Origin of the sequence: Rhizobium viscosum, from assembly GCF_014873945.1 — a bacterium.
In the GTDB taxonomy this organism is placed as follows: domain Bacteria; phylum Pseudomonadota; class Alphaproteobacteria; order Rhizobiales; family Rhizobiaceae; genus Rhizobium; species Rhizobium viscosum.
In genome coordinates, this window is record NZ_JADBEC010000002.1 from 2292832 (window position 1) to 2396089 (window position 103258).

Sequence of the window (103258 nt, forward strand, 5' to 3'; positions counted from 1 at the left end):
TCTCGGCGCCGATGACTATCTCGCCAAACCCTTTGCCGTCGAGGAGCTGATGGCGCGTTTGCGCGCCATTCTGCGCCGTCCCGGCAATATTGAGATCGAGAGCCTGTGCCTCGGCCGGCTGCATTTCGACCTGCGTAACCGCGAGGCGCGTGTCGGCGAAGTGGCGCTCGAATTGCCGCGGCGCGAATTGCTGGTGCTGGAGGCGCTGATGCGCCGCGCCGGCCGCACGGTGGAGCGCTCAAGCCTTGAGGAAGCGGTCTACGGCATGGATGACGAAATCCAGTCCAACGCGCTCGATGCGCATGTTTCGCGCGTGCGCCGTAAGCTCGATGCTGCAGGCGCCGGGGTCGAGATCCATACGATCCGCGGCGTGGGCTATCTGATCCGGCAGGCCCGGCCATGAAGAAGATGAAGTTCTATTCGCTGAAATGGAGGCTGATCCGCCGGCTGGTGGCGCTGCAGGCTGCGACCCTCGTACTGATCGCGATCGCCTTTGCCTTCGTCTTCTGGATTTCAGGCATGAGTGGCATCTTCGCACCCGATGAACATGCAATCGATGCGGTCACGGAAGCGATTGCCTGGAACGCTGACGGTTCGATGCGTATCACCAACACCGATGATCTTGGTTATCAGCGCGAAAAGGCGGCCGACTTCTGGTTTCTGGTGCGCGATCAGCAGGGCCGCATGGTCAGTGAAGGCAATGTGCCGGCGCAATATCTCGCCATCGCCGCGTCGGGTAGCGATATCGCCGAAGCCCGTTTCAATGGGGACGAGGACAATCCCGCCACGATTGCCGCACGCTTGCAGAAAATCAAGACGGATCACGGCGATCTGCTCGTCATCGTCGGCCGACAGGGCAGCCTTTCGGCCGGTAAGCTGCTGGTCGTTTTCGTGGCGATTGCCTCCGGCATCGTGCTGCCTGTCATCCTGCTCACCGGGCTCATTACGCTTGCCGTCACGCCCTTCGTGGCGCGCGGCATACACCGCGGATTGAACGAGGTGGCACAAGCAGCACAAGGTATCGACGGGACGACACGCGGCTACCGCCTGCCGCTTGAAAACGTGCCGGAAGAGGTTGCGCCACTGGTGATTGCCATGAACGAAACGCTGCAGCGTCTCGACGATGATCACAACAAGCAGCGGCGTTTCATGCTGGCCGCCGCTCACGAGCTGCGCACGCCGATCGCCATCCTGCAGAACCGGCTGGAAACCATGCCGCCGACGGAGGCGACCAACCGGCTGCTGGAAGATGTCGCCCGCCTTTCGACGCTGGCCCAGCAGCTGCTCGATCTGCAGCGGCTCAATCAGGAGCCCGTGCCGGATTGCTCCATCGACCTTGCGACCGTCGCGCGCCGGCAGGCCGCGGAACTTGCACCGCTGATCATCGCCGCCGGCTATCAGGCGAATTTCGAGTTGCGTTCGATGCCGGAGCGCATTCTCGGCGATGAGACGGCGCTGGAGCGCGCGATCGCCAATCTGGTGCAGAACGCTATCCAGCATGGCGGCAGGAGCGGCACCATCACCATCGCCGTGGAGCATCCGGCCCAAATTTCCGTAAGCGATGAAGGCCCGGGTATCGCGCCTGAGGACCGGGAGCGGATCTTCGAGCCTTTCCAGCGTGCGAACGGTCGCAGCCAGGGTATCGGCCTCGGCCTCCATCTCGTGCGCGAGATCGTCAAAATACATCACGGGCAGGTATGGGTATCCGATGCGACCGGCGGCGGAGCGGCTTTCAACATGAGCTTCGAGCCGACGGTCCAGACCGCGTGAATCTTTCGGATGGCGCGGGTGCACGTCATGCTCGCATCATTTGAAAGGGGAATACCGTAAGCGGACAATCGATGCTGGAGACCCGCATGCAACAGCCGCCGCTGGCCGCCTTCTTTAGTGCGCTTCTCGCCGAGCCCAGGAAAATCGGCGCGATCGTGCCCTCGGGAGGGCGGCTGGCGCGGCTGATGACCAGTGAGATAGAGCCTTCGGCGGGCAAGGTGCTGGAGCTTGGCCCCGGCACAGGGGTTTTTACGGAGGCGCTTCTGAAACGCGGCCTGCCGGCGCGAGACCTGACACTGGTGGAGCTCGAAACCCGCTTCATCGCTCGGCTGCAGCAGCGCTTTCCTGACGTGACGATCCTCCAGCGAGACGCGTGCGAGCTTTCTGCCTGCAAGGCCGAGCTCGGGCCGCAGGCGGCAATCGTCAGCGGTCTGCCTTTTCGCAACATGCCCATCGAGGTCATCACCGCCATCGTCGGCGGCGGGTTCAGCCTGCTGGAACGCGGCGGCGCCTTCTACCAGTTCACCTACGGCCAATCCTGTTCCGTACCACCAGATGTGCTTGCGGAATTGGGCCTGCGGGCGGAGAGGCTCGGCCGGGTGCGCCTGAATATTCCGCCCGCCAGCGTCTTTCGCATTTCGCGCCGGCCGGAGTGACGGCTGATGGCTTTGCCGAACTTTGTGGCCTGTATCCTTGCCACAGGCCTCTGCGGTGTGATGGTCGTCGCGATGCTATCCGTTTTGCTATCGCCACCTTTATCGGCTGCCTCATCTGGAACGGCGCGTTGATCACCGTCGGCTGGATGGCTCGGCACTTCTAACAGCCCGATGCCCGAATTTTGTAAGCGCTGCCCTGCATCTGCAAATTTTGTAAGCGCGCTTACCAAACAAAATCAGCACCTTAACGATTGCGCTTACAAACTTACGAAATTACGGCCTGTTTCAAACTCTCATGGAGATAGCCAACAGCCCTGGAATACCGATCTGTCTCTCCACCTGAGTTTCGCCATTACTTCGTAAGTCCGTAAGCGAAGCAATAAATCGTTGAAACCATTATGGAAATTCGCTTACAAAGTTTATGTAGGCAATCGTAAGCGTCGTAAGCAATTCTGCAGATCGGCCGGCAAGACAAACCACCCCAAGGCCAGCGTCTCCAGGACGTACGCCCACACCCTCTAGCTAAAGCGTGTCGCAATCGTTCAGATGCGCTTGGCACGCCTTCGGTTTTGTTCGACGCATGTCGTATCGTAAAACTGCTGCGCACTTTTGCGCGACATGCTTTAGCGCAGCACAGTGCGCAGTGTGGTTTGCGTTTCCTTGAGCAGCGGCAGGTAGCGCGCGACCATCTCGGCCGCCGGCACATGGGCGGCCGGTGCGCCGATATTGATGGCGACTACAGTCTGACCGCGATCGTTCTCGACCGGTACGGCGATGGAGCAGAGGCCGATCTCAAGCTCCTGGTCGATGAGAGCATAGCCCTGTGCGCGAACCTTGCGGAACTCTGCCATCAGTTCCCCAGGATCGGTCTTCGTGTTCGGCGTGTTCGCCTTTAACTCGCTTCGGGAAAGAACCGCCCGTGCTTCGGCTTCGGGGAGGGCCGCAAGCAAGACACGGCCCATCGAAGCACAATAAGCAGGGAGACGGCTGCCGGGCGTGAGGTTGATCGACATGACGCGGCGTTGCGAGGCGCGGGCGACGTAGACTATATCGGTGCCGTCGAGCACTGATGCGGACGCGCTTTGGCCGGCTTTCTCGGAGAGCGCATCGAGATGTGGCTGGATAAGCACCGGCAGCGGGGTAGCCTCCAGATAGGCATGCCCGAGCCGCAGGATTTTCGGCGTCAGCGTGAAGAATTTGCCGTCGTAATTGGCATAACCGAGCTCGGCAAGCGTCAGCAGCGACCGACGCACCGTGGCGCGGTCGAGGCCGGTGAGCTTCGCCGCATCGGTGATCGAAAGCCGGCGATGCATTTCGCCGAAGGCTTCGATTACCTTGAGACCGCGGGCAAAGCCGCTGACGAAATCGCTTTCGCGCATGGGTGTTGTCGGCTCCTTCCGCCAAGCTTTCAGCGTGCCGGGAGCCATTTCTTCGCTATCCGGCAGGCGACTGTATAGGCGGGGTCGAAGACGTTGCCTATATCGTAGCGGACCACCTGGCCGAGCAGATGGCTGGCTGCCACCTTCGACAGGCCGTAATCCGCCACGAGCAGATTCAGCATTTCGGTTGTCGCATGCTGCAGGGCCTGATCCAGTGGTCTGGCGTTGCCTATGGTAATGATATCATCAGCAATTTTGGCTCTCGGCCAGGATATTGGCCTTGCCTTTTCGACCGTTAGCCGGACCGTGACCTCGAACGTGGTTTCGACGCCGGTCCCGACGATTTCGCCGTCACCCTGAACGGCATGGCAGTCGCCAAGAAAAAACAATGCGCCTGATACCGAGACCGGGAACCAGATCGTCGCGCCTGGACCGAGCAAGCGATAATCCATGTTCCCGCCATAGGCACCGCTCGTCGCCGTCGAGATTGCCTGGCCATAGTTCGGTGCCACGCCGAAGCAGCCGATCATCGGGGAGAGCGGCAGAAGCATATTTTCGATTCCGGCAACCGGTTCCTTCAGTTGGACCGTCATCGCGTGTCGATCGATATGCCACAGTGTCTTTTCCGATCTCGGAAGATCACGAACCGCTTCGGGATCGATGACATTTGCCGCCAGAACGCTGCGCGTGAAGCCCATGTCCCTTGTCGGTTTCATGTCCAGAATTTCGACCTTGAGGCTATCTCCGGGCTCGGCGCCTTCGACGAAAATTGGCCCATTCATGGGATTTGGACCATGCGCCCGCTGGACCTCGTTCTCGTCGTAGCCCCAGGCATCGAGCGTACGGGTGACGACCGTGTCACCGCTTGTGATCGTCAAAGCCGGAGGCAAGGTTCCAAGAACGTTGTAAAAGGCAGTAGCGACGAAATCATGGGTCGTCATGGTAAAGTTCCGCTCGGATGTCTGGGGTGTCCTGTCGAAGGTGGCTAAATGAACTTACGCGTCAGCCGGGCGACCGTCGACGGCAAATTATGCTGGCGCGGGTGGATTGTTAAATATGGCGGCAGAAGATGGTGGCCTGACAGGGAGTATGTGAATTGAATTTTACGCCGGGTCCATCGCGCAGCGCACTGCAGCGGGTCGTCTACCTTTGCCTTGGTCTTGTGATGGTCGGTCTTGGAATTATCGGCGCCATCCTTCCGCTCATGCCGACAACGATTTTCCTTATCCTGGCAGCGTGGTTCTTCAGCCGGTCATCTCCGCGTCTGGAGGCCCATCTGATGAATAGTCGATTTGGCGGCCCGTTGCGCGACTGGCGCGAGAACGGCGCGATTTCCCGTAAATCCAAGATGTTAGCGTTGATAGGGATGTCGGTTGGATACGCGGTATTCCTGATTGCGTCGAAGCCGTCGATTTTCCTCGCGATCGTCGTCGGCGCATCGATCCTGGCTTGCGCTGCTTACGTCGTTTCGCGGCCGGGTTCCGCCGAGCTCAACCAGCCGGAGGAAAGCGACGGCTGATCTATTTTGCCGGCAAGAGGCACTTTACAACGAACGTAAACTCAAATTATACGGCCCGCTCACTATTGCTCCCACATCCCAGCATTCCCATCTGAGCGCCATGCCAAAAACTCATAAGCACAAGTTCCTTCGGGAACAGTATCGACGCATGCTTTCGTCCGACCATCATATCGATCCGCGCTGGCGTGACAGTTTTGACGCCTTTCTGACGGATATCGACCACTTGGCGCCTAACACCGGAAGCCGTCGAATTATTGGTCGCAGGAACCCCAAGCTCGGGTTTGTGCCCGGAAATGTCGAGTGGCATTGGGAAAGCACGACGCTGCCCACATCGCGGGAAGCCAGAGGACGTTAAGTCCGAAGGCGCGACGGGCTCGATTTAAATTGAGCTCGGCGCTTGTAGAGCAGCTTAGTTGCGCTCGCACCTGTCGCTATCGTCAACTGAACCATCGTTTTCCCCTCTCATTGCGGTGTGTCTGGTCGGACCACTGGTTTCGATTGTCACGCTCGCCGGTCGATCGCCTCTTCCGTGTGTTCATGTCGGCCCAGGAGATGCGTCGCCGAGCGCCAGGCATGATGCGCGATCCGGTCGAGCCGCCGGACGGCGTCGACGCGGGCAAATGCTTCGGCGGCAGTCAATTTTCCGGGTGCGACGGCGGCGAGGGTCTCGGCGCGGTGATCGCGCTGCATGGCGTCGAGGTCCTTCGCCGCGCGTTCAATGTTTGCGAACGAGGCGTCGACCTCAGCCGAAACGGTCCAGCCAATCGGTTCCGCCCGCGCCGTAAGCGCAGATTCTGCGGTAATCGATTCACCAACCATCTGCGTCGCTCGCATCGCCTGAATGCAAAGCTCAGCGGCGCGAAAGTCATCGGGTACCCCGGCCATCCGTTCGGGAATGCCGCCTTCCCCAAGGATCTCCACGAGCCTCGAGGCATGTTCAAGCGCGTGCAACGTGCTCGTCATGCGCAGCCGCTCCTCTTCCGTCTCGGGCGGCTCTTTCAGCTCGGAGAGAAAATCCTGTGCCTGCGCGAGTGCTGAGGCTGCTGCCGCGCTATCCTGCATCGTACGAGCACCCTCGTCCGAGAGGGCAGCGGCGACTGAAGCCGCCGACGTGTTGAGAACCCCCGCCACGACGCGCCGGGTTGTTTCGACCGCGATCACCGGATTGACGAGCGCGCTTGGATCAAGCGCACGTTCGAGCGGTGTCTCTCTGGAGGGCAGAATGCGCTCCACGATGTGGGTGAACCATTGTGTCGCCGGAAGGAGCACCGCGACTCCGACGACATTATAAGCTGTGTGGTAAGCGGCCAGGAGCGTCGTCCCGTCGACTGACGCGGCAAACGCTCTCATCGTCGCTGCGGTAAACGGAAAAGCGACGATTGCAATGAGTGCGGCTATGACCTTGAACAGCACATAGGCAAGAGCGAGGCGCTTGGCCGTCGAACTGGCGCCGATGGCCGCCAACGCGGAACTCGTCGCTGTTCCGATATTCTGGCCGATGATCAGGGCCGCTCCCTGCTCAAGGCTGATCGCCCCGGCATAGAAAGCCGCAATCGTGACGGCGATGGCAGCCGTCGATGACTGCATGACCGCGGTCATCGCCAGGCCGACGGCGATCAGGGTCAGGAGGCCGACCGAGCCTGAGATCCAGCCAACTCCCGGCACGCCGAGTACTGCGGGCAAATCGGATGGATGCAGGCTTTCAGCGAGGCCTCCCATGCCCTGCTGAAGGGTTGTGAGCCCGTAGAGCACCAACGCGAAGCCTGCAAGTGCGCTGCCCGCTGCCGCGCTTCGCCCGCCGCCAAGCAGCTTGGCCAGCGCGCCGGCAAAGATCAGGGGTAGGGCGTAGGCGGACAGCGAGACACGCACGCCGAGCAACGCCACCAGCCAGCCCGTGCCCGTCGTGCCGACATTGGCTCCGAACACGAGGCCAAGCCCCTGCGGGAAGGTCAGCAGCCCGGCATTGACAAGGCCGATCGTCGTCATCGTCACAGCGCTCGACGACTGCACGAGCAGCGTGATTAGGGCACCCCAGAAGGCGCCTGTGAGAGGCGTGGCCGCCGCTTTGCCGAGGACCGAGCGCAGCGCCGAGCCGGCCAGGGCCTTCAATCCGTCGGTCATGACGGTCATGCCGAGCAGGAACAACCCGACGCCGCCGAGAATGGCAATTACCGTCGACATCTGCGCCCCGCAGCCATCGGTTTTCCTTTAGCGTTCGCTAAGCGGGATCATACGCGAATACTACCCTGTGTTGCGATTCCTTTTTTATGCCGCGCGAGGCGGCTGAGCAGCCGGATTTCGTCTACGACCTTGCCAGACGCGGCATGGATATCGCCAGCATCGATTGCGCCTATGACGCCGAAAAGGCCTGGGCCGCCATAGCGGCCAGCGAGTGTGTCGTGCTCAATAAAGGTTCCGCCGTGGCCGAAGCCGCGACGCTGCTCGACAGCCGCCGGCCGGATGGATGGTTACATATTCAAGAAGACGCCGACCTTGCGGCCGCTGAAATCGTGGTTTGTGCTGCTTGGTCGCGTTTGTCGCGCAACACCATTGCTTTTGTGCGTTATATGAACAAAGATCGAATATCGCACAAAACTCTTGCCGTTCGACTGGCTCTCGCCTTATTCCTTACACATCGGAAGGCACGAGGAAGCCTCATCCGGCAAGGAGAGATCCAGCATGGACAAGACAATCAGGAGCGCGGCGGAAGCCGTCTCCGAAATCGGCGATGGCGCCACCGTCATGATCGGTGGTTTCGGCGGCTCCGGCGCGCCGATCGAGCTCATTCACGCCCTGATCGACAAGGGACCGAAGAGCCTCACCGTTATCAACAACAATGCCGGCAATGGCCGGATCGGCATCGCTGCCATGATCGATGCGGGCATGGTGCGGAAGATGGTTTGTTCCTTCCCGCGCTCGTCCGATCCGCGTGCCTTCACCGACAGGTATCTTGCCGGGCAAATCGAACTGGAGCTGGTGCCTCAAGGCACGCTCGCCGAGCGCATCCGCGCCGGCGGGGCTGGCATTCCAGCTTTCTACACACCGACGGGCTACGGGACCGAACTTGCAGAAGGCAAGGTCATCGCCGAGTTCGATGGCCGCCACTATGTGCAGGAGCGCTGGCTGAGGGCCGATTTCGCGATCGTCAAGGCGCAGGTCGGCGATGTCCACGGCAACCTCACCTACAACAAGGCCGGCCGCAACTTCAACCCGCTGATGTGCATGGCGGCTGCCAAGACGATCGCGCAGGTCTCGAGCATCGTGCCTGCCGGCGGCATCGATCCCGAGCACGTCGTCACACCCGGCATCTTCGTCGACCGCCTCGTCAAGATCGCCAATCCGCAACAGGAAGAAGAGCTCATTCGAGCCGGGGTGGCCTATATATGACCGTCGACACCAGAGAAGACATCAAGCTTTCCAATGCCCAGATCGCCTGGCGGGCGGCGCAGGACATCGCCGACGGCGCCTATGTGAACCTCGGTATCGGCTTTCCGGAAATGGTCGCCCGCTACCAGCCGCCGGGCCGGCAGGCGATCTTTCACACGGAAAACGGCATCCTCAACTTCGGCGAGGCGCCACCATCAGGTGAAGAAGATTGGGACCTCATCAATGCCGGCAAGAAAGCGGTGACGTTGAAGCCGGGTGCGGCATTCTTCCATCATGCCGACAGCTTTGCCATGGTGCGCGGCGGCCATCTCGATGTCGCGATCCTCGGGGCCTATCAGGTCGCTCAAAATGGCGATCTCGCCAACTGGCGCGTCGGCGCCAAAGGCGTGCCGGCCGTCGGCGGCGCCATGGATCTGGTGCATGGTGCGAAACAGGTCTGCGTCATCACCGAACATGTCACCAAGAATGGTGAGCCGAAGCTGGTCGACAAATGCAGTTTCCCGCTGACGGGTGTCGGCTGCATCACCCGCATCTATACGAGCCACGCCGTCATCGACATCAAGGACGGGCGTTTCGTGCTGCGCGAGAAGCTTGCCGCGATGTCCCTCGATGAACTGCAGGCCATGACCGGCGCACCGCTCCATATCGAGGGGCCGGTTACCGATCTCGTCGTTCCCGAACTCTGAGGATAAGTCCATGACCGAAGCCTTTATCTGCGATTATATCCGCACGCCGATCGGCCGTTATGGCGGTTCGCTTTCGTCCGTGCGTGCCGATGATCTCGGTGCCATTCCGCTGAAGGCGCTGATGGCGAAGAACGCATCCGTCGACTGGGACGCGGTCGATGACGTCGTCTTCGGCTGCGCCAATCAGGCGGGCGAGGACAACAGAAACGTCGCGCGCATGTCGCTGCTTCTCGCCGGCCTGCCGGTGTCTGTGCCGGGCACGACGATCAACCGGCTCTGCGGGTCGGGCATGGATGCCGTCATTACCGCGGCGCGCGCCATCCGATCAGGCGAAGCCGAACTCGTGATCGCCGGCGGTGTGGAGAGCATGTCGCGAGCGCCCTTCGTGATGCCGAAAGCTGATACCGCGTTTTCGCGTGCTGCCGAAATCCACGACACGACGATCGGCTGGCGTTTCGTCAATCCTCTGATGAAGAAGCAATACGGCGTCGATTCCATGCCGGAAACCGGCGAGAACGTTGCCGAAGACTACAAGGTGAGCCGCGAGGATCAGGACGCCTTTGCCGTGCGCTCGCAGGCGAAGGCTGCGGCCTCGCAGGCGAGCGGCAGGCTCGCCAAGGAAATCACTTCGGTGAGCATCCCGCAGCGCAAGGGCGATCCTGTTATCGTCGAGAAGGACGAACATCCGCGCGCAACCAGCATGGAAGCGCTCGCCAAGCTGCCGACACCTTTCCGTCAGGGCGGTACGGTGACGGCCGGCAATGCCTCGGGCGTCAATGACGGAGCGGCTGCCCTCATCATCGCTTCGGAAGCGGCGGCCAAAAAGTATGGCCTGACGCCGATTGCCCGTATTCTCGGCGGTGCGGCCGGGGCCGTCCCGCCGCGCGTCATGGGGATTGGCCCGGTGCCCGCTTCGCGCAAGTTGATGGCACGTCTCGGCCTGAAGCAGGAACAGTTCGACGTGATCGAACTCAACGAGGCTTTCGCCAGCCAGGGACTCGCAGTGCTGCGCGAGCTCGGCATTGCCGATGACGATCAGCGCGTAAACCGTAATGGCGGTGCGATCGCTCTCGGCCATCCGCTCGGCATGTCGGGTGCTCGCATCACCGGCACCGCGGCACTGGAGCTTGATCAAACCGGCGGTCGTTATTCGCTGTCGACCATGTGCATCGGCGTTGGCCAGGGTATTGCTGTGGCGCTGGAACGGGTCTGAGCGGGCCTATTCGGGGATCGACTGCATCATGATTTGGCTGCGCAGGGCCGGTGCCTCCGCGCCGAAATAGGTCTTGAGAACGGTAACCCTCACCGCGAGCCGGAGGCCGAGACTATGGCCTATCGGTCATTTGTCAACGGCAGCACCCGTTGCCGCAGGCATGCCCATCTCGCTCTTTCGTGCATTGCCCTTCTGCGATCTCGCCTGCTAAGACTGGCACATATCGTTTCATCACCTATGTCCTTGGTTTTTCGGGAGGCTATCGTCGCCATGGCAGATCTTGCTCAACTGCTTGCATCCATCAAGATTCCAGACCTTGCCGGCAAGGCTGTGCTGATCACCGGCGCCTCGACAGGCATCGGCGCAGCCGTCGCCCGCGCCTTCGCCGCGCAGGGCGCCAAGGTCGGCGTACATTACAATTCAAGCCGTGAACCGGCCGAAAAGCTTGCCGATGAGATCAGGGCAGCCGGCGGCACCGTTCATCTCGTGCATGGCGACGTCTCGCGGGAAGGTGAGACGGAGCGTGTCGTCGAAGAGACGGCCAAGACCTTCGGCCATCTCGATGGCCTCATCAACAATGCCGGCGGCATGCTCGGCCGCAAGCCGACTTCGGAATATACCGATGAGCATTATGAAAAGGTCATGAACCTCAATGCCCGTTCGGTGCTCGCCGCGACGCGCGCTGCCCATCCCTGGCTGAAGAAGCAGGGCGGTTTCATCATCAACACGACCTCGATTGCGGCGCGCAACGGCGGCGGCAATGGCGCAATTCTCTATGCGGCATCCAAGGGTTTTGTTTCGACGATCACCCACGGACACGCCAAGGAATTTGTCGCCGACAGGATCCGCGTCAATGCGGTCGCGCCGGGCGTCATCGCAACGCCCTTCCACGAGCGCTATACGAATGACGAGCAGATGGAATTGCAGCGCAAGTCGATTCCAATGGGCTTCGTCGGCACGTCGGAAGATTGCGTCGGCGCTTATCTCTTTCTCGCCTCGCCGACCTTGTCAGGTTACATCACCGGTCAGATCATTGAGGTCAATGGCGGCCAGCTGATGCCCTGATGGGCTGTAAGGATGGCAATTTACGGAACTTTCGCACTGCAATGACGTTTCCCGCTTGGCCATTCATCAAGCGGAGGCGTCATGAGCTTTTCCTTTTCCGAACTCGACTTCCTGAAACCGGAGCTGGGGGCGGAATATATTGGTTCAGGCACGCATTTCGCGGTTTTCTCCGCACACGCAGAACAGGTGGAGCTCTGCCTGTTCTCTCCCGACGGCAAGAAAGAGATTGCCCGGCTGCCGCTGCCGAAGCGCGAGGGTGATATCTGGTCGGGCTACATCGCCGGCCTCGGTCCAGGGACGGTCTACGGCTACCGCGCGCACGGTCCCTACGATCCGAAAAACGGCCATCGCTTCAATGCCAACAAGCTACTGCTTGATCCCTATGCCAAACAGGTGCACGGCGACCTCAAATGGGACGACGCGCTCTATGGGTATACGATCGGCAAGGACGATCTTTCTTTCGATGAGCGCGATAGCGCGCCTTACATGGTCAAGGGCGTCGTTCAGGATCCGGATTTCGACTGGGCCGGTGAACAAGCGATCCGGCGGCCATGGCCGGAAACGATAATCTATGAGGCGCACGTCCGGGGACTGACGATGCTGCATCCAAAAGTGCCGGACAGATTGCGCGGCACCTTCCTCGGCATGTGCAGCGATCCGATCATCGATCATCTTGTAAAGCTCGGCATTTCCGCGATCGAGCTGCTGCCGATCCAGTTCTTCCCGAACGACCGCTATCTGGAAGAGAAGAAGCTCACGAATTACTGGGGCTACCAGACGCTCGGTTTCTTCGCACCGCAGGCACGCTATCTCTCGGGTGACAAGATCACCGAGATCAAGACCATGGTGAGGAAGTTCCATGCCGCCGGCATGGAAGTCATCATGGACGTCGTCTATAACCACACGGCCGAGGGCAGCGAGAAGGGGCCGACGATGTCTTTCCGCGGTCTCGACAACGCAAGCTACTACATCCTCTCGCCCGACGATCCGCGCCATACTTTCGATACGACAGGTACCGGCAATACGCTGAACGTCGCTCATCCGATGGTCATGCGCATGGTGCTGGACAGCCTGCGCTACTGGGTCGGCGCCATGCATATCGATGGTTTCCGCTTCGATCTTGCCAGCACGCTCGGCCGCCAGGATCTGGAATTTGACCGGCAGGGCCTGTTCTTCGGCGCAATCCGCCAGGATCCGATCCTTGCCGGGGTCAAGCTGATCGCCGAACCCTGGGATGTCGGGGCCGGCGGCTATCAGGTCGGCGGCTTCCCGCATCCTTTCCGCGAGTGGAACGATAAGTTCCGTGACGATGTACGCCGCTTCTGGAAGGGAGACGGCGGAATGGTGTCGGAGATCTCGCAGCGCATCACGGGCTCGGCGGTGCAGTTCAATCACTCGGATCGCGGGGCGACATCATCAATTAATCTGCTGTCGGCACATGACGGCTTCACGCTGATGGATACGGTTTCCTTCGACGACAAGCACAATGAGGCAAATGGCGAAGACAACAGGGACGGTCATTCAGACAATCATTCGGACAATATGGGTGCCGAGGGCGCGACCGATAACGAGGACATCAACAGGCTACGTGCGCGCCGCCGCCGCAACATGATGGCAACCTTGATGCTCTCGCAGGGCGTGCCGATGATCCTTGCCGGCGATGAGGTCGGCAACAGCCAGATCGGCAACAACAATGCATACTGTCAGGACAATGAGATTGGCTGGACGAAATGGGACGGCCTTGATGATCCGTTCCTTGACTTCTGCCGCAAGGTCGTCGCGTTCCGCAAGGCGCATCCGGTGCTGAGGCAGGAGCGCTTTCTGACGGGCGACAGTACCGAGGATGGCCGTATCGAAATCGCCTGGTACAAGCCGGACGCCAGTTTCATGGATGACGGTGCCTGGAATGATGCTGGGTTGCAAGTGCTCGGGGTCTATCTCTCGAAGAGTGCGCATTCCCCCGATACCGAGGAGATGGATGATCTCTATCTGGTCTTCAATGCCGGTGGCGATTGCGAAGTGCATTTGCCCGAGGTCAACGGTCTGAAGCACTGGGCGCGTGTACTCGATACCGGCGCTGAAGAGGATGCTTTCAAACTTCATGAGCAGGCGGGGCCGGTGATCGTCTATGCCCAAAGCATTGCAGTCTTTGCGCCGAAGGGGCAGACCCAGCCGCCAAAGGATGCAAGCAAGGCCGAACGGCGCAGGTGGTTCCACTTCGGTCGGCGGAGCAGGTGACGGATCAGTAGCAATCAATGAATGCCGACGTCATTACCGAGCTTGGTCTGATTTATGTCAGCGATACCGAACCGGGTATCCGCAGACGACGAAAGGGCAAGGGCTTCAGCTACACGCTGCCAGACGGGAAGACACTGGCCGACGAGATCCAGCGGGCACGCATCCATGCGCTCGGCCTGCCGCCGGCCTATAAAAATGTGTGGATCTGCATCGATGAAAACGGTCATCTGCAGGCCACCGGCTTCGATGTCCGCGGCCGCAAACAATACCGCTACCACAAGGACTGGCAGGCCTTCCGCAGCACAGGAAAATTCCATCAACTCATCGAATTCGGCAATGCGCTGCCGAAGATCCGGCGGACGGTGCTGCGCCATCTCGATACCGGCGCGGAGGACATCAACGGCGTGCTCGCAGCGCTGACGATATTGCTCGACGAAGCGCATCTGCGCGTCGGCAACCAGGCCTATGTGAAGGAGAACGATACCTATGGTGCCACAACGCTGCTGAAGCGCCATCTGAAGATCGTTGACGGTCGCATCGAATTGAAATTCCGTGCCAAGGGCGGCAAGCGCGTACAGCGCAGCCTCAAACATCCACGCCTGCAGAAGATATTGGAAGAGATCGCCGATTTGCCGGGCAGGCAGCTCTTCGTCTGGAAAGACGAGGCAGGTGCACTGAAACCGATCGATTCCGGCCGGCTGAATGCCTATCTCGCTGACATCTCGGGCATTGCCATTTCCGCCAAGACCTTCCGCACATGGGCAGGTTCGCTTGCCGCTTTCGGTGCGGCGCGCTGCGCAATATCAGAAGGACGACGGCCGACCGTCAAGGAAATGTCGGAAGCTGCGGCGGAAATCCTGCATAATACGCCGGCGATCTCGCGCTCCAGTTACATCCACCCGGCAATCATTGCGCTTTCAGCCAAGGATGAGACGCTGGAGGAGGGCAGTAGCGAGCCCCTGCGTGGGCTTCGGGCGGATGAGAACCGCATGCTGGATTTCCTGACATGCCACACCATTCCCGAGTGAGCAAAAAGAAGCGCGTGTAGCGCGTCTAACAGGAGCGTAAGCGTCAGGTGGCGCGCTTCTCGTGGCGGTCTTCCTCGATCTCTTTGAAAAATCAAAACGAAAACAGGTTCAGGACGCCTCCATGTCGAGTTCCGGATAGTGGCGGAAAATGCCTTCCGTGCTGAAAGGCAAGCGGTGGTCGGATTTCAGATAGCGGGCGATGTTGGGGCGATGTTCGACGCTGTCATGGAGGGTGGCAAGCAGCGGATATTTACTGCGGTAGCTGCTCATCGCCTTTGGAAAGGCATAAACGAGACCCTCGACGATCTGGAAGAGCGACAAGTCCACATAAGTCAGTGCATCGCCGGCTACATGTTTGGCGCCATACGGATTCTGCTGCAGCACGCGTTCGAAATAGCCGAGGAATTTCGGGATGCGCTCCTTGATGAAATCGGCTGAGCGGGCCTTCGCCTCTTCCTTCTGGTCTTCGTAATAGAGCGAGGTGGCGATCGGATGATGCGTGTCATGCACCTCGGCGACGAAATCGGTGATCGTGAGCTGCAACCCGTTTACGACATAGCGCAGCCCTTCATCATCAGGTGCCAGTCCGAGTTTGGGGCCGAGATACAGAAGAATGTTGGCGACATGGGGGATGATGAGATCGCCGTCCTTGAGGAAGGGTGGGGCGAAGGGAATATGGGCTTCGCTATCGCTCCGCATGACGCTCAGCATCGCGCCAGTGCCACGCCCGCGGCCGGATTGGCGAGTAATGTCGATATAGTCGGCACCGGCTTCCTCGAGCGCCAGTCGCACAAATTCCCCACGGCCCTGGATGCCGTCCCAATAATAAAGCTCGTAAGTCATATGCCCTCATAATGTCTTTAACGTCTTGTTTCGCGGCCGAAATCCTTGCGCAGTTCGTCCTTCGCCTTTTCAAGTGTGCCCTTCTGCTTCTTCGTCAACTGCTCTCCGGCGCGATTGATGTAGAAATTCAACATCGACATGGCTGACCGGAAGGGGCTTGATTTGCGCCGGTCACTGTTTTCGGCCGAATGTTTGAGGGAATCGGCGATCTTCTTCGGATCGTTGGACGTGAAGACACCTTCCTTGAGGTCCAAGGCGTCACTGTTTTCGGTGACACCCTGTGACCATTTCTTCTTGCTCTTCGCCATTGCGATTGTCCTTTACGGCAGCGGCATGCGGCGCGAGGCCACCTGCCGCGTTGTTGGTGTCTGATGGTGCGTCAGTGATGGGCGCGGTGTTCGTTGCGCTTACGAGTGGCGGCTGCTTTCTTGGCGGAAGCGGAACGTTCTTCCTTCGAGCGCGATGCAGAGGCGCGGCCGCCGATCTGTCCGCCCTTTTCGGAGGATTCGTTCGTATCCTTCTTGCCGCGCCCGGAGCCTGATTTGTTGCCGCCGCCGCTTTCCTTGTTGACGGTTGCCCATGCACGGCGTTCAGCCTCCCCTTGGGATACGCCGCGGTCCTCATAACCTTCCTCGATATGCTCGGCCTTTCTCTTCTGCTTGTCAGTATAAGCGGATTTGTCACCTCTCGGCATGGCTGCCTCCTTCGGTTCGAATGAGGCCCAACCATTTGCTATCCAAAAAGTTCCGAGGTCGTACCGACCGTCTGTTCGGGAAATATCGGGAACTTGACGGTCCTGAGGCAGTCAGGGCCTAGGCAATCGGGCGCTGGCGGGCAGCGGTCTTCACAGCGCGGTCGAGTGCTGCGGTGGTAAACGGCTTTGGCAGCAGCACCGAACCGGAAAAGCGGTTCACATCCGGCAGACTGCTGTTGCCGGTCGCAAAGACGAGGCCAACCGACGGGAAAGCTTCGCGTGCCAGCGCTGCGAAGACCGGGCCGGACATGCCCGGCAAGCCGACATCGGCAACGATAATATCTGTATTCGTATCTGCGCTGCGCAGAAGTTCGATGCCCTGTTCTCCGCTGTCGGCTTCGATCACGTCATAGCCGAGGTCCCGAAGGATTTCGGCAGTATCCATGCGAATGAAGACATCATCTTCGACCAGCAGAAGCTTCAGCCTGGCCTGGACGATGTCGCGCGGCTGCCCGCTGGCCGACAGCGGCATCGGGTTGGTCTGGCGGCGTTGCGCCTGATTGAGGAGGACGTGGCGGACTTTCTGCGCCAAGGCCTCCCGTGTATAGGGCTTGGAGAGGAGCTCCAGGCCGGGATCGAGCCGGCCGCCATGGACGATCGAATTTTCGGTATAGCCCGACGTGTAAAGCACGGCGATGTTGGGCAGGCGCTCACGGGCCATGCGCGCGAGCTCCGGGCTCTTCAGCGGACCAGGCATGACGACATCGGTAAAGAGCAGGTCGATATGAGCGCCGCTTTCGATCACGGTCAGCGCGCTTTGCGCGTCCCTGGCCTTCAGCACGTAATAGCCGAGATCGGTCAGCATCTCGACGACGGTTGCGCGCACACCCTCATCATCCTCGGCGACCAGAATCGTCTCGGTGCCGCCGGTTGCGGGAACGTTGTCGCCGGCGGCGATCCTGTCTTCGCTTTGGAAGGAGCGGGGAAGATAAAGCTTCACCGTCGTGCCTTCGCCGATCTCGCTATAGATCTTCACATGGCCACCGGACTGCTTGACGAAGCCGTAGACCATGGAAAGGCCGAGACCGGTGCCCTTGCCCTCCGGTTTGGTGGAGAAGAACGGTTCGAAGGCCTGCTCGATAATCTCCGGTGGCATGCCCGTCCCAGTGTCGGTCACAGCGAGCACCACATATTGGCCGGCTGCGACCTCCGGGTGAGTGCGACTATAGGAATCGTCGAGAAAGGCATTGCCCACTTCGACCGTCAGCTTGCCTGCGCCATCCATTGCATCGCGGGAGTTGATCGCAAGGTTCAGCAGTGCGTTCTCAATTTGGATCGGGTCGGCAAAACTGTTCCAGAGGCCGCCGGAGACCATGGTCTCCACTTCGATTTCCTCACCGAGCGCGCGGCGCAGCAAGTCATCCATGGCAGAGACGAGGCGGCCGATATTGATCACCTTCGGCTCCAGAGGCTGGCGTCGGCCGAAGGCGAGAAGCTGGCTGGCGAGCCGTGATCCGCGCTCGACGGCGGATAGCGCGTTGGAGATGCGCTCTTTGGCTCGGCCGTTATTCGTCACATCTTTGCCTAGAAGCTGGAGATTGCCCGAAATGACCTGCAGCAGGTTGTTGAAATCGTGCGCGACGCCGCCGGTGAGCTTGCCGATCGATTCCATTTTCTGCGCCTGCTGCAGGGCTGCCTCCGCCTGCTGGCGTTCGAGGATTTCGGCAGCGACACGGACCTCGAGCGTTTCGTTCAATTTGCGGAGCTGGTCCTCGGCCTCGCGGCGCTGGACGATCTCAAGCTCGGCAGCGCGGATGAGCCGGGCGTTGTCGATTGCGACGGCAGACTGGCCAGCCAGGCTGACGAGGCTTGCCTCTGCCGCATCAGAAAAGCGGGCGGGCTGGCTGTGACCGAAGAACAGCCCGCCAATGACGCTGCCGTCGCGCGACTTGACCGGTACGGCGAGATAGCTGCGCACAGGAAGGTGGCCGCTCGGCATCCCGGAATGCGGCGCATTCTGCCCATAGCGCGGATCAAGCAGAATATCGTCGGAACGCACGACGCCTTCGCCGCTAAAAGTCGGTGCAAAGACCTTGGTGTTGCGCGGCATCGGAAACCTGTCAAAATGTTTCCGGTCGACACCCGACAGCGCATAAAGCATGTAGCTGCCGCCTTCGCCGTCATCGACATTGTAGAAGAAGGCGCCGAATTCGGCTGATGTCAGCGCTACGCCGGCATCGACGGCGATCTGTGTCAGGCGATCGACATTGAGCTCGGCGGTGATCGCCGAGCCAGCTCTGTTGACGACGGCGAGCGTTGCCGATTTTTCCCGCGCCTCATCCAGCGCGACGCGCTCCCGGCGCTTGGCAAGCACCTGGTCCGTCACTTCCATTGTCGCGCAGAGAATGCCGGCGACCTTGCCGTCATCGTCCCGCAGCGGCGTGTAGGAAAAGGTGAACCAGGTGTCTTCCGTCTGCCCTTCGCGCCGCATGGGAACGTGCAGTTCCTCGTAGAGCTGTGACCGACCGTTAAGCGTGGCCTCCACGATCGGCTCGAACTGCGGCCAGATATCCGACCACACGTGCTGAAACGGTTTTCCGAGAGCGGCAGGATGCCGTTCGGGAAAGATCGCGACATAGGCGTCATTGTAGATGAAGGCGAGTTCGGGGCCCCAGGCGACGAATTTCGGCTGGCGTGAATTGACAACCATTTCCGCGATATGCCGGAGTGAACTCGGCCATGCTTCGACTGATCCGATGCCGGCAGCATCCAAACCATTCCGGCGCAGCAAATTCCCGATTTCGCTATCGCCTTCCGGCCAGCGGCCCCCAACCCGTGCCATCAAAATCGCTTTCAATCTTACTGTGGCATCACCCGAGCCGGGTCTGCCGGTCCACCGTCGACAAAATAGAGGCGTCGGGCAGCAGGGAAAGGGTGAGCTGCAAATATCGTTAACCGGGAAAGTGTCCGATTACTCGCAGAAAGGCTGTTTATATTTGTTATTCCTCGTCCAGTTTCTGCGAGGTGATGAAAGCGCGGCTCAAGGCAAAGGAACGAAGCTGGATCGGTTTGCGTGGATCGCGAAAAAATACGCCGACTATATTATCAACCAGAAGGATAAGCCCCAGTGCGAAACCGATATAGAGCAAAGCGGCGATCAGAAGAAGCGACATCTCCATCCCTCACACCTATGCTGGAAAACCCCGGGCGGAGGCCGCGGGAACCGGGATAACGACGGAATGGGCGAAACAGCTGTTCATGGCGACTTCCCCTGCTTGCCCATAGACAGCCGGAGGATGCTCTTGTTCCCCGTTTCGAGGGGTGGACGCAGCTTTTTTACAAAGCTGTCCAGACGGACGTTTCATTCGGCTTGTGGTCACCCCCGCACAGAAGCTGGCGCTTCATGAACTTCTTAGCGCGCAACTAATTCAAACTTATGACAAAAAAACCTCAGGGGCGCCGCGAAGGCGCCCATTTTCATCAAGATTTGAAAATTTCTCTTCAGGAAGCCGACTTGCGTACGCTTGTCCGCTTCGGGGCCGGTTTGACGATGCCATCGGTCTTTGTATTTGTTGGCGCCTGTTTGGCAGGTTTCTTGGCTTCGCCGCCATTCGTGACCTTGGTCGCTGCTGCCGGTGCCGCCGTCTTGGCTGCCACAGCCCGCTTCGCCCGAGGTTTCGCTTCCTTGCCGTTTGGAGATTTTAACACCCCCTTGAGCGCATCATGCTCAGCCCTTGCTTTTTCCCAATGGACGGAATCCCGTCCCGTCGGGTGTCCCTCTTCTTCCCAGAGGGCATATGCACGTTTTTGTATCCACTCTTCCCGAGTTTCTGCCATCGCTGATCTCCAGTCACAACATGCCGTCGTTCGAACGCGATACTGTTGAAAAGGTTCCAGACTATTGGGCCGGTTTCAAGTGGATTTGCGAAGTAAATCGGGAATATTTTTGCATTGCAGTATTTATAGGCAATAACTCGTTCTAGTTGCCTTGATATTGGACAGCGCGGTGCAGATCCTGGATGAAATTCGCACGCTGGCGCGCGGCATCTTCTTTCTCGCGAATCCGCAGGAGGAAAGAAGGATGGATGGTCACGAGAACCGGCGGATGGTTCTCCGGCGTGAGGATGTGACCGCGCTCGGGTGTCAGTTTCACCTTCGATCCGAGGAGAGAATAGACTGCTGTTGCACCGAGTGCGACGATGAGATTCGGCCGCACGACGTTGATTTCGGCACCGAGCCACCAGGAGCAGCGCTGGATCTCCCCCGCATTGGGTTTCGAATGTAGCCGGCGCTTGCCGCGAGGCTCGAACTTGAAGTGTTTGACTGCGTTGGTGACGTAGCATCGCGAGCGGTCGAGCCCAGCCTCCTCGAGACAGACGTCGAGCAGGCGTCCGGCCGGACCTACGAATGGGTGTCCCGCGATATCCTCCTTGTCGCCGGGTTGTTCGCCGACGAGCATGATCTCGGCCTTTTGCGATCCCTCGCCGAAGACGATCTGGGTGGCATTCTTGTAAAGTTCGCAGCGTGTGCAACCTTCCGCTTGACGACTAAGCTGATCGAGGCTGGTTGCGTCGGCGCTTTCAAGCGTGAAGGCGGGGCCGAATTTCGGTGCGACGTTCATGGCAGCAATCCCGTGGCTTTCACCCTCAACCGATCGCGCTGCGGATTGTTCCTGCCTGTTCGGAACAACCCGCAGCCTCAGGAATTTGATGCTGATTGGAAATCACACGGGGTGAGGAATGAACCAGATTTCAAGGACCGGTACGAACACGGAGAGCACGGGATGCTGGGGCGCAGAGCTGCTCGCGGGCGGAGGCGCGCGTTTTCGTCTCTGGACGCAGGGTGAGAATGCGATCTCTCTGCGGCACCGCGGCCGGGATATCCCGATGCAGGACGTTGGTGGCGGATGGTTCGAGCTGACCGCGGTGGAAGCATCCGCCGGCGATGAGTATATGTTCGTCCTCCCTGATGGAAAAGCCGTGCCGGATCCGGCGTCGCGGGCGCAGGCCGGCAACGTGCATGGGCCGTCTCTGATCGTCGATCCCGGCTATCAATGGCAGAATTCGGGCTGGCGCGGCCGTCCGTGGGAAGAGGCCGTCATCAGCGAGATCCATATCGGCACCTTCACGCCCGAGGGTACATTCCGCGCCGCAGCGCAGAAGCTCAAGCATCTCGCCGAAACTGGTATCACGGCCGTTGAAGTGATGCCGGTTGCGCAATTTGCCGGCAATCGCGGCTGGGGTTACGATGGCGTACTACACTATGCGCCGCATTCTGCTTACGGCACGCCGGCCGATTTCAAGGCCTTTATCGATGCGGCGCACGGCCTCGGCATCATGGTGCTGCTCGACGTCGTCTACAATCATTTCGGACCCGAGGGCAATTATCTTCACACCTATGCGCCCGGCTTCTTCCGCAAAGACCGGGAAACGCCCTGGGGGGCGGCAATCGATTTTGGGCAGGAACCAGTGCGGCGCTTCTTTATCGAGAATGCACTCTACTGGATCGGTGAGTTCCGGCTGGACGGGCTCAGGCTCGATGCCGTGGAGCAAATCCATGATGCCTCTGAAAAGCATGTGCTTTCGGCCATGGCCGAAGAAGTGAAAGCCACCTTCGCCGACAGGCAGGTTCATCTCGTCGTCGAAGACCAGCGCAATCTGGTGGAGTTGCTGGTCCGTGACGAGAACGGCACTCCTAAAGCCTACGAGGCCGAATGGAACGATGATTTCCATCATGTGGCGCATATCATCGCGACCGGCGAAACCATCGGCCACTACAAGCCTTTCGCCGGTCAGCTCTGGCACAAGCTTCGCCTTGCGCTTCAGCATGGCTTCATCTATCCGGATCGAACCGAACCGCCGGAACTACCTGTTGGCGAGCGATGTTACCTGCCACCGACCGCCTTTGTCGATTTCTTGCAGAACCACGACCAGATCGGCAACCGCGCCTTCGGCGAGCGGCTGGTGAGCCTTTCCGATCCCGATATGCTGGATGCGCTGACAGCGATACTCCTGCTCTCACCGCACATACCCTTTCTTTTCATGGGGGAGGAGTATGGGGAAAGGCGGCCCTTCTATTTCTTCACCGATTACACGGGTGAACTTGCCAAAATAGTCCGCGAGGGTCGCATGGCGGAAGCCGAGGGTTTTGGCGGATTGAAGACTGGCAGGACCGCAGCCGATCTGCCCGATCCGAATGTGCTTTCGACCTTCGAACATTCGAAACTCGACTGGCAATGGCGGGAAAGAGAAGAGGGACAAAAAAACCTGGCTTTCGTCACCGAGCTCCTGACGCTGCGCAAGACCTATATCGTGCCGCTGCTACGGCAGAGCTGGGCCATGGAGAGCGGCGCGCTGGAGGTGTCGGAAGGGGCGGTCGCCGTCTGGTGGAAATTTGCTAACCTGACGCTGGCGCTGCGCGCCAACTTGTCGGGGCAGGCGCTGGTTTTGCCGTCGATCGATGGGACGGTGATCTACGAGCGCTACGGCAAGGAAGCAAAACCTGCCGAGAATGGCGCGCTGCCGCCGCATTCGGTCGTGTTTGCCATCGATATTGAGCCGGCAAATTAAGCATCTGAAAATTTCGCGTTGAGAGTGAGCGGCGGACTGATTGAACGCAGACGATTCGCGGCTATATCCTGTCGCGATGTTTCAACTGCTGTCGACCTACTGGCCGCATATCCTCTTCGTCATCTCGATTGCCATGGGGGCAGCGGCGGCGATCCATGCCACCATGACCAAGGAAGAGGTCCGGGCCGCGACCGGCTGGGTGGGCGTGATCATCCTCTCACCGATCATCGGCGCGCTGCTTTACATGATTGCCGGCATCAATCGTATCCGCCGCAAGTCGCTGAGCCTTCGCCGCGACGCATTGCTGCCTGCCGCCGATCTGGACGAGCTCGAAAAGTTTGACGCGGAGACCGATGCCGTCATCAGCCAGTTCGGCCGGCGTTTTGCTGCCCTGCAGACGCTCGGCGATCGCGTTACGCGTTATCCGCTGACGACGGGCAATACGATCGACATGCTGGAAAACGGCGACGAGGCCTATGCGGCGATGAAGACCGCAATCGATGGCGCCGAGCGCAGTATCCTGCTGGAAACCTATATCTTCGACCGTGACCGGATCGGGCTGCGCATCGCCGATGCACTGATTGCAGCCGTCAAGCGCGGCGTGGAAGTGCGCGTGCTGATCGATGCGGTTGGTGCGCGCTATTCGGTGCCGAGCATTCTCGGATACCTGAAGGACGGCGGCGTTGCCGTTGATGTCTTCAATGGCAATGTCATCATGGGTCTGAGGCTGCCCTATGCAAACCTGCGTACACACCGCAAGATCCTGATCGCGGATGGAAAGATCGCACTGACGGGTGGCATGAATATCCGCGAAGGCTTCAGCGAGGAGGCGGTCGGCGGGAGTTTTGCCCATGACACGCATTTCAGCGTCAGCGGTCCGGCGGTCGCCGATCTCTTCGACGTCGCGGCCGAGGACTGGCGTTTCACGACAGGCGAAGTCCTGAACGGCGAGGCCTGGCGCGGCGACCGACTGGAGCGCAAGCGCGGCGATCCGGTCTTCTTGCGTGTCGTCGCTTCCGGACCGGACCGGAGCGTGGAAACGAACCACAAGATGCTGATAGGTGCCTTTTCCGTCGCGCGCCAGTCGATCCGGATCATGTCGCCTTACTTTCTGCCGGACCGGGAGCTGATCAGTGCGCTGACGACGGCGGCCCGGCGTGGCGTGGAGGTTGATATCGTTGTGCCTGCCGCCAACAATCTCGTTCTGGTCGACCGGGCGATGACGGCGCAGTTCGACCAGATCGTCAAGAACTACTGCCGCATCTGGCGTTCGACCGGCAGCTTCAGCCATTCCAAGCTTCTCTCTATCGACGGAACCTGGGCCTATGTCGGCTCCTCCAATCTCGATCCGCGCTCGCTGCGGCTGAATTTCGAAGTCGATCTCGAAGTGCTGAATGCCGGCTTTGCTGCCGAAATCGATGAGCGCATCGACGATGCCATCAAATCCGCCACGCCGGTTACGCTTGAGGGGTTGTGGTCGCGGCCCTTCCTGGTGCGACTGCTCGAAAAGGTGCTGTGGCTGGGTTCACCATATCTTTGACAGAGTTTTCATGATTGCGGCATGGCAAGTTTTGCTGCGCTGCCTATAATCCTGAAAAGAGCTTTTCGAGCAATGGAGCCGGCATTCCTTCCGATGCAAGCCAAGAAGAAAGACAGTCTCCCCGCCAGTATCATCGCTTCCATCAAGAACAGGAGGAAACGCGTCGAGACCTGGCATGCGGGGCCGAAGCCGCGCGGTGACGGCACTCTGATCGCCTCCTACAATGTCCACAAATGTGTCGGCACTGACCGACGCTTCGATCCGGAACGCACCAGCCGTGTCATCCATGAGATCGATGCCGATGTCATCGCGCTGCAGGAGGCCGATACGCGTTTCGGCGAGCGTACGGGCATTCTCGATCTCACCCGACTGGAGCGCGAGACCGGGCTCGTTCCAGTTCCGATCTCAGGGGCGGTGAAGGCGCATGGCTGGCACGGCAATGTCGTGCTCGTCCGCAAGGGCCTCGTGCATGATGTGCATCAGGTGAAGCTGCCGGGGCTGGAGCCGCGCGGCGCGCTGGTTGCGGAAATAGAGCTGGAAGCTGGCGGGACGCTGCGCATAATCGCCGCCCATTTCGGCCTGTTGCGCCACTCGCGGGCGCAGCAGGCAAAGACGCTGGTCGATCTCATTAGCGACCGTCATGAAATGCCGACCATCCTGCTTGGCGATCTCAACGAATGGCGGCTCGGCGACCGCTCGTCCCTCAATACTTTCCAGATGGCCTTCGGTCCGCTGCCGCCCGCCGTTCCGAGCTTTCCTGCCGGCTTGCCGGTCCTGGCGCTGGACCGCATCATTGCCAACCGGAAGGGTATCATCTCCGCGGTGGAGGTGCATGACACTCCACTCGCCCGCATGGCGTCCGACCACCTGCCGATCAAGGCGTTGGTTGATCTGCAGCAAGAAGTGGCAAGGGTTTAGCGCCCTGCAGGCTCTCAGGCCCGGACGGGAGCGGGAAGAAGCTTGCCTCTCACCAGCAGCCAAAGCGTTCCGACTGTAATGATCGCAAGCGCGATGTTGACGAGCACGAAGACAACGGGCGCAAGCTCGCCGATCGCGTCGGTATCGCCGCGCGCCGTCATGCGCAGTGCTGCTGTCGAAAGCGCAGTAAGGCCGAAGGTGAAAGCCCAATAGGAGCCGGCGAGGGGTTGTTGCATGATCCAGGGCAGCTGGCGGCCGATGATCAGGACCTGCAGGATGGCGTAACCGAACATGGCATGCACGAGCATATCGGGCGTGCCGGTCGTCACACTGAGATAGGCGACGCTGCCGACGGCGGGCGGGGCTGGATGCCGAAGCCGCCTTCGGCAAGGCTTTCAAGTCAAGACGCGGCATGACGCCGTCGCGCTTCCGCGCTGCAGAGGTGGTGCGCGAGGAGACTACGCACCTTGCCGCTCGACTTCCGTCAACACGGATATGAAGGCTCTGAGGCTTTGCGGTACATGCCTGTGACCTGGATAATAGAGGCAGAGTCCGGGGATCGACGGGCACCAGTCGTCAAGAACAGAGATAATCTCACCGCTGGCAAGATAGGGCCGTGCGATCCTTTCGGGCACATAGGCGATGCCGAGCCCTTTGACCGCCGCTTCCGCCATCAGTTCTACATGATCGAGTGTCAGGGCGCCCGATACCTCGACAGTCACTTCCTGGCCGTGTTTCTCAAACTCCCAGCGGTAGAGCTTGCCGCTCGGCATACGCAGGCGAATGCAACGGTGACGCTTGAGGTCCTCAGGCGTTTTCGGTTGCTTGTGGTCTTTCAAATAAGCTGGTGAGGCAATCGCGAGGAAGCGTGCCTCGCCGCCGAATTCGACCGCTATCATATCAAGAGGCACGGATTCCCGCAGGCGAATACCGGCATCGAAGCCCTCGCCGACAATATCGACCAGCCGGTTTTCAGTGACGATATCGAGCGATATCTCCGGATAGCGTTCGAGAAAGAGAGGAATGGCGGCATTCAACAGCACGCGGGCGGCAATTTCACTGGCGTTGATGCGTAGCGTACCGCTCGGCTGTCCGCCGAATTCCCCGACGGCATCGAGCGCCAATTCGAGATCGCGCAAGACCGGTTTCAGCCTGTCGAGAAGCATTTCGCCGGCTTCGGTGGCCGCGACGCTGCGTGTCGTGCGATGCAGCAGACGCACGCCCATTCGCGCCTCCATGTTGCGCATCATGTGGCTGAGCGTCGACGGCGACAGGCCGAGTTCGCCGGCCGCCTTGCGGAAGCTGCGATGGGTGACGATTGCCGCAAAGGCATTGAGATCATCGAGTGTCGGCCTGTAACTCATGGGTATTTTTCAACAACTCATGCAGGTTTGAACGGATTATCACATCAATAATCATCTCTACCTTTGCTGTCATCAAGCCGCGATCCAGCGGCGTCAGAAAGGTAGAGACGATGACAAAGACATGGTTCATCACAGGCACATCCTCCGGTTTCGGCCGGATCATGACCGAGAAACTGTTGGCGCGTGGCGATCGCGTCGCCGCAACCCTGCGCAAGCGCCAAGCCCTGGCTGAACTCGAAGCGCAGTATGGCGACCGGCTCTGGGTCGTGACCCTCGACGTCACCGATGACCGTGCCGTTCATGCAGCCGTCGACACCGCTTTCGAGCAGATGGGGCGCATCGATGTCGTTGTCAGCAATGCCGGTTATGGCCTGTTCGGCGCCTCAGAAGAGGTGAGCGATGCACAAATCCGCCATCAGATCGACACCAACCTGATCGGCTCCATCCAGGTGATCCGTGCGGCCCTGCCGCATCTGCGCCGGCAGGGTGGTGGTCGCATCCTGCAGGTCGCTTCGGAAGGTGGGCAGATCGCTTATCCGAATTTCAGCCTCTACCACGCCACCAAATGGGGGATCGAAGGTTTCATCGAGGCCGTGGCGCAGGAAGTCGCCCCTTTCGGCATCGACATCACCATTGCCGAACCGGGACCGGCAGGCACGGATTTCGGCGCCGGTCTCGTCAAGCCGCCGCAGATGGATATCTATGAGGATACGCCGGCCGGGCAGGTCCGCAGGGCAATTGCCGACGGCTCGTTCAAGATCTTGGGCGACCCCGTGAAGATGACCGACGCGATGATCGCGGCGGCCGAAAAACAACCGGCGCCCAAAAGGCTTGCGCTCGGCAGCACGACCTATCAGTCGATCCGCAAGGCCCTGAACGAACGGCTTGCCGAGTTGGAAGCGCAGAAGGATATCACGCTGTCGACCGACATCGACGCGTGAGCCACCCTCAGCGATCGATCGTCGACATGATCGTTTCGTTGTAGCGCTTGCCCGAAACCTTGCCGGGGGCAAGCGCTTCATCGAGCGCCTTCATCTGCTCGGCATTGAGCGCGATGGAGGCGGCGGCGATATTGTCTTCCAGGTAGGTGCGGCGCTTCGTGCCGGGGATCGGCACGAAGTCTCCGCCCTTGTGCAGGATCCAGGCGAGCGCCACCTGGCCGGGCTTGGCGCCGAGCGAGGATGCAACCGAGCGGACGGCCTCGGCTGCGCGGACATTGGCGTCGTAATTTTCGCCCTGATAGCGCGGATCACCGCGGCGGAAATCGCCTTCCGGATAATCCTCGGCGCGCCTGACTTCGCCGGTCAGGAAGCCACGGCCGAGCGGGCTGAAGGGCACAAGGCCGATGCCGAGCTCCCTCAAAGCCGGGATCACGTCGGCCTCCAGATTGCGCTCCCACAGGGAATATTCGCTCTGCACGGCGGAGACCGGAAAGACGGCATGCGCACGACGGATATTGGAAACGCCCGCTTCGGAGAGGCCGAAGTAGCGAACCTTGCCTTCGTTGACGAGCTCAGCGACCGTACCGGCGACTTCTTCCATCGGGACAGCCGGATCGACGCGATGCTGGTAGATGAGGTCGATGTGGTCGGTGGCAAGGCGTTTGAGCGAGCCTTCAACTGCGCTGCGAATGGTTTCCGGCCGGCTGTCGCGTTCGGTGCCAACCTGCTTGCCGTCTTTCAGGCGGAAGCCGAATTTCGTGGCCAGCGTCACCTCGTTGCGGCGACCTCTTAGCGCCCGGCCGAACAGTTCCTCATTCTTGTAGGGGCCGTAGACCTCGGCTGTGTCGAGAAAGGTGCAGCCGAGCTCGATGGCACGGTGAAGGGTGGCGATGGATTCCGTTTCATCCGCCGGGCCATAGGACTGGCTCATGCCCATGCATCCGAGGCCGATGGCCGATACTTCAAGTCCTTGGCTGCCGAGTTTGCGCTTCTGCATCGTGATGCTCCTGCTTCTCAAGTAAGGAGAGGTCTATATAGACCCCGGCGCAGGATTATGAATGCGCGAAAATCCCGATAAGCTGCGTGAGCGTTCATGTGTTCCGGCGACGCCGGTTGTTCCTGTCATCAGACGTATAAGTGACGAGACGAAGCGCATCCAGCAGGACGGCAATGATTTGCTTCCACATGAGGTTTCTCCTTTCACCAGTGTTCTCCTCCTCTTGCGCCCAGTCTTCAAACAAGCTTATCGTCGGCTTCGGATAACTTGAGGTTATGGAATGAAACGCGGCCGGCTTCCCCTGACGGCATTGCGCAGTTTCGAGGTTGCCGGGCGGCTCGAAAGCTTCACGCTTGCGGCCGAGGAGCTATTCATCTCGCAGGCAGCCGTCAGCCGGCAGATCCGCGAGCTGGAACAGCTATTGGGTGAGCCGCTCTTCGAGCGGCGCCATCGAAGTGTCCTGCTGACTGGAAACGGCCGGAAACTGCTTGCCGTGCTCACCCCTTCCTTCGACCGGATCGATCATTGCCTGGAGGATATCCGCAATGCTTCAGTGTCTGCGGATCTGAAAGTCAGCGTCGAACCTTCCTTTGCCGCCTGCTGGCTCGTGCCGCGGCTGCCGGAATTCCGCAAACGTCACCCTGACGTCGAGATATCGCTCGATGCCGATCCGAGGACGATCGAGTTCCGCACCGGCCAGGCGCAGATCGCGATCAGGCACAGCGCCACCGTTACCGCATGGCCACGGACAGAAAGCCGGCACCTGATCGATGTCCGCATGGTGCCGGTGATCGCCTCCGATCTTCTGGAGCGTGGCTCACCGATCTCCTCTCCGCATGACATCTTTGCTTATGGACTTTTGCATGAGGAAACCCGCGACGCCTGGAGCCGGTGGTTCGAGGCGGCCGGCATCGCCATGCCCGAGACGGCGAGGGGGCCGGTCTATGCCGATGACGGGCTCGTGCTGCAGGCGGCGTTGCGCGGCCAGGGCGTTGCACTCCTCGATGAAGCTTTTGCAGAAGAGGAAATCCGGGCCGGCCGCTTGCGCCAGCTCTTCGAGCTCACGGTTCCGAATGGCGCCTACTGGCTGGTTGCCCGCAGCTTCGACCGCCTTGCGCCTCCGGCTGCGGATTTTGCGCGCTGGGTGACGGAGAGCTTTCACAAACGCTGACCTCTACCCGCCTGTCGCCATCCGCTTCTTGGCCGCCTCGCGGACAAGCTTCCATCGGGTAAGCTCAAGCGTGGCGTCCGCCAATGCGCGATGCGCCGGGATTACCTCTTTGCTTTCCTCGACGATGTCGTCGATGAGCTTCGACAGCTCTGTCTCCGTGATGGTCGCTCCCGTTAATTCACGCGCCGCGGCCATAAAGGCGTCACGTGATTTGCCAAGCCGGAGGGCATGCCGAGGGAAACCAGCAGCGCGCAGGAGAACGCTCAGCCATTTCCCATCCCACGAAGGGGCGCTCGCATAGAGATCGTGCCCGGTCAAAACCTCGACCATTTCACTGGCGACCTGCTCTACCGGAACGCCCTCCGATGCAAGCAACTCCCGAGAAATCCCATGGATTGCTTCTGCATCGGCCGCCCAGTCGTCCCAGTCGGCGGCGGGCCGGATCAGGGCCGAGCGAGAGCGACCGTCTTCAAACACCCAGGCAATTTCGACCGGCACACTTTTCTTGCTGAGGGACGAGGCCTCGAAATCCAGGAAAACGATCAATGCAACGCGACAGGCGGATGCTGTCCTCCAGCGAAAGACTTGTCCCAATCGACCGGTGCTTATCGCCTCGAAATCTATTCAAGTCTTAGGGACCGGTTCAAGTGAACAGGCCGCAGCCTACAGCTGCCTGCGTTTATTTGTCGAGCCGCATGCCGTCGGCATCGAAGATGTGCAGATGGGCGGGATCACAGGTGAAGGCGAGCTGGCTGCCGGTCTCGATGACGGAATACCCCCTGTATTCGACGGTCAGGGGCTGCCCGTCGCCAAGCTGGCAATAGAGGAATTGTGTGCCGCCGAGATATTCGTCGAAATCAACCCTAGCCCGCAACACGTCATCCTCAGGTCCCGACACGATACTCAGATGCTCCGGCCGCGCGCCGAGGGTGATCTTCTGGCCTGCCGCCAGACCGGCACCGCCGATCGGCGAACGAATGCGATTTCCGGCCACCAGGATGGTGCCGTCACCTGCCCAGCTTGCCTCAAGCAGGTTCATGCGCGGCGAGCCGATGAAGCCCGCGACGAAGACATTGTTCGGCCGTTCGTAGATCTCGCGCGGCGTTCCCGACTGTTCGATGTGTCCGTCACGAAGCACGACGATCTTGTCGGCGAGCGTCATCGCTTCGGTCTGGTCGTGCGTGACATAGATCATCGTATTGCCGAGCTCGCGATGGAGTCTGGCGATTTCAATGCGCATCGAGACGCGCAGTTCCGCGTCGAGGTTTGACAGCGGTTCATCGAAAAGGAAGACATCGGGCTTGCGCACGATCGCGCGCCCGATCGCAACACGCTGCCGCTGGCCGCCGGAGAGCTGGCCCGGCCGACGATCGAGGAGGTGATCGATCTTTAGGATCGCCGAGGCCGCCTTGACGCGGGCCTCGATCTCCGAGGCCTGCGTTCTCGCCATTTTCAGGCCAAAGGCGAGATTATCGCGCACACTCATATGCGGATAGAGCGCGTAGGACTGGAACACCATGGCGATGCCGCGATCAGAGGGGTCGAGATCGGTGACATTGCGTCCCTTGATCTCGATCTCGCCGTCGGTGACATCTTCCAGACCTGCGATCATGCGCAGGAGCGTCGATTTTCCGCATCCCGAGGGGCCGACGAAGACGACGAAGGATCCCTCCGTTATGGTCAAGTCAATGCCATGGATGACTTCCAGATTGCCGAAACTCTTGCGAATTTCGGTCAGCACGACGCCCGTATCCGCCATGTTATTCACCGCGCGCCTCGCCCGCTCTGACCCAGACGAGCATCTCGCCCGGTTCGCGATTGTCCCAGAAAGGGTAGGGCACGAAACGCGCATTTGCCTGCTTTGCCGCCGGCGGAGACGTACGGTAGAGCGAGGCACCCCAATCGGCCGTGTCGCGGCTGACGGGGAGGTCGAGAGCGACCGCTCCGCGAAGGCCGGCAATTTCGGAGATCTTGGCCTGCGAGACATCGGCGGAAAGGGTAATGCCATTCAGCCCCTCGCCATTGTCCGTCTCCTCGACGCAATAGACGAGCGGACCGCGCATCAGTGCCGTGCGGCCGGCATCCTGGCGTACGAGCGGGTTGGCAAAGAGCTTACGGGCTGTCAGCGGGATCGAGAGATCCACCTTATCGCCGCTCTTCCAATCCCGTTCGATCCGGGCATAGCCGTCCACAACAGCGGATTGAAGATCGAGCTTTTCGCCGTTGACGGAGAGAGTAGCACCCTCCGCCCATTCCGGAATGCGCAGCGACAGTGCGAACAGTGCGGGACGGTCGAGCGTTAGGTCGAAGTGGATCGCGCCATCCCAGGGATAGCGGGTCTGTTGCGAAAGCTCGACCTTGGCGCCGGCGAGATCGAAGCGTGCCTTGCTTTCCCCGTAGAGATGGACGGCAATTTCATCTTCGGCGATCGCATACATGTAGGAGCCGACAGATGCCAGCAGGCGGGCAATATTGGGCGGGCAGCATGGGCAATGGTGCCAGATCCAGCGGTGATGCTTGCCCGCGCTTTCCAACGGGTTCTCATAGAAGAAACGGGTGCCGTCGAGCGACAGGCCGGCCATGGCGCCATTGTAGAGCGCCTGCTCCATGATATCGGCATAGCGGCGGTTCGGACCGCGGCCGAGCATGCGGTTGGCCCAGAAGACCAGGCCGACGGAGGCGCAGGTTTCGGCATAGGCGCTTTCGTTCGGCAGGTCGTAATAGTCGGTAAAGCCCTCGTTGGAGGCGGCCGGGCCGATGCCGCCGGTGACATACATCTGCTTGGTCGTCAGATCGTCCCAGAGGGTTTCGAGTGCAGCCGTTAGCGTGTCGTCGTTATATTCGGTCGCGATATCGGCCATGCCGGCATAGAGATACATGGCGCGCACCGCATGGCCGACGACCTTCTTCTGTTCGCGCACCGGCAGATGCGCCTGGCCATATTCATAGGTCTTCTGGTGGAAGTCTGCGGCGCTGCGGCCGTCGCGAGCCGCCTCGTCGGTGAAGAAATGTGGTTCCGTGCCACGCTCGTCGATGAAGAACTTCGAGAGATCGAGATATTTCTTTTCGCCGGTGACGCGGGCGAGCTTGACGAGCGCAAGTTCCACCTCTTCGTGGCCGCAATAGCCGGGGATCTGCCCTGGGCCGTGGCCGAAGACGGTGATCAGGTAATCGGCATAACGGCTCATGATGTCGAGCAGTTTCTTCTTGCCGGTCGCCTGATAATAGGCGACGGCGCCTTCGATCAGGTGACCGGCGCAATAGAGTTCGTGATGGTCGCGCAGGTTCGTCCATCGGCGATCGGGCTGCACGCGCTGGAACCAGGCGTTCAGGTAGCCGTCCTTGTCCTGCAGCTTCTCATACATGTCGATAATCTCATCGACGCGGGCCTCGAGCTGCGGATTGGACCGGCGGTAGAGCGAATAGGCCACGGTCTCGATCGACTTGCCGAGGTCGCTGTCCCAGAACATCTGCGTCGTGCCGCCCCAAGGGCCGATCGGAATGACGACGCCGGGGCTCGGCTGGGTCACGTCAATCGCCTGCAGCATGCCGGCCTCGACACAGCGGTCGAGCAGCGTTTCGGCGGTGGAATCGCAGATTGCATCCTGGCGATCGCCAAACAGCCCCTGCAATTCTACACTTGGCACGGGCAGGGGACGGAACTGGCGATCTCTTTTCAGCTGGTTCATGGCTTCATCCATTTTGTTGAAAGGTCATCATTTCACCGCGCCGGCCATCAGCCCGCGCATGTAGTAGCGTTGCAGGAGCAGGAAGACGATCAGGCAGGGGATCGTCATCACGACGACGCCGGCCTGGACTGCGCCCCAGTTGATGGCGCCGAGGCGACCGGCGCGCACCGCCGTCATCAGGACGGGAAGCGTGTATTTCTCGTTGCTGGAGAGCAGTACGAGGGCGGCGAGGAACTCGTTCCAGGCATTCAGGAAGGCAAAGATCGCAACTGTCGCAATACCCGGCAGTACTAGCGGCAAAAGCACGCGGATCAGCAGTCTCAGATCCCGGGCACCGTCGATGCGCGCTGCTTCCTCGATCTCCTTCGGCACGGCGTCAAAGGCATTGCGCATCATGAAGACCGAGAAGGGCAGTTGCAGCGTGACATAGACGAGGGTCAGCCCCAGCAGCGAGTTGTTGAGGCCGAGCTTTGCCAGGATGATGAAGAGCGGCGTCAGGATCGACTGGAACGGGATCATCAGCGTGGCGATGATCAGCACGAAAAGCGCATTCTTCAGCGGAAACCGGTAGCGCGAGAAGCCATAGCCGGCGAGCAGACTGACGGCGACCGTTAGCAGTACCGTTGCCAGCGACACAAAGAGCGAGTTGATCATGTGCTGCCAGATGCCGGCGCCGAATGTATCGAGCAGCGCATAGGCATCGAAGCTGGCCCCTGTCGTCGGCCAAGGCGGCAAGGGCGGCAGGCTCGACTCCGTACCATGCCGGAAGGAGGCGAGCAGCGTGATGATGAAGGGCGCCAGGAAAAAGATCGAAATGGCGATGCCGGCGACATGATAGGCCGATTGTGATCTAAAACGCTTGCGGGCGCGGCGTTGTTTGGAGGAAATCATCAGCGTTCCTCCCCGACACGCAGCAGCCAGAGCTGGACGATGGAGATCGCAACGAGGATCGCCAGCAGCACGATCGAAAGGGCGGATCCGTAGCCCAGATTGAAGGACACGAAGGACTGGTTGAAGATGTAGTAGACGACCGAGATCATCTTGTTCTGCGGCCCGCCCGACGTCATGATGTAGAACTGGTCGAAGGCGAGGATCGAGCCGGTAACCGAGACGATCAGCGCCAGCGCAATCGTCTTTCGCATCAGCGGCAGGGTGAGGTGCCGAAAGCGCTGCCAGCGTCCGGCGCCATCGATGCGGGCTGCCTCCGTCAATTCGGACGGAATGGCCTGAAGCCCGGTCAGCAGGATGATCATGGTAAAGCCCGCGATCTTCCAGACGACCATGACGATGATGGTTGCGAAGGCGGTATCGAAGCTCGCCATGATATTGGGGCTGCGCTCGACGAGACCGAGGGCGCGGAGGGCCGGCCCGAAGAAGCCGCTATCGACATTGGCAAGCCATACCCAGAGCAGCGAAGCGGTTGCGAGCCCCACCACGACCGGCAGGAAGATAATCGTGCGGTAGGTGCTGACGAAGCGACGCTCCCTCTCGACGAAGATCGCCAGCGGAAAGGCGATCGCAAAGATCGCGATGGTCACGATGACGGTGTAATAGGCAGTGAAATTCAGGGCCGCCATGAAACGGCTGTCGTTCCACATGCGGGTATAATTGGCAAAGCCGATCCAGCGCGCCGCACCCATCAGCGGCCAGTTGTGCAGGCTCATCCAGCCGGTGAACAATACGGGCATGACGAAGAAGACGATGACGAGCGCCATGGCTGGCGCGATATAGAAAAAGCCGCGCCATTGCGACTTTCGCCGTTTTCGGACAGCGCGGATGCGCTGCGGACCGGAACCGGTCATCGAAACCTCCGCATTTTTAAGCTCTTCTAACTTTGAATCGGCCGGGGAACTGCCACCGTCCCCCGGCCACGGCCGGGAGAGTTATTGGCCGCTGTCGATGATGGACTGCATCTCGGATTGGGCATTCGAGAAGGCGCCATCGACGTCGTCACCAAAGATCGCGGCGTTGGTGAAGGTCGCCCAAGGCCCATTGGCGCTGTTGATCAGATCGTTGAACTGCAGCGTGTAGGGTGTCTTGGCCACGGAGATTGCCTTCAGGCCCACCTGCATGCGGGGGTCGAGCCCGGCAAGCACCTGATCGGCAATGTCGCCGCGTGTCGGCAGGCTGCCATATTTCGCCATGACCTTCTGGCCGTCCATCGAATAGATGTATTCGAGGAATTCCTTCACGGCATCGATCTTCTTCGTGCCCTTGGTGATGACGAAATTGTCGCCGCCGGCAAAGGACGAAGTCTTGCCATCGACACTGGGGATCAGCGTCACGCCGAAGTTGATGTCAGGATACTGCGTGACGAGTGTGCCGATAGCGAAGGCGCCGAGGCTCTGCTGGCCGATCTTGCCGTTCGTGAAACTCAGGAAGCTCGTGCCGTTATCGCTCGCAGCACTTGCCGGAACAAGATCCTTCTTGACCATATCGCGGTAGAAGCCGACGGCCTTGCGCATTTGCGGCGTGTCGAGCGTTGCGGTCTTGCTGTCCTCCGACAGGATATCGGCACCCGCACCCCAGACGAGAGGTGTGAAAGTGAAGATCATGCAGCCGCCGCAGCCGCCGCCCGAGAAGTAGAAGCCGTACGTATCGTCGCCGAGCTTGCGGATCTTCTCGGCGTTTGCCTCGATTTCTTCCCAGGTCGCGGGCGCCTTTTCAGGGTCGAGGCCGGCCTTCTTGTAGAGGTCCTTGTTCCAGGCAAAGACAGAGGTTTCTACCGACAGCGGCAGACCGTAGATCTTGTCCTGATAGGTGCCGAGTTTGACATGTGACGGCGACAGCGAATTGAAATAGGGCAGGCTCTTTGCCCAGTCCGTCAGGTCCTCGAGCTGTCCCGCAGCGGCAAAGGCCGGGTTATAGATCAGGTCCATCGACAGGGCGTCTGGCGCCTGGCCGCCGGCGATTGCGGTTGCGTATTTCTGCACCAGTTCGCCGAAGGGCACTTCGGTCGTGACTACCTGGTTTTCGTGGCTCGCATTATAGGCCTCGACGACCTTCTTGAAGGAATCGCCGATACCCGTGCGAACCCACATTTCGATCTTTTCGGCAGCCGAAGCTGTCGAGACCAGGCAGAGGGTGGCAATACTGGTTGCCACCAATAGACGCTTCATCATGGCTCTCCTCCCAAGTTGGCGCGTCTCCTTCGCGCCGTTGCTATATTCCGAGGGTGTCACCCCCGCATGATTGCCGCACGACGAGACGGCACGGCAATTTCCGGATGCCGGGCTCCACCGAGCGTCCCTCCGCAAGCGCCAGAACCGTCAATCCGGCCTGCCGCCCCAGTTCCTTCAACTCCATATCCACTGTCGTCAGCGGCGGTCGCGTCTGGGCGGCGACAATCTCCCAATTGTCAAATCCCACCACAGAAACATCCTGCGGCACCCTGATGCCGCGTTCGCGCAACGCATCGATGACACCACGGGCAATCTGATCATTGCCGCAGAAGATGCCGTCGGGCCTTTCGCCGCTGCCGCTCCACAATCTTGCGACGGCTTCGTGGCCCCAGCTTTCCGACCAGACCCCGAACAGGACCGGCCGCTCTTCTCCCGCGACCCTGCGATAGGCATCGGCACGCTCGCGCACCGAGAAGAAATTCTCCGGTCCGGTGACATGCACCATTCGCTTGCGCCCGAGCTTTGCCAGCCACTCGACGGCAAGCCGCGCGCCCTGCGCATCATCGGAGCGGAAGGTGACACTTCCGGGCGCTCCTTCGGTAAATGCGTAGACCACCGGCACATTCAAATTCGACAGATCGACCGGTAACCGTCTATCTAGACGCTTTCCCGTTGCGATGATGCCGTCAACCTGTTTGTCGAGCATCGCCTCGACATGAATCTGCGCCAGCGCCGGGTCCTCCTCAATTGCGCACAGAAAGACCGAAACGCCATGATCAACGAGAGCATCCGATATGCCTGCCATGACCGGCAGGGTAAAACGGCCATAGGTATCGTTGGTGAGAAGCCCGATCGTGAAACTGCGTTTGCTGAGCAGGCCCCTCGCCAAAGCGTTCGGTCTGTACCCGATCTCCGCCGCGATGCGCTTGACCCGTTCGCGCGTTTCCAGTCCCATCCGGCCCGTATCGTTCAGCGCCTTCGATGCCGTGGAGATGCTGATTCCAGCAGCAGCCGCGACATCGTGAATGGTGATCCGGCCTCTTTTCCCTCCCGTTGTGTCCAGCAGCTCCTCCATCGAACTTGCGATGAGAAAAGCTTTTCCCAGTGAAATTGTCAAGTGAGAAAAGGTTTTCTCAGCTATTACTGACCACGTCTAAGGCCGATGGGTAGAGATAACCGGTATCAATGATGAGCCGGCTTCTGATCGAAGCCAGGCGCGGTGGGATTGTCAGTGTGCGATCACAATCACTTAGAGATATCCGACATGGTCGCCGAACGGGACATCTTCATCCAGGTTGCCGCTGCCGATGCGGTCACTTTCGCCGGACATACGCTCTTCGTCCGGATCGGAAGCCTCTGCATGGGGATGAGTGGAATGATGGTCCAAATGCCTGTCCGCTGCCCGATCATCATCCGCATCGATGCGATCTTCATCGCTATCAGCTGTATGATGATCGTCTTTTTTCCTACTGCCAGCGGTGATCTTTGCCTGTCGCTCGGCGACCCAGGCATTGTCAGGTTCGGAGCCGATGGAGGTGCTGTGGTTCACGTGTGTGGCCGAGGAGGCTGCCGTGGGCGAGGTGGGCGCAATCTTTTCGACCATTGAAACTCCCTGGCTTATGGCCCGTCTGGTGGGCCTGGCTATGATGTCCGTCGCCCAAGCGACTGCGCATGGGGATCGATGCTGATCTGGTCGCGACCTCTCATCTTGGCCGCGTAGAGCGCCAGATCGGCCCTCCGATAAATATCATTGGCATAGTCTCCGCCCATGACACAGGCAATGCCTGCAGAAAAACTGTAGCGGAAGCTGAGTTGGTCGACGAGCGGGCGAGACTGCCTGACGGCAACCAGCATGCGATTGACGATCTCTGCCGCCTCTTCGGGAACCGTATTCGGAAGAACCAGAACAAACTCTTCGCCGCCGACGCGGCCGAGAATATCGGTCTTGCGTACCATTTTCTGCAGCGTGGCTGCGAAATCCTTGAGAACGGCATCGCCGGCGGTATGACCGAAACGGTCATTGATATATTTGAAATTGTCGATGTCGAGAACCGCGAGGCAACCGACCTTCTCCTGATCGTTGCCATGGCTGCGCACCAGCTCCTCAAGCTTCGACATGACGAAACGTCTGCTCGGGATACCGGTCAGTTCGTCGGTCTGGGAGGCCTTGATCGCGCTGTCGCGATCTTGCCGCAGCGTCCTCTGGTCGGAGCGGATCGATGTCACGTCGCTTGCGACACACAGCATCCAGCCATTGGCCTGCATGGTTTCGGTCATCCATAACCATCGGCCGTCGTGAAGGTCGGTCTCAAAGGCGCGAAACCCGGCTTTGCCTCGACGGGCGAGCGTCGACAGCAACCAGCTCTCAAAGTCGGTCGTGGCAATGATCGTTCCGCGGCGGGCGTGAAAGTTGCGCCGCATCAACTCGGGCCAAAGTGGTTGTTCGTCCTCCGCGATAAACCAGGCATCGCGAAACGCGCGATTGGCAAAACGCAACCGGTCATCCTGGTCGTAGACCGCAATCATGACGCCCGCAGCTTCCATCAGCTGCGCCATTTGCAACATTGCTTCAGTGTCACCCAAGGTCATCATGTCCTCAGAACAGATCATCCTAGCTTGAACTATCTGCCTGGCGTGAAGAAACAGTTAGCTGGTTTGCATATGCACAGGTGGTTCTGCGCCGTCACCGCTAGCTGGATCACGGTTCCTGTTCGCAATTGGCCGCTAATTATTCCTGTAAGTGGAATAATACCTTCCATACTCTGCCGATTAATGGATTCCGGCGAATGGCTATGTTGGTGCCAGGCCAGCAAGGGCTGTTGGTGAATTTGTCAAAACGGAGAACTGAGATGAACAGACTGATCCTTTCCCTGATGCTGGCAACCGTCAGCTTTGCTCCCTTTTCCCAAGCCGTCGCCGCTCCTGCCAAGCAGGTTGCGATCACCCAGCAGGTGCCGGTGACAGTGCACTATCGTTTGGCCAAGATCGATGGCGTCGACATGTTCTATCGCGAAGCCGGCCCGGCCGACGGCCCGGTCGTCCTGCTTCTGCACGGCTTCCCGACATCCTCGCACATGTTCCGCAACCTCATTCCGCTGCTGGCAGATCGCTATCACGTCATCGCACCCGACTATCCGGGCTTCGGTCAGAGTGATGCACCCGATCACACCAAGTTCGCCTACACCTTCGGCCATTATGCCGACATGGTCGATACGCTGATGACTGAGCTCGGCGCCAAGAAGTACGCCATGTATGTCATGGATTACGGCGCACCGGTCGGCTACCGTCTGGCTCTCAAGCACCCGGAACGGGTGAGCGGGTTGATCGTCCAGAACGGCAATGCCTATGAAGAAGGCCTGCGCGAGTTCTGGGATCCGATCAAGGCCTACTGGGCCGAAGATTCGAAGGGGAAGCGCGAGGCGCTCTCCAATCTGGTGGTCCTCGAGACCACCAAGTTCCAGTACACGGACGGCGTCAAGGATCTCACCCGCATCAGCCCCGACAACTGGGTTCACGATCAGGCCTTGCTTGACCGGCCGGGTAACAAGGATATCCAGCTCGACCTCTTCCACGATTACGGTACGAACGTCCCGCTCTACCCGCAGTTCCAGGCCTTCTTCCGCGAACGTAAGCCGCCGACGTTGATCGTCTGGGGCAAGAACGACAAAATTTTCCCGGAGGTCGGCGCACATCCTTACCTGCGTGATCTTCCAGACGCTGAAATGCACCTCCTCGACACAGGTCATTTCGCCCTTGAAGACAAGCTGGATGAGATGGCGCCCCTCATCCGCGATTTCCTCGATCGCAAGATCGCAAAGTAACAATCGCTTGTATGAGAGCCTGCGCATTCGGAGATGAATACGCGGGCCTTTCGTGACTAATTGAAGTGCCTGTTGGATCTCAGCTTTTCCACCGAAAAATCGATGAAGCTTCGCACTTTTGCCGAAGCATACCGGCCTTCCGGATGGACGATATGGATCGGCAAAGCCTCCTCCTCATACTCAGCCAGGATCGTGCGTAATTCGCCGGTCTCGAGCTGCGGCGCAATCTGGTAGGACAGAACGCGCGTCAGGCCCCAGCCGGAAGCCGCCGCCGAGATGGCGGCCTCGTTGGTGCTGCAGAAGAGACGGGGATTGACGTGGACGGTTGACTTCTTCCGCACCCCGAAACGCCATTCGAGCGATGTCCACGCGCTGGTCGAGGCGACAATGCGGTGGCCCGACAGATCGCCGGGCGTCATCGGAACGCCATGCTTTTCGAAATAGGCAGGCGATCCGCAGATGACGCGTCTCACCTGGCCGACACGCGTTGCGGTGAGGCCGGAGTCGGGCAGATGGCCGATGCGGATTGCGACATCGATACCTTCGTCGACCATGCCAACAACGCGGTCGACGAATAGGCCGCGACCGACCACATCAGGGTAGAGATCCAGATATTCGGTCATTAGTGGCATGACGAACATTGTACCGAACATGGCAGAGGTAGTGACGGTAAGGGTGCCCGTCGGTCTGCCGTAGGCGCCGGCGGCAGTCGCTTCCGCCTCCGAGAGATCGGCGAGGAGCCTCTGGCAGTCTGCAAAATACTGGGCACCTGCCTCCGTCAGTTTGACGGAGCGGGTCGTGCGCGTCAGCAGGCGCGTACCGATGATATCTTCCAGGGCAGACACCATGCGAGTGACTGCGGGAGGGCTCATGTGGAGTTGCCGTCCTGCGTCTGCAAAGCTCTCAGCCTCCGCGACCTTCACGAAGACCCTCATTGCCTGCCATCGATCCATGCGGTTCACACTGTCGTCAAAAGCTTAAGTCCTCTACAGAGGTTTAAACGCTTTTATTCCGATCGCAATCTATCGGCCCCATAGCGGCAAGCCGCTAAACGCCCGGCTTTCGATTCGGAAGATATCGCTTGACGTTTTGGCGGATGGGGCGATCGCGGACTATTGGCAGTTCGCAGATGGAATATCGTCGGTGCAGCAATACACCCGGCCGCAGCAAGCCTGAACTGACGTTCTGCTGAAGGCTTTCTTCCTCGTGACGCAACAATCGGACGAAGCTGCTTCGCAAGCCTCCCGCAAAGCAGACCCACACCAAAGGACAGTTCCTGACATCGCGAGGCTCTGCTAACCGTCGCTAAGATCCGACAGAGTGCTATAAGCCAAGACAACCGAATTCCACTTCGAGGAACGCCATGCCCCAACCTGTCCTGTTTTCCCCTTTCGCTGTGCGCAACATCAAACTCGCCAACCGCATCGTGATTGCGCCCATGTGCCAGTATTCGGCCGTGGACGGCTGCATGACGGACTGGCATCTGATCCATCTCGGACAGCTGTCGCTTTCCGGCGCGGCACTTCTGACCATAGAAGCGACCGCTGTCGTTCCTGAAGGACGTATTACCTTTGCCGATGTCGGCCTTTATGACGACGCCTCCGAGGCCGCGATGGCCCGCACGCTCGAAAGCATCAGGAAATGGTCGGATATGCCGATTGCCGTGCAATTGGCGCATGCAGGCCGCAAGGCCTCGACCGAGGTTCCATGGAGAGGCGGCGGCCAGTTTTCGCCAGCCGATCCGAACGGATGGCAGACCGAAGCGCCTTCCGCTGTCGCCTTCAACCCGAACTATGTGCCGCCGACCGCACTCGACCGCGATGGCATGAAGCGTGTCCGCTATGCCTTTGCTGCTGCGGCACGGCGAGCGGCGAAAATCGGCATCGATGCCGTCCAGATCCATGGCGCTCACGGCTATCTGCTGCACCAGTTCCTGTCGCCGTTATCGAACCAGCGAACCGACGAATATGGCGGCTCGCTGGAAAACCGCGCGCGATTTCCGCTCGAGGTTCTCGACACGGTGAGGGATGCCTTTCCCTCCGATCGTCCGGTGACGATGCGCGTTTCCGCCACCGACTGGGTCGAAGGCGGTCTGGAGATTTCCGAGAGCGTCGAATTTGCCGGGATGCTCGAAGCAAGGGGCTGCGATGCCATCCACGTATCGAGCGGCGGCCTGCACCCCTCTCAGGCGATCCCGGTCAGCCCGAGCTACCAGGTGCCGCTCGCCCGGGCAATCAAAAGCGCCGTTAAAATGCCGGTCATTGCCGTCGGCCTGATCACCGAGCCGACGCAGGCCGAGGCAATCGTTGCGACCGGCGATGCAGACCTCATCGCGCTTGCTCGCGCCATCCTCTACGATCCGCGATGGCCGTGGCACGCCGCCGCCGAGCTCGGCGGGCAGGTGAAAGCGGCCAATCAGTATCTCCGTTGTCAGCCGTCGCAGCTCAAAAGCCTGTTTGCAAAATAAGAAGGCGCGCGAGGAAAACGCTATCTGCGTGATCGTCCAAGCTGCTGCCTGGCACTGTGATTATGATGTACCCTTCCTGCCACGTTAAATGGGCAGGGAGGGGCTTATGACCGTTGCGGGCAAATTGCCGGCGCAGGCCTCGCCGGGCTCACTTGTGCGGCAGCGCTCGGGGCCAAGGCACTATGACCGGCTGCATCTGCATAGAGAGGAGAAATCCAGCCCGGGAATGACGGCCTGTATTTCTGCGGGTTCAACGCGGCCTCCACAGGCCTGTTGCGTCAAATCGGCATCGAGGCCGTCAGCATCTCCCGATCGATAGCAGAGCGTTGAACGCAGAGGAGCCCAAGACTTTGGCAGTGTGCGGTCTACCCCGCTCAGAGAAGCGGGCGGCACAAATCGATTTCATCCCGGATCGGAATCCCGTGATCGCCAATGTCGGGAATGGCGGGCTTCAGTAATCGCGCCTCATGAACTGCACCAGGCCGCACTCGCCGCAGCTCGAAGCCGCGTCGTTGATAGAAGCGCAGCGCGGCGAGGTTGTCGTTGGTCGTCATGACCCAAAGGGACGCAATACCCTGTTCTCGCAAAACATCGGCCAAGGCTTCGATCAACAGGGTACCGACCCCCTGGCCGGGAGAGACCGCGTCCAGCGACATCAATTCTGCATCGTTGCCCTGTAGCCGATACGTCGCCAGCCCGCGCTCGGGGTCGGCCACCAGCGCTGGAAGCGCCAGCAAGTCGAAGGCTTCGCCGTGAGCGATGATCGTCGTGCCACCCCATCGTTGCACGAGGAGTTTCGCAATCCAGTCAGCATCCTGTTTGGTAGCTGCGCGAGCCGTCATGCCCTATCATACCAAGGGTCAGGCCCTGTGACCATCGTGTGGAGGTCCCGGGTCAATCCGCCGGGGCCATTCTCGGTGGCTGGATCAACGCCCAGATGCGTCAGCCAGCACCACATGCTGACGCGATGGAAAAGCGTGTAGAGCCAAAGCGCCCGCTTGATATCGGGATGATCGACGGGACCATAGCCTTCAAGAATGGGTCTATAGCTGCGCGGGTCTTCGTGTGCCGAACAGAAGAGGACCTTGGTAAGATCAAAGAGCCTGTCTGCTGCCCGTGCATTGCCGAAATCGATAAGCCCGCTGAGCTGAAGCCGGCCTATGTCGTCACGCAGGGCCAGCACATTGCCTTGGTGGAAATCGTCGTGGCAGAGCACGGCACCGCTGCTTTCCCCCAGAAGGCCGAAGCTTCCTTCTGCTAGTTGCTGCAGACGCCGCCCGAGATCGGCATCGCCGCCCAAATCGCGGAAGCGCCGGAACACGTTTTCGAACGCTGACGTCATATACTCCGCATTCGTCGACATAGGTTTATAAATCCCTTCGCCGAGTACGTAGCCATAGGCAGGCATCGGCATTGCATGGATGCGTCTCAGCAACTCCCCCATCTGGCAGTAAGCATTTTCAATATCCGGCTCAGCCATCCAGTCGCGCAGCGAGCGGCCGGGCAGCAGCGGCAGCAAGGCGTAGCGCAGCGGCAGGAGGCTTCGCGACTCGTCGATCTCAAGCCACTTTGGAACGAGCGCTGTCATCTCCGCGAACCAGCCCGCCACAAGCTTCTCCTTCGCCGGCGCCCATTCGGGTTCGTCAGGATAGATCTTGAGCACTAGCGGTTCGCGGTTCGCTCCGGCAAGTTCGATCCTGTAGACTTCCGTGCTGCCGCCGTGCAGACGGGAAAAGCCGCCGGCGATAAAGCTGGGATCGAGGCTTTGGACGATCCGCTGAACGGTTTGCCTATCAAGCTCCAGGGTTATCCGTCTTTCTGGTGCCATGTCTGAGGGCCTCTGCGCGATGCCCGTGGCTGATTTTGAGAGGCGGTGCCGGGAATCGCCACACGGTCGGTCGGATGGCGCAACGATTGATTCAGAGTGCTTTGACTTGTCTTGTTGGTCAATCTCGGTCGGCGGAAATTATGCTTTGAAGCTGGACGAACTGCTGGAAGTCGGAATGTGTTTCAGGGAAGATCTCGACGCCGCTGCACTGGACTGGCGATCATTGAGCCGAATACCCATATAGGCGTCAGCGGAGCGCACCCGACGATTCCCGTCCATCTCGCGCATTTGGAAAGGACATGTCCATGACAACGGAACGTGCAGTACTTGCTGGCGGCTGCTTCTGGGGAATGCAGGACCTTATTCGACGACTGCCCGGCGTTGTTTCAACGCGTGTCGGTTACACGGGTGGAGAAGTCCCCAACGCAACCTACCGCAATCACGGCAACCATGCCGAAGCGATAGAGATTATCTTCGATCCGCAAAAGACCAGCTATCGGGATATCCTGGAATTCTTCTTCCAGATCCATGATCCATCGACCCGCAATCGTCAGGGCAATGACATCGGAGCAAGCTATCGGTCAGCAATTTTCTATGCTGATGAGGGCCAGCGTCGCATCGCCGAGGACACGATCGCCGATGTGGATGCTTCGGGCCTGTGGCCGGGGAAGGTGGTGACCGAAGTCGTTCCCGTCAGCGATTTCTGGGAAGCCGAGCCGGAACACCAGGACTATCTCGAACGTATTCCGAATGGCTATACATGCCACTTCGCACGTCCGGGCTGGAAACTGCCGAAGCGGCAGTCGAACGTCGCCTAAGCGTCGTCGACCAGGAAAATTGAACGGATCTAACGAGCGGCGGCCTTTCGGGCCGCCGTTTTGATTCATGAGGTCGTTTCAATCCGTCCTATGGCTTCCGCAACATGATCAAACTCTTGTTTGATCATCTCGCTTGCGTGCCGGCCATCGCGCCATTTGACGAGGGCCGCATCTGTCCGGATATGCCGATCTTCGGAACCCATTATCCCGACTGCGTAGGCATGTTTCGGCCTGTTGTCCCGCAAGATATCCACTGCTTCGGCGAGGTCGATGCGAGGAAATTGCACGCTTCGCTGGCGCTTTTTACATCGTAATTGAAGCCACTGAAGATCCTGCATTTTGTCCGCCGACAATGCGGATAACGTATGTTATCGTTTGCTTGAATAGAAGTGATTATCGATGTTCTGAGGGCAGGAGCCGCGTATGACTCGCGACGCGCCAATCGATAAGCAAGGGCGGTCTGCAAGCATCTCCACAGGCGATAGCCGCTCTTCTGAAAATCACGGCGAGCGGCGGGTCGTGACGGCGCTTTGCTATGATCTGGTCGGCTCTACGAATCTCTTCAATCTGATGGATATCGAAGACTATCAGGATCTGTTGGCTGCCTTCCTGCAGGCGGCGCGCCAATCCATCAATGCGCATTCCGGCGTCATCCGGATCGAAGCCGGGGATGGTGGAGTAGCGCTTTTCCCGATCGAGCTCGGACCGAGGGATGCCGCATCGGCGGCGATCCGCGCCGGGCTTGGAATCGTCGAAGCGTGCCAGCGCCTCGCCCGCGATCTCCGGCGCGACGATATGCAGGTGCGCGTGGGCGTCGCGACTTCGATTGCTCTGATCCGAGAGGCACAGCTGCAGAATTGGATACATGAGCCGGTCACGGGTGCAGCACTCGCTCTTGCGACGCGGCTAGAGGCTGCTGCCCAGCCAAATACCGTCTTGGTCTCGGATGAGACCCGAAACCTCGCCGGCCGCTCGCACGCCTTCGTATCGGAAGGCACCCGCTTGTTGAAAGGCTTCTCGGAGCCTGAAAATGTCTGGAGAGCAATCGGCCACAAACGGGAGGTCGATAGGTTCCACGCTTTCGGAAGGCTGGACAGCACGTTCATTGGCCGCGTCGGGGAGCTTGAGCGGATCAGGAAGGCGTGGAAATCAGCCGTTGGCGGTAAGGGCAAGATCCTTGTCATCACCGGCGAGGCCGGTATCGGCAAGTCGAGGATGCTTCGACAGGTCAGGCGAATGATCCATACAGAGCCCGCAAGGTCGCTGCTCTTCCAATGCCTGCCGGGCGGGGCTCGCTCAACGCTTCACCCGCTTCTCAACAGTTTTCCCCAGCGCCAGTCCGACACCGCCGGTGGCGAGCGGCTGACGGCAGATATGGTTGCCGCCCAGTTTGCGCGTCAAGGCATTCACGATCCCGAAGTTATCGACATTTTTTCTCATCTGCTCGGTGCGGATGGGCGCAATGAAGCTTTCTCCGACAGTTCGCCCAAGGCGATACAGCAACGCGCACGACAGGCGCTGTCAAAAGCATTGAGCGTCATCTGCGCGCAAACGCCGCTGGTCATTGCGGTCGAGGACATTCACTGGATCGATCCGACCTCCGAGCATTTGCTGCGCGAAGCGGCCCGGATTGTACCCACGCTTCCCATACTGCTGATCGTCACCTGCCGGCCGGGTTCCCATGCAGGCATGTTCGACGGGGACGAGTTGGAACATATTTCGCTCGGCCCGCTCGATCACGATGAAACGCGGCTGGCGATTGCCGCGCGCTGGCCGAGGGATCGTCAGGACGCGCTACCGCAACTGCTCGACCTAACCGAACGCATATCCGGTGGCGTGCCGCTGTTCATCGAGGAGATATGCCAATGGGCGTCTGAGATAGCGTCCGAAGACGTGATGCGCGTGCCGCCAAATCCGTCCCGCAATCATGTCTCGGCTTTCGAAGGAATCCTGGATTCTCGGCTTGAACATCTGGGTTCGGCCAGAGACGTGGCGCGCGCCGGGGCAGTGGCAGGTGATCGTTTCACCATCTCGCTGCTTCGCGCATTGCTGCCGGACGCGAGCAGGAAATCTCTCCTGCATGCCGCCGAAACGCTTTGCGAGACCGGATTTTTGACCCGAGTGCGTGCTCATGGCGGTGTCGCATATGGTTTCCGCCATGCGCTCATCCAGGAGACGATCTATAACGGTCTGCTCAAAACGCAACGTCAGCTTCTCCATCGCCGCCTGTTTACGGCCGCAAACAGCAACCGTCCGATCGCGAACTGGTTGGATGCAGGCGCACTTGCCCAGCACGCAGAGTCCGCGGGCCTTCGGGAGCACGCGATTTCGTTGTTCATAACGGCCGGAAAGGAACACGCCAGCCGCTCGGCAATGGTGGAGGCGCGCCACCATTTTGAGCGCGCCCTGGCGCTGTGTGAGACCATGCCCGGAGGTGCCGCCGATGGCTTGTATCTCTCGGTACTAACTGAACTCGGACCGCTCCTGACGGCAACGGTGGGTCCCAATTCGGCACCGGCGCGGATTCTATACGAAAAAGGCGTCGAAGTTGCGCGCCGCCAAGCGAAAGAAGACCAGCCCAAGTGGTTTCCGGTCTATTGGGGCTGGTGGCTGACCGGACAGAACTTCATGGAGATGCGCAGCCGTGCCCGTGAGGTTCAGGTCATGCTGTCAGGAATTGCCGATCGCGAGATCGAACTACAGGTCAATCATTCGATCTGGGCGATCGAGTTCAATGTCGGACGGCAGGAGGATGCCCAAAATGCGATACGGGCGGGGCTTGCGCTTTATGACGATGAGGCGGCCAAGGCCAGCCGCAATGTGTTCGGCGGCCATGACGCGAAGGTTTGTGGTCTCGGACAACTGGCGCTATCCCTCTGGCTGACGGGTCAGACCGAGGCTTCGAGCAAGGCGCTTGCCGACATGGTCGCCTTTGTGGACAGCATCGCCCATATGCCGAGCAAGGCGCACTCGCTGGACACCGAGGCAGTATCGGCATTCTATCGTAACGACCATGCTCGTCTGATCGAGATTTCCGGCAGGATGGGTGATTTTGCGAAAAAGCATGAACTGCAATCCCTGTCGGCACTCGCAATGCTCTTTCGGGGATGGGCGACAGCGCATGTCGAGAACCTGTCTCGCGGTCATGAGATGTTTCGCGCGGGCCTAGCGCTTCTGAAGGAGCTAGGAACCGTCGCCGATCTGCCGATCTATCTCTACATGCATGCGACCATGCTCGGTCATGCCCGTAAGTATGAAGCAGCCATCGAGGTCGCCACCGATGCTATTCGTGAAGCGAGGGCAACAGGCCATGGTTACTGGCTTGCCGAACTCCACCGCCGTCGCGCACTACTGCTATCGAGCGCCAAGGCGGAGACGCCGGCTCTCCTCTCGGATCTGAAGACCGCGATTGCCATAGCGGAAGAACAGGGCGCGACTGCCCTGTTGCACCGGGCGCAACGGTCCGTGAAGGAGCTTGGCTTTGCTGGCGAATTCTGACGTTTGCCCGACAGGCGTGGGTGAAATGCTCTCGGCATTTTATGCCGGGATCAAGGACGGAAGCGCCTCTCTTACATCTCCGGAATCGGACCCCGAAGATGCGGAGGCTTATTTCCGTTCCCTGTTGCCGCTCTGCCGTCGCGCCCGGATCACACGCATTGCCGATCTGACCGGCCTCGACCGGATCGGGCTTCCAATCATCCAGGCCATACGACCGGCGGCATTATCGGAAGTCACCTCGCTCGGTCGTGGGATGTCCAAAGTGTCTGCTGCAATCGGAGCGATCATGGAATCGCTCGAGCGATTCTACGCCGAGGCAATCCCTGCTCCTCGTGTCTTTCTGTCGACCGCAGAAAGACTGGAGATTGGCGCCGGATTCTTCGATGGTTTCATCCCCGGTGCTTCTCGCGAAAATTGGCGTGAGCGCGAGATCGCCTGGATCATGGGCGTTGATGTTACGACCGGTGCTCTCACGCCCGCGCCGTTTGAACTTGTTCATACGGTCTACACCGATCCGCCACCACCGCACGATGGCGTGTTTCTGCGCACCACGACAGGCCTTGCATGCCACCGGACGGACCTTGCCGCCTTGCTGCACGGGTTGCTGGAATGCGTAGAACGGGATGCGATGGCGCGCGCTTTCGAAACCCACGGCCTTATGGACCGGATGAGGCTGCCGTCGTCAGGACTGAGCGCGGCAGTTCAAGATCTTCTGTCACGCCTCGCCGGGCATGGAATATCGGCCGCCTTCTGGTATGCGCCGTCGCCGGCACGGATCCCGGTCGCCTGGTGCCAGACGATTGAAGCTGGCGAAGGCGAACCCACGCTCACTCTGCCGACGGAAGGTTATTGTGCCGGTCTTGATATTCATCAGGCGGCGTTCGGCGCCTTGCTTGAGGCACTGGCGGCCCGCGCCGGCGCGATATCCGGTGCGCGTGACGATCAGACGCGGAGACATTATTCGCGGCCGAGGAAGGCAATGCTTCTCGACGCACGCGATCTCATACTTGGCAAGAACGCTTCAACGACTGATTTTCCGAGTGTATTGCCGCCGGTTACCGACTTTGCCGATCTCCTGGGGCGCATCATCGTCGCTGGACTGGGGCCGGTTCTCGCTGTTCCAATCGCTTCGCAGAACGATCCAAACGTTCATTGCGTACGCACTATCCTTGCAGGCATGCGACCTTTTGCAGTCGAGCGGTGAGGATCCGGGATGGATCAGAAAGCGGACGGCCCGATACTTGTCTTTCTTGGCCCGACCTTGCGCTTGCCGGAGGCGCAACGCATTCTTGACGCCATATACCTGCAGCCCGTTTCGCAGGGGGACATCATCCTTGCTGCGCACGCATTTCGCCCGAAAGCGATGGTCTTGATCGACGGTTCTTTCGAAGACAGACCCGCCGTGCGCCACAAGGAAATTCTCTGGGCGCTGTCGCAGGGCATTGTGGTGATCGGTGCGGCAAGCATGGGCGCGCTCCGGGCCGCAGAATTACACCCGTTCGGAATGATTGGTGTCGGCCTCATCTATCGTTGGTACAGACGGTGGCCACTGACGGCGGAAGATGCGGTCGCGGTCCAATGTGGACCTTCCGAACTCGGCTTCACGCCTCTAACGGAGGCATTGGTCGATCTTCAGCGCAGTTTTAAGGCGCTCTTTCGTCGCGGCCTGATCTCGAAGGCCGAGATGGATTCCGGGATCGCGGCGGCCCAGCGGCTTAATTTTCGGCAACGCTCCCTCCGAAAGGTGCTGATTGCAGCGCAATGGCTGCCGGAGAAGGCGCCCTTGCTTCGCAGCCACCTGATTATGCAGAAGAAAACCGATGCCAGATTGGCACTGCAGCTGGCCCCTGCGCTGTCGAAGTTAAAATTGGAAAAGTTGCCCTATACGATAACCAATACTTTCCTTCGTGATCTGGAAGCCGGATCTATTGACATCAATTTAATTAGAAATTACTAATTTAATAAATTGCCATATAACTCATCTCATCGAGTAGTTGAGCTATGGAATTGTATCCTGACATATCACTTGAAAAGTCCGAGCCGGCTCTTGGGACGCGATGCTGGATATTTCCCCAGCCGCCTTTTATCCTTGGTTATGAGCAGCCGGATCGTGTCTGGCTGTCGATATTGCCTGACGAGATTGGTGATGGTCCGAGCGACATATCGATGTATGTCGCTGATCCGCTGTTCGACAAGGAACCCTATGGTTTCAGCGGTCTGCCCCCTTATCGCGGCCCTCAGCGACGGTCGGTCCCGTCAGGCCCGGACCGCCATTTCGATAGCATGGACCCAAGATCGCGCGATTATCTCGGTGTCCATGCCTATGCATGCATTCACTTCGTTCTGGATGTCTGGCGCAATTATCTTGGCCGGCCGATGCATTGGTTCTTCTCCGATTTCTATCCGCGGCTCGAAATCGTTCCCTTTGTTCGGTGGAACAACGCACATGCAGGCTTCGGCTTCATCGAACTCGGCTGTTCGGAAGCTGCGGGCGAACAGTCGCCTTACGCGCTGAATTTCGACACGATTGCTCATGAGATCGGCCATCTCGTCACGCTCTCGCAGACGGGACTCCCCGGCAATCTTTCCCGTGACGCGGATTTCTTTCCATTCTCCGAGGCCATCTCGGATAGTATATCATTGATTTCGTTTCTGCATTTCGATTCCGCCATTGACCGGCTGCTGCGCAGGACGAAAGGAAATCTGCTGCTTTACAACGAACTCAATCGCTTTGCGGAGACGAGCCCGGAGACACAAATCCGTCTTGCGACCAACTTTCGGCGCATGTCTGAAGTCACGAGCGAGGCTCATGATCGCTCACTGCCTCTTCTCGGTGCGATCTTCGATACGATCGTCGAACTCTATCACCGGGAACTGGTCGCCAGCGGCTGCGCCGATCACCGTCTGCTGTCAGTCAATCTTCGCGACCTGACGCAGGATGAGTTTGACCGGTTTCGGCAAACGACGGCGGAAGCTTTTCGCGACAGACCGCTCTTCTTCAAGCTCGCCTTGATCAAGGCGAGGGATTCAGTGGGAGCGGCAATCGGTGCTGCGCTTCACAGGCTGGATCCGGACACGATGCATCTTGGGGATGCCGCGCTGGCGATCGCCTCAGCCGCGGATCTACAGGCTGCCGCGCAACTGGAGGAGAATTTTGTATGGCGTGAAATCATCGGCTCGAGGTGAGCCGGAACAGGAGGGGAAAATGAGCTGCTGCTCCGAAAATCCGTTCATTGGAACAGACGATCTGCCATTCAATCCAAGTGAGGTTCGTCTCTATGGACGAAACGAATATTGTCTACCCGGGGATGCCCCGAAGCGGCCTGAAGCGGCCCAGGCAAAACCGATCCGGGATGGCGACGTTGAAGCAGGCAAGGATAAAATCAAGCTTAAAGTCGGCAACTGCTTCATTCTGATCGATCCCGGCAAGGTCGAGATAGAGAGCATCGGTGTGATCTATGGCTATGCCTATGAGGGCCATTGCTACAAGCTCCCGAAGCCGCGGATCATGTATCTCCCGGTCAAGGCCACGGAAATACCGGGGGATGACTGCGGATGCGATTGCGGCTACTCGAACGCACTTGGCTATTCCGTCTGGTCGTTGGACAAGCTCGAACGCGTGATCGCGCTCGATGTCCGTTCTGACGACATCAAGACGCTGATCCTTGATGAAAACCTGCCCGGCAACCGCTCGCCGCTCGCCTACGCACAGACGCAATCGCTGGCGCCGCAGCGGCTTCGCGATTGAGACCAGGCAAGCGTCTGGATTAAGACCGGCTGCTTTCCTTTCGAAGCCTGGGTGGGAGATAGGACATCACCCGCTCGTCTCGTTCCGACGCCGCGCGGCAGTCCGTCTTCAAGGGAGGGGCTCTGCGCTCTGTGCGGACGCGTCGGCGTCGATAGTGCCTGCCGGCAAAGTTACTGGACATCGCTGCATCAGAAGTTTAGTAGGTGCCACGCTAACCGGTCGCAGCCCACCCGGTTCAACAAAACAAGGGATCCTAAAATGAAAGTACTTGTCGTCTGCTCAGGCGGACTTGATTCCGTTTCGCTTGCATACAAGATTGCGGCGAACCACCAACTGATCGGCCTGATCTCCTTCAACTACGGTCAACGGCATGTCAAAGAGCTGGAATTCGCGGCTCTCTGCGCGCGAAGGCTCGACGTGCCACACGACATCATAGACATATCGAACGTGGGCAAGCATCTGACCGGCTCCGCCCTCACGGACGATGTCAAGGTTCCTGACGGGCACTACGCCGAAGAGACGATGAAGGCAACGGTCGTGCCGAACCGTAACGCCATCATGCTGTCGATCGCGTTCGGCCTTGCCGCTGCTCGTCACGCAGATGCCGTGGCGATTGCAGTCCATGGCGGAGATCACTTCATCTACCCGGACTGTCGGCCGGGCTTCATTTCGTCGTTTGAGGTCATGCAACAGCATGCCCTTGAGGGATATGCCGATGTCAGCCTGCTCGCTCCCTATGTGAACGCCACGAAGGCCGACATTGTCACCGATGGCGCGAAGCATCGGACGCCTTTTGAAGAGACCTGGTCTTGCTACAAAGGCGGCCGTTTCCACTGCGGGAGATGCGGTACATGCGTCGAGCGTCGTGAAGCTTTCCATCTCGCCGGTGTCGAGGATCCGACCGTCTATGACGATCCGGATTTCTGGATTGCTGCGACCGGTGCATTCAGAGCAGAGGAGGCAAAGTAATGTACCGGATTACCAAGGAATTCCATTTCTCCGCCTCGCATCAGTTGTCCCACCTTCCTGACGGCCATCAGTGCGCGCGTCTCCATGGCCACAATTACATAGTCGAGGTCGAGCTTGCCGCCTCTGAGTTGAACGAGGATGGCTTTGTCCGTGATTATCACGAGCTTTCGCCACTCAAGCGCTACATCGACGAGAGCTTCGATCACCGGCACCTCAATGATGTACTCGGCCACGACCGGGTGACATCCGAATGGCTCGCCAGGCATTTTTACGATTGGTGCAAGCAACGCCTGCCCGAGACGTCTGCTGTCAGGGTGAGCGAGACGCCAAAGACATGGGCGGAATATCGTCCATGACAGGCAGGGAACAAAAGATCCGCATCAGCGAAATTTTCGGACCGACGATCCAGGGGGAAGGGCCGCTCATGGGCCTTCCGACCGTCTTCGTCAGAACGGGTGGCTGCGACTATCGCTGCGAATGGTGCGATACCCTCCATGCCGTCGACAGCGCCTTCCGCGACGAGTGGACGCCAATGTCGGTCGACGATATCTGGTCGAAAGTGAAATCGCTCTCTCAAGGCTATCCGCTGATGATTTCCCTGTCCGGTGGAAACCCGGCGATTCAGCCGCTCGGGCCGCTGATAACCAGGGGAAAGCGCGATGACTATCAATTTGCTCTGGAAACGCAGGGATCGATCGCAAAGGACTGGTTTGCAGAGCTGGATCATTTGATCCTCAGTCCCAAACCACCGTCTAGTGGTATGGAATTCAAGCTGGACGAATTGAGGGACTGCGTGAGAGCGGCTCGCAACGGCCCCGCGATTGCGATGAAGATCGTTATCTTCGATGAGGCTGACTACGCCTTTGCAAAATCCGTCGCGAAGGAATTCAAAGAGCTTCCGATCTTCCTGCAGCCAGGCAACCACACGCCGCCGGTGGAAGACGAAGCCTTGATTGATATTGAGGGTATTCTCAACCGCATGCGGTGGCTGGTCGACAGGGTTGCCGCGGATCGGTGGTTTAATGCGCGCGTTCTCCCGCAGCTCCATGTCCTGCTTTGGGGAAACATGCGGGGTGTGTGATCAACTTTGAGGAAGGTTACGGCCCGCCGTGCAGAAGCGGAAGCACCGATCTACTGATCGTTTGTTGCGCTCGAACACGCATCAGTTCTCGATCTGTTGGTCCGAAACAACGCTGACGATGACCTCGTCGCTTCCGTTCGGATAAAGTGGCAGGTCGAGCGTAATCGCTTCCCGGCGCTCTGGGGACGATGCTTTGAAGAACTTTCTGGCGCGCCCCTGTCCATTCCCTTCTCCGGACGCTTCAGCATGCGTCTCGCTGACCAGGCGTCGTTCGAAGGCCGCAGCATCGATTTCCGCGAACGCCATGGTACAGCTTTCGACGGTGTTGTCGCCTACGGACGCCCGCGCCACCACCAGCGCCCTGAATGGTACGTCTTCGCCAGCACTCAGATTCCAGCCCTCCAACGCGACAGGATTTTCCATCGGCACCAGACTTGTAGTCATATCCTCTGCAAGCGCGGGCCAATCCCTTTCCTTTGCTGCTGCGACCGTCCGTTGAAAATCCGTTCCGCGATTGAGGCAGCGTTCCTTGAACTGGTCAAAGGGATCCGGCTCGGCTGCCGCAACGACATCGGCAATGCTGGCAAAAAGAAACGTAGTTGCGAAGCCGTATGTCATCCATCGCATTAAAACCATGGGGTCTGCCTGTGCCCTTCGTCGGTTGTCATTGCGCCGCCCATATCTATCATCCCAATGAAAAAGGAAAAATCATGTCTCTCCGGATATCCGGCCACCCACGTTAAGAGCCCATCGAACTGCGTTTGGGGCTCGCCGCCCCGAATGCCTCTTTCCCTGATATTGGGGGATGTATGCCTCTTCGGACAGATCGATCCCGATCAAAGTGACGCGGTTGAGAACCAAGTTTGCTAACTGGCGGTAGACCCCTTCCATGATCCACAGTCGTTGCCAGCTGCCTGGCTGCGGAACTAAGTGTCATCCTTCAATTGGCCCAGAAAGCGGGAAGAGTTCGGTAGATATCTCGCCCTCAAACGCGTCGAGGTTCACACCGAGGTTAAGTAATCCCGCCCTTCGGCGGACATTTGATCGCCCTCAATCGGCTGGAAGATCAACCAACAAACACCTACATATTGAAATGGCAAAGCATCGCGTTCGCGACTAATCCAAGCGGCCAAGAGCCACGCGATGACAAAGGCCTCATATCAGTCGTCCTTTTGGACGGCACAAAAATGAAGAAACGAGACCCGCCATATGATTTTACTGATAGTCGCGGTGGTGATCGTTATCGTCTTCTTCTTCCTGTTTCCAAAGCCGACGCTGGTTACCCTCGCCGCACTCGTGGTCGTGGGCGGCGGTGTTGCGACCTTCATCTACTTCCAGCAAACAAACCGCGATGGATCGAGCGCCTCGATAGAAGGCACAAGCAGTGGAACTAAGGGATGCGTAGATCCTGCTAGGCCAGTTTTCGTTCGGCTTTTCAATGGTTCCGGGCAGCAGGTGGATGTCGTCCGCTTCCGGCTGATCGCAAAACGTCGCGGCTTCAGCATTGAGTATTATTCCGACCACCTCACGAGCTATAAAATTATCGAGCCTGGCGGCACCTATGACGACTGCTGGGCGCTAAACCAATATCGAGGCTTGCAGACTTTGCCGGATAAATTGACACCACAGGAGCTGGATTGGTCGGTCGAAATATCATCGGTTGAGTTCGCAAGTAATCGGTAGGCGTGGCGGTTCCGCCCTTGTGGAGAAGCGAGCTTGAATCATCTTATCGTGGGAGCCGAGTTAAGACCGCTGTCCACTGATCGAGGCCCAGTCCGTTGCAATGAGCGCTCACGGGACTAGCTTTTAAACCACGTAGCCCTTTGAAACGGCGGAGTGACGAAAAGGAAAGCAAGGTATGTGCCGAAATATCAAGCCGCTATTCAACTTCGATCCACCAGCGACGGACGAGGAAATCCATGATGCGGCGCTTCAGTTCGTACGCAAGTTGAGCGGAACCACCAGGCCATCAAAACGCAATGAGGCCGCTTTTGAACACGCGGTGATGTCGATCGCGAAATGCGCCACGGAGCTACTTAATTCGCTGGAGACCTCTCAACCTCCTCGCGATCGCGACGAAGTGGCCGCGAAAGCGCGGGCACGAGCAGCGACCCGGTTCGCCTAAGAAAGCCGCCTTCCAATTCCTCCATTTGGTGGTGGTTCGCCCTCCCACCTAGAGAAAACGATTCTCTTGCGGGCAGGAGCGGCCGCCATGCGGACTTGAGATCAGAAAGTAACTCATTGGACCAAGCTAAGGGAACATGGTGCAAACCAATGGCCAGCCTGGAAGATTGAGACCAGCATCGCCACGATCGTAAATACCGGCTTGACGCCCCTTCATCTTTGAGAAATGCTAAGATGTCAGACCAATTTTTTTGGGTCGACTGCCTTAGAAAGAACCTGGGGAACCATGAAGGCAAATGATCGCGACAGGCCGGTGATCCGGCCGCTTCCGGCGATGGACCGCGCCCGTCAGGTGACGGAAGCGCTGGCGCATTATGTCGAGGATGCCCGGCTTCAGGCGGGCGACCGACTGCCGGCGGAGCGTGAATTGATGGCAGCCCTCGCCGTCGGGCGGTCTACCATTCGTGAGGCAATCCGCCATTTTCAGGCGCTCGGCGTCATCGAGACGCGCAAGGGCAGCGGAACTTATCTGCTGAAACCGGTTTCCCGAGATACGGTCCATATGCCGCTGTCGCTCGATACGACGCACCAGCGTGATGCACTTTTACAGACGCTAGAGGTTCGCCGCGGTATCGAATGCGAAGCCGGCATGGTGGCCGCCCGGCGGCGAACTGCCAGAGATCTCGCGATCATCGAGGAAAAGCTCGACGAAATGGAGCGGGTGCATATTGCCAAGGGTACGTCCGGGCCGGAAGACCTTGCTTTCCATCTTGCTGTCTATGACGCCACGCACAATCCGCTGTTTCGGCAGCTGCTCGAGCAGATGCGCGAAACCTTCGAACGGTTCTGGTCGCATCCCTTTGACCGGCAGGATTTCGCCCGCCGGTCCTTTCCCTTTCACCGCACCCTTTTCAACGCCATTGCCGCCCAGGACACCGAGGCGGCGCGGCGTGAGACACTGAAAATCCTCGACGTGGTCGAGGAAGACATCAAGGAAATGTCCCGATGACTGACGGCCTCGAACCGTTCGACCTCGCTTCGCTGATCACCGCCCATGACGAAGGCAACTTCGCCGAGGCAGTCGTTCCGCCGATCTTCCAGACATCGCTTTTCACCTTCTCCGATTACGACGACATGATCGCCTCCTATCGCGGCGAAAAGGTGCGACCAATCTATACGCGCGGGCTCAATCCGACCGTGCGCATGTTCGAGGAAATGCTGGCAAAGCTCGAAGGTGCCGAAGATGCGCTGGGTTTTGCAAGCGGCATGGCGGCGATCTCGTCTGCGGTGTTGAGCTTCGTGGAGCCGGGCGACCGTATCGTCGCCGTCAAGCATGTCTATCCCGACGCCTTCCGCCTGTTCGGCATCATCTTGAAGCGCATGAAGGTCGAGGTGACCTATGTCGACGGCCGTGACGAAGAGGCCATCGCCAAGGCGCTGCCGGGTGCGAAGGTTTTCTATATGGAAAGCCCGACAAGCTGGGTGATGGAAGCCCACGATGTCGGCGCGCTGGCGGCACTCGCCAAGAGGCATGGCGTCGTCACCATGATCGACAATAGCTGGGCGAGCCCATTCTTCCAGCGGCCGATAACACTCGGCGTCGATCTCGTCATCCATTCAGCCTCCAAATATCTCGGCGGCCACAGCGATGTCGTTGCCGGTGTCGTTGCCGGTTCGAAGGAGATGATCGCCCGCATCAAGGCAGAATCCTATCCTTATCTCGGCGGCAAGCTATCGCCCTTCGATGCCTGGCTGCTGATCCGTGGCCTTCGGACCCTGCCTTTGCGCATGCGGGCGCACGAGGCGGCGGCCATGACGATCGCGCAGCGCCTGCAGGCGCTCGACGTGGTCGAGCAGGTCTGCCATCCGGGCCTCGCCAACCGTCTGCCCGCAGGCCTCAACGGCACGTCGGGTCTCTTCTCATTCATATTCCGCGAAGGCATCGACATCAGAGCCTTCGCCGATCACCTCAAGCTTTTCAAACTGGGCGTAAGCTGGGGTGGGCATGAAAGCCTGATCGTACCGGGCGAAGTTGTGCTGCAGCAGAAGGCACAGCCGAATTCCGCACAAGCCTTCGGCATCAGCCCGCGATCTGTGCGCCTCCATATCGGCCTCGAAGGAACCGAGGCGCTGTGGAGGGATATCGAGGAGGCGATCGCCGTCGCTTCTTAATTGAAACCTCACAACAACTACGGAGGGGAACCAAAAATGAAAAAGCTTATTCTCTCAACGCTCTTCGCCACGATGATGGCGGGCACGGCTTTCGCGGATACCACGCTGAAGCTCGTGGAAGTCATCACCAGCCCCGAGCGCACCGAAACGCTGAAGTCGATCGTCGGCAAGTTCGAAGCTGCCAACCCCGGCACCAAGGTCGACATCATCTCGCTGCCCTGGAACGAAGCTTTCCAGAAGTTTGCGACCATGGTTTCGGCCGGCGATGTGCCCGACGTGATGGAAATGCCCGATACCTGGCTGTCGCTCTATGCCAATAACGGCATGCTCGAAAGCCTTGAGCCCTACCTTGCGAAGTGGGAGCATACCAAGGAATTGACGCCGCGCGCGCTGGAACTCGGCCGCGATGTCAACAACACGGCCTATATGCTGCCCTACGGCTTCTATCTGCGTGCCATGTTCTACAACAAGAAGCTGCTCGCCGAAGCCGGCGTCAAGGAACCGCCGAAGACGATGGAGGACTTCACCAAGGCGTCCGAAGCCGTCTCCAAGCTCTCGGGCAAATACGGATACTGCATGCGTGGCGGGCCTGGCGGCCTGAACGGCTGGATGATCTTTGCCGCCTCCATGGCCGGCGACAATAAATACTTCAAGGAAGACGGCACCTCGACCATGAACAGCGAAGGCTGGGCAAAGGGTATCGAGTGGATGGTCGATCTCTACAAGAAGGGCTATGCGCCGAAGGACAGCGTCAACTGGGGCTTCAACGAAGTCGTCGCCGGCTTCTATTCCGGCACCTGCGCCTTCCTCGACCAGGATCCGGATGCGTTGATCGCGATTGCCGAGCGCATGAAGAAGGAAGACTTCGGCGTTATTCCGCTGCCGAAGGGCCCGGCCGGCAAGTCCTATCCGACCATCGGTTACGGCGGCTGGTCGATGTTCACGACGAGCCAGAACAAGGATCTCTCCTGGAAGCTGATCGCGACCCTCGAAGGGCCGGAAGGCAATATCGAGTGGAACAAGAAGATCGGTGCTCTGCCGGCCTATACGGCTGCCGAGAAGGATCCGTTCTACGCAGGTGACCAGTTCAAGGGCTGGTTCGAGGAGCTCGCCGACAAGGACACCGTTCCGACGGTCATGCCGACCTATCTCGAGGAATTCGCCTTCTTCAAGGATTCCATGGCGATCAAGACCTCGCAGCAGGCACTGCTGGGTGACATCTCCGCCAAGGACCTCGCCGATCAGTGGGCCGATTACCTTACAAAGGCACAACAGAAGTTCCTCGCCAAGAAGTAAGGCGACCTCACGCAAACGGCGGCGGAAACCTTCCGCCGCCGCTCATGCAACGACAGACGGCGCGCCGAAGCGCCGCAAGGGGAAGTATCGGGTAATGACCATCACCGCCGACACGCTCGAGATGCGCCACGACCGCCGGCCACGGCTGCGCCGTCTGGCCGATGCCTCGGAACCTTACCTCTACAGCGCGCCCTCGCTGATCCTGATCATTGCGGTCATGCTGGTGCCGCTGGTGGTCGGCATTTCCTATGCCTTCCGTGATATACAGCTGCTCAACCCCTTCTCCGGCGGCTTTGTGGGGGTCGAACATTTCCGCGAGCTGTCCCGCGACGCGGCGTTTTATGGTGCCCTCAGAAATACGCTTTGGTGGACCGGCGCTTCCGTTATTCTGCAGTTCATCTTCGGCCTTATCCTCGCACTTCTACTCGATAAACCATTCTGGGGCAGGGGTGTCATCCAGGCTTTGGTCTTCCTGCCCTGGGCGGTGCCGTCGTTTCTTGCCGGCCTCAACTGGGCTTGGCTCTTCAATCCGGTCATCGGGCCGATCCCGCACTGGCTCTTTGCGCTTGGGCTGACGAACGAGCCGGGCAATATCCTCTCCGATCCGCAATATGCGATGTGGGGACCGATCATCGCCAATGTCTGGTGGGGCATTCCCTTTTTTGCCATCACGCTGCTTGCGGCCCTGCAGGCGATCCCGCGCGATCTCTATGAGGCCGCTTCGATCGACGGTGCCGGCTGGTTCCAGCGTTTCTGGTCGATCACCTTGCCGTTCCTGGCGCCGACCATCGCCATCACCGTCATGCTGCGCACCGTCTGGATTTCGAACTTCGCCGATCTCATCGTCGTCATGACCGGCGGCGGCCCGGCGGACAGGACACAGATCGTCGCCAGCTACATTTTCACCCAGGCGTTCAAGCGGCTCGATTTCGGCTACGCCTCGGCGATCGCGCTGGTGCTGCTGATCCTGCTTCTCGCCTATTCCATGCTGATCATCCTGCTGCGGCAGAGTCTGCTGGCCAAGGATTGAGCTATGAGACGTTCCATTCTCCCCACTGTCGCGCATCGCCTGGCGATCCTCGTCTATGTCGTTTTCGCGCTCTTCCCGCTCTTCTGGCTCCTGAAGGTCTCGGTCACGCCGAATGACCTGCTCTATACGGAGGGCGTGCGCATGTGGCCGTCGCGGACCACGTGGAAACATTACAGCTTCGTGCTGGAGCACAGCGCCTTCCCGACCTTTTTTAAAAACAGCGTCATCGTCTCCGCTTCGACGGCGGTGACAGTGACGATCTGCGCCTCGCTGTCGGGCTATGCGCTGTCGCGCTTCAGCTTCCGGGCAAAATATTGGATCGTCGGCCTGATGCTGCTGACCCAGATGTTCCCGCTCGTCATGCTTGTGGCGCCGATCTTCAAGATATTGTCACCGCTGCATTTGACGAACAGTCTGACGGGTCTCGTCATTGTCTACACCGCCTTCAACGTGCCCTTCGCCACCTTCCTGATGCAGTCCTTCTTCGATGGCATTCCGAAGGATCTGGAGGAGGCGGCGATGATCGATGGCGCCACCCAGTTCACGGCCTTCCGGCAGATCATCCTGCCGCTGACGCTGCCCGGCATTGCGGCAACCCTGGGCTTCGTCTTCACGGCGGCCTGGAGCGAGCTGCTTTTCGCCCTGATGCTGATCAACGGCAATGACGCGGCGACTTTCCCGGTCGGTCTTCTCACCTTCGTTTCGAAATTCTCCGTGGATTTCGGGCAGATGATGGCTGCAGGCATCATGGCGCTCATTCCGGCCGGCCTCTTCTTCCTGCTCATCCAGCGTTATCTCGTTCAGGGCCTGACGGCCGGCGCGGTCAAGGGTTAGTCACATGGCATCGATCGACATCAAGAATATCAAGAAATCCTATGGTCATTTCCCGGTGCTGCATGGCGTCGACCTGGAGATCAAAGACGGCGAATTCGTCGTGCTGGTTGGCCCTTCAGGCTGCGGCAAGTCCACGCTGCTGCGCATGATCGCGGGCCTCGAAGACGTCACCGGCGGCGAAATCCGCATTGCCGGCAACCGGGTCAACGAGCTGCATCCGAAGGATCGCGACATTGCCATGGTCTTCCAGTCATACGCGCTCTATCCGCACATGAACGTCGCCGGCAATATGAGCTACAGCCTGAAGCTCAGGAAGACGGCGAAGGAGAAGATCGCCAGTGCGGTGGCGAGTGCCGCCTCCAAGCTCGGCCTCGATCCGCTGCTGGAGCGCCGACCAAAGGCGCTCTCCGGCGGCCAGCGGCAGCGTGTCGCCATGGGCCGGGCAATCGTGCGCCAGCCGAAAGCCTTCCTGTTCGACGAGCCGCTGTCGAACCTCGATGCGCGTCTGCGCGAGCAGATGCGTGCCGAAATCAAGAAACTGCATGGCGACCTCAAGGCAACCTCGATCTACGTGACGCACGACCAGATCGAGGCGATGACGCTGGCGGACCGGATCGTCGCCATGCATGGTGGCGTTGTGCAGCAGGTCGGCAGCCCGTTGGAGCTTTACGATCGCCCCGCCAACCTCTTCGTCGCGGGTTTTATCGGCTCGCCCGGCATGAACTTCCTCGACGCGAGCTACGAGGCAGGCGGTGTGAGGCTCAAGGACGGCACGATCGTGCCGCTCGGTAAGTCGCTGTCCTTGTCCAACGGCGAAAAGGTGACGCTTGGCATCCGGCCTGAACATGTCGTCATGACAAATGATGGGGCCGGGATTACCGCCGACGTCGAGCTTGTCGAGCCGACCGGCTTCGGCATCATCCTGCATCTTTCTCTGCATGGCCTGCCGTTCAAGATCTTCACGCTCGATCGTGAGGCGTTGACTGCGGGGCCCAAAGTCCATGTCGCCTTTCCGGCCAAGCATCTGCATGTGTTCAACGCTGAGGGCAATCGCGTCGATTGAAGGGAAGGAAGGCGATAGTATGCAATAGTCGCTTTTGGCATACTGCCTTCCTCAGGGATCGAGGGAGGCGATATGCTTGTTGCGCAGATATCCGATATCCATGCTAGTCCAGATAGTCCGTCGCTGCTCACATTCGAAAGAGCAATTGATTGGTTAAAGGCTTTCCGGCCGGATGTGCTTGTCCTGACCGGCGACCTGGTGGACGACGGATGGCAACAGGGCTATCGCCAGATTGCGGAAAGCCTGCATGCGCTGGATTTTCCCACCTATCTCCTGCCTGGCAACGGCGATGATCAATCGGTGATGCGAGCCGAGCTTGCCGAAGTTGGCAGGTGGGGAGGCACGTCGGGGGCGATGCATTTCCAGGCGGCTCTCAATGATGCGACCCTTATTGGCGTCGATGTAACGGTAGCCGGCCAAAGCCATGGCGATATCCGGCCGCATCTGTCGTGGCTGAAGAGTACGCTCGCCGATGTTGCGACGCCTTTTCTCCTCTTCATGCATCAGCCGCCGTTCGGCATCGGCATAGAAGTGCTCGATCAGGTCGGGTGCAGAAATGGCGAGGCGCTTCTTGAGCTTTTGAACGGGGGGAGATCTCCGCCACTTGGAATTCTCTGTGGCCATGTTCACCGGCCAGTTTCCAGCAGAGCGGGCTTGATTGCCCTCCAGACATGCGGCTCGCTTTGCCCGCCCAATCCGCTTCTTTTGGGAGATCGGGCCGATCTTGCCGTTCTCGATGCTCCCTCCTTTCTGGTGCACGATGTCAGGAGCGGCCGGCTGCTATCGCATGTAGTATCGATGCAGACGCTCGCCCGCGCTTAGTCCGCTGGGAGCGGAAAAGAGCTTTCATCACAGGGCCTTCGATGGCTATATGGTCAGATGATGATCATGCTGGAATGGATATTATGACAGATACTGTTCTCGACCGTTTTCTGCGCTACGTCGTCATCGACACCCAATCCGATCCCGCCTCATCCACGCAGCCGACCACCGAAAAACAGAAGGATCTCGGCCGGGTTCTGGTTGGGGAGCTCCTGGAGATCGGCCTTTCGGATGCTCATCTCGATGAATATGGCTATGTCTATGCGACTATCCCGGCCAATACCGACAAGAGCGTGCCGGTCATCTGCTTCTGCTCGCATATGGACACCGCGCCTGACTTCACCGGCAAGAACGTCAAGCCGCAGATGGTGAAGGCCTATGCGGGCGGGGATATCCAGCTTCCCGGCGATCCAACCCGGGTAATCCGCGTTTCAGAACATCCTGAGCTGAAGAACCAGATCGGCAACGATATCGTTACGACCGATGGAACGACCTTGCTCGGCGCCGACGACAAGGCGGGCCTGGCGGAAATCATGACTGCCGCTCAGATCCTCGTCGACAATCCCGGAATCAAGCATGGCACGATCAAGATCCTCTTCACGCCGGATGAGGAGGTCGGCCGCGGCGTCAACAAGGTCGATCTGAAGAAGCTCGGCGCGGAATTTGCCTATACGATGGATGGCGAAACCGTGGGCCATATCGAGGACGAGACCTTCTCGGCAGATAGTGTCGATATCGTTATCGCCGGCGTGGCAATCCATCCGGGTTTTGCCAAGGACCGGATGGAAAATGCCATCAAGATCGCCGGCGCGATTATCGACCGGCTGCCGAAGGAGATCGCCCCTGAGGCGACCGAGGGAAAGCAGGGCTTCATCCATCCGACGGGTGTGGCGGGCTCGATGGAAAAGGCTGCGATCAGCCTCATCATTCGCGATTTCACCGAGGAAGGTCTGACCGAAAAGGAGACCATGCTCGAAGCGGTCGTCAAGGATGTGATGAAGGCCTATCCGGGTTCGTCCTATCGTTTCGACGTGAAGGAACAGTACCGCAACATGAAGGTTGTGCTCGACCGTCACCCTGAGATCGTCGAGAATGCCATCGAAGCGGTGCGCCGGGCGGACATGACGCCGGTGCGTGGCAGCATCCGCGGCGGCACCGACGGTTCGCGTCTTTCCTTCATGGGCCTGCCGTGCCCCAATATCTTCGCTGGCGGTCACGCTTTCCATTCGCCGCTCGAATGGGTCAGCCGTCAGGATATGGAAAAGGCTGTCAGGACGATTGTGGAGCTCGCCAGGGTCTGGGAAGAGCGCGCTTAGCGCTCTTCATCCTTCTCAAATCAGCCGCCAGTTGCCGGCATGCCTGGCCGCAGCATCACGCTGTCATAGGCAGGGCGTGGTGTCGGGATGGCGATCGGCGCGCCGGGTTCAGGCTCGATCACAGTCATCACTGCAGGCGTTGGCAACGGGTTGATGCTTGCCGTCGCTGCGGGATCGGGAGACGGGATCGGTACCGGAACCTCCGACGGAATCAGCACCTCGAACTGTGGCGGCAGCATGCTCTCGCCAGGTACATAGTTCATAGCGACTTCGTAGGAAGGCAGCGGTGGCGGCGTTTCGAGCGTGCCATCTTCGTCGCGCTTCTCGTAGAAGGCGTTGCCGCCCGCTACTGTCACATAGTGCATGTTATTGTAGGGGAATTTCAACCCGGCCGTGTGGAAGAACATCGCGTCCTTCACGGCCGGATGACGCTCGCCGCTCAGGATCGCGTCAGCCGCAGTCGTAAGCTCCGGCTCTGCCTGCGGCTTGACCTCGCGCGTCATGACGCCAGGCGCAAACTGTCTCTTCTGGGCCACGACGCCACAGATGGAATCGGCGTAGGCGCCGGAGGTCAGCCTGTTCATGACCACACTGCCGACGGCCAGATAGCCAGCCTCATCCGAATGCTGCGATTCGAAGTACATAGCTCGCTTCAGGCAGTCGCGATCCTTGGGGGTGTAATTAAAAGTGACTTTGGCTGGTTGAACCTGTTTTGTTTTGGTTTTTGCCGGCGATGCCGCCGACTTCGATGTTGTCGTGCAGCTCGCCGCTGCAAGTCCTACGAATAAAATCCCAACCAGGGATTTTCCAAAGGAAATCTCCGCCCTCAACGCCAGGTGCCTCCTATTGGAATTAGTCCAGCCCTTTTCGATCTTAGCGAAAACGTTTTACCCGGCATGTGACAAAAATACAAACAACCGGAGATAACAAAAATAACAAAGGGTTCCCGCCGAAATACGATTCTGGCGGGAGCCGGTATTGCGCTGATGTCAGTTGCGGAAAAGCTTCCAGCGCGTCGGCTTGAAGGCAACACGCGACCGGTCGAGCCTGTCGGCCTCGCTCGGCGGAAGCTCGATCTCGATATGCGGCCGGTCCTTGCCGATGTTGAGTTCGATATGGCGGGTGCCTGCGACGCGCCGGCTGGCGACCGGTTGGCCGGCAATGCAGTTCTCGGCTGATTCGCAGAGCCGGACATCGTGCGGGCGGAAATAGAGCTGTGCAGCCCCATCAGCCTCGCTCTCGGCGTTGAGGCCCAGCGAGCGGCCTTCGAAACGGATATCACCACCGGCGACTTCCACCTGCAGGCAATTGGACTGGCCGACGAAGCCGAAGACGAAGGGCGAGTTGGGGCTGTCATAGACCTGGTCCGGCGTGCCGACCTGCTCGATCGCACCCTGGCTCATGACGACGACGCGGTCGGCAAGCTCCATCGCTTCATCCTGATCGTGGGTGACGAAGACGGTCGTATGGCCGGTCCGGTCATGGATTTCGCGCAGCCATTTGCGCAGGTCCTTGCGCACTTGCGCATCGAGCGCGCCGAAGGGCTCGTCAAGCAGCAGGACGTTCGGCTCGACCGCCATGGCGCGGGCGAGCGCCACGCGCTGACGCTGGCCACCGGAAAGCTGCGCCGGATAGCGCTTTTCAAGACCAGAAAGCTGTACGAGATCGAGCAGTTCCAGCGCTCGTTTGCGGATCTCCGCCTTCGGCGGACGGCGCGATGCATTGCGCACTTTCAGGCCGAAGGAGACGTTGTCGAGCACTGTCATATGGCGGAAAAGCGCATAGTGCTGGAACACGAAGCCGATATTGCGCTGCTGGACCGTCTTTCTGGATGCATCTTCGTCGCCGAAGAAAATCTGGCCGTCGGTCGGGCTTTCGAGGCCGGCGATGAGACGCAGCAGCGTGGTCTTGCCAGAGCCCGATGGGCCGAGCAGTGCGATGAGTTCGCCTGAGCGGATGTCAAGCGAGACATCGTGCAGCGCCGGAAAACGATCGAATTCCTTGCGTAGGTTTTGGACGCGTACTTCCATTCTAATTCCTTCAGTGCCGCCGGCTGGCGGCGATTTCGGCGCTATAGCGCATTTCCAGCAGCGTCTTCAAAACAAGCGTGACGAGGGCAAGCAAGGCCAGAAGCGAAGCGACCGCAAAGGCTCCGGTGAAATTATATTCGTTGTAGAGGATTTCCACCTGCAACGGCATCGTGTTGGTCTGTCCGCGAATATGGCCCGATACGACCGACACGGCGCCGAACTCACCCATGGCGCGGGCATTGCAGAGCAGCACCCCGTACAGAAGGCCCCATTTGATGTTCGGCAGCGTGACGTGCCAGAAGGCTTGCCAGCCGCTCGCTCCGAGCGAAAGAGCCGCCTCCTCATCCTGCGTTCCCTGTTCCTGCATGAGCGGAATGAGCTCGCGTGCAACGAAGGGGAAGGTGACGAACATAGTGGCAAGGATCAGCCCGGGGGCTGCAAACAGGATCTTGATGTCATTGGCGCTCAGCCACTGGCCGAGCCAGGTGTTGGCACCAAAGAGCAGCACGAAGACAAGGCCCGAGATAACAGGCGAAACCGAGAAGGGCAGATCGATCAGTGTGGTCAGGAAAGCCTTGCCCTTGAATTCGAACTTGGCGATGGCCCAGGCCGCGGCTACGCCGAAGGCAAGGTTTAAAGGCACGCTGACGCCGGCGACGATCAGCGTCAGACGGATCGCCGAGAAGGTTTCGGCATCCTGAAGGGCCGTGAAGAAAGCACCGGCCCCCTTACGAAAGGCTTCGACGAAGACGGCTGCAAGCGGCAGGAGCAGGATCAAGAGCAGGAAGACGAGTGCGACGACGACCAGCGTGATACGCGCGACCTTGCTCTCGGTGACAGCCGAATGAACCTTGTGCGGTTCGATGGTCGAAACGGTTGCGGTAGCATTAGACGCCATAACCGTACCTCCGCCTGCTCCAGCTCTGGATGAGATTGATGACAAGCAGCATCGTGAAGGAGATGATCAGCATGATCGCCGCAATGCCGGTCGCTGCCGCGTAGTTGTATTCTTCGAGCTTGATGACGATCAGCAGCGGCGCGATTTCCGATTTGAACGGCAGGTTGCCGGCAATGAAGATGACCGACCCGTATTCGCCGACGGCGCGCGCGAATGCAAGGGCGAAACCCGTCAGGACTGCGGGCGCAAGGCCCGGCAGCAGCACGCGCGCGATTGTCTGGAAACGATTGGCGCCGAGTGTGGCGGCAGCCTCCTCCACTTCCTTGTCGATCTCTTCCATGACCGGCTGGACCGTTCGCACGATGAAGGGCAGGCCGACGAAGATGAGGGCGACGACAATGCCGGCCGGCGTGAAGGCGATCTTGATGCCGAGTGGCGTCAGGAACTGCCCGACCCAGCCGTTCGGGGCGTAGAGGGTGGTCAATGCGATGCCGGCGACGGCCGTCGGCAGGGCGAAGGGCAGGTCAACCATGGCATCGATAACGCGTTTGCCGGGAAACCGGTAACGAACCAGGACCCAGGCAAGGATGACGCCAAAGACGACATTGAGACAGGCGGCGATGAAGGCGCAGCCGAAGCTGATGCGCAGGGCGCTCAGCGTTCGCTGGTCGAATGCAATGCCGAAGAACTTCTCCCAGCCGAGTGCGCTCGACCGCCAGGCGAGGCCAGACAGTGGGATAAGGACGATGAGGGTAAGCCAGATCAAGGTAAGGCCGAGCGCCAGTCCGAAACCCGGAATGACGCTCGGCCGCTTGAACCGCCACCGTGTGGGGTTATGTGCGCTCATAAGACCTATTATTGGGCCGGCTTGTAGATCTGGTCAAATACGCCGCCGTCGCCGAAGAATTTCGGCTGTGCATCCTTCCAGCCGCCGAAGTCGTCAATCGTGGCGAGCGTCAGCTTCGGGAAGCGGGCAATATCGGCCGGATCGGCTGCTTCCGGCTTGATCGGGCGGTAATAATGCTTTGCCGCGATCTTCTGGCCTTCATCCGAATAAAGGTAGTTCAGATAGGCTTCCGCGACCTTGCGTGTGCCCTTCTTGTCGACGTTGCCATCGACGATTGCGACTGGCGGATCGGCGCGGATCGAGAAGGCGGGAGTCACGATCTCGAACTGGTCAGGGCCGAGTTCCTCGAGCGAGAGATAGGCTTCGTTTTCCCAGGCGAGCAGGACATCGCCGAGGCCGCGCTGGACGAAGGTGGTCGTAGCGCCACGTGCGCCGCTGTCGAGAACCGGAACATGCTGCAGGAGCTTGGTCACATAATCTTGCGCCTTGGCTTCGTCACCTCCGTTCGCCTGCTTTGCCCATGCCCAGGCGGCAAGGAAGTTCCAGCGGGCGCCGCCCGAAGTCTTCGGGTTCGGCGTGATGACCTGCACGTCGTCCTTGATCAGATCGCTCCAATCCTTGATGCCCTTGGGGTTGCCCTTGCGCACGAGGAAGACGATCGTCGAAGTGTAGGGGGTCGAGTTGTTCGGGAACTTGGTCTTCCAGTCGGCCGGGATCTTGCCGGTCGCCTTGGCGATCGCGTTGATATCGCCTTCGAGAGCGAGGGTCACGACGTCGGCGTCAAGGCCGTCGATGACCGAGCGCGCCTGGGCGCCGGAGCCGCCGTGCGATGCCTGGATTGTCACGGTTTCACCGGTGTCCTTCTGCCACTTGGCGGCAAAGGCAACGTTGAAATCCTTATACAATTCGCGTGTCGGATCATAGGATACGTTCAGAAGCGTCTGGTCAGCGAATGCCGGGGCGACGCTGCCGATCGCAAAGCTGCCCGCCATGACCGCGGCCGCGACGAGCCGGGTGAGCCTTGAAGTCTGCATGGGAACCCTCCGTGGTTATGCGCTAAACTCTATCAACTAGGTCGTATAATGAAACGAAGATTGTTCCGGTTCCGGGGACCAACCTTAGAAAGCCATCCCATTTTCAGTGGGTGATTGCGAACGGGACATGCTGTCAGTTGGCCGCGGCCAATTAAGGCACCACGCCACAGTCGTGATTTTTCTGCCACAGTTCGACCTCGAAAGTGACATTGGTGTGGCGATTTTTGGCCCTCTTTTGCAGCACTGACGTTTTCGAGTGCCTACATGGACTTCCGGTCGTTGGGATTCGGCGACCGGACGGCAGGGGTGCCCTTGAAGCACTGCTTGCATCTTTCAAACCGTAAAAGGTCTTTCTGATGTCTATTAAAACTATCCTTCTTGGCTCTGTTGCCGCCCTTGCAGCGGTTTCCGGAGCACATGCAGCCGACGCTATCGTCGCCGCCGAGCCGGAGCCCGTAGAATATGTTCGCGTTTGCGACGCCTACGGGACCGGCTATTTCTACATCCCGGGCACGGAAACCTGCCTGAAGATCGAAGGCTACATCCGTTTCCAGCTTAACGCCGGCGAGAATGTCGGCGCCTCCACAACCAACCCGAACGACTCCGACTGGGATGCCGTTACCCGTGGTCAGGTCACCTTCCAGACCAAGAACGACACCGAGTATGGCACGCTCACCGGCGTTATCACGCTGCGTACCAACGCTGACAACGCCACCAACCAGACGACCACGCTCGACGAAGGCTACATTGATATCGCCGGCTTCCGCGTTGGTAAGCAGTACAGCTGGTGGGATGACGATCTGAGCGGCGAGACGGACACGCTCTCGAGCAATGACACGACCCACAACTCGATCCGTTATCAGTATGAGACCGATAATTTCGCGGCCGGTATCTCGGTTGACGAACTTGAATATGTCTACGACGAGAAGCCGAACGAAGGTCCGAACAACTTCGGCGTTGCAGCCCAGGTTTCCTTCAAGAGCGGCGCATTCAGCGGCTACCTGCTCGGTGGTTACGATAGCGACAACGAAGAAGGCGCTATTCGCGCGATCTTGTATGCCGACATCGGACCCGGCACGCTCGGCCTCGCTGGCATCTGGGCCAGCGGTGCTAACTACTATTACGAAGAGTCCGAATGGACGGTCGCTGCCGAGTACAAGGTGAAGCTCACCGACAAGTGGGCCGTTACCCCGGCCTTCCAGTACTTCGACAAGATCGAACTCGAAGATGATGGCAGCTTCAGCGGCGGCAGCGCTTACACGACTGGCGTCACCGTCGACTACCAGATCGCTGAAAATCTGCGCAGCAAGGTCAGCGTTCAGTATCACGACGAAGACGACGGCGACGACGAAACCTTCGGTTTCCTGCGTCTCCAGCGCGACTTCTAATAAAAAGGGGGTCGAAGCGGCCCCTTTGTTCCGATTTGCCTTCCCCCCGCTACGGCGGGGAGAAGGTCGAAAGTGATTTTTTGCTTACACGCGCGAATCCGCGATGAAATCCGAATAGAATTCATCGGTGTTTTTGGCCTTGCGCATGGCGGCCAAGACGCCTTCCGACTGAAGCCTGCGGGCGATAGCGGCAAGCACGTTCAGATATTCCCCGCGATTGTTTTCCCCGAAGAGCAGTACGAAGGCGATGTCCGTCGGGATATCGTCGATCGCATCGAAATCCAGCGGCTGTGCGAAACGGATCAAGAGACCCCGCGGGCTCGTCATGCCGTCGATCGCCGCATGCGGAACGGCAATGCCGTTGCCGATGCCGGTGGAGCCGAGCTTCTCCCGGGATTCGAGTGCTTTCAGCACGGTCTGGCCGTCAATGCCGAAGGCGTTACCGGCCTTTTCGGAGATCGCCTGCAGCGCGCGCCATTTGGTCGTCACCGACAGGCCGATGAAGGTGTGCTCCGGCCGGATGATATTGGAGAGGTTCATTTCATTCTCGATGCTGTTTTCGGCAGGTATCAGTCAGGCTCGCGGAGCCGATAGCCGACGCCGGTCTCCGTGGTGATATAGTGTGGCTGGTCGGGAATCTGCTCGACCTTTTGCCGCAGCTGGCGCACATAGACACGCAGATACTGTACGTCCGCCGCCGGCCCCCATACCTGCTTCAGAAGAAATTGATGTGTCAACACCTTGCCGGCATGCTGAGCGAGTACGCGCAGGATGTCGTATTCCTTGGGCGACAGCTTGATCTCCCTGCCGTCGACCTTGACGATGCGCTTGACGAGATCGATCGACAGCCCGCCCGTTTGAAAGATCGCTTTTTCGCCCTGCTGCTGCAGGCGGTGACGAAGTGCCACGCGGATACGGGCACCGAGTTCGTTGACGCCGAAGGGCTTCGTGACATAGTCGTCGGCACCGCTTTCCAGCGCCTTGACGATGCCAGCCTCGTCGGTACGGCTTGAGAGGATGACGACAGGCATGGTGAGCCCGTCCTCGCGCCATTCCTGCAAAAGGTCGTGACCCGGCATATCGGGAAGGCCGAGATCGAGCACGATGAGATCGGGCTGGTCGTCCTTGACGGACTGGCGGGCCGCCCCGGCATTTGGCGCCTCATGCACTTCATAGCCTTGCGCGGTGAGGCCGACGCGTAAAAGCTTGCGGATCGGGGGCTCGTCGTCAACGACGAGAATCTTGACGGCTGAACCGGTCATTTGAGTTCATCCAGTTTGGGAATGTCATTCGGTTTGGGAAGGCGGATGGTGAAAACGGCTCCGGACCGGTTCGTCCGGTTACCGGCGGTGATCGTCCCGCCCATCGCCTCGATGAAGCCGCGGCATATCGAGAGGCCGAGACCAGTGCCGGCGCGCACCTGATCACCCTTGCGCACGCGGTAGAAGGTGTCGAAGACACGTGTGAGGTCTGCAGGAGGAATGCCCGGACCTTCGTCGGAGACCTGTACCACGACATTATCGGCATCCGCCCAGCCCTCGATGCGGATGACCGAGCCTTCGGGTGCATATTTCGCGGCATTGTCGAGCAGGTTGAAGAGAACCTGCTCGAAGAGAACGGGATCGACACGCACCATCGGCAGGTCGGAGGGGATCGTCATCTCCGTCCTGTGATGGTCAAGGATCTTGGCGGCCCTGCGCAAGGCGCTACCGGCGATGTCGCCGGCATAGTGCAGTGCATAGTTCGGCTCCATGGCACCGGATTCGATCTTCGTCATGTCGAGCAGGTTGGCGATGAAGCGGTTGAGACGCTCGGATTCATCGACAACAGTCGACAGAAGATCCGTCCGGTCATCCGTCGACATGGAATCAAAATAATCGCGCAGTGTGCCTGACGCGCCGAGGATCGCCGCAAGTGGCGTCTTGAGATCGTGGGAGATCGAGGTCAGCAGAGCAGAGCGCAGGCGGTCTGCTTCGGCCGCAAGCTTGGCCCGGTCGACGTCGGCAACGAGTTGCACGCGTTCGATCGCAAGAGCTGCCTGGTCGGCAAGGGCATCGAGAAGCCGCTGCTGTTCCGGCGTCAGCAACGGTCCGTCGCGGCGGTCGCTGTCGAGCCCGATGACGCCGACGGCAGTGCGGCCAGTACGCAGCGGCACATATAAACGCTTGGCGCCGGGCAGAGTATCGGCGCCACGACCGGCGGCGTGATTATGCTCCCAGGCCCAGCGGGCAGCGGCAATATCGGCATCGTCGAGCGTATCATCAGGCGGATAGCCTGCCTTGACGGCGATGGAATTGTCCTCCGGCAACAGCAGAACGACGCGCACCTTGAGCATGGAAGCGATCTGGAAGGCGGTCGCCCAGAGAACATCGTCCAGAGTGCCGGTGCCGGCAAGTTTCTTGGAAAAGAGGTAGAGGTCCTCGGTCGTTCGCGCCCTTTGCCGGGCAGCTGCCGCCTGTCGCTGCACCGTCGCCGTCAGATTTGAGGCGATGATGGCGACACCCAGGAAGAAGAAAAGCGCCAGCACGCTTTCGGGATCGCTGATCGTCAGCGTGTAGCGTGGCGGCAGAAAGAAGAAGTTGAAGGAAAGTGCACTGACAATGCAGGTATAGAGCGCCGGTCTCAGCCCGTGGATGACCGCCGATGTCAGCACTGCCATCAGGAAGACGAGCGCCAGGTTGCGTACGTCAAGGACCTGATCGAGCACCACACCGGCGACAAGCGCAATGGCGACATAAACCGTCGAGAGCATATAGGCCCTGAAGTCCAGCGCAGGTGCGCTCGGCGCGGCCTTGACGCCGCGCTGCGAAGCCGAGTCTTTTTCGTTTCCGGAGATGACGTGGACGCTGATATCGCCTGCCCGCCGGATCAGCTCGTCGGGGGTAGAACGGCTCCACCACCATTCGCGCCAGGTCGGCTTTTTCGGGGCACCGATGACGATGTGGGTGACGTTGTTGGCAGTGGCGTGGCGCACCAACTCTTCCGTCACTTCGCGACCGGGAATGGTGATTGCTTCACCGCCGAGCTGTTCAGCAAGCCGCAAGGTGGCTGCGATCGTATCTCGCTGCGTTTCCGACAGATTGATGGAGCGGTTGGTCTCGATATAGACGGCAGCCCAGGGGCCACGCAGGCGCGAGGCCATGCGCGAGGCATAGCGGACGAGCGAGGCAGAGCGGGGATGCTCATCGATCGACACCAGCACGCGCTCGCCGGCGGCCCACGGGCCGGAAATCGCATGTGCCTGCATATGCGTCAGCAACTGGTCGTCGACACGCTGGGCGGTCTTGCGCAGGGCGAGTTCGCGCAGCGCCGTCAGGTTGCCGGGCGTGAAATAATTGGTCAGCGCCCGTTCGGCGGTCTTTGCCACATAGACCTTACCATCGTGAAGACGCTTGATGAGGTCGTCAGGTGTCAGGTCGATGATCTCGATATCATCAGCCACGTCGATCACAGAGTCCGGCACGGTTTCGCGCACGCGGATGCGAGTAATCTGTGAAACGACGTCGTTCAGGCTCTCTACATGCTGGATATTCAGTGTCGAATAGACATCGATGCCGCGGTCGAGCAGTTCCTTGACATCGAGATAACGCTTCGGGTGGCGGCTGCCCTCGGCATTGGTATGGGCGAGCTCGTCAACGAGAACGAGATCAGGCCTGCGGGCGAGAATGGCGTCGAGATCCATCTCTTCGAGCGACTGGCCGCGATAGGCGATCTTCACACGCGGAATGATCTCGAAACCGGCAAGCAGCGCCTCGGTCTCTTTGCGGCCATGAGTTTCGACCACGCCGATCACCACATCTAGGCCGTCGGCCATCTTGGCGCGACCGGAGACCAGCATTTCATAGGTCTTGCCGACGCCGGGTGCCGCGCCCAGGAAGATCTTCAGGCGCCCGCGCGACTCCGCCCGAGCCTTTTCGAGGAGCGCATCGGGCGAGGGCCTGCCGGCCTGGTCGCGATTGTCGTCTGGCATGCGGTTCGGTCTTTCTTCACGAGCAAGCCCCGGCCCGCCTGCAGCGCTCCGGGGCTCTCAACCTTTACTGAGTCATAGAAGCATCAAGGCTCTGGTTCAACGCCAGAACATTGACGGTCGGTTCGCCGAGCAGGCCGAGTTCGCGGCCGGTGACGGCGGCGTCGACCAGTGCCTTGACCTTGGCTTCGTCGACACCGCGCGCCTTGGCGACGCGCGGCACCTGGAAGTAGGCAGCATCCGGCGAAATATGCGGATCGAGGCCGCTGCCCGAAGCAGTGACGAGGTCGGCGGGAACCTCGGCATTCGGGTTGGTCGCCTTGGCAGCCTCATAGTCGCCTTTCACACGATCGATCAGCTTCTGGCTGGTCGGACCGAGGTTGGAGCCAGAGGAGGCGGCAGCATTATAACCGTCGCCCGCGGCGGACGGGCGGCCGTGGAAGTACTTGTCGCTGGTAAAGGCTTGGCCGATCAACGTGGAACCGATGACCTTTCCGTCCTTTTCAATAAGGCTGCCACTTGCCTGAAAGGGGAAGATGGCCTGGGCAGCACCCGTCATGGCAAGCGGGTAGAGAAGGCCGGTGATGGCTGTGGTGGCAACGATCATGACGATTGCCGGACGAATTTCTTTCAACATTGTCTAGACTCCTTAGGCGAGGCCGACGGCCGTGATGACGATGTCGATCGCCTTGATGCCGATGAAGGGGACGATGATGCCGCCGAGACCGTAGATCAGCAGGTTGCGGGAGAGCAGCGCGCCGGCGCCGATCGGACGATAGCGCACACCCTTCAGTGACAGCGGGATCAGCGCGATGATGATCAGCGCGTTGAAGATGATCGCCGACAGGATGGCGCTCTGCGGCGTGGCGAGGCCCATGACATTGAGCACGCCAAGCTGCGGGTAGAAGGTCAGGAACATCGCCGGGATGATGGCGAAGTACTTGGCGATGTCGTTGGCGATCGAGAAGGTCGTCAGCGCACCGCGTGTCATCAGCAGCTGCTTGCCGATTTCGACGATTTCGATGAGCTTGGTCGGGTCGCTGTCGAGATCGACCATGTTGCCGGCCTCGCGCGCAGCGACCGTGCCGGTGTTCATGGCCACACCCACGTCGGCCTGCGCCAGCGCCGGGGCGTCGTTCGTGCCGTCGCCGCACATGGCGACCAGCTTGCCCTTGGCCTGTTCCTCGCGGATCAACTGCAGCTTGTTCTCAGGCGTTGCCTGGGCAAGGAAGTCGTCCACGCCGGCTTCGGCTGCGATGGCTGCTGCCGTCATCGGGTTGTCGCCGGTGATCATGACGGTGCGGATACCCATACGACGCAGTTCGTTGAAGCGCTCGCGGATACCGCCCTTGACGATGTCCTTGAGCTGGATGACGCCGAGCAGCTTGCCGTCGCGGGCAACAGCGAGCGGCGTGCCGCCGGCCTTGGCGATCTCGTCCGATATCGATTGCAGTTCACGGACGATTTCGGCGCCGTTCTTCGAGGAGGCATCGCCATTGACATAGGTCAGCACCGCATCGACCGCACCTTTGCGGATCGCAGAACCTTCGAGGTCGACACCGCTCATGCGCGTCTGGGCGGTGAAGGGCACGAAAGTGGCCTTCAGGCCTGCCATGTCGCGGCCGCGGATCGCATATTTCTCCTTGGCGAGCACGACGATGGAGCGTCCCTCAGGCGTTTCATCGGCGAGCGAGGCAAGCTGGGCCGCATCGGCGAGGTCCTGTTCGGAGACGCCGCGGACCGGGCGAAAGCTGGTCGCCTGGCGGTTGCCGAGCGTGATCGTGCCGGTCTTGTCGAGCAGCAGCGTATCGACGTCACCGGCAGCTTCGACGGCGCGGCCGGACATGGCGAGCACGTTGAAGCGGACGAGGCGGTCCATGCCAGCAATACCGATTGCCGAAAGCAAAGCTCCGATTGTGGTCGGGATCAGCGTGACGAAGAGGGCAACAAGCACGATGATCGGGATCGAGCCGCCGGCATAGGCGGCAAAGCTCGGGATCGTCGCCGTGGCGAGAACGAAGATCAGCGTCATGCCGGCAAGGAGGATGTTAAGTGCGATTTCGTTCGGCGTCTTCTGGCGTTCGGCGCCTTCGACGAGCGAGATCATGCGGTCGAGGAAGGTCGAACCGGCAGCGGCGGTGATGCGCACGCGGATCCAGTCCGAGAGAACCTGGGTACCGCCCGTTACGGCCGAGCGGTCGCCGCCGGATTCACGGATGACAGGGGCGGATTCGCCCGTGATCGCCGCTTCATTGACGGAGGCAACACCTTCAACGACTTCGCCGTCGGAGGGGATGATATCGCCGGCTTCGACGAGAACGAGATCGCCGACCTTCAGGCTGGTGCCGGGTACCATGCGGTAGCCGGTGCCGTTGTTGGCGGTCAGAAGCTTGGCCTGAGTTTCGGTGCGCGCCTTGCGCAGCGAATCTGCCTGCGCCTTGCCGCGGCCTTCGGCGACGGCTTCGGCGAAGTTGGCAAAGAGCACCGTGAACCAGAGCCAGAGGTTGATCTGGAAGGAGAAGGCGAGATTGCCGTTGCCTGAAACGAGGTCGCGCAGGAACAGGACGGTGGTGAGCGCCGAGACCGTGGCCACGACGAACATGACCGGGTTCTTGGCGAGGGTGCGCGGGTTGAGCTTGGTGAAAGCAGCACCCACGGCCGGAATGAGGATGCGAGAATCCAGGATGCTCGCGGATTTTGCCTGGCTCATAAGAGACTCCAGCTTTGAAACGAGGATGGCGAACCGGATTGCCGGTCAGCCCTGTAAAATTCTGATTGCGCAGACGACGACGAGCAGGCCTGCCATCATCACCAGGATGATGTCGGAGGCGCGCGGCATCCGCTGGGCTCCACGCCCCGGCAGACCGGGACGTGGATGAAAGGCTTTTCGGAGCCTGTGACGGATGATCATGACACCACCTCAGAAGGTCTGGCCGGCGATCGTGACCAAGTGCTCGACGACGGGGCCGAGGGCCAGTGCCGGGAAGAAGGTGAGACCACCGACGATGAGGATCGTGCCGATGAGCAGGCCGACGAAGAGCGGGCCATCCGTCGGGAATGTGCCTGCCGAGGCCGGAACCGTCTTCTTCGTGACCAGAGAGCCGGCAATCGCAAGAGCCGGAATGATGACGAGGAAGCGGCCCATCAGCATGCCGATGCCGAGCGTGATGTTGTACCAGGGCGTATTGCCGGTCAGGCCGCCGAAAGCCGAGCCGTTGTTGGCCGCAGCCGACGTATAGGCATAGAGGATTTCGGAGAAACCGTGCGGACCGGCCGTGCCGATCGAGGCGACTGCCGAGGGCAGCACGCTGGCGATCGCGGTGAAGACCAGCATGGCGAGCGGCAGGCAGAGAATGGCGAGAACGGCCATCTTCATTTCCTTCGCCTCGATCTTCTTGCCGAGATATTCTGGCGTGCGGCCGACCATGAGGCCGGCTACGAAGACGGCGACGATGATGAAGAGCAGGATGCCGTAGAAGCCCGCACCGACACCGCCGACGATGACTTCGCCGAGCTGCATGTTGATGAGCGGGATCAGGCCGCCAAGCGCCGTGAACGAGCCGTGCATGGCGTTGACCGCGCCGCAGGAAGCAGCCGTGGTGATGACTGCAAACAGAGAGGACAGGGCGACACCGAAGCGGACTTCCTTGCCTTCCATGTTGCCGCCCTGCAGGCCGAAGGCGTGCATCAGCGGGTTGCCGGCAGCTTCGGCCCAGTAGGTGATGCCGACGCCGACGATGAAAAGAATGCCCATTGTTGCGAGGATCGCCCAGCCCTGGCGCTGGTTGCCGACCATGCGCCCGAAGACGTTGGTCAGTGCTGCGCCGATCGCAAAGATCGAAACCATTTGAATGAGGTTTGAGATCGCGTCCGGGTTTTCGAAGGGATGGGCCGAGTTGGTATTGAAGAAACCGCCGCCATTGGTGCCGAGCATCTTGATGGCAAGCTGCGAGGCAACAGGACCGACCGCGATCGTCTGCTTGGCGCCTTCGAGTGTCGTGGCATCGACATAGGGGCCGAGCGTCTGCGGCACGCCGAGCCAGACATAGGCGAGCGTCAGCACGATGCAGATCGGCAGCAGGATGTAGAGCGTGGCGCGGATCATATCGACCCAGAAATTGCCGATCGCCTTGCCCGATGCGCGCGCGAAGGCGCGGATGAAGGCAACGGCGATTGCCATACCGGTCGCGGCCGACACGAAGTTCTGAACCGTCAGGCCCATCATCTGCGTCAGGTAGGACATGGTGCTTTCGCCACCATAGTTCTGCCAGTTGGTGTTGGAGACGAAACTGGTGGCGGTATTGAAGGAGAGTTCCGGCCCGACTGCGGCCATGCCGGCTGGGTTATAGGGCAGCACGTCCTGGAACCGCATCAAGAGGTAGAGAACGATGACGCCGAGTAGATTGAACATCAGCATGGCGAAGGCATAGGAGGTCCAGTGCTGGTCTTCGCGCTCGCTGGTGCCGGCAACGGCGTAAAGCCCCCGTTCGATCGGAACGAGGACCGGTGAAAGAAATGTGCGCTCGCCGCTGAAGACACGCGTCATGTAACTGCCGAGCGGTTTGACGAGCACGAGGACGATCCCGCAGTAAAGCAGGATCTGAAGCCATCCGTTGAGGGTCATGGGAGGAAACTTTCAGTATCCGGCTGCTTCTGGATGAGAAGCGCCGGCTCTTTCAGAAACGTTCTGGGCGGATGAGAGCGTAGGTGAGGTAGACGGTGAGAAACACGGTCACGGCACCGCTCAAGATGTAATCGAGGGTCATCGGTTCTCTCCAATCAAAGCCTGTCACAGGCGCGCGTATAGGCAAAGCAAAGTCCGAAGAATACGATTGCAGTGCCGAGTAGAATTATATCCATCATCGATCTTGACTCCGGTTTGTTATTCTTGGAGTCAGACAAGACAAAGGGCGCCGGTTCGGTGGAAGCGGCACCTTTTATGCTTTCTGGCGTGGAGATGATCTTGCGATCTCTCGGACATTAATATGCGGCCGAAGCGCATAAAGGTTCGAGATTGCATCGGGGGCATCAATATAAAAATCTTATAAATGCCTTTATGCGGTCAAAGGCGCGACTAGGGCGCCCTCATGGACAAAAAACGCCGTACCCGAACGGCACGGCGCAATTTCGAACAGCTTGATATCGGAAGGTTCAGGGGTCGACCCGGAATTGGTATTGGCCCTCAGCGCTGTGGCCGTCCATCGAGAGTACACGCCAGTTGAGCGTATAGATGCCGGGCGCCATGGCTGGATCGAGCGGAACCTTGAAGACGGAGCCTTCCGGTCCCGAAAGAAACGGCTTGCCGGTCGGTAATGTCAGGCCCTGGGCATCGAGAAGGGTGGCGGTCGAGCGGGCGAGATCGACAGGGCCGGTGAAGGTGAGCTCCAGATTGGCCGGCACCAGCTTTTCTTCCTGCTGCGGTGGCGGAAGGGATGCTTCCTCGATCGCCGCGGACGCCTCGTTTGCGGCAAAGAGAAGAGATGCGAACAGGCAGAATGACACAATCGATTTCATGACGGTCTTCCTTACATTGCCGATCCGCATGGTGTCGGGAGCGTCATACCCCTGCCACGCCATGCCGGCGCATGCTTAATAACGCTGTGGAGGGCGATTTCGATCCCGAGCCCGTGCAATAACCCGCACCGGCTGAAGCAGCGGCTGCGGCTGGCGATCTTGCTGGAGCACCGCAACAGTTTCATCCAACAGGTTGAGCCAGAAGTCGCGGAGCTGTCTTGTGATCCGCGTGTTGGAAGGCGGGGTTCTGCCGACGTTATCGTTGTCGTGCTTCATCGTTTTTCTCCTTCCCACGTTGTCGTGGTCGTTGAGGACAAATGTAGTCCTCGCCGGGCTTTTCCGGAATCATACGGACGTCTAGGGCCGGCTTATCTTTCGGGTGATAATCACCCGAGCATTTCGCCACATAGTGAGCAAAAGCCTGCCGGATGCGATTGAACTGCTGGGCCTTGCGGTCTTATAGTCGCCGCAACGGCACCCCATGAATCGCGGGAGCCATAGGGAAGGAAACCGATCATGACCAAAGTCCGCGCGCTGGTACTCGAGCGCCAGCATGAGCTTGCGCTTCGCGATATCGATCTGCCTCTGGAGACCGGCCCCGGGCAGGTGAAGATCAAGATCCATACCGTCGGTGTCTGCGGCTCCGATGTGCACTATTATACGCACGGCAAGATCGGCCCCTTCATCGTCAACGAGCCGATGGTGCTCGGCCATGAGGCGGCAGGCACTGTGATTGAGGTCGGCGCCGGTGTTACGCATCTGAAGGTCGGCGATCGCGTCTGCATGGAACCCGGCATTCCCGATCCCAATTCCAAGGCAAGCCGGCTTGGCATGTACAATGTCGATCCGGCCGTTGCCTTCTGGGCGACGCCGCCGATCCATGGCGTGCTGACGCCTGAGGTCGTGCATCCGGCCAATTATACATTCAAGCTGCCCGACAATGTCAGCTTCGCCGAAGGCGCGATGGTCGAGCCTTTCGCGGTCGGCATGCAGGCAGCCACCAAGGCGAAGATTGCGCCCGGCGACACAGCGGTCGTCCTCGGCGCCGGCCCGATCGGCACCATGGTTGCGATTGCCGCCCTTGCCGGCGGCTGTGCCCGCGCGATTGTTGCCGATCTCGCCCAGCCGAAGCTCGATATTGCGGCGCGGTACCAGGGTGTCATTCCGGTCAATATCCGCGAAAAGAACCTCGCCGAGGAAGTCAGCCGGCTGACCGATGGCTGGGGTGCGGATGTGGTCTTCGAATGCTCGGGCTCGTCGAAAGCCTGGGAGACGATCATGGACCTGCCGCGTCCAGGTGGTGTCATCGTCGCCGTTGGCCTGCCGGTCAACCCTGTTGGTTTCGACGTCTCGACGGCTTCGACCAAGGAAATCCGCATCGAGACGGTGTTCCGCTACGCCCATCAGTATGAGCGTTCGATCGCCCTTCTCGGGTCGGGCCGTGTCGATCTGAAGCCGCTGATATCAGAGACCTTCACGTTCGAGGATTCGATCAAGGCTTTCGATCGTGCGGTCGAGGCGCGTCCAACGGACGTCAAACTGCAGATCGTCATGTAGGGCACCCTTATGGGTGCCTTATGCCGGGTTTCATTCGGTGAAGCAGCAGCGCCGCGCCAGCAATGATGGCCGCTGCGGCGAACGCAATCAGCAGATGGTTGTGTAGCGGAAGGCGTCCGAGCATCTGTTCTATTCCATGCCCGAAGGCATAGCCGAGTGCGGTAAAAAGCTGGCCCCATACCAGCGCCGCTACCAGGTTGATGACCAGGAATTTCTGCGTTGATATACGCGTCGTACCGATGACGATGGGGCTGATCGTTCGCAATCCCACCAGAAAGCGGAATACAAAGATGAAACCCGTCGGGTATTTTTCGAGAAGCTGCGTAACCCGCGCAAGCGCCGGCGTCTCCATCAGGCGGCGAACGAAGCTCCATTGGGCGGCATAGCGGCCGGCAAAGAACCACATCTGATCTCCGGCGAATGATCCCGCCGAGGCCGCCAGAGACGCGGCCCAATAGGTCAGGAGACCGCGATGGGCAATGACGCCGCCGAGAAAGGCGGCGGTTTCACCCTCAAAGGCGGTGCCGAGAAAGATCGCCGGGAGGCCGTAATTTTCGATCAGCAATTCGATATTCAATGGCCGGTCTCCGGCTGATTGCGGTCTTCTGGGATCAGCTCGCCTTCAAATCACCCAGCAGCGTCGGGATCAACTCCGAAACGGTCGGGTGTATCGGCACGGACCATTGCAGCACCGGATAGGTCGTGCCGGCATTCATGGCATCGATGAGGCCGTGGATCACCTCGTCGCCCTCGATGCCGAGGATAGCCGCGCCCAGGATTTCCTTGGTCTCGGCATCGGCGACCACCTTCATGAAGCCCTTGGTTTCGCCGCGCTCGTTGGCACGGCCGACCCGGCTCATCGGGCGCGTCGAGACCATGATCTTGCGGCCGGAGGCGCGTGCCTGCTTTTCCGTCATGCCGACGCGGCCGAGCGGCGGATCGATATAGAGGGCGTAGGCGAGAATGCGGCTCGACACTTTGCGGTCGCCACCGTCGAGCAGATTGGCGGCGGCGATCTCGAAGTCATTGTAGGACGTATGGGTGAAGGCGCCGTGGCCGTTGCAGTCCCCGAGCGCCCATATGCCCTCGACATTGGTGGCCAGCCGGTCGTCGACGGTGATGAAGCCGCGCTTGTCGGTGGCCACGCCCGCGGCATCGAGACCGAGATCGTCGGTATTCGGCGTCCGGCCGGTGGCGACAAGCACGTGGCTTGCCTCGAAAGTTTCGGAGTCGACTGTGACGGTCGCACCATCGGCGCTCTTGGCGAAGCGGATGTCCTTGATGTCGGTGTGGATCGTTATGCCTTCGGATCTCAGGATATCGGCGATCGCATCGGAAATGTCCTCGTCCTCTCGGGAGGCGAGTTTCAGGCCCCGCTCGATCACCGTCACTTCCGCGCCGAAACGCCGGTACATCTGTGCGAATTCCAGGCCGATATAGCTGCCGCCGATAATGGCGAGATGCTTCGGCAGGCTGTCGAGATGGATGATGCCGGTGCTGGTCAGGTAATCGACATCGGCAAGGCCCGGCATGTCGGGGATGACAGGGCGGGCGCCGACATTGAGGAAGATCTTCGGTGCCGTCAGCTTCTCGCCGTTGACGACGACCTCCTTCGGGCCTGTGAAGCGGGCATGACCGTGGATAACGGTCATGGTTTTCATACCGCCGAACCAGTCGCTCAAACCGTTGCGGGCATTCATGATGATCGTTTCTGCGCGATTGCGCACGGTCTTCATGTCGATGCCGATTTCACCCGGTATCTGCACACCGTAATCGGCGCCGCGCCGCGCCACATAGGCGGCGCGCGCACTTGCGACCAGCGTCTTTGTTGGCATGCAGCCTGCGTTGACGCAGGTGCCGCCGAGGAACTTGCGTTCGATCAGCGCCACCTTCATGCCCGCTTCCGCCATGCGGGCGGCGAGGAATGGGCCGGCCTGGCCGGCGCCGATGAAGATTGCGTCGAAGCTCTTCATCAGACTGCCCACGCGATGATAAAGGCGCCGATGACGGCGACCGCATCTTCGATCAGGGCCGCCGGGCGATCCTGGCCGAAGGAGGCTGCGAGCTTGCCGCGGGCGGCTGCACCGCCGAGCGTGCCGATGACCGCGCCGATGACGCCGGCGATCAGGCCGCCGAAGAGCAGGCTGCTCGCGGCACCGATGACGGCACCGCACAGCGCGCCGACGATGATGCGGGTGGCGAACTGGATCGGCACCTTGCGCGAGGGGGTGGAGGGCAACTGGTCCGTGATGAGTTCAATGACGGCAAGCGCCGTGAAGATCCACGGCGTCCACTGGTAGCCCATGAAGGCGAGCGGTGTTTGAGAGATGTCGAACCAGCCGAGCGCGGCGCCCCAGGCGATGGCGGCAGGTGCGGTCATGGCGCGAAGACCGGCAACGACGCCGATCAGAAGTGCGAGCAGCAGAAACATATGCAAATCCCCCTTGCACCGCCGGCCTCTCTGCCGCGGCAGGGGGAGGTTTGCACATTGTCATCCAGGTTGCAATTCGCCTTGCACGCCCCTCAATCAGTTGGAGAAGGCGGCAATGCCTGTGATCGCGCGACCGAGAATAAGCGCATGAATGTCATGCGTTCCCTCGTAGGTGTTGACCACTTCGAGATTGACGAGGTGGCGGGCGACGCCGAACTCGTCGGAAATGCCGTTGCCGCCCAGCATGTCGCGGGCTGCCCGGGCAATCTCCAGTGCCTTGCCACAGGAATTGCGCTTGAGGATCGAGGTTAGTTCGACAGGCGGATGGCCCTCTTCCTTCATGCGGCCGAGACGCAAACATCCCTGGAGGCCGAGCGAGATTTCGGTTGCCATATCGGCAAGCTTCTTCTGGATGAGTTGGTTGGCGGCGAGCGGCCGGCCAAACTGCTGGCGGTCCAGCGTATATTGCCGGGCCGTCGCATAGCAGGCTTCGGCCGCACCAAGCGCGCCCCAGGCGATGCCGAAGCGAGCGGAGTTGAGGCAGGTAAACGGACCCTTGAGGCCGCTGACGTGGGGCAGTAGGTTCTCTTCCGGCACGAAGACATTGTCCATGACGACTTCGCCTGTGATCGAGGCGCGAAGTCCGACCTTGCCCTGGATCTTTGGAGCCGACAGGCCCTTCGAGCCTTTTTCCAGGATGAAGCCGCGGATGAGCCCATCCTCGGTCTTTGCCCAGACGACGAAGACATCGGCAATCGGTGCGTTTGAGATCCAGGTCTTGGAACCCGTCAGGCTATAACCGCCATCGACCTTCTTTGCCCGTGTCGCCATGGAGCCCGGATCAGAGCCGTGATTGGGCTCGGTCAGGCCAAAACACCCGATCCATTCGCCGGTCGCAAGCTTCGGCAGATATTTCTTCTTCTGCTCTTCGGAGCCAAAGGCGTTGATCGGCACCATGACGAGCGAGGACTGCACGCTCATCATCGAGCGGTAACCACTGTCGACCCGCTCCACTTCGCGGGCGATCAGGCCGTAAGCGACATAGCCGAGGCCAGCACCACCATATTCAGGATCGATGGTCGGGCCGAGAAGACCGAGTTCACCCATTTCCCGGAATATTTCCGGATCGGTCTTCTCATTGCGGAAGGCTTCAAGGACACGGGGGCCGAGCTTTTCTTGCGCATAGGCATGGGCGGTCTCCTGCACCATGCGCTCCTCGTCGGTCAGTTGCTCCACGAGCCGGAAGGGATCCGCCCAGTCGAAAACCTCGCGCGTATGCTGCATGTCCAGTCTCCTCACCTGTATTTACGCATGCTGATTTAAGGTCGCATAGACCTGCCCGTTTGCGGCGTCAACAAGGCAGCTATCGCGCCAAAATGTAGAAGTCACCTTTTCAAACGCTGATCGTTGCGCCAGTTTGCGCGCAACGGATTCTGGAATGAGGAGGCAGACATGTCATCGAGCGATCTTTTCGTATCGGCCGAAGGTGCCGACTGGGTAAACCCCGAACCGGGTGTGACTCGCCGCATCATGACCTATCTGCCTGAGATGATGATGGTGGAAGTGGCTTTCGAGGCTGGTGCCGTGGGTGCTGCGCATTTCCACCCCCATATACAGGCGAGCTATGTTGCCGAAGGAAGCTTCGAAGTGACGATTGATGGCCGCACTGAAGTCTTGAACCAGGGCGGCAGCTTCATCGTGCCGCCCAATCTGGTCCACGGCGTCAAGGCGCTGGAAAAAGGGCGCCTGATCGACACTTTCACGCCGCATCGCGCCGAATTTCTGAAATAGTCACATCTCTGCCTTCGCCTTTCGCGCCGTGCCGATATAGGGCGGGATGAAACAGGCGTCTTCGCTGCGTGCGGTTTCCCTCAGGAAGTCGATGACGGCGCGCACGCGCGGCGCTTGCTTCAAGTCGCGGTGGCATGTGATCCAGTAGTGTCGCTTAAGATCGATCTCGTCGGGCAGCACTCGCACCAGTTCGGGATAACGGCAGGCGAAGAAATAGGGCAGTATGCCGAGGCCCAGACCGTTTCTGGTGGCCGTCAGTTGCGCGAAGATGCTGGAACTCTGGAATTGCGGCTTGATGCGCGGATGCACGTCGCCAAGATAATCGAGCCCCGGTGCGAAGATCATTTCCTCGATATAGCTGATGAAGGGATGGTTCAGCAGGTCGTCACGCGTGGTGATGGGTGCTGCGCGGGCAAGATAGTCGCGCGAGGCGTAGACCTGCAGATGATAGTCCGTCAGCTTTTCCGCAAAGTAGGGGCCGCCTTTGGGCTCGTCGAGGACGACGGAAATATCCGCCTCCTTGCGGGAGAGCGACATGATCTGCTGGATGGTGACGAGTTCCAGCGCCAGATGCGGATGGCGGGCAGCAAATTGCGGCAGGACGGTTGCAAAGAAGAAATTGGCAAAGCCCTCGGGTGCGCTGAGGCGCACGAGACCGCGCTGGCTGAGCGAGCCATCGGCGAGATCGGCTCGCAGCCGCTCTGTTTCCTGTTCCATCTTCTCGGCGGTTTCCACAAAGCGTGTGCCCATGGCAGTCAGCACGTAACCGCGCGGATTGCGCTCGAAGAGCTTCACCTTCAGTGCGAATTCCAGCCGATCGATGCGCCGTGACACGGTCGCGTGGCTTGAGCGCAACTGTCGGGCCGCCGTCGAAAGCTGCCCAGTGCGGGCGACGGCTAGAAAAAACTGCAGATCGTCCCAGGTAAATTGCGAAGCATGGCTCATCGGCGTCGCCTATCCGTCTACGTCTTTGGTCTAATGCCGCCCGTCAAGGAGCATGCTGTGACTGTCGCCGGAGCGGCGTTGTGACGGGTTCTGTTCAAAAACGAACAGATACTGTTTGGAATTAGATGTAAACCGCCAGTTGCCTCATGGAGGAAATTCCGTGATCGTAGGGGCGGAGTGGCTGCTTTGAGGAGAGCGGGTCGCCAAATTTGAACAGATTCGCAATCTGGCCAATCTCTGGGAGGAGAGACTATGCGAAAGAATTTCATTGCATCCATTGCATTTTTGCTTGCAAGCAGCACGGCTGTGTTTGCGCAAAGCGCAGCCATTTCCGACGGCAAGGTCAAGATCGGCATTCTGAACGACCAGTCGGGCGTCTATGCCGACTTCGGTGGTAAGTCCTCTGTCGAGGCCGCGAAGATGGCCGTCGAGGACTTCGGCGGCAAGGTACTCGACATGCCCGTCGAGATCGTCGATGCCGATCACCAGAACAAGCCTGATATCGCCTCCAACATTGCCCGCCAGTGGTATGACACCGAACAGGTCGATGCCATCATGGAGCTGACGACCTCTTCCGTGGCGCTTGCCGTTCAGGCCATCGGCAAGGAAAAGAAGAAGATCGATATCGTCACCGGTGCTGCGACGACGGATCTCACCGGCAAGGCCTGCTCGCCCTACGGCTTCCATTGGGCCTATGACACCCATGCTCTGGCCGTCGGCACCGGCGGTGCGCTGGTCAAACAGGGCGGCGACAGCTGGTTCTTTCTGACAGCGGACTATGCCTTCGGCTATTCGCTGGAACAGCAGACTACCGATTACGTGAAGGCGAGCGGCGGCACGGTCGTCGGTTCGGTGCGCCATCCCTTGTCGACCCAGGACTTCTCGTCCTTCCTGCTGCAGGCGCAATCATCCGGCGCCAAAGTGATCGGCCTTGCCAATGCCGGTCTCGATACGTCGAATGCCATCAAGCAGGCCGCTGAATTCGGCATCACCCAGGGCGGCCAGCATCTGGCGGCGCTGCTCTTCACGCTTGCCGAAGTTCATGGCTTGGGCATGGAGGCCGCGCAGGGCCTTACGCTGACGGAAGGTTATTACTGGAACCGCGATGACCAGAGCCGCGAATTCGCCAAGAAGTTCTTCGCCCGTACCGGTAAAATGCCGAACATGGTCCACACCGGCACCTATTCGGCCGTCCTGCAATATCTGAAGGCAATCCAGAAGGCCGGTACGGATGAGACGGAAGCCGTCGCCAAGCAGCTTCATGAAATGCCCGTCGACGATGTCTTCGGCCGTGGCGGCACAGTTGGCCCGAACGGCCGTATGATCCACGACATGTACCTGCTGCAGGTCAAGAAACCATCGGAAAGCAAGGAGCCGTGGGACTACTTCAACGTTCTCGCCACCATCCCAGGCAAGGAAGCCTATATCGACCCCGCCAAGAGCGGCTGCGATCTGGTGAAGTGAACGATGGCGGTTTCCGCAATTGAAACTCAGGCCAAGCCGCGGGTGGTGCTTTCCGCCCGCGGCCTGCAGCGCGATTTCGGCGGCTTCACGGCCGTCAAGAATGTCGATCTCGATGTGCATGATGCGAGCGTGCATGCGCTGATTGGGCCAAATGGTGCCGGCAAGACGACGGTGTTCAACCTGCTCACCAAGTTCCTGCAGCCGACATCAGGCACCATCACGCTGATGGGCACTGACATCACCAGGACGCCGCCCGACCGGGTGGCGCGCATGGGCCTCGTCCGCTCCTTCCAGATATCAGCCGTCTTCCCCCACCTTTCCGTGCTCGACAATGTTCGAGTTGCCCTGCAGCGTCCGAACAATCTTTCCACGCAATTCTGGCGACCGCTTTCGGCGCTCGACAGCCTGAACGACCGGGCCGAGCAATTGCTTGCGAGCGTGGGGCTTTCCAAGGAGCGCGATCATATCGCCGCCGATCTCTCCTATGGCCGCAAGCGCGTGCTGGAGATTGCCACCACGCTGGCGCTAGATCCGAAAGTACTGCTGCTCGACGAGCCGATGGCCGGCATGGGGCAGGAGGATGTCAGCGTCGTTTCCGCCATCATCCGCGATGTCGCCCGCGACCGGGCGGTTCTGATGGTCGAGCACAATCTCTCCGTTGTCGCCAATATCTGCCAGCATGTCACCGTGTTGCAGCGTGGTGAGATCCTCGCCGAGGGCGACTATGCGACCGTCAGCCAGGACGAGCGCGTGCGCCAGGCCTATATGGGCACGGAGGAGCATCACTGATGGCGCCGCTTCTCGAAGTTCAGGGGCTGAATGCCTGGTACGGCGAAAGCCATATCCTGCACGGCATCGACATGACGGTCGGCGAGGGCGAGATGATCACCATTCTCGGCCGCAATGGTGTCGGCAAGACGACGACCTTGCGCACCATCACCGGTATCGTGCGTGCCCGAAAGGGAAAGATCAGTTTTGCCGGCACCGATATGATGCATGTGCCGCTTCACAAGACGGCCCACAAGGGCATCGGTTTCGTGCCGGAGGAACGCGGCATCTTCGCGACGCTGACGGTTTCGGAAAATCTGATGTTGCCGCCCGTCGTGGCGCCCGGCGGCATGACCCTCGATGAAATCTACGAGCTTTTTCCAAATCTTTATGAGCGGCGCACGAGCTCCGGCACCAAGCTTTCCGGCGGCGAGCAGCAGATGCTGGCGATCGCCCGTATCCTGCGCACCGGCGTGCGCCTCTTGTTGCTCGATGAGCCGACCGAAGGGCTGGCGCCTGTTATCGTCCAACGTATTGGCGAGGTTCTGAGGACGCTGAAGGAGCGTGGCATGACCATCGTGCTCGTCGAACAGAATTTCCGTTTCGCAAGCCGTATTGCCGATCGCTTCTATCTGATGGATCATGGGCAGATGGTCTCGGAATTCCCGGTGAGCGAACTGCCGCAGCGCATGGATATGCTGCACAAGGTTCTGGGAGTGTGATGCGATGACGATGATCTTCGGCATTCCCTTGCAGGCGCTGCTCGGCCAGCTGCTGATCGGCCTGATCAACGGGTCCTTCTATGCGCTGCTGAGCCTTGGTCTTGCGATCATTTTCGGCCTTCTGCGCGTCATCAACTTCGCGCACGGCGCCCAATATATGCTCGGCGCTTTCGTCGCCTATCTGCTGCTGAATTATCTCGGGATCGGTTACTGGCCTTCGCTGATCCTGGCGCCCGTCATCGTCGGAGTTGCCGGCGCTGTCATCGAGCGGCTCTTCTTGCGCCGGCTCTATGATCTCGATCCGCTCTACGGCCTGCTCTTCACCTTCGGTCTGGCGCTCGCCGTCGAGGGCACGTTCCGCTATCTCTATGGCTCTTCGGGCCAGCCCTATGCAACGCCGCCAGCGCTAGCCGGCGGCATGAACCTCGGCTTCATGTTCCTGCCGATCTATCGCGGTTGGGTGGTGGTCGTTTCGCTTGTCGTCTGCATTGGCACCTGGCTGCTGATCGAAAAGACCAAGCTCGGCGCCTATCTGCGCTCGGCAACGGAAAATGCCACGCTCGTGCAGGTCTTCGGCGTCAACGTGCCTGTTCTCTTGACCTTCACCTATGCGCTCGGCGCCGGCCTTGCCGCTTTTGCCGGTGTGCTCGCAGCACCCATCTATCAGGTCTCGCCGCTGATGGGCTCGAACATGATCATCGTCGTCTTTGCCGTGGTCGTGGTCGGCGGCATGGGTTCGATCATGGGCGCCATCATCACCGGCTATGTGCTTGGCATCGCGGAGGGCCTGACCAAGGTTTTCTATCCGGAAGCCTCCAATATCGTCATCTTCGTCATCATGGCGATCGTGCTTCTCATCAGGCCCGCGGGCCTCTTCGGCCGGGATGCGTGACATGGCTGACATCACCGAAACCATCCGAACGGAAAAGAGCCGCACCGCGCTCTCGGTGCAGACCGGCTTCCTGATTATCGGGCTGCTTCTTCTGTTGCTGGCGCCCTTCTTCTTCTATCCGATCTTCTTGATGAAGCTGCTCTGCTTCGCGCTCTTTGCCTGCGCCTTCAACCTGCTGCTCGGCTATACCGGCCTGCTTTCCTTCGGCCATGCCACCTTTTTCGGCGGGGCTGCTTATTTCACCGCTTATACGGTCAAATCCTGGGGCTTCCCGCCGGAACTCGGCATTCTCGTCGGCGTTGTGGGGGCGGCCCTTCTCGGCCTCGTCATGGGTTTCTTCGCGATCCGCCGGCAAGGCATCTATTTCGCCATGATCACGCTGGCGCTGTCGCAGATGTTCTTCTTCTTCTGCCTGCAGGCCAAATTTACCGAAGGCGAGGACGGCATCCAGTCCGTGCCGCGCGGTCACCTCTTCGGCTTCATCGATCTCAACAGTTCCACCAACATGTACTATTTCGTGCTGGCGGTGTTCCTGATCGGGTTGCTGATCATCTGGCGCTTCATCAATTCGCCCTTCGGCATGATCCTGAAATCGATCCGCGAGAACGAGCAGCGGGCTATCTCGCTCGGCTATTCCGTGGCGCGCTACAAGCTCGGCGCTTTCGTCATGTCTGCAGCTCTTGCCGGGCTTGCCGGATCGGTCAAGGCGCTGGTCTTCCAGTTTGCGACGCTGACGGATGTCGCCTGGCAGATGTCTGGCGAAGTGATTCTGATGACGCTGCTCGGCGGCATCGGTACGCTGATCGGCCCGGTCTTCGGCGCTGGCCTCGTCGTGACGCTGCAGAATTATCTCGCGACCTCGGAATTTCCGGTGACCATCATCACCGGCGTCGTCTTCATGATTTGCGTGCTGATCTTCCGCCGCGGCATCATCGGCGAATTCTACGCCTCGCGGCTCGGGCGTAAACTGGGCTTTGTCTACCGCCGCTGAACGGGCGGACCTCTTTTCCTGCAATGGGAAAAGACGTGCAGCGGCGCCGCGAAATCCCGCTTCCCCGACCCGGGGAGGCGGGACGCAGCCTTTTCGGAGTGCATGATCCATGGATCGCTACGACTATATCATCATCGGCGCAGGCAGCGCCGGCTGCGTGCTCGCAAACCGGCTATCGGCCGATCGCAACTCCAGGGTTCTGCTGCTGGAGGCGGGTGGCAACGACAATTACCACTGGATCCACATTCCCGTCGGTTACCTCTACTGCATCAACAATCCACGCACCGATTGGTGTTTTACGACCGCGCCCGAGGACGGGCTGAATGGGCGGGCGCTGAATTATCCGCGCGGTAAGGTGCTCGGCGGCTGTTCCTCGATCAACGGCATGATCTATATGCGCGGCCAGGCCCGCGACTACGATCTTTGGCGGCAGATGGGCTGCACCGGCTGGGGATGGGACGACGTGCTGCCCTATTTCCGCAGGTCAGAGGATCACTACAAGGGCGAGGACGAGATGCACGGCGCCGGCGGTGAATGGCGCGTGGAAAAGGCGCGCGTGCGTTGGGACGTGCTCGACGCCTTCCAGCAGGCGGCCAGGGAGGCCGGCATTCCCGAAACGACGGATTTCAATCGGGGCAGCAACGAAGGCTCCGGCTATTTCGACGTCAACCAGCGCGCCGGCATCCGCTGGAACGCGACGAAGGCCTTTCTGCGCCCCGCCATGAAGCGCGGCAATCTCACTGTCATGACCAAGGCGCAGGTGCGGCGGCTGCTGGTTGAGGAAGGTTCCGTCACCGGCGTCGAGTTCCAGCATGGCGGCAGGGCGAAACGGGCCTATGCCGCAAAGGAAACGGTGCTTTCGGCTGGCTCCATCGGCTCGCCACATATCCTGGAACTGTCAGGCGTCGGCCGCGGTGAGGTTCTGCGTCAGGCTGGCATCGATGTGCTGACAGAGGTGAAGGGCATTGGCGAGAACCTGCAGGACCATCTGCAGCTTCGGCTTGCCTATAAGGTCACCGGCGTTCCGACGCTGAACGAAAAGGCGTCGAAGCTGATCGGCAAGGCGGCGATCGGGCTCGAATATCTCATGCACCGCTCCGGCCCGATGGCGATGGCGCCGAGCCAGCTTGGCATCTTCACCCGCTCCGGTCCGGACAAGGAAACGCCCGACCTGCAATATCACGTGCAGCCGGTGTCACTGGACAAGTTCGGCGATCCCGTTCACACCTTCCCGGCGATTACGGCAAGTGTCTGCAATCTCCGGCCGGAAAGCCGCGGTTCCGTGCATGTCTCCAGCCCCGATTTTGCTGCCCAGCCCGTCATTGCTCCAAAATACCTCTCGACGCAGCGCGATCGCGACATAGCTGTTCGTTCGATAAAGCTCACACGCCGGATCGTTGCGCAGCCTTCTTTCGCCCGCTTCCATCCGGAGGAGTTCAAGCCGGGACCGAGCTACCAGAGCGAAGCGGAGCTCGAGAAGGTGGCGGGCGATATCGGCACAACGATTTTTCACCCAGTCGGCACCTGTCGCATGGGCGTCGACAAGGAGAGCGTCGTCGACCCGCGGCTGAGATTGCGGGCGCTCGGCAAGCTCAGGATAGCGGATGCCTCGGTGATGCCAGCCATCACCTCGGGTAACACCAATTCGCCGACGATCATGATCGCCGAAAAGGCGGCGGCCATGATCCTCGAAGACAACAGATAGGAGGAGAGCATGGCAAGGATTGGATTTATCGGGCTCGGTAATATGGGCGGGCCGATGGCGGCCAATCTCGTCAAGGCCGGCCACGAGGTTCTCGGCTTCGATCTGGCCGCACCCGTGCTGAAGGCGGCTGAGGAAAGCGGCGTGAAGCCTGCAAGCCATGCCAGCCAGGCGGTCAAGGAGGCGGAGATCGTCATCACCATGCTGCCGCAGGGCAAACATGTGCTGACGGCCTGGACCGATATCCTGCAATCGGTCGCGCAGGGCATGCTCGTCATCGATTGCTCGACCATCGATGTCGAAAGCAGCCGCAGGGCGCATGAGATGGCAAAAGCCGCAAGCTGCCTGTCGCTCGATGCACCGGTTTCCGGTGGCACCGGCGGAGCGAGCGCCGGCACGCTGACCTTTATGGCTGGCGGCTCCGAAGAGGCTTTCGCCAAGGCGAAGCCGATCCTCGAGGCCATGGGTAAGAAGATCGTCCATTGTGGCGAGGCGGGTGCCGGACAGGCGGCGAAGATCTGCAATAACATGATCCTCGGTATCTCCATGGTCGGCGTCTGCGAAGCTTTCGTGCTTGCCGAAAAACTCGGCCTCTCGCATCAGGCGCTCTTCGATGTCGCCTCGACCTCATCCGGCCAGTGCTGGTCGATCAACACCTATTGCCCAGTACCGGGACCGGTGCCGACATCGCCGGCCAACAATGATTACAAGCCGGGCTTCGCCGCAGCTTTGATGCTGAAGGATCTCAGGCTCTCGCAGGAGGCCGCACTTGCAAGCGGCGCCTCCACGCCGCTTGGCGCAGAGGCCGCGCAGCTTTATGCGCTCTTCGAGAAGCTCGGCAACGGCGGCAGGGATTTCTCCGCCATCATCGAGATGTTCCGCGAAAAGACGTGAGACGGATTTACCGCTCCCAGTAAGCGCCGATGCTCATCTTGTGACGGTCGTGGCCCTGCTCGGTCTTGAGGAAATCGCGGATGCGCTTGGCCTCGGACCGTTCGCAACCGGCCCAGACGAAAGTGTCGGCTTCGGCGTCGGCCAGGGCGCCTTTGATGGCGCTTTCGATAAGACCCATTGTGCCGGCGGGTGCGCCGTTGCGATGCATCCAGGTAAGCTCGACTGTGCCGGCGGACGGCAACGGCAATTCTTCCGAAGGACCATCAACTTCGAGGAAGATACGCAACTGTGTTCCCACGGGAACTTCTGCGGCGATGCGCGAGATCGCGGGCAGTGCCGTCTCGTCCCCCGCAAGGATCATCGACGTGGCTTCGGGGACACCACCGCCACCGGGACCGAGCGCGCCGGCAATGTCACCGGGCTGCGCATTCACGGCCCATTCAGCGCCGGGCATGTTTTCACCCTCGTGCAGCACGAAATCGATATCGATCTCGCCGCGTTCCAGATCGATGCTACGGAATGTATAGATACGCACGGTCAGTGCGTCCTCGTCCTTTGCCCATTCGATGCGACCGTCCGCGCGCAGCTTCGGCCAGACCGGCGTTCGGCCTTTCGGCGGAATCAACAGACGGAAATGCAGGCCGCCGTGGGCGAAATGTTCGGTATCATCGCAGGCAACGGTTACCCGGCGCATATGCGGGCTAATGTTGCGGGCGCCGATCATCCGGATTTCGCGCAGGTCCGGCAGGCGGTCAGCCTTCGGCGCATCCGACCACGTCAGCTCCAGCGTGTCTTCACCGGCGAAATGGAAGAGATGCTCGGCCAGCACCGAACGGACATTCTGCAGCGCCCGCGCACTCTTGCAGGAGAGTTCGATCGCAAGCTTCGGGCCTTCGTGGCGGATATCCGCCTTGCCGATGGTCATCTCCAGCGTCACCAGATCGCCGTCGCGTTTGACGGTGCTGTGTTCGACGAAATGCGAGCAAAGCTCATCGAGCATCCTGCCGGGGTCGACGGCGATTGCAACGCCGGATGCGGTAAAAGGTGCAGCCATCATTGCTTGATGTCCTTTCGCGAAAGCAGCCAGATGAGATAGGGGCCGCCGATCAGCGCCGCGAAGAGGCCGACTGGCACCTGATAGGGATAGATGACGACGCGTGAAAGCCAGTCCGCCGTCATCAGTACGCAGGCGCCGAAGAGCACGCTCGCCGCAAGCTGTTGGCCAGGCCGATGGAAGCCGGCGAGCCGCGCAAGATGCGGTGCTATGAGCCCGGTGAGACTGAGCGGACCGACGAGGAAGGAGGCGATCGCGGTCATCAATGCGGCGAGGACGGCAAGCACCAGACGGCTGGCGCCGACGCGAAGACCGAGCGCGCGGCTGGAATTGCCGCCAAGCGGCAGCATCGTCAGCCAGCGGCGAAGGAAGGGCAGTGGCGCGACCAGCACGACGAGCGAGATCACAGCCGTCCAGGCCTCAAAGGCGCTGGCGCGATTGGTTGAGCCGGAGAGCCAGGTGAGCAGGACATAACCGCGCATATCGCCCTGTGCGAGCACCATGGTGACGATCGCCATGGCGAAGGCGCCGATGCCGACGCCGGCGAGCAGCATGCGCTCCGGTGAGAACTGCGTGCGTGCTGAAATGGCGATCATGGCGCTGAAGGCGGCCAGCGCGCCGAGCGCCATGGCGATCAGCATGATGACGGGCGAAGGGAAGCCGAAGACGAACAGCGCCACCGTCAGCCCTGCGCCGGCACCACTGCTGATCCCGAGCACTTCCGGGCTTGCAATCGGATTACCGGTCACCCGCTGCATGATGAACCCGGCTGCCGCGAGCATGCCGCCGGCGCCCGCCGCAACGATGGTGCGCGGCAGGCGGAAGGGCAGGAGATCGCTGAACGGCATGTCGGTGGCAAAATGCCAGCCGTCCTCAGCTGGGCCTAGGGTGAGGAAGACGACAAAGAGCAAAATGATCGCAGCAGAGAGTCCGGCGAGAGTGACCAGAGGTTTGGAAAGCCTCTTGAAAGTCGCTGTCGATTGCGCGGCGACCGCCGAGACGGAATGCACGCGCGGCAGCAGGAAAAGCAGTAGCGGCCCACCGAGCAGAGCGGTGGCAGCCCCCGTTGGAGCGAGATCGGTAAAGCCGGGGCTGAGGATTTGTGTCAGGCAATCGGTGAGGAATAACAGTCCGGCACCCGTCAGCGGTGCTGCGATCATCAGGCTTCCAGCGCTGCGCGCGCCTAAGAGCCTTGCGATTGCAGGGGCAGCGAGGCCGAGAAAGCCGATGACGCCGACTTCGGCGGTGACCGAGGCTGCGAGCCAGACGGCAAGAGCGAGAATGGCAAACCGCGCGGAATGCAGCGCGAGGCCGAGGCTCCTGGCGCTGTTATCATCGAGCGTCAGAATGCGGAGCGGCCGTACGAGTAGCATGGCAGCAGCGAAACCGAGGATGAGGCGTGGCCCGAGCGAAAGCACGCCATTCCAGTCCTGCTGGCTGAGCGAACCGGCGCCCCAGATATAGATCGACATGGCATATTCGCCGCGCGCCAGGATGAGCGTAACACTCAACGCGGCGGCGATCATGCTGACGATCATGCCTGAGAGCGCGACAGTGACCGGATCGAGCCCGTGTCGCCAGCTGAGCGCCAGCACGATCGCGACGGCCCCGAGCCCGCCGCCGAAGGCGACAATCTCACGCGAAAACCCTGATAGCAGCGGCGAGAAGCTGAGGGCTGCCGTCATCGCCAGTTCCGCACCGGAGGCAATACCGAGCGTCGAGGCGTCGGCAATTGGATTGCGCAGCACGCGCTGCAGCAGCGTACCGGAAAGGCCGAGTGCCGCACCAGCGATCAGCGCCAGCACGGCGCGAGGCAGGATGCTGTTCCAGAGCAACACGCCGTCGAGCATGGCGGCTTGAGCGGTATCGCCGGGTACCTGCGGGCGCGTTGCGATCAGAAGCGTGAAGGCAGCGATGCAAAGGGCCGGAAGCACGATCGCTGCAAATGGAATACTCGGACCGCGGGCAGGCCGAGCGACACTAACCATTCCATGCATGACCAAGCCCCTCCTGCAGAAGATCGGCAAAACGCATGGCAGCCGGCAGCCCGCCATAGGGATTGATGGAGCCAAGAATCAACACGCGCTTTTCCCGCACCGCCGGCAGCGCATTCCAGAAGGCGCTGGTCGAAAGTGCCTCGATCGCCTCTGCCGGGTGAGGCGGGATCATGACGATCCAGGCATCCGGCATCGACGCGAGCGTTTCGATGCCGATGGGCGCGGCGGCCGAATAGCTGGTTGCGTCCCGCCAAGCGTTGGTGAGCCCGACACGCTTCAACACCTCGCCGAACATGCTGTCGGAGCCGAAGACGCGGAAATGCCGGGCATCACCGAGATTGATCGGGATTACGGGCCGGCCGTCGCCTGCTGCAAAACCCGTCTTGTAACGGTCGAGCTTGGCGGAAATCTCTTCGGTGAGCTGCCTTGCGGCGGCGAGCTGCAGCCGTTCGCCGATCGCGATCGTTGCCTGTTCGGCAAGCGCGTAAGGGCTTTCGTCCGGCCTGTAGATGGCGTGGCTTTCTACAGGCGTGATCGGCTGCATTCGGGCATCCGCCCAGGCGTAGAAATTCGAGTTGAAGATCAGCTCCGGGCGGGCAAACCGCAGCACCTCGAAATTCGGCGTACCACGCAGGCCAAGGTCGGCGACGCCACCGGGAACGACAGGCGTTACCGCCACCTCGCGGAACTGGCGGAGTTCCGTTCCGGCAACCACATTGGCGCCGATCGCCAGCAGGGTTTCGAGCAGGGCCCAATCGAGGGTCGCGACGCGCAGGCTGTCGCCCGCCCGCAGGAGCGCGGGGGCCGACAGCGCGGCCGCCGCACCGGTCAGAAACTGCCTGCGGGAGAAAAATGCCATGGCCTACAACAGATAGCTGACCGGCTCGTTGCGAACCGGATGCGGGAAGACGCCCATGCCGACGCCGAAGATCGACTGCAGCATGTCGGCCTGCATGATTTCGGCCGGTGCGCCTTCGGCAGTGATGCGACCACGGTTGAGCGCGATGATTGCGTCGCAATAGCGCGCTGCGAGATTGATGTCGTGCAGCACGATGACAACGGTCAGGCCGCGTTCATGGCTGAGCTCCTGCACGAGTGACAGCACGCTTGCCTGATGCGCGAGATCGAGCGCCGATGTCGGCTCGTCGAGCAGCAGGCAGCGGGCGTTCTGGGCAAGCATCATCGCGATCCAGGCGCGCTGGCGCTCGCCGCCGGACATGCTGGCAACGAGACGATCGGCAAAATCCTCGAGTTCTGTGCGAACGATCGCTTCCTCGACCATGTCGTGGTCGGTGGCACTGAAACGGCCGAGCGTGCCGTGCCAGGGGAAACGGCCGAGCGCCACCAGTTCTCGCACCGTCATGCCATCGGTCGCAGGCGTGAATTGCGGCATATAAGCGACATGGCGGGCGAAGGCGCGGCTGCCCCAGTCGGCGTCCGCCTTGCCGTCGAAGGAGATCGAGCCACTCTTCGGGCCGATCTGCCGGGCAATGATTTTCAGCAGCGTGCTCTTGCCGGAGCCGTTCGGGCCGACAAGGCCATAGATGCGGCCGGCCTCAAGCGTCAGATCGATACCATCAAGAATGGGTCTGTTGCCGATGGCATAGTCGATCCCGGTAAGGTTCAGGAAGGGCGTGGACACAAGGAAACTCCGGCTTTGCTGCAAAGGGGTCGGGAGGGTCGAGCCCTCCCTTTCATGCAGCTTCCTGAAAAACTGAACTCGATTTGTCAACTTACCATTTCTTGCTGAGTTTGAAAGTGACCGTGCGCGCATCGCCATAACCGCAGACAGTCAGGCCGCCGCAGCTTTCGACATATTCCTTGTCGAAGAGGTTCGCGACGTTGAGCGAAGCGCCCCAGTTTTCCTTCTCATAGCGGATCGCCGCATCGACGAGGGTGGCAGCCGGCACCTTTGCGGTATTGGCTTCATCAGCCCAGGACGTTCCCTGATGGCGTACGCCGGCGCCGAAGCTCAGGCCTTCCATGACGCCTGTCGTGACCGTGTAGTCGACCCAGAGCGAGGCCGTCACCTTCGGCACGATATAGGGCGACTTACCGACAAGAGCGGGATTGGCGTCGTTTTCCGTCACTTCCATATCCGTATAGGCAAGCGAAGCGAGGACCTTCCAGTTGTCGGTGAGGTTGACCTTGCCTTCAAGTTCGGCACCGCGCGACACGACCTCGCCAAGCTGGCTCTGGGCGAAAGTTGCAGGGTTGGTCACCGTATTGTTGCGCTTGGTGATGTGGAAGACGGAAGCCGTCAGTGTGCCGTCGATGAAGGTCGGATCATATTTGATGCCACCTTCGAATTGCTGGCCCTCTTCCGGCTTCAGGGCGCCGGAGACGCCAGTGCCGATCAGCGGATTGAAGAAGGTCGCAGCGCTGACGTAGGGGGTCAAGCCGTTGTCGAATTCGTAAGCCAGGCCGACACGTCCGCTGACGGCGCTGTCGTCGGAATTGTAGGTCGTCCCGACGACCGCGTCGGAATCGGTATCCACATAGTCGTAACGGCCGTTGAGCGTTAGCAGCCAGCCGTTGCCGAAATGGATTTGGTCTTGCCCATAGATGCCGAGCTGCCTCTGCGTGACGACCTGATCGATCTGTGTGCTGTTTGCCGGCTGTGGCAGACCGTAGATCGGGTCTGTGGCGCTGATCGGCGTTGCAGAAATCGGCCACGTCGGCCATTTCTGCAGATTGTCGAGATTGTAGTATTTGTAGTCGAGGCCGACGAGCATGTTGTGGGTGGCACCGCCAAACTCGGCTTCGCCTTCCAGTCGGTTGTCGATACCGAAGGAATCGACGCCGGAACGGCCCTCGAAACCGATGCGGCCAAGCAGGTAGTCGGGGCCGGTGGGCACGCCGCCGACCCATCCGTTGAGGTAGGGACCGATCTCATGCTTGTCGAGGCGGCCGTAACGTAGATTCTGGGAGAATTTGATGCCGTTGTCGAACTCGTGCTCGAATTCGTAGCCGATCATCTTCTGGACATAGCTGCCGTCATCGATGTCAGGCTCACCGTAGAAGGCGTCGCGCGGAATCTTGCCGAACGGTGCATCCTTGACCGTGCCGACATAGGGGAAGAAACCGTTGCCAGTATGAACCTGGTCGAGGCCGCCGAGATAGCCCCAGACCGTGAAGCGTGTTGCGTCGTCAGGCGCGATTTCCAGCTGCGGCATGATGAAGCCACGGAAATCATGTGAGAAATCCGAATAATTATCGCCGCCGGCAATCTTGCCGGTGATGCGATAGGTCATTGTGTCGCTGGAGCCGACCTTGTCGGAGATATCAAAGCCGGTAAAGGCGTTGCCGTTACTGTTGATGCCGATATCGGTGTAGTAAAGCGGCTCGTCGAGCGGGCGCTTGCGCACGAGATTGATGATGCCGCCCGGGTTGGCGCCGCCATAGAGAACCGAGGCAGGGCCTTTCAGAACATCGATACGCTCCAGCATGAAGGGATCAATCTGGAAGCCGCCGAAGCCGTAGCTGAAGAGGGTGAGGTTGTCGAAGAAGACCCCGGTCTGTGTGGCGTTGAAGCCGCGGATGTAGAACCAGTCGGTATCCGGGTCGTTGCCATAGGGCTGGGCTATGACGCCAGGTGTATAGAGAAGTGCTTCATCGACCTTGTTGGTGATACCGCGGTCATCCATTTCCTGCTTGCCGATGACAGACACCGACTGCGGGATTTCGTTGATCGGCGTATCGCTCTTGGAACCGGCGGACGAATTCTTCGCGACATAGCCTTTGACCGGTCCGGTGGCGGTATCATCGCTGGCACTCTGGACGACGATCGGCGCCAGTTGCGTCGGATTGGCGTCTTGGGCCAGGGCAGGCAGAGCCGCCATGATGCCAATGACGGCCGTTCCCGCTAGAAGATGTGCCTTGATGATGAGACCCCTGGTCTGCGCTCGCATAGAATACCCCACTCGTGCCGTGGCCTGCCTTGCCACGGTATGGCCTTGAATAAGTCGAGTGTTTAACTCAATTTTAATCAGGCGGATTGTCGCGATCGGGTGGAAATTGAACGTTCTTGGGCAATTTTCCGCAGTGCGCGCAATTGCTCGGACGTGTTACAATTACGCAATCTGCGCCTTCTTCCAGTTCGCCGGCGTGGTTCCGAGATGCTTGCGGAAGACTCGGGTAAAATGCGCCTGATCGGCAAAGCCGGTTTCCACGGCAATGGTCGTTAGCGGGAATTCACTCCGGACCAGCAGGTGTTTTGCGCGCTCAAGGCGCGTATTGGTCTGATATTGATGCGGCGCCACGCCTGTCGAAGCCTTGAAGGCATGGCTGAAATGCGATTGCGACAGGCCGGTCAGGACAGCCAGTTCCTCGAGGCGGATATTGCGCAGGCAATTCTCCTCGATGAATTCCGTGGCGCGGCGCAATTGCCAGGCGGCAAGCTTGCTGCGCTTGCGCGGCTGCACCTTGGTGAGCTTTAGCACATCGATGATGAGGGAGAGCGCCAGGCCGTCGCCATAGAGATCATGCAGCGGCAGCGGATTGACGCATTCGGCGGCAATCAGCTGGGCGAGCGACAACAGGCGCTCATCGGAAAACAAGAGCTGCGCATTGGCGAGGCGCTGCGGATCGAGATCATCGCCGAGCCTTCGGCTGATGGTCTCGACATCGAAATGGATGTCGAGATGGCGCAGGGAATGCACATTCACCAGATCGGCCCAGACTTCCATATCGGCCG

General features: G+C 60.0%; 99 protein-coding genes (1 of these 99 cut by a window edge). 46 read left to right on the plus strand and 53 right to left on the minus strand.

What is annotated here, in order from left to right:
• The 3 genes from H4W29_RS31450 to H4W29_RS31460 all read left to right on the plus strand — a co-directional run.
• Window positions 1-403 carry the 3' portion of a response regulator transcription factor gene (locus H4W29_RS31450; RefSeq protein WP_192732657.1) on the plus strand. It extends 275 nt beyond the left edge of the window, so the window shows 403 of its 678 coding nt (coding positions 276-678); its start codon lies beyond the left edge, outside the window; it ends in the stop codon at window positions 401-403.
• A complete protein-coding gene (locus tag H4W29_RS31455) occupies window positions 400-1770 on the plus strand; it encodes a sensor histidine kinase (protein WP_192732658.1) in 1371 nt (456 codons plus the stop codon). Before H4W29_RS31450 ends, H4W29_RS31455 begins: the two co-directional genes overlap by 4 nt.
• An 86-nt stretch (window positions 1771-1856) precedes the next feature.
• Window positions 1857-2426 (plus strand): class I SAM-dependent methyltransferase, encoded by a 570-nt coding sequence (locus tag H4W29_RS31460; RefSeq protein ID WP_192732659.1) that lies wholly within the window; start codon window positions 1857-1859, stop codon window positions 2424-2426.
• Between the two features lie 623 nt (window positions 2427-3049).
• Here the strand turns inward: H4W29_RS31460 and H4W29_RS31465 are convergent.
• Entirely contained in the window at window positions 3050-3805 is a 756-nt protein-coding gene (locus H4W29_RS31465; protein ID WP_192732660.1) for an IclR family transcriptional regulator, read from the minus strand.
• Between the two features lie 29 nt (window positions 3806-3834).
• On the minus strand, window positions 3835-4746 hold the full coding sequence (locus tag H4W29_RS31470; RefSeq protein ID WP_192732661.1) for an acetamidase/formamidase family protein: 912 nt from the start codon (window positions 4744-4746) through the stop codon (window positions 3835-3837).
• Between the two features lie 155 nt (window positions 4747-4901).
• On the opposite strand from H4W29_RS31470, the gene H4W29_RS31475 reads away from it, so the two are divergent.
• The gene (locus H4W29_RS31475; protein WP_210332392.1) at window positions 4902-5324 is read left to right on the plus strand and encodes a YbaN family protein; all 423 of its coding nucleotides are present in this window, start codon (window positions 4902-4904) and stop codon (window positions 5322-5324) included.
• 501 nt (window positions 5325-5825) lie between these two features.
• Here the strand turns inward: H4W29_RS31475 and H4W29_RS31480 are convergent.
• Window positions 5826-7505 carry a Na/Pi cotransporter family protein gene (locus H4W29_RS31480; RefSeq protein ID WP_192732662.1) on the minus strand — a complete coding sequence of 560 codons (1680 nt, stop codon included), beginning with the start codon at window positions 7503-7505 and terminating at the stop codon, window positions 5826-5828.
• 498 nt (window positions 7506-8003) lie between these two features.
• Between H4W29_RS31480 and H4W29_RS31485 the strand changes: the two genes are divergently transcribed.
• The 6 genes from H4W29_RS31485 to H4W29_RS31510 all read left to right on the plus strand — a co-directional run bounded on the left by H4W29_RS31485 (window position 8004) and on the right by H4W29_RS31510 (window position 14941).
• Entirely contained in the window at window positions 8004-8711 is a 708-nt protein-coding gene (locus tag H4W29_RS31485) for a 3-oxoacid CoA-transferase subunit A (RefSeq protein ID WP_192732663.1), read from the plus strand.
• Window positions 8708-9397, plus strand: a complete 690-nt coding sequence (locus H4W29_RS31490) for a CoA transferase subunit B (protein ID WP_192732664.1) — start codon at window positions 8708-8710, stop codon at window positions 9395-9397. The genes H4W29_RS31485 and H4W29_RS31490 overlap by 4 nt, the downstream gene beginning before the upstream one ends.
• Before the next feature lie 10 nt (window positions 9398-9407).
• Window positions 9408-10610 (plus strand): 3-oxoadipyl-CoA thiolase, encoded by a 1203-nt coding sequence (gene pcaF / locus H4W29_RS31495; protein WP_192732665.1) that lies wholly within the window; start codon window positions 9408-9410, stop codon window positions 10608-10610.
• 270 nt (window positions 10611-10880) lie between these two features.
• Window positions 10881-11675, plus strand: coding sequence for an SDR family NAD(P)-dependent oxidoreductase (locus tag H4W29_RS31500; RefSeq protein WP_192732666.1), 795 nt, complete (start codon window positions 10881-10883; stop codon window positions 11673-11675).
• A gap of 81 nt (window positions 11676-11756) precedes the next feature.
• A complete protein-coding gene (glgX, locus tag H4W29_RS31505; RefSeq protein ID WP_192732667.1) occupies window positions 11757-13913 on the plus strand; it encodes a glycogen debranching protein GlgX in 2157 nt (718 codons plus the stop codon).
• A 17-nt stretch (window positions 13914-13930) separates the two neighbouring features.
• Window positions 13931-14941, plus strand: a complete 1011-nt coding sequence (locus H4W29_RS31510; protein WP_192732668.1) for a DNA topoisomerase IB — start codon at window positions 13931-13933, stop codon at window positions 14939-14941.
• 108 nt (window positions 14942-15049) lie between these two features.
• Here H4W29_RS31510 and H4W29_RS31515 read toward each other — a convergent pair whose 3' ends face one another.
• From H4W29_RS31515 to H4W29_RS31545, 7 genes are all read right to left on the minus strand, one after another.
• On the minus strand, window positions 15050-15784 hold the full coding sequence (locus H4W29_RS31515) for a glutathione S-transferase (protein ID WP_192732669.1): 735 nt from the start codon (window positions 15782-15784) through the stop codon (window positions 15050-15052).
• Window positions 15785-15801: 17 nt separating this feature from the next.
• Window positions 15802-16092: a DUF3175 domain-containing protein gene (locus H4W29_RS31520; RefSeq protein WP_192732670.1), complete on the minus strand. Its 291-nt coding sequence runs from the start codon at window positions 16090-16092 to the stop codon at window positions 15802-15804.
• A gap of 71 nt (window positions 16093-16163) precedes the next feature.
• A complete protein-coding gene (locus H4W29_RS31525; RefSeq protein ID WP_192732671.1) occupies window positions 16164-16478 on the minus strand; it encodes a plasmid stabilization protein in 315 nt (104 codons plus the stop codon).
• Between the two features lie 118 nt (window positions 16479-16596).
• A complete protein-coding gene (locus H4W29_RS31530; RefSeq protein WP_192732672.1) occupies window positions 16597-19320 on the minus strand; it encodes a response regulator in 2724 nt (907 codons plus the stop codon).
• A 157-nt stretch (window positions 19321-19477) separates the two neighbouring features.
• Window positions 19478-19657: a hypothetical protein gene (locus tag H4W29_RS31535; protein WP_376776598.1), complete on the minus strand. Its 180-nt coding sequence runs from the start codon at window positions 19655-19657 to the stop codon at window positions 19478-19480.
• A 322-nt stretch (window positions 19658-19979) separates the two neighbouring features.
• Window positions 19980-20315 (minus strand): DUF2934 domain-containing protein, encoded by a 336-nt coding sequence (locus H4W29_RS31540; protein ID WP_192732674.1) that lies wholly within the window; start codon window positions 20313-20315, stop codon window positions 19980-19982.
• Between the two features lie 142 nt (window positions 20316-20457).
• Window positions 20458-21099, minus strand: coding sequence for a UdgX family uracil-DNA binding protein (locus H4W29_RS31545; RefSeq protein WP_192732675.1), 642 nt, complete (start codon window positions 21097-21099; stop codon window positions 20458-20460).
• A gap of 118 nt (window positions 21100-21217) precedes the next feature.
• On the opposite strand from H4W29_RS31545, the gene treZ reads away from it, so the two are divergent.
• The 3 genes from treZ to H4W29_RS31560 all read left to right on the plus strand — a co-directional run bounded on the left by treZ (window position 21218) and on the right by H4W29_RS31560 (window position 25505).
• The gene (gene treZ / locus H4W29_RS31550; protein WP_192732676.1) at window positions 21218-23047 is read left to right on the plus strand and encodes a malto-oligosyltrehalose trehalohydrolase; all 1830 of its coding nucleotides are present in this window, start codon (window positions 21218-21220) and stop codon (window positions 23045-23047) included.
• Between the two features lie 76 nt (window positions 23048-23123).
• On the plus strand, window positions 23124-24587 hold the full coding sequence (locus H4W29_RS31555) for a phospholipase D-like domain-containing protein (protein ID WP_192732870.1): 1464 nt from the start codon (window positions 23124-23126) through the stop codon (window positions 24585-24587).
• A gap of 93 nt (window positions 24588-24680) precedes the next feature.
• On the plus strand, window positions 24681-25505 hold the full coding sequence (locus H4W29_RS31560; protein ID WP_192732677.1) for an endonuclease/exonuclease/phosphatase family protein: 825 nt from the start codon (window positions 24681-24683) through the stop codon (window positions 25503-25505).
• Window positions 25506-25519: 14 nt separating this feature from the next.
• On the opposite strand, the gene H4W29_RS31565 is transcribed toward H4W29_RS31560, so the two are convergent.
• The gene (locus H4W29_RS31565; protein ID WP_192732678.1) at window positions 25520-25834 is read right to left on the minus strand and encodes a TDT family transporter; all 315 of its coding nucleotides are present in this window, start codon (window positions 25832-25834) and stop codon (window positions 25520-25522) included.
• 129 nt (window positions 25835-25963) lie between these two features.
• Complete coding sequence (locus H4W29_RS31570; protein WP_192732679.1) at window positions 25964-26869, minus strand: LysR family transcriptional regulator; 906 nt, start codon at window positions 26867-26869, stop codon at window positions 25964-25966.
• Window positions 26870-26979: 110 nt separating this feature from the next.
• Between H4W29_RS31570 and H4W29_RS31575 the strand changes: the two genes are divergently transcribed.
• Window positions 26980-27810 carry an SDR family oxidoreductase gene (locus H4W29_RS31575; protein ID WP_192732680.1) on the plus strand — a complete coding sequence of 277 codons (831 nt, stop codon included), beginning with the start codon at window positions 26980-26982 and terminating at the stop codon, window positions 27808-27810.
• A gap of 7 nt (window positions 27811-27817) precedes the next feature.
• On the opposite strand, the gene H4W29_RS31580 is transcribed toward H4W29_RS31575, so the two are convergent.
• The gene (locus tag H4W29_RS31580; RefSeq protein WP_192732871.1) at window positions 27818-28813 is read right to left on the minus strand and encodes an aldo/keto reductase; all 996 of its coding nucleotides are present in this window, start codon (window positions 28811-28813) and stop codon (window positions 27818-27820) included.
• A gap of 274 nt (window positions 28814-29087) precedes the next feature.
• On the opposite strand from H4W29_RS31580, the gene H4W29_RS31585 reads away from it, so the two are divergent.
• Window positions 29088-29978, plus strand: a complete 891-nt coding sequence (locus tag H4W29_RS31585; RefSeq protein WP_192732681.1) for a LysR substrate-binding domain-containing protein — start codon at window positions 29088-29090, stop codon at window positions 29976-29978.
• A 3-nt stretch (window positions 29979-29981) separates the two neighbouring features.
• Here the strand turns inward: H4W29_RS31585 and H4W29_RS31590 are convergent, their stop codons facing one another.
• The 9 genes from H4W29_RS31590 to H4W29_RS31630 all read right to left on the minus strand — a co-directional run bounded on the left by H4W29_RS31590 (window position 29982) and on the right by H4W29_RS31630 (window position 39378).
• The gene (locus H4W29_RS31590; protein WP_192732682.1) at window positions 29982-30524 is read right to left on the minus strand and encodes a 3'-5' exonuclease; all 543 of its coding nucleotides are present in this window, start codon (window positions 30522-30524) and stop codon (window positions 29982-29984) included.
• Window positions 30525-30657: 133 nt separating this feature from the next.
• Entirely contained in the window at window positions 30658-31737 is a 1080-nt protein-coding gene (locus tag H4W29_RS31595) for an ABC transporter ATP-binding protein (protein WP_192732683.1), read from the minus strand.
• A 1-nt stretch (window position 31738) separates the two neighbouring features.
• Window positions 31739-33667, minus strand: coding sequence for a glycoside hydrolase family 127 protein (locus H4W29_RS31600; RefSeq protein WP_192732684.1), 1929 nt, complete (start codon window positions 33665-33667; stop codon window positions 31739-31741).
• A gap of 27 nt (window positions 33668-33694) precedes the next feature.
• Complete coding sequence (locus H4W29_RS31605) at window positions 33695-34558, minus strand: carbohydrate ABC transporter permease (RefSeq protein ID WP_192732685.1); 864 nt, start codon at window positions 34556-34558, stop codon at window positions 33695-33697.
• The gene (locus tag H4W29_RS31610) at window positions 34558-35469 is read right to left on the minus strand and encodes a carbohydrate ABC transporter permease (protein WP_192732686.1); all 912 of its coding nucleotides are present in this window, start codon (window positions 35467-35469) and stop codon (window positions 34558-34560) included. Before H4W29_RS31610 ends, H4W29_RS31605 begins: the two co-directional genes overlap by 1 nt.
• A gap of 81 nt (window positions 35470-35550) precedes the next feature.
• Complete coding sequence (locus tag H4W29_RS31615) at window positions 35551-36789, minus strand: ABC transporter substrate-binding protein (RefSeq protein ID WP_192732687.1); 1239 nt, start codon at window positions 36787-36789, stop codon at window positions 35551-35553.
• A 40-nt stretch (window positions 36790-36829) separates the two neighbouring features.
• A complete protein-coding gene (locus H4W29_RS31620; RefSeq protein ID WP_192732872.1) occupies window positions 36830-37864 on the minus strand; it encodes a LacI family DNA-binding transcriptional regulator in 1035 nt (344 codons plus the stop codon).
• A 174-nt stretch (window positions 37865-38038) separates the two neighbouring features.
• Complete coding sequence (locus H4W29_RS31625; RefSeq protein ID WP_192732688.1) at window positions 38039-38392, minus strand: hypothetical protein; 354 nt, start codon at window positions 38390-38392, stop codon at window positions 38039-38041.
• Between the two features lie 38 nt (window positions 38393-38430).
• Entirely contained in the window at window positions 38431-39378 is a 948-nt protein-coding gene (locus H4W29_RS31630; protein WP_376776616.1) for a GGDEF domain-containing protein, read from the minus strand.
• Window positions 39379-39638: 260 nt separating this feature from the next.
• Between H4W29_RS31630 and H4W29_RS31635 the strand changes: the two genes are divergently transcribed.
• Window positions 39639-40610, plus strand: coding sequence for an alpha/beta fold hydrolase (locus H4W29_RS31635; protein ID WP_192732689.1), 972 nt, complete (start codon window positions 39639-39641; stop codon window positions 40608-40610).
• A 56-nt stretch (window positions 40611-40666) separates the two neighbouring features.
• Here the strand turns inward: H4W29_RS31635 and H4W29_RS31640 are convergent, their stop codons facing one another.
• Window positions 40667-41563: a LysR family transcriptional regulator gene (locus tag H4W29_RS31640; protein WP_192732690.1), complete on the minus strand. Its 897-nt coding sequence runs from the start codon at window positions 41561-41563 to the stop codon at window positions 40667-40669.
• A gap of 410 nt (window positions 41564-41973) precedes the next feature.
• Between H4W29_RS31640 and H4W29_RS31645 the strand changes: the two genes are divergently transcribed.
• The gene (locus H4W29_RS31645) at window positions 41974-43077 is read left to right on the plus strand and encodes an NADH:flavin oxidoreductase/NADH oxidase (protein ID WP_192732691.1); all 1104 of its coding nucleotides are present in this window, start codon (window positions 41974-41976) and stop codon (window positions 43075-43077) included.
• A gap of 374 nt (window positions 43078-43451) precedes the next feature.
• Here H4W29_RS31645 and H4W29_RS31650 read toward each other — a convergent pair whose 3' ends face one another.
• Both H4W29_RS31650 and H4W29_RS31655 read right to left on the minus strand, forming a co-directional pair.
• On the minus strand, window positions 43452-43919 hold the full coding sequence (locus tag H4W29_RS31650; RefSeq protein ID WP_192732692.1) for a GNAT family N-acetyltransferase: 468 nt from the start codon (window positions 43917-43919) through the stop codon (window positions 43452-43454).
• The gene (locus H4W29_RS31655; RefSeq protein ID WP_210332394.1) at window positions 43916-44905 is read right to left on the minus strand and encodes a phosphotransferase family protein; all 990 of its coding nucleotides are present in this window, start codon (window positions 44903-44905) and stop codon (window positions 43916-43918) included. The genes H4W29_RS31650 and H4W29_RS31655 overlap by 4 nt, the downstream gene beginning before the upstream one ends.
• Window positions 44906-45210: 305 nt before the next feature.
• On the opposite strand from H4W29_RS31655, the gene msrA reads away from it, so the two are divergent.
• Complete coding sequence (gene msrA, locus H4W29_RS31660) at window positions 45211-45723, plus strand: peptide-methionine (S)-S-oxide reductase MsrA (RefSeq protein WP_192732693.1); 513 nt, start codon at window positions 45211-45213, stop codon at window positions 45721-45723.
• 65 nt (window positions 45724-45788) lie between these two features.
• Here msrA and H4W29_RS31665 read toward each other — a convergent pair whose 3' ends face one another.
• Window positions 45789-46061: a hypothetical protein gene (locus tag H4W29_RS31665; RefSeq protein ID WP_192732694.1), complete on the minus strand. Its 273-nt coding sequence runs from the start codon at window positions 46059-46061 to the stop codon at window positions 45789-45791.
• Between the two features lie 85 nt (window positions 46062-46146).
• On the opposite strand from H4W29_RS31665, the gene H4W29_RS31670 reads away from it, so the two are divergent.
• The 8 genes from H4W29_RS31670 to queE all read left to right on the plus strand — a co-directional run bounded on the left by H4W29_RS31670 (window position 46147) and on the right by queE (window position 55019).
• Window positions 46147-49221, plus strand: a complete 3075-nt coding sequence (locus H4W29_RS31670; RefSeq protein WP_192732695.1) for an ATP-binding protein — start codon at window positions 46147-46149, stop codon at window positions 49219-49221.
• Between the two features lie 25 nt (window positions 49222-49246).
• Complete coding sequence (locus tag H4W29_RS31675; RefSeq protein WP_192732875.1) at window positions 49247-50425, plus strand: YcaO-like family protein; 1179 nt, start codon at window positions 49247-49249, stop codon at window positions 50423-50425.
• A 9-nt stretch (window positions 50426-50434) separates the two neighbouring features.
• Window positions 50435-51178: a TfuA-like protein gene (locus tag H4W29_RS31680; RefSeq protein ID WP_192732696.1), complete on the plus strand. Its 744-nt coding sequence runs from the start codon at window positions 50435-50437 to the stop codon at window positions 51176-51178.
• Between the two features lie 44 nt (window positions 51179-51222).
• Complete coding sequence (locus H4W29_RS31685; protein ID WP_192732697.1) at window positions 51223-52407, plus strand: gluzincin family metallopeptidase; 1185 nt, start codon at window positions 51223-51225, stop codon at window positions 52405-52407.
• Between the two features lie 19 nt (window positions 52408-52426).
• On the plus strand, window positions 52427-52969 hold the full coding sequence (locus H4W29_RS34610; protein WP_246517521.1) for a hypothetical protein: 543 nt from the start codon (window positions 52427-52429) through the stop codon (window positions 52967-52969).
• A 258-nt stretch (window positions 52970-53227) separates the two neighbouring features.
• Window positions 53228-53938, plus strand: a complete 711-nt coding sequence (queC, locus tag H4W29_RS31695; RefSeq protein WP_192732698.1) for a 7-cyano-7-deazaguanine synthase QueC — start codon at window positions 53228-53230, stop codon at window positions 53936-53938.
• Window positions 53938-54294: a 6-carboxytetrahydropterin synthase QueD gene (gene queD / locus H4W29_RS31700; protein WP_192732699.1), complete on the plus strand. Its 357-nt coding sequence runs from the start codon at window positions 53938-53940 to the stop codon at window positions 54292-54294. The genes queC and queD overlap by 1 nt, the downstream gene beginning before the upstream one ends.
• A complete protein-coding gene (gene queE, locus H4W29_RS31705) occupies window positions 54273-55019 on the plus strand; it encodes a 7-carboxy-7-deazaguanine synthase QueE (RefSeq protein ID WP_192732700.1) in 747 nt (248 codons plus the stop codon). The genes queD and queE overlap by 22 nt, the downstream gene beginning before the upstream one ends.
• 81 nt (window positions 55020-55100) lie before the next feature.
• On the opposite strand, the gene H4W29_RS31710 is transcribed toward queE, so the two are convergent.
• Complete coding sequence (locus H4W29_RS31710; protein ID WP_192732701.1) at window positions 55101-55655, minus strand: hypothetical protein; 555 nt, start codon at window positions 55653-55655, stop codon at window positions 55101-55103.
• 573 nt (window positions 55656-56228) lie between these two features.
• Between H4W29_RS31710 and H4W29_RS31715 the strand changes: the two genes are divergently transcribed.
• From H4W29_RS31715 to pepT, 10 genes are all read left to right on the plus strand, one after another.
• Window positions 56229-56702 (plus strand): hypothetical protein, encoded by a 474-nt coding sequence (locus H4W29_RS31715; protein WP_192732702.1) that lies wholly within the window; start codon window positions 56229-56231, stop codon window positions 56700-56702.
• Between the two features lie 175 nt (window positions 56703-56877).
• On the plus strand, window positions 56878-57144 hold the full coding sequence (locus H4W29_RS31720) for a DUF2277 domain-containing protein (protein ID WP_192732703.1): 267 nt from the start codon (window positions 56878-56880) through the stop codon (window positions 57142-57144).
• A 285-nt stretch (window positions 57145-57429) separates the two neighbouring features.
• Window positions 57430-58152 carry a FadR/GntR family transcriptional regulator gene (locus tag H4W29_RS31725; protein ID WP_192732704.1) on the plus strand — a complete coding sequence of 241 codons (723 nt, stop codon included), beginning with the start codon at window positions 57430-57432 and terminating at the stop codon, window positions 58150-58152.
• Window positions 58149-59315, plus strand: coding sequence for a PLP-dependent transferase (locus H4W29_RS31730; protein ID WP_192732705.1), 1167 nt, complete (start codon window positions 58149-58151; stop codon window positions 59313-59315). The genes H4W29_RS31725 and H4W29_RS31730 overlap by 4 nt, the downstream gene beginning before the upstream one ends.
• Before the next feature lie 36 nt (window positions 59316-59351).
• Entirely contained in the window at window positions 59352-60611 is a 1260-nt protein-coding gene (locus tag H4W29_RS31735; protein ID WP_192732706.1) for an ABC transporter substrate-binding protein, read from the plus strand.
• 94 nt (window positions 60612-60705) lie between these two features.
• The gene (locus H4W29_RS31740) at window positions 60706-61641 is read left to right on the plus strand and encodes a carbohydrate ABC transporter permease (protein WP_192732707.1); all 936 of its coding nucleotides are present in this window, start codon (window positions 60706-60708) and stop codon (window positions 61639-61641) included.
• Between the two features lie 3 nt (window positions 61642-61644).
• Window positions 61645-62475, plus strand: a complete 831-nt coding sequence (locus tag H4W29_RS31745) for a carbohydrate ABC transporter permease (RefSeq protein ID WP_192732708.1) — start codon at window positions 61645-61647, stop codon at window positions 62473-62475.
• A 4-nt stretch (window positions 62476-62479) separates the two neighbouring features.
• On the plus strand, window positions 62480-63538 hold the full coding sequence (locus H4W29_RS31750; protein ID WP_192732709.1) for an ABC transporter ATP-binding protein: 1059 nt from the start codon (window positions 62480-62482) through the stop codon (window positions 63536-63538).
• A 72-nt stretch (window positions 63539-63610) separates the two neighbouring features.
• Entirely contained in the window at window positions 63611-64360 is a 750-nt protein-coding gene (locus H4W29_RS31755) for a metallophosphoesterase (RefSeq protein WP_192732710.1), read from the plus strand.
• An 83-nt stretch (window positions 64361-64443) separates the two neighbouring features.
• Entirely contained in the window at window positions 64444-65676 is a 1233-nt protein-coding gene (gene pepT / locus H4W29_RS31760) for a peptidase T (protein ID WP_192732711.1), read from the plus strand.
• A gap of 20 nt (window positions 65677-65696) precedes the next feature.
• Here the strand turns inward: pepT and H4W29_RS31765 are convergent, their stop codons facing one another.
• The 5 genes from H4W29_RS31765 to H4W29_RS31785 all read right to left on the minus strand — a co-directional run bounded on the left by H4W29_RS31765 (window position 65697) and on the right by H4W29_RS31785 (window position 70485).
• Entirely contained in the window at window positions 65697-66506 is an 810-nt protein-coding gene (locus H4W29_RS31765; protein ID WP_192732712.1) for a cell wall hydrolase, read from the minus strand.
• Window positions 66507-66665: 159 nt separating this feature from the next.
• A complete protein-coding gene (locus H4W29_RS31770) occupies window positions 66666-67706 on the minus strand; it encodes a sulfate/molybdate ABC transporter ATP-binding protein (protein ID WP_192732713.1) in 1041 nt (346 codons plus the stop codon).
• A 10-nt stretch (window positions 67707-67716) separates the two neighbouring features.
• On the minus strand, window positions 67717-68604 hold the full coding sequence (cysW, locus tag H4W29_RS31775; protein ID WP_192732714.1) for a sulfate ABC transporter permease subunit CysW: 888 nt from the start codon (window positions 68602-68604) through the stop codon (window positions 67717-67719).
• The gene (gene cysT / locus H4W29_RS31780; RefSeq protein WP_183742727.1) at window positions 68594-69451 is read right to left on the minus strand and encodes a sulfate ABC transporter permease subunit CysT; all 858 of its coding nucleotides are present in this window, start codon (window positions 69449-69451) and stop codon (window positions 68594-68596) included. The genes cysW and cysT overlap by 11 nt, the downstream gene beginning before the upstream one ends.
• A gap of 8 nt (window positions 69452-69459) precedes the next feature.
• Complete coding sequence (locus H4W29_RS31785; RefSeq protein ID WP_192732715.1) at window positions 69460-70485, minus strand: sulfate ABC transporter substrate-binding protein; 1026 nt, start codon at window positions 70483-70485, stop codon at window positions 69460-69462.
• Window positions 70486-70841: 356 nt separating this feature from the next.
• Here H4W29_RS31785 and H4W29_RS31790 point away from each other — a divergent pair, with 356 nt between their 5' ends.
• Window positions 70842-71873 carry a porin gene (locus H4W29_RS31790; protein ID WP_192732716.1) on the plus strand — a complete coding sequence of 344 codons (1032 nt, stop codon included), beginning with the start codon at window positions 70842-70844 and terminating at the stop codon, window positions 71871-71873.
• A gap of 84 nt (window positions 71874-71957) precedes the next feature.
• Here the strand turns inward: H4W29_RS31790 and H4W29_RS31795 are convergent, their stop codons facing one another.
• The 10 genes from H4W29_RS31795 to H4W29_RS31840 form a co-directional block, all read right to left on the minus strand.
• Window positions 71958-72413, minus strand: coding sequence for a PTS sugar transporter subunit IIA (locus tag H4W29_RS31795; RefSeq protein ID WP_192732717.1), 456 nt, complete (start codon window positions 72411-72413; stop codon window positions 71958-71960).
• A gap of 29 nt (window positions 72414-72442) precedes the next feature.
• Window positions 72443-73135 carry a response regulator transcription factor gene (locus H4W29_RS31800; RefSeq protein ID WP_007820889.1) on the minus strand — a complete coding sequence of 231 codons (693 nt, stop codon included), beginning with the start codon at window positions 73133-73135 and terminating at the stop codon, window positions 72443-72445.
• Window positions 73132-75843 carry a DUF4118 domain-containing protein gene (locus H4W29_RS31805; RefSeq protein WP_192732718.1) on the minus strand — a complete coding sequence of 904 codons (2712 nt, stop codon included), beginning with the start codon at window positions 75841-75843 and terminating at the stop codon, window positions 73132-73134. The genes H4W29_RS31800 and H4W29_RS31805 overlap by 4 nt, the downstream gene beginning before the upstream one ends.
• Before the next feature lie 64 nt (window positions 75844-75907).
• Window positions 75908-76477, minus strand: a complete 570-nt coding sequence (gene kdpC, locus H4W29_RS31810) for a potassium-transporting ATPase subunit KdpC (RefSeq protein ID WP_192732719.1) — start codon at window positions 76475-76477, stop codon at window positions 75908-75910.
• 12 nt (window positions 76478-76489) lie between these two features.
• Window positions 76490-78550 carry a potassium-transporting ATPase subunit KdpB gene (gene kdpB / locus H4W29_RS31815; RefSeq protein ID WP_192732720.1) on the minus strand — a complete coding sequence of 687 codons (2061 nt, stop codon included), beginning with the start codon at window positions 78548-78550 and terminating at the stop codon, window positions 76490-76492.
• 45 nt (window positions 78551-78595) lie between these two features.
• Entirely contained in the window at window positions 78596-78751 is a 156-nt protein-coding gene (locus H4W29_RS31820) for a hypothetical protein (RefSeq protein ID WP_192732721.1), read from the minus strand.
• Between the two features lie 9 nt (window positions 78752-78760).
• Window positions 78761-80464, minus strand: coding sequence for a potassium-transporting ATPase subunit KdpA (gene kdpA, locus H4W29_RS31825; RefSeq protein ID WP_192732722.1), 1704 nt, complete (start codon window positions 80462-80464; stop codon window positions 78761-78763).
• A 52-nt stretch (window positions 80465-80516) separates the two neighbouring features.
• Window positions 80517-80606 carry a K(+)-transporting ATPase subunit F gene (locus H4W29_RS31830; RefSeq protein WP_016556800.1) on the minus strand — a complete coding sequence of 30 codons (90 nt, stop codon included), beginning with the start codon at window positions 80604-80606 and terminating at the stop codon, window positions 80517-80519.
• A gap of 385 nt (window positions 80607-80991) precedes the next feature.
• On the minus strand, window positions 80992-81354 hold the full coding sequence (locus H4W29_RS31835; RefSeq protein ID WP_192732723.1) for a copper resistance CopC family protein: 363 nt from the start codon (window positions 81352-81354) through the stop codon (window positions 80992-80994).
• A 75-nt stretch (window positions 81355-81429) separates the two neighbouring features.
• Window positions 81430-81630: a hypothetical protein gene (locus H4W29_RS31840; RefSeq protein ID WP_192732724.1), complete on the minus strand. Its 201-nt coding sequence runs from the start codon at window positions 81628-81630 to the stop codon at window positions 81430-81432.
• Between the two features lie 240 nt (window positions 81631-81870).
• On the opposite strand from H4W29_RS31840, the gene H4W29_RS31845 reads away from it, so the two are divergent.
• Window positions 81871-82911: an NAD(P)-dependent alcohol dehydrogenase gene (locus H4W29_RS31845; protein WP_192732725.1), complete on the plus strand. Its 1041-nt coding sequence runs from the start codon at window positions 81871-81873 to the stop codon at window positions 82909-82911.
• 7 nt (window positions 82912-82918) lie between these two features.
• Here the strand turns inward: H4W29_RS31845 and H4W29_RS31850 are convergent, their stop codons facing one another.
• The 4 genes from H4W29_RS31850 to H4W29_RS31865 all read right to left on the minus strand — a co-directional run bounded on the left by H4W29_RS31850 (window position 82919) and on the right by H4W29_RS31865 (window position 86626).
• Window positions 82919-83488: a DedA family protein gene (locus H4W29_RS31850; protein ID WP_192732726.1), complete on the minus strand. Its 570-nt coding sequence runs from the start codon at window positions 83486-83488 to the stop codon at window positions 82919-82921.
• Between the two features lie 34 nt (window positions 83489-83522).
• Complete coding sequence (locus tag H4W29_RS31855) at window positions 83523-84884, minus strand: FAD-containing oxidoreductase (RefSeq protein ID WP_192732727.1); 1362 nt, start codon at window positions 84882-84884, stop codon at window positions 83523-83525.
• Window positions 84884-85342, minus strand: a complete 459-nt coding sequence (locus H4W29_RS31860; protein WP_192732728.1) for a DUF4126 family protein — start codon at window positions 85340-85342, stop codon at window positions 84884-84886. Before H4W29_RS31860 ends, H4W29_RS31855 begins: the two co-directional genes overlap by 1 nt.
• A 96-nt stretch (window positions 85343-85438) precedes the next feature.
• Window positions 85439-86626, minus strand: coding sequence for an acyl-CoA dehydrogenase (locus H4W29_RS31865; RefSeq protein ID WP_192732729.1), 1188 nt, complete (start codon window positions 86624-86626; stop codon window positions 85439-85441).
• Between the two features lie 168 nt (window positions 86627-86794).
• On the opposite strand from H4W29_RS31865, the gene H4W29_RS31870 reads away from it, so the two are divergent.
• Window positions 86795-87133, plus strand: a complete 339-nt coding sequence (locus tag H4W29_RS31870) for a cupin domain-containing protein (protein WP_192732730.1) — start codon at window positions 86795-86797, stop codon at window positions 87131-87133.
• Here H4W29_RS31870 and H4W29_RS31875 read toward each other — a convergent pair whose 3' ends face one another.
• Entirely contained in the window at window positions 87134-88078 is a 945-nt protein-coding gene (locus H4W29_RS31875; protein WP_192732731.1) for a LysR family transcriptional regulator, read from the minus strand.
• A 252-nt stretch (window positions 88079-88330) separates the two neighbouring features.
• Between H4W29_RS31875 and H4W29_RS31880 the strand changes: the two genes are divergently transcribed.
• The 7 genes from H4W29_RS31880 to mmsB all read left to right on the plus strand — a co-directional run bounded on the left by H4W29_RS31880 (window position 88331) and on the right by mmsB (window position 95511).
• The gene (locus tag H4W29_RS31880) at window positions 88331-89542 is read left to right on the plus strand and encodes an ABC transporter substrate-binding protein (RefSeq protein WP_192732732.1); all 1212 of its coding nucleotides are present in this window, start codon (window positions 88331-88333) and stop codon (window positions 89540-89542) included.
• A gap of 3 nt (window positions 89543-89545) precedes the next feature.
• Entirely contained in the window at window positions 89546-90331 is a 786-nt protein-coding gene (locus tag H4W29_RS31885; protein WP_192732733.1) for an ABC transporter ATP-binding protein, read from the plus strand.
• Complete coding sequence (locus tag H4W29_RS31890; protein ID WP_192732734.1) at window positions 90331-91032, plus strand: ABC transporter ATP-binding protein; 702 nt, start codon at window positions 90331-90333, stop codon at window positions 91030-91032. The genes H4W29_RS31885 and H4W29_RS31890 overlap by 1 nt, the downstream gene beginning before the upstream one ends.
• Before the next feature lie 4 nt (window positions 91033-91036).
• A complete protein-coding gene (locus tag H4W29_RS31895) occupies window positions 91037-91924 on the plus strand; it encodes a branched-chain amino acid ABC transporter permease (protein ID WP_192732735.1) in 888 nt (295 codons plus the stop codon).
• Between the two features lies 1 nt (window position 91925).
• Window positions 91926-92915: a branched-chain amino acid ABC transporter permease gene (locus H4W29_RS31900; RefSeq protein WP_192732736.1), complete on the plus strand. Its 990-nt coding sequence runs from the start codon at window positions 91926-91928 to the stop codon at window positions 92913-92915.
• Between the two features lie 109 nt (window positions 92916-93024).
• Entirely contained in the window at window positions 93025-94620 is a 1596-nt protein-coding gene (locus H4W29_RS31905; RefSeq protein ID WP_192732737.1) for a GMC family oxidoreductase, read from the plus strand.
• Window positions 94621-94629: 9 nt separating this feature from the next.
• Window positions 94630-95511 carry a 3-hydroxyisobutyrate dehydrogenase gene (gene mmsB / locus H4W29_RS31910; protein ID WP_192732738.1) on the plus strand — a complete coding sequence of 294 codons (882 nt, stop codon included), beginning with the start codon at window positions 94630-94632 and terminating at the stop codon, window positions 95509-95511.
• 7 nt (window positions 95512-95518) lie between these two features.
• Here mmsB and H4W29_RS31915 read toward each other — a convergent pair whose 3' ends face one another.
• From H4W29_RS31915 to H4W29_RS31940, 6 genes are all read right to left on the minus strand, one after another.
• The gene (locus H4W29_RS31915) at window positions 95519-96568 is read right to left on the minus strand and encodes a siderophore-interacting protein (RefSeq protein WP_192732739.1); all 1050 of its coding nucleotides are present in this window, start codon (window positions 96566-96568) and stop codon (window positions 95519-95521) included.
• Window positions 96565-98553: a Fe(3+)-hydroxamate ABC transporter permease FhuB gene (fhuB, locus tag H4W29_RS31920; RefSeq protein WP_192732877.1), complete on the minus strand. Its 1989-nt coding sequence runs from the start codon at window positions 98551-98553 to the stop codon at window positions 96565-96567. Before fhuB ends, H4W29_RS31915 begins: the two co-directional genes overlap by 4 nt.
• Window positions 98546-99421: an ABC transporter substrate-binding protein gene (locus tag H4W29_RS31925; protein ID WP_192732740.1), complete on the minus strand. Its 876-nt coding sequence runs from the start codon at window positions 99419-99421 to the stop codon at window positions 98546-98548. The genes fhuB and H4W29_RS31925 overlap by 8 nt, the downstream gene beginning before the upstream one ends.
• A 3-nt stretch (window positions 99422-99424) precedes the next feature.
• The gene (locus tag H4W29_RS31930) at window positions 99425-100204 is read right to left on the minus strand and encodes an ABC transporter ATP-binding protein (protein ID WP_192732741.1); all 780 of its coding nucleotides are present in this window, start codon (window positions 100202-100204) and stop codon (window positions 99425-99427) included.
• 91 nt (window positions 100205-100295) lie between these two features.
• Window positions 100296-102473, minus strand: a complete 2178-nt coding sequence (locus H4W29_RS31935) for a TonB-dependent siderophore receptor (RefSeq protein ID WP_192732742.1) — start codon at window positions 102471-102473, stop codon at window positions 100296-100298.
• A gap of 162 nt (window positions 102474-102635) precedes the next feature.
• A partial coding sequence (locus tag H4W29_RS31940) for an AraC family transcriptional regulator (protein ID WP_192732743.1) occupies window positions 102636-103258 on the minus strand: 623 nt, incomplete at its 5' end.

What these genes read in the sequence shown, in the direction of transcription:
- H4W29_RS31455 (WP_192732658.1), top strand. Translation starts at nt 400, where the DNA reads ATGAAGAAGATGAAGTTCTATTCGCTGAAATGGAGGCTGATCCGCCGG.
- H4W29_RS31460 (WP_192732659.1), top strand. Translation starts at nt 1,857, where the DNA reads ATGCAACAGCCGCCGCTGGCCGCCTTCTTTAGTGCGCTTCTCGCCGAG.
- H4W29_RS31465 (WP_192732660.1), bottom strand. Translation starts at nt 3,805, where the DNA reads ATGCGCGAAAGCGATTTCGTCAGCGGCTTTGCCCGCGGTCTCAAGGTA.
- H4W29_RS31470 (WP_192732661.1), bottom strand. Translation starts at nt 4,746, where the DNA reads ATGACGACCCATGATTTCGTCGCTACTGCCTTTTACAACGTTCTTGGA.
- H4W29_RS31480 (WP_192732662.1), bottom strand. Translation starts at nt 7,505, where the DNA reads ATGTCGACGGTAATTGCCATTCTCGGCGGCGTCGGGTTGTTCCTGCTC.
- H4W29_RS31485 (WP_192732663.1), top strand. Translation starts at nt 8,004, where the DNA reads ATGGACAAGACAATCAGGAGCGCGGCGGAAGCCGTCTCCGAAATCGGC.
- H4W29_RS31490 (WP_192732664.1), top strand. Translation starts at nt 8,708, where the DNA reads ATGACCGTCGACACCAGAGAAGACATCAAGCTTTCCAATGCCCAGATC.
- pcaF (WP_192732665.1), top strand. Translation starts at nt 9,408, where the DNA reads ATGACCGAAGCCTTTATCTGCGATTATATCCGCACGCCGATCGGCCGT.
- H4W29_RS31500 (WP_192732666.1), top strand. Translation starts at nt 10,881, where the DNA reads ATGGCAGATCTTGCTCAACTGCTTGCATCCATCAAGATTCCAGACCTT.
- glgX (WP_192732667.1), top strand. Translation starts at nt 11,757, where the DNA reads ATGAGCTTTTCCTTTTCCGAACTCGACTTCCTGAAACCGGAGCTGGGG.
- H4W29_RS31510 (WP_192732668.1), top strand. Translation starts at nt 13,931, where the DNA reads ATGAATGCCGACGTCATTACCGAGCTTGGTCTGATTTATGTCAGCGAT.
- H4W29_RS31515 (WP_192732669.1), bottom strand. Translation starts at nt 15,784, where the DNA reads ATGACTTACGAGCTTTATTATTGGGACGGCATCCAGGGCCGTGGGGAA.
- H4W29_RS31520 (WP_192732670.1), bottom strand. Translation starts at nt 16,092, where the DNA reads ATGGCGAAGAGCAAGAAGAAATGGTCACAGGGTGTCACCGAAAACAGT.
- H4W29_RS31525 (WP_192732671.1), bottom strand. Translation starts at nt 16,478, where the DNA reads ATGCCGAGAGGTGACAAATCCGCTTATACTGACAAGCAGAAGAGAAAG.
- H4W29_RS31530 (WP_192732672.1), bottom strand. Translation starts at nt 19,320, where the DNA reads ATGGCACGGGTTGGGGGCCGCTGGCCGGAAGGCGATAGCGAAATCGGG.
- H4W29_RS31535 (WP_376776598.1), bottom strand. Translation starts at nt 19,657, where the DNA reads ATGGAGATGTCGCTTCTTCTGATCGCCGCTTTGCTCTATATCGGTTTC.
- H4W29_RS31540 (WP_192732674.1), bottom strand. Translation starts at nt 20,315, where the DNA reads ATGGCAGAAACTCGGGAAGAGTGGATACAAAAACGTGCATATGCCCTC.
- H4W29_RS31545 (WP_192732675.1), bottom strand. Translation starts at nt 21,099, where the DNA reads ATGAACGTCGCACCGAAATTCGGCCCCGCCTTCACGCTTGAAAGCGCC.
- treZ (WP_192732676.1), top strand. Translation starts at nt 21,218, where the DNA reads ATGAACCAGATTTCAAGGACCGGTACGAACACGGAGAGCACGGGATGC.
- H4W29_RS31555 (WP_192732870.1), top strand. Translation starts at nt 23,124, where the DNA reads ATGTTTCAACTGCTGTCGACCTACTGGCCGCATATCCTCTTCGTCATC.
- H4W29_RS31560 (WP_192732677.1), top strand. Translation starts at nt 24,681, where the DNA reads ATGCAAGCCAAGAAGAAAGACAGTCTCCCCGCCAGTATCATCGCTTCC.
- H4W29_RS31570 (WP_192732679.1), bottom strand. Translation starts at nt 26,869, where the DNA reads ATGAGTTACAGGCCGACACTCGATGATCTCAATGCCTTTGCGGCAATC.
- H4W29_RS31575 (WP_192732680.1), top strand. Translation starts at nt 26,980, where the DNA reads ATGACAAAGACATGGTTCATCACAGGCACATCCTCCGGTTTCGGCCGG.
- H4W29_RS31585 (WP_192732681.1), top strand. Translation starts at nt 29,088, where the DNA reads ATGAAACGCGGCCGGCTTCCCCTGACGGCATTGCGCAGTTTCGAGGTT.
- H4W29_RS31595 (WP_192732683.1), bottom strand. Translation starts at nt 31,737, where the DNA reads ATGGCGGATACGGGCGTCGTGCTGACCGAAATTCGCAAGAGTTTCGGC.
- H4W29_RS31600 (WP_192732684.1), bottom strand. Translation starts at nt 33,667, where the DNA reads ATGAACCAGCTGAAAAGAGATCGCCAGTTCCGTCCCCTGCCCGTGCCA.
- H4W29_RS31605 (WP_192732685.1), bottom strand. Translation starts at nt 34,558, where the DNA reads ATGATTTCCTCCAAACAACGCCGCGCCCGCAAGCGTTTTAGATCACAA.
- H4W29_RS31610 (WP_192732686.1), bottom strand. Translation starts at nt 35,469, where the DNA reads ATGACCGGTTCCGGTCCGCAGCGCATCCGCGCTGTCCGAAAACGGCGA.
- H4W29_RS31615 (WP_192732687.1), bottom strand. Translation starts at nt 36,789, where the DNA reads ATGATGAAGCGTCTATTGGTGGCAACCAGTATTGCCACCCTCTGCCTG.
- H4W29_RS31620 (WP_192732872.1), bottom strand. Translation starts at nt 37,864, where the DNA reads ATGGAGGAGCTGCTGGACACAACGGGAGGGAAAAGAGGCCGGATCACC.
- H4W29_RS31625 (WP_192732688.1), bottom strand. Translation starts at nt 38,392, where the DNA reads ATGGTCGAAAAGATTGCGCCCACCTCGCCCACGGCAGCCTCCTCGGCC.
- H4W29_RS31630 (WP_376776616.1), bottom strand. Translation starts at nt 39,378, where the DNA reads ATGACCTTGGGTGACACTGAAGCAATGTTGCAAATGGCGCAGCTGATG.
- H4W29_RS31635 (WP_192732689.1), top strand. Translation starts at nt 39,639, where the DNA reads ATGAACAGACTGATCCTTTCCCTGATGCTGGCAACCGTCAGCTTTGCT.
- H4W29_RS31640 (WP_192732690.1), bottom strand. Translation starts at nt 41,563, where the DNA reads ATGGATCGATGGCAGGCAATGAGGGTCTTCGTGAAGGTCGCGGAGGCT.
- H4W29_RS31645 (WP_192732691.1), top strand. Translation starts at nt 41,974, where the DNA reads ATGCCCCAACCTGTCCTGTTTTCCCCTTTCGCTGTGCGCAACATCAAA.
- H4W29_RS31650 (WP_192732692.1), bottom strand. Translation starts at nt 43,919, where the DNA reads ATGACGGCTCGCGCAGCTACCAAACAGGATGCTGACTGGATTGCGAAA.
- H4W29_RS31655 (WP_210332394.1), bottom strand. Translation starts at nt 44,905, where the DNA reads ATGGCACCAGAAAGACGGATAACCCTGGAGCTTGATAGGCAAACCGTT.
- msrA (WP_192732693.1), top strand. Translation starts at nt 45,211, where the DNA reads ATGACAACGGAACGTGCAGTACTTGCTGGCGGCTGCTTCTGGGGAATG.
- H4W29_RS31665 (WP_192732694.1), bottom strand. Translation starts at nt 46,061, where the DNA reads ATGCAGGATCTTCAGTGGCTTCAATTACGATGTAAAAAGCGCCAGCGA.
- H4W29_RS31670 (WP_192732695.1), top strand. Translation starts at nt 46,147, where the DNA reads ATGACTCGCGACGCGCCAATCGATAAGCAAGGGCGGTCTGCAAGCATC.
- H4W29_RS31675 (WP_192732875.1), top strand. Translation starts at nt 49,247, where the DNA reads ATGCTCTCGGCATTTTATGCCGGGATCAAGGACGGAAGCGCCTCTCTT.
- H4W29_RS31680 (WP_192732696.1), top strand. Translation starts at nt 50,435, where the DNA reads ATGGATCAGAAAGCGGACGGCCCGATACTTGTCTTTCTTGGCCCGACC.
- H4W29_RS31685 (WP_192732697.1), top strand. Translation starts at nt 51,223, where the DNA reads ATGGAATTGTATCCTGACATATCACTTGAAAAGTCCGAGCCGGCTCTT.
- H4W29_RS34610 (WP_246517521.1), top strand. Translation starts at nt 52,427, where the DNA reads ATGAGCTGCTGCTCCGAAAATCCGTTCATTGGAACAGACGATCTGCCA.
- queC (WP_192732698.1), top strand. Translation starts at nt 53,228, where the DNA reads ATGAAAGTACTTGTCGTCTGCTCAGGCGGACTTGATTCCGTTTCGCTT.
- queD (WP_192732699.1), top strand. Translation starts at nt 53,938, where the DNA reads ATGTACCGGATTACCAAGGAATTCCATTTCTCCGCCTCGCATCAGTTG.
- queE (WP_192732700.1), top strand. Translation starts at nt 54,273, where the DNA reads ATGGGCGGAATATCGTCCATGACAGGCAGGGAACAAAAGATCCGCATC.
- H4W29_RS31710 (WP_192732701.1), bottom strand. Translation starts at nt 55,655, where the DNA reads ATGGTTTTAATGCGATGGATGACATACGGCTTCGCAACTACGTTTCTT.
- H4W29_RS31715 (WP_192732702.1), top strand. Translation starts at nt 56,229, where the DNA reads ATGATTTTACTGATAGTCGCGGTGGTGATCGTTATCGTCTTCTTCTTC.
- H4W29_RS31720 (WP_192732703.1), top strand. Translation starts at nt 56,878, where the DNA reads ATGTGCCGAAATATCAAGCCGCTATTCAACTTCGATCCACCAGCGACG.
- H4W29_RS31725 (WP_192732704.1), top strand. Translation starts at nt 57,430, where the DNA reads ATGAAGGCAAATGATCGCGACAGGCCGGTGATCCGGCCGCTTCCGGCG.
- H4W29_RS31730 (WP_192732705.1), top strand. Translation starts at nt 58,149, where the DNA reads ATGACTGACGGCCTCGAACCGTTCGACCTCGCTTCGCTGATCACCGCC.
- H4W29_RS31735 (WP_192732706.1), top strand. Translation starts at nt 59,352, where the DNA reads ATGAAAAAGCTTATTCTCTCAACGCTCTTCGCCACGATGATGGCGGGC.
- H4W29_RS31740 (WP_192732707.1), top strand. Translation starts at nt 60,706, where the DNA reads ATGACCATCACCGCCGACACGCTCGAGATGCGCCACGACCGCCGGCCA.
- H4W29_RS31745 (WP_192732708.1), top strand. Translation starts at nt 61,645, where the DNA reads ATGAGACGTTCCATTCTCCCCACTGTCGCGCATCGCCTGGCGATCCTC.
- H4W29_RS31750 (WP_192732709.1), top strand. Translation starts at nt 62,480, where the DNA reads ATGGCATCGATCGACATCAAGAATATCAAGAAATCCTATGGTCATTTC.
- H4W29_RS31755 (WP_192732710.1), top strand. Translation starts at nt 63,611, where the DNA reads ATGCTTGTTGCGCAGATATCCGATATCCATGCTAGTCCAGATAGTCCG.
- pepT (WP_192732711.1), top strand. Translation starts at nt 64,444, where the DNA reads ATGACAGATACTGTTCTCGACCGTTTTCTGCGCTACGTCGTCATCGAC.
- H4W29_RS31770 (WP_192732713.1), bottom strand. Translation starts at nt 67,706, where the DNA reads ATGGAAGTACGCGTCCAAAACCTACGCAAGGAATTCGATCGTTTTCCG.
- cysW (WP_192732714.1), bottom strand. Translation starts at nt 68,604, where the DNA reads ATGGCGTCTAATGCTACCGCAACCGTTTCGACCATCGAACCGCACAAG.
- cysT (WP_183742727.1), bottom strand. Translation starts at nt 69,451, where the DNA reads ATGAGCGCACATAACCCCACACGGTGGCGGTTCAAGCGGCCGAGCGTC.
- H4W29_RS31785 (WP_192732715.1), bottom strand. Translation starts at nt 70,485, where the DNA reads ATGCAGACTTCAAGGCTCACCCGGCTCGTCGCGGCCGCGGTCATGGCG.
- H4W29_RS31790 (WP_192732716.1), top strand. Translation starts at nt 70,842, where the DNA reads ATGTCTATTAAAACTATCCTTCTTGGCTCTGTTGCCGCCCTTGCAGCG.
- H4W29_RS31795 (WP_192732717.1), bottom strand. Translation starts at nt 72,413, where the DNA reads ATGAACCTCTCCAATATCATCCGGCCGGAGCACACCTTCATCGGCCTG.
- H4W29_RS31800 (WP_007820889.1), bottom strand. Translation starts at nt 73,135, where the DNA reads ATGACCGGTTCAGCCGTCAAGATTCTCGTCGTTGACGACGAGCCCCCG.
- H4W29_RS31805 (WP_192732718.1), bottom strand. Translation starts at nt 75,843, where the DNA reads ATGCCAGACGACAATCGCGACCAGGCCGGCAGGCCCTCGCCCGATGCG.
- kdpC (WP_192732719.1), bottom strand. Translation starts at nt 76,477, where the DNA reads ATGTTGAAAGAAATTCGTCCGGCAATCGTCATGATCGTTGCCACCACA.
- kdpB (WP_192732720.1), bottom strand. Translation starts at nt 78,550, where the DNA reads ATGAGCCAGGCAAAATCCGCGAGCATCCTGGATTCTCGCATCCTCATT.
- H4W29_RS31820 (WP_192732721.1), bottom strand. Translation starts at nt 78,751, where the DNA reads ATGATCATCCGTCACAGGCTCCGAAAAGCCTTTCATCCACGTCCCGGT.
- kdpA (WP_192732722.1), bottom strand. Translation starts at nt 80,464, where the DNA reads ATGACCCTCAACGGATGGCTTCAGATCCTGCTTTACTGCGGGATCGTC.
- H4W29_RS31830 (WP_016556800.1), bottom strand. Translation starts at nt 80,606, where the DNA reads ATGACCCTCGATTACATCTTGAGCGGTGCCGTGACCGTGTTTCTCACC.
- H4W29_RS31835 (WP_192732723.1), bottom strand. Translation starts at nt 81,354, where the DNA reads ATGAAATCGATTGTGTCATTCTGCCTGTTCGCATCTCTTCTCTTTGCC.
- H4W29_RS31840 (WP_192732724.1), bottom strand. Translation starts at nt 81,630, where the DNA reads ATGAAGCACGACAACGATAACGTCGGCAGAACCCCGCCTTCCAACACG.
- H4W29_RS31845 (WP_192732725.1), top strand. Translation starts at nt 81,871, where the DNA reads ATGACCAAAGTCCGCGCGCTGGTACTCGAGCGCCAGCATGAGCTTGCG.
- H4W29_RS31855 (WP_192732727.1), bottom strand. Translation starts at nt 84,884, where the DNA reads ATGAAGAGCTTCGACGCAATCTTCATCGGCGCCGGCCAGGCCGGCCCA.
- H4W29_RS31860 (WP_192732728.1), bottom strand. Translation starts at nt 85,342, where the DNA reads ATGTTTCTGCTGCTCGCACTTCTGATCGGCGTCGTTGCCGGTCTTCGC.
- H4W29_RS31865 (WP_192732729.1), bottom strand. Translation starts at nt 86,626, where the DNA reads ATGCAGCATACGCGCGAGGTTTTCGACTGGGCGGATCCCTTCCGGCTC.
- H4W29_RS31870 (WP_192732730.1), top strand. Translation starts at nt 86,795, where the DNA reads ATGTCATCGAGCGATCTTTTCGTATCGGCCGAAGGTGCCGACTGGGTA.
- H4W29_RS31875 (WP_192732731.1), bottom strand. Translation starts at nt 88,078, where the DNA reads ATGAGCCATGCTTCGCAATTTACCTGGGACGATCTGCAGTTTTTTCTA.
- H4W29_RS31880 (WP_192732732.1), top strand. Translation starts at nt 88,331, where the DNA reads ATGCGAAAGAATTTCATTGCATCCATTGCATTTTTGCTTGCAAGCAGC.
- H4W29_RS31885 (WP_192732733.1), top strand. Translation starts at nt 89,546, where the DNA reads ATGGCGGTTTCCGCAATTGAAACTCAGGCCAAGCCGCGGGTGGTGCTT.
- H4W29_RS31890 (WP_192732734.1), top strand. Translation starts at nt 90,331, where the DNA reads ATGGCGCCGCTTCTCGAAGTTCAGGGGCTGAATGCCTGGTACGGCGAA.
- H4W29_RS31895 (WP_192732735.1), top strand. Translation starts at nt 91,037, where the DNA reads ATGACGATGATCTTCGGCATTCCCTTGCAGGCGCTGCTCGGCCAGCTG.
- H4W29_RS31900 (WP_192732736.1), top strand. Translation starts at nt 91,926, where the DNA reads ATGGCTGACATCACCGAAACCATCCGAACGGAAAAGAGCCGCACCGCG.
- H4W29_RS31905 (WP_192732737.1), top strand. Translation starts at nt 93,025, where the DNA reads ATGGATCGCTACGACTATATCATCATCGGCGCAGGCAGCGCCGGCTGC.
- mmsB (WP_192732738.1), top strand. Translation starts at nt 94,630, where the DNA reads ATGGCAAGGATTGGATTTATCGGGCTCGGTAATATGGGCGGGCCGATG.
- H4W29_RS31915 (WP_192732739.1), bottom strand. Translation starts at nt 96,568, where the DNA reads ATGATGGCTGCACCTTTTACCGCATCCGGCGTTGCAATCGCCGTCGAC.
- fhuB (WP_192732877.1), bottom strand. Translation starts at nt 98,553, where the DNA reads ATGGTTAGTGTCGCTCGGCCTGCCCGCGGTCCGAGTATTCCATTTGCA.
- H4W29_RS31925 (WP_192732740.1), bottom strand. Translation starts at nt 99,421, where the DNA reads ATGGCATTTTTCTCCCGCAGGCAGTTTCTGACCGGTGCGGCGGCCGCG.
- H4W29_RS31935 (WP_192732742.1), bottom strand. Translation starts at nt 102,473, where the DNA reads ATGCGAGCGCAGACCAGGGGTCTCATCATCAAGGCACATCTTCTAGCG.